Source organism: Sphingomonas sp. GV3, from assembly GCF_031082075.1.
In the GTDB taxonomy this organism is placed as follows: Bacteria; Pseudomonadota; Alphaproteobacteria; order Sphingomonadales; family Sphingomonadaceae; genus Sphingomonas; species Sphingomonas beigongshangi.
In genome coordinates, this window is sequence record NZ_JARWLE010000001.1 from 1,732,945 (window position 1) to 1,843,944 (window position 111,000).

Here is a 111,000-nt window from a genome sequence, read left to right on the forward strand (position 1 = left end):
CCAGGAACTGGATGCGCGAACGGGAATGGACCGCTACGTCCATCTGTGCTTCCGCAAAAAGCACGGCATGGCGCATCAGGCTATCGAAGAGCGTCGGGTGAGCGAACTTGCCTGGTTCTCGATCCTGCCAGAGGTCGTAAAAACTCCCGGCACCATGGTGACGCTGGACAATGCCGTCGCGAGAGACGTCCAAGCCATACCGATTTCACAGGCACTCGCTCACATGGACCTCGACGTGCTCTATACTAGGACGGATTGGGCGGATGCGGCCATCCAGGACCGGCTCCGTCGAGCCGAGCGGTACGAACTGCTTATTCCCACTCGGATCCCGCCGGCCTATATCCAATAGGCTATGGCCCAACGCCCCGTCTTCCTGCCGGCACTGACAGACGGCCCGCTGGTGCGGGAGGTTTCCATCCACTTTCCGTGGCATGCCGGCATGGCCGCCAGCCAGAAAAAGAAGAACGTGGCGGAGCTGCATCACCGCGCCGCAGCGCAAGGGCTCACGCCCCTGCTGGAAATATCCAGCAAATCGGAACGGGAGATCGGACGGAAACTGAGCGCGTTCAGCTTGAAGACGGCGATAGACGGGCGGGAGACCACGCTCGAATGCGCCTTTCAGGGAAGCAAGGTTTTCGAAGGCGGCGGCCCCTATGTCGATTTGTACTGGGTGGACAGCCGCGAGGCCAAGCGCGATCAACGTCTGCGGGATTCCGGCAAATTGCGCGGCTTCCGGTTCGAGGGGGCGGACTTTCCCCTCTCTCCTGCCACGGCCTTCTACGACTGGCTCTACATTCGCGCGCTCTATCCTCATCGGGACTGGCTAAGGCGGCTGAGCCAGTGCGCCGGCTTTACCGACATCGAGTTCAATCCCGAAAAGTCGTTGAATTGTCAGGCCCGCTCCTGCGCGACCTTCCTGTCGCTGCAACGGCGCGGCGAACTCGACGAATGCTCGACGTCCTTCGCGTACTTCGCGGATATCCTGTCACGATCGAGCGTGTAGCCTTACCTCTTCAAGGCCCATTCCAGGCAAACGCTAGCCGAAGGATGCTAGCGCGCTCATCCGCCCCGCAGCATGATCCTCCCGCGTGCTCCTGCGTACGCAGGAGCCCAGGGTCACGGACGCTGCGCTCCTATACTCTGGGTTCCTGCGTGCACAGGAACACAGGCCGTTCACCCGGAGCCGTCGGAGCGCCCGTCGCGTCCGGCCGCAAATTCCGCCACGATCGCGTCGGCCGGGATCATCGCGGACCCGTCACGACACTGCGCCAATCCCCGCTCGATCTTCGCTCGCTTCCACGCGGCATAACCCCCGTCACGCGCGTCGCTCACAACGGCCCATTCCCCGCAAACCCCAGCCGCGTGATCCCCGCGCGCTTCACCGCCGCCAGCGTCTGGTCGAAGCGTTCGTAACGGGTCTCCGGGTCGGTGCGCATCACCAGCAGGCCGTTGGGATCCGCCTTCACCGCCGCCAGCCGCGCGAGCAGCGCGGCGTCGGCCACCGGCGCGCCGTCGAGCGTCACGCCGCCTGCCCGAGTCAGTTCCAGCCGGTGGACGTTGCGCGGCACATAGGCGTCGGGCGCATCCTGCGGCAGGTCGATCGGCACCTTGTGCAGCACCTGCGGCAGGGTCAGGATCATCATCACCAGCAGCACCAGCATGACGTCGATCAGCGGCGTGATGTTGAGCTCCGACAAGGGCTCGCCGACCGGCGCGGCGACATAGGAAGGGGCGAAGGCACGCTGGCGTCGCATATCACGTCTCCCGTCAATGTGATGTTATGGCATCACGTTTACAGGACGGCGTCAAGCGGCTTCGTGCGACCGGTCCGCGTCGGGGCGACGCCGATCCTGCGCTGGAACTCGGCTCTGGGTCCGGCAGTAGAGCATGATGACATTCCGTTGATCCGTCATTGCGCGCGGAGCGAAGCAATCCAGAGCCGGACCAGTAAGGGCTGGATTGCTTCGCTACGCTCGCAATGACGGCGTGGTTCGACCCGATGTCATCCCGCCATAAGTCCGGCGCCGGGGTCGGTCCTCACCCTGCCCCGTTACCCCCGCGCGCCACCTCCGCGTGTCACACCGGGCCCGTCACTCCCGCCGGAACCAGCCCGCGATCCGCGCCAGCACCCCGCCGCGCGCCACGGGCGCGTCGCCATAGTTCAACGGCGGGTCCGCCGCCGTCAGGCCGGGGCCGCATCGCACCGTGTCGATCGCCTCGCGCAGCTTCACCGCCCCGTCGCGCTCGCCCGCCTTGTCGAGCAGCCCCACCGCCATCAGCATCAGCGTCATCGCCGTTTCCACCGTCTTCGTCATAACACCCCCCTTCGGGAAGCCGCCGGCGTGCCCACCGGGGGCACGCCGTCGCTTCGAAGAACCGGGTGGTGGAAACCTAAGCAGAGCTAGGCGCGGACGCCTTTAGCCGGGTGGCCTGGACATGCGCGTCCGCCACCCGGTCGTATCGAGACCGGCTCTTGTCTTGCGAGGATTCTAGGCCCCGCCCGCGTCTCCGCGGGAAGCGGCATCCTAAGCCCGAGGACGCAGAGCGGCAAGCTTCGCACCCGGCGGTAGCCGGCTTTCCGACCGATGCGAAGCGATCCCGCCGCCACCCCTTTGAAAAGCCGACAGGATCAGCCGGCCGCCCCCCTTGCCGCCCGTCGCCGGCTGCCCGGCACACCCCTCCGCCAACGCCATCACGCGCGTGCGCAAGCTCGAGAACCGCATCCGTTACCCGCCCCGGCCATCCGCATGCCCGTACCAACCATCTGGACAAATCGAGCCTATTTGGTTATATTGGTGCAAGGAGAATGACGCGAGGAGTCGACCATGCCCGCCCTGCCCGATCCGTCCGCCCCGTCCGCAAAAGCCGCCGATGCCGGGCCGCCCGCCTATCGCGCGCCGACGCTGCGCACGCGCGCGGACGGCTGGACGGTGGATCGGCAGCGCCGCTTCCTCGCCACGCTCGCCGAAACGGGCAGCGTCGCCGCCGCGGCGGAGGTGGCGGGGATGAGCGCGCGCTCCGCCTATCGGCTGCGCCTCCATCCCCGCGCCGCCGCCTTCGCGCATGCCTGGACGCAGGCGCAGCTCGCCGCCGGGCACCGGCTGCTCGCGGTCGCCTATGATCGTGCGATCAACGGCGCGATCCGTACGAAGTGGAAGGACGGCACGATCGTGTCGGAGACGCGCGTGCCGTCGGATCGCATGACCGAATTCCTGCTGGCGAAGACGATGCCGCACCTGTTCGGGCCGACCTCCGCCAGCAACGCCTTCGGCACCGACCGCGTCGGCGTGGCGCAGCGCGCGCTGCCCGGTGCGCTCGACCAGCTGTGCGACGTCGCGGCGGAGGATTGCCCCGACGCGCCGCACGATGCGGATACGCTGCACGACGACGATCCGACGCTGCGCTGCTGAGCGCACCGCACCCGCGCCGCCCGCGCGGCGGCGGTGCCGTCCGGGATGAAGGCGAAACACCGTGACCTTAGCGACCTTTCGGGCGCCACGGGGGCGCTTTAACCCTGTCCCGCAACGCGATCGCAAGCGCGCGTGCCACAGGACGGCGGGTGCGATGATCCCCGGCCCCCGCCTCTTCCGCAGCCGCTGGGCCGCCCTGCTCTGGGCGGCGGGGCTGTTATGGGCGGTGGCCGACATGGCGGGCGGCCTGACGGGGCCGCATCGCGCGCCCCCCGCCACGCCCGGCGCGTCGCCGACGCCAGAGGCCACGCCCGACGGCTCGCCCGCGCAGGACCCCGACGTGGCGGCGCTGGTCAACACGCTGGGCTGAACCGGGGCGGGCTGAACCGGGCGGCCGGGCGCGCGCCTGTTGCCCGTGTCGTTTCCTGAACGGAACGTTGTCGTGGGTTCATGCAACCGTCACTATCCGGACCGCGTTGGTTGAACATGATTTTCGGATGAAAGGGAGTGTTACGATGCGCAAGTTCATGCTGGCCCTCGGCTGTACCGCGATGGTGATCCCGGCGACGATGGCGGTGCCCGTGTCGCAGGCGGGTGCCCAGCGCTACAAGTATCGCGAGTGGCGCGACGATCGCGGCCGCCTGCGCTGCCGCAAGCCGGACGGCACCACCGGCCTCGTCGTCGGCGGCGTCGCGGGCGCGCTGCTCGGGCGCACGATCGACACGCGCGGCGACCGCACGCTCGGCACGCTGGGCGGCGCGGTGGCGGGCGGCCTGCTCGGCCGCGAGGTCGACCGCAGCAGCCAGCGCAGCCGTCGCGGCTGCCGCTGATCCGGCCGGCGGCCGGGTGACGCTCATCTTCGCGTCATTTTCCGGTTGCCGCCAAATGCGCGTTCACGCGTTGGGCCGGGGCGTCGCGAGCAATCGCGGCGCCCCGTTCTCGATGACTTGAGGAGACAGACGATGGTGACGCGCTCGGGCTCGGCCCGCTACGAAGGACTCGGCAAGGATGGCAAGGGTCACGTCTCGACGCAGTCGGGCGTGCTCAGCGACACGCAATATGGCTTCAACACCCGGTTCGAGGATGGCGCCGGCACCAATCCCGAAGAGCTGATCGCCGCCGCGCACGCCAGCTGCTTCACCATGGCGCTGTCCTTCGCGCTGGCGCAGGCCGGTCACAGCCAGGGCACGCTCGAGACGACCGCCAAGGTGACGCTCGACAAGGACGGCGACGGCTTCACGATCACGCGCTCTGCGCTGACGCTGAAGGGCCATGTCGACGGCATCGACCAGGCGGAGTTCGAGCGTATCGCCAACGAGGCCAAGGCCGGCTGCCCGGTGTCGAAGGTGCTCAACGCCGACATCACGCTCGAAACCACCTTCGGCTGAAGGCCGGCGGCCGTCATCCCGGTCTGCGGATCGGGATGACGGAATGGGCAGGCTCCCTGTCCCGATCATGAACCGGATGTAGTTTTCCGTTCACGCAACTGTCACCCGCGCGGGCCGTTTTCCTGACCTGCATTATGAAGGAGAGCTCAGATGCGTAACGCCTTTCTGATGGCCGCGCTGGCCGCCACCACCCTGGCGGCGATCCCCGCCGCGGCACAGGACACGCCGTGGCAGGCGAACCGCGAGTATCGCAAGGAGGTGCGCGACGCGCAGCGCGACTATCGCCGCGACCTGCGCAACGCCGATTCGCCGCGCGACGTGCGGGAGGCGCGGCGCGATTATCGCGACCAGGTCCGCGACGCCCGCAAGGACCGTCGCGAAGACCTGCGCGACATCCGCCAGGACCGCCGCGACGATTGGCGCGGCTGGCGCAATTATGACTACAACCGCCTGCCGCCGGGCCAGCGCGCTTATTATGCCGACCGTTACTATCGCGACGGCCGCTACTACCAGCCGCGCCGGCTGACCCGGAACGACCGCGTCTACCGCGGCAACGACGGGCGCTACTATTGCCGCCGGTCGGACGGCACGACGGGTCTGATCGTCGGTGGCCTGGCGGGCGGCGTGCTCGGCAACGTCATCGCCGGCGGCGGCTCGCGTCTGCTCGGCACGGTGATCGGCGGCGCCGGCGGCGCGCTGCTCGGCCAGTCGGTGGACCGTGGTCAGGTCGTCTGCCGCTGATCGGCTGATCGGCTGACCTGCGAAGGGCGGGGCCCGGCGAGCGATCGCCGGGCCCCGTCCCGCGTCAGAGGATGCCGCCGCCCAGGCTCAGGCGGATGGCGAAGATGACGATCAGGATCAGGTTGAGGTTACGGCCGCCGTTGCTCGACGACAATGCGCCCACCGCCGCCCCGACGATCCCGATCGGAATGACCAGCCAGTTGAGCCAGCCCAGCAGCGGCACGAAGGCGGTCAGTCCCAGCACCAGGGTGACGAGGCCGATCAGCACGGAGATGATGTTGAGCATGTCCGCAAAGATGGCCCCTGCGCCCCGGCAGACAAGCCCCGACGCCCCGCCCTGCCCCGGCACGTCCCGCCCCGGCACGTCCCGCTCCGGCACGGCGACGCGGTCGCGCCGGGTTAACCACGCTTGTCGCTTGTTCCTTAGCGGCGGCCGCGGCACGGTCCCGCCCGTGTTGCCGACTCGCGCCCTGCCCCTGCTGCTCGCCCCGCTGCTCGCCGCCTGCGGCAAGCCCGCCGCGCCGCCGCAGCAGGATCTCGACAGCCTCGACCGCGAGCTGACCGAGGGGGCGAAGCCCGCCAACCAGCGCGACCCCGCGCTCACCGCGGCGCTGCGCGACCAGATCATGGTCGATCCGGCGATGACGCAGAGCGCCAACACCAATGTCGTCCGCCCGCCCAGCCGCCCCGATGCCGGCTCGGTGCCGCCCGACGACGCCGGCGCCCGCCCCGACGGCGTGACCGCCGCCGACCTCAAGCCGGTCCCAGCGGCGAAGGGCGATTGTCCGGCGTGCCGCAAGGCGGACGGCGCGCTGACGCTCGGCGAGCTCGCCCGCCGCCAGGCACCGGCGACGGCGGCCTGTGCGCAGGCGGTCTCCTATTCGGCCGGCTGGGCGAACCGCCTTCCCGCCGACGTCCCGCTCTACCCCGACGCCCGCGTCCTCGAGGCCGCCGGCAACGACGCCTGCGGGCTGCGCATCGTCAGCTTTGCCAGCAGCGCGCCGACCGGCCGCATCCTCGACTGGTATAATGCCCGGGTCACCCGCGCCGGCTATTCGGCGGAGCATCAGGCCGACGGCGCCCGCCACGTACTCGGCGGCACGCACGGCGATGCCGCCTTCATCCTCTACGCCACCCCCCGCCCCGGCGGCGGCACCGACGTCGACCTCGTGACGCGCTGACGCGCCGTCGCAGCGGCATTTCCCTTCCTCGCCCATTTCCGGTAGGGGGCTGCCATGCCTCTCGTCCTCGTCATGCTCGGCGGCGCGCTCGGTAGCGGCGCGCGGCACCTTGTCGGCCGCGCCACGCTGCACCTGCTCGGCCCCGCTTTTCCCTACGGCACGCTCGCCGTGAACCTGATCGGCGGGGTGCTGATGGGCCTGCTCGTCGGCAGCCTGGCGCGGCTCGGTTCGGGCGGAGAGACGTGGCGCCTGTTCCTCGGCGTCGGCGTGCTCGGCGGCTTCACCACCTTCTCCTCCTTCTCGCTGGACGCGGTGACGATGATGGAGCGCGGCGCCGCCCCGCTCGCACTCGTCTATGTGCTCGTCTCGGTGACGGGATCGATCCTCGCGCTCGCCGGCGGCCTTGCCCTGGCACGGGGCATGGCATGAGCGACGCCGTCCGCCAGTTCACCGTCGGCATCGACGACGACGGCATCCGCCTCGACCGCTGGTTCAAGCGCCACCTGCCCGAGACGAGCTTCACCGTCGTCGCGAAATGGGCGCGCACCGGGCAGCTCCGCGTCGACGGCGCCCGCGCCACGCCCGGCGATCGCATCGCCGCCGGCCAGGTGCTGCGCGTTCCCCCGGCCGAAGCTGCTCCCGTCGCGGCGAGCCCACGCCCGCAGCGCGAGCGTGTCCCCCTGACGGATGACCAGATCGCCTTCGCCCGCGAAATGGTCATCCACAAGGATGCGCAGGCGCTCATCCTCAACAAGCCGCCCGGCCTGGCGACGCAGGGCGGCACCAAGACGACGGAGCACGTCGACGCGCTGCTGGATGCGTTGCAGTTCGAGGCGGAGAGCCGACCAAAGCTCGTCCACCGTCTCGACAAGGACACGAGCGGCGCGCTGCTCGTCGCCCGCACCAGCCGCGCCGCGGCCTTCTTCGCCAAGGCCTTTTCCGGCCGTACCGCACGCAAGGTCTATTGGGCGCTGGTCGTCGGTGTGCCCTCGATCGACGACGGGATGGTCGACCTGCCGATCGCCAAGCAACCCGGCACCGGCGGCGAGAAGATGCACGTCGACGAGGAAAACGGCCAGCCGTCCCGGTCGCGCTACCGGGTGATCGAACGGGCGGGCAATCGCTGCTGCTGGGTGGAGCTCCAGCCCTTCACCGGCCGCACGCACCAGCTGCGCGTCCACATGGCGGCGATCGGCCATCCGATCGTCGGCGACGGGAAATATGGCGGCCCTGCCGCCTTCCTGACCGGCGGGATCAGTCGCAAGATGCACCTGCATGCGCGCCGCATCCGCGTCGACCATCCCGACGGCGGGTCGCTCGACGAGGTCGCCGCGCTGCCGACGCACTTCGCCGAAAGCCTGGCGAGCCTCGGCTTCGAGGAGGCGCAGGGCGATGCCATGCCGCTCGAGGAACCGAAGAAGGGCCCGCCTCCGAAGGCGGTCCTCAAGCAGCGGGCGAAGGCGCATGCCAAGACGATGCGCAAGGAACACCGCGGCGAGCGTCGCCGGCGTGGCAATCGGGACTGATCGGGATGCCGCGTCTCGCCGTGTTCGATTGCGACGGCACGCTCGTCGACAGCCAGGCCAATATCTGCCGGGCGATGGAGGAGGCGTTTGCCATCGCAAATCGTCCCGCCCCGCCCCGCGCGGCGATCCGCCGAATCGTCGGGCTCAGCCTGGTCGAGGCGTTGCAAGCGCTGCTGCCGCAAGACGACGACGCGACGCATCGCCGCATGGCGGCCGATTACAAGCAGGCCTTCTTCGACCTGCGCACCAGCGGCGACATGGCGGAGGAACCCCTGTTCGACGGCATCGCCGCCGTGATCGACCGGCTGGAGACGGACGGCTGGCTGCTCGGCGTTGCGACCGGCAAGTCCGACCGCGGGCTGGCGCACATCCTGGCGCATCACGGCCTGACGCATCGCTTCGTCACGCTGCAGACGGCGGACCGGCATCCTTCGAAACCGGATCCGTCGATGTTGCTCGCCGCGATGGCGGAGGCAGGCGCGGCCGCGCATGAGACCTCGATGATCGGCGACACCAGCTTCGATATGGCGATGGCGAAGGCCGCGGGCGCGCGCGCGGTGGGGGTCGCCTGGGGCTATCACGATCGCGACGACCTCGCCCGCGCCGGCGCGGATGTCGTCGCCGAAGAGGTGCACGCGCTGCCGGGGATGCTCGCATGATGCCGCAGGACCGGCTCGCGTTGCGGCGCTGGATGGCGCTCGTCGGCATCCGCCTGGCCGGGACTGCCGGTGCGGTATTCGGTATGATCCTCGCGGCGCGAACGCACGATATCCCGGTCAAGGTCCTCGGAGTCGCGATCGTCCTGTCCGCGCTGGCGGTGATCGCGATCGTGCCCGCCAGCCTCGCGCACCGCTGGCGGAGCCCGGGCGCATGAAACGTTTCTGGCAGCTGGCGCAGGTCGATGCCGATCGCGTCGTGACGCTGGACGGGCGGCCCGTGCGTACGCCCGGTCGCACGCCGCTCGCGCTGCCGAACGATGCCCTGGCGGACGCGGTTGCGGCGGAATGGAACGCGGTCGGGGACACCCTGGACCCGCGAGCGATGCCGCTCACCGGCCTCGCCAATGCCGCGATCGACCGCGTCGGGCCCGAGCATGGCGCATTCGCCGCCGGTCTTTCCGCCTATGGCGAGAGCGATCTGCTTTGCTATCGCGCCGCGGAGCCCGAACAATTGGCCGACCGCCAGGCCGCGGCATGGGACCCATGGCTGGACTGGGCGCGGAGCCGGTACGACGTGCACTTCGTGGTCACGCAGGGCATCGTCCATCAGGCGCAGCCCGCAGCGACCCTGGCGCGGCTGGGTGAGGCGGTTGCGGCGCTCGACGGCTTCCGCCTCGCCGCTTTGTCACCCATCGTGACGATCACCGGATCGCTCGTGCTCGCGCTCGCGCTGATCGAGCGTGCAGGCGACGCCGATACGATCTGGGCGGCCGCTAATGTCGATGAGGACTGGCAGGCCGAGCATTGGGGACGTGACCCCCTCGCCGAGCAGGCCCGCGCCGGCCGTCGCCACGACTATGACGCCGCGGTGCGCTTCCTCGGCGCGCTGGACTGACCCTTATGCTTCCGCGTGGCCGATCTGGCCGCTATCGACGTCGAGGTCGCGCAGGTCGCGCCCTCGCGTCTCCTGCCCGAACCTAGCAACGAGCGCCAACGCGACGACCGTCGGCACCATGACCAGCGTCGCCGCCTTGCCCATCGACAGCGAGATGCCGGCGATCGTCAGTCCCTGTGCGATCAGACCCCCGGCCTTGGTACAGGCCGCGACCCAGCCCGTCGCGCGGCCACGGACCTTCAGAGGGAAGCTTTCCGCGGTATAGGGCAGGACGATCGCAATGATGCCATTGGTCCCGACGATCAGCAGGGCCACCGGCAGCACCGGGCTGCCCGTTCCCGCCAGTTCGAGTCGCAGGACGAGCACCAGCCCCGCCAGCGTCAGCGCGATCATCGTCGCTAGCGCCCATTTGGTGCTCCAGCGGCTATAGAGCAGCGCCGCGACGAAGACGGTGGGAAAGGCGATCAGCGCGCTTTCGGCCAACAGCCGGCTCGAGACCCCGACCGAATAGCCCTTGGCGACAAGATCGGCGGGCAGCCACAGCAGCAACCCGAAATTGATCAGCCCCCAGGACAGCGCGCAGATACTCAGCGCCGCGAGCTTGCCGTAGAGCCCGAGGCCGGTCAGCGCATGCGATCCGCGCTTTTCCGCCATCACCGCAGGTCCAGCCTGCCGCACCTTCGCGCCGAACCGGCGCATCACCGCCTCCGCTTCCGTGGCGCGTCCCCGCGCCAGCAGGAATTTCGCCGATTCCGGGATGAGTGCGCCGAGCAGCACAAGCGTAAGTCCCGTCGGCAGGTTGGCGAGCCACAGGATGCGCCAGCCAAAGACCGGTTGCAGCACGGCGGACAGGCCGCTCGCGGCGAAATAGCCGCCGACTGCGCCCAACCCGCCGACCAGCACGAGGCTCCAGCCGCGGTGGCGGCTCGGCATCATCTCGGCGAGCAACGCATAGGTGACCGGCAGCATCCCGCCCGCCGCCGCCCCCATCATGAAGCACATCGCGATGTTCCAGGCGAGGCTGGGCATCGCGCCGCAGATCGAGGTGCCGACGAACATGACCGCGGACAGCAGGATCGACGCCTTTCGCCCGTAGACATCGGCAATCCACCCCCACAGCACCGACCCCGTGACGGTGCCGGCGAGCGCGAAGAAGGGGACGAGCGACACCGTCCGCTTCGGGACGCCATATTCGCCGATCATCCCAGGCACTGTGAAGCCGAGCGATGCAGGCTTCATCACGTCGATGATGAGGGCGACGACGAGCACCGCCATGAGCCCCCAATGCGCGGCTGATAGGGGCGCATCCTCCGGCGCGGCGATCACGATATCCGCCGCCGCAGCGCGCTGGGCCGCCACATTGCGCGGCAGCAGGCCGTAGGCAGCCAGCAGGGTCCCCGCGACGATCGACGCCATGCCGGCCAGCATCAGCGGGTCCATCGGCATTCCCGCCAGCCGGTAGTGCATCGTCCGCGCCATCGCGAACATCGGCAGGTGCGCAAGCACGCCGAGCGTCACCGCAACACAGCCCAGGACGAAGGCCCATGTCGCCTGCCGGCCGCTCAACGTGCTGCTCATACCGCCCCTCCCCTACCGATCACGTCGATAGCAACAGCCTGATGCGTGAGGGAAGAGGGCGCGATCAGCGCGTCAGCTTGCGGATGAAGCCGATCAGGCCAGTCTGGCGGGACCGCTTCAGCCGCTCCGCTGCCAGGATCGTGCGCACGCCTTCGAAACAGCGTTCGACATCGTCGTTGACCAGCACATAGTCATAGCCGTCCCAGTGGCTGACCTCGTTCGCCGCGCGCGCCATGCGCGCCTCGATCACCTCGGCCGAGTCGGTGTTGCGATTGGTCAGCCGCGAACGCAGTTCTTCCATCGAGGGCGGGAAGATGAAGACCCGCACCACATCGCCCCCGGCGATTTGGAACAGCTGCTGCGCACCCTGCCAATCGATGTCGAACAGCACGTCCTTGCCCGCCGCCAGCATAGACTCGACCTGCGCGCGGGGCGTGCCGTAGCGATGGTTGAAGACGTGCGCCCATTCCAGGAATTCGTCTTCCGCCACCATCCGGCGGAATTCCTCGAGATCGACGAAATGATAATCCTTGCCCTCGACCTCGCCGGGTCGCATCGGGCGCGTCGTCGCGGAGACCGACATGGCCAGTTCCGGATCGGCGGCGAGCAACTTGCGCGCGATGGTCGATTTGCCCGCACCCGAAGGCGAGGAAAGGACGAACAGGACTCCACGACGCTTGAAGTTGTGCGGATCGGCAGGGGTCGTCGGCATGTGCGCTAGTGACGCGCGAAGGCCGCGGGCGTCAAGCACCCGCGGCCTGCTGCACTGCGGAAAATTTTGAGACGACTGGCTTCAGGCGAGCGTGCCGCGCTTTGCCAGCTTTCGGCGATCATAGGCTTTTTTAGCCACATAGCCCCCACCGATCAGCATGCCGAGCGGACCCATGCGGCGCAGCACGCCAGCGGCGATCACGCCGGTCAATGCACCCTTGGCACCGTCCGAGCCATCACGACGGTCCAGTTCGCGCCCGACGAGCGCCCCGATAATCTTGCCGATCATGCCTGTTCCTTTCCGAAAACCTGGTCCTTCAGCTCCGCCGCACCGCGCAGAACCGCCCATCCCACCGCATAGGTGACGGCGATCGGCAGCACGACCTTGAGCACATTGGCGGTGACTGCGCCGATGATTGCGCCGTCTGCCACGCCGTCGTCACCCGACAGAGAATCGATCGCGCCGCCGATCAGCGCGCCTATCGTCGTTGCGCTCATGATTGCCTCCCGAAGCTTGCGGGGATCCAATCGCCGGAAGCGGGCAGTTGTTCCGGAAGGGACTTATCGTCCGACCATGTCGCTCGGCCGCACGAGGCGGTCGAACGTCGACTCGTCGATTAGGCCGAGCGCCAGCCCTGCCTGTCGCAGCGTCCCGCCCGTCTCATGGGCATGTTTGGCGATCTTCGCGGCATTGTCGTAGCCGATCTCGGGCGCGAGCGCGGTGACGAGCATCAGCGATTGCTCGACCAGCGTTGCGATCCGCGCCTCGTTCGCGCGCATACCCTCGACGGTACGAGTTGCGAAGCTTTCCATTCCGACGCTGAGCAGGTCGATGGACCGCAGCACGTTCGCGCCGATCAGCGGCTTGAACACGTTGAGCTCCATATGCCCCTGCAGACCACCGACGGTGACGGCCACGTTGTTGCCCATCACCTGGGCGGCAACCATCGTCAGCATCTCCGCCTGCGTCGGATTGACCTTGCCGGGCATGATCGAGCTGCCCGGTTCGTTGGCCGGCAGCTCCAGTTCACCCAGCCCCGATCGCGGGCCCGAGCCGAGCAGCCGGATATCGTTGGCGATCTTCGTCAGCGCGACCGCCAGCACGTTGAGCGTGCCGTGCAGATCGACCAGCCCGTCGTTGGACGCCAGCGCCTCGAACTTGTTTGGCGCCGTGACGAACGGGATACCGGTCAGCGTCGCGATCTCGGCCGCGACATCCTCGGCGAAGCCGTCCGGTGCGTTGAGGCCCGTGCCCACCGCCGTCCCGCCTTGTGCTAACGGCAGGATGTTGCGTTTCACCGTTCCTTCGATCCGGTCGCGGGCGTTGGCGAGCTGCTGGACGTAGCCGGACACCTCCTGCCCCAGCGTCAGCGGGGTGGCGTCCTGCAGATGCGTGCGGCCGATCTTGACGATACCGTTCCACGCCGCCGCCTTGGCGGCCAGGGCAGCGTGAAGGATCGCGAGCGCCGGCAGCAGCCTGTCGCGCACCGCCAGCGCCGCTGCGACATGCAGCGCGGTGGGAAAACTGTCGTTGGACGATTGGCCGCGGTTGACGTCGTCATTGGGATGAACGGGCGCCTTGCCGCCGCGTTGGCCCGCCAGCATCTCGTTGGCGCGACCGGCGATCACCTCGTTGACGTTCATGTTCGACTGCGTTCCCGAACCCGTCTGCCAGATGACGAGGGGGAACTGGTCGTCGAGCTTGCCCGCGACGATCTCCTGCGCGGCGGTCTCGATCGCCTCGGCCTTGTCAGCGGGCAGGCCGTGCCGTCGGTTCACCCGCGCCGCCGCCTGTTTCACGATGGCTAGCGCATGGACGATACCGATCGGCATCCGCTCTCGCGCATCGAAGGGAAAATTCTCCAGGCTCCGCTCGGTCTGCGCGCCCCAATAGGCGTCGGCGGGGACCTCGATGGGGCCGATCGAATCGGTCTCGGTGCGGGTATCGGTCATGTGAACGTGAACCTGCGGCGTCGGGGTTGGTTGCGGCTTCGCCATAACGCCGCGCCGTCGTTCATGCCAAGGCAGCCCCCCGACACGCGGTCCGGGACAAAGCTGATACCCCCGCGCGTCAGCCTGATCGTCATCCCGGCGAAGTCCGGGACCCATCAGTCCGCATTGCAGCGGCGTCGCGCCATCGCTCGCCAAGCGCGTGGATAGGTCCAGCCAATGGACGTAATGATGAGGATCGGCGGGGCGCGTCGCCGGCTAGACGCTTCGCAGCGCTCCTCGCGCCCTATTTCTTCCGCTTGAAATCGACGCTGACGACGTTCGATCCGTCCTCGACCGGGGTCACCGTCGGGCCGTCGTTCTCCGCCTCGTCATGCGGCTCGGGGCCGTCATCCGGGTCCTCGGTCGCCTGGAAGCGCAGCTCGAAGTTGACCGCCGGGTCGTGGAAGCCGGTGATCGCCGAATAAGGAATGACCAGCTTCGAAGGTACCTGGTTGAAGCTAAGGCCGACGGAGAATTTGCGCTCGTCCACCGTCAGGTCCCAGAAACGGTTCTGCAGCACGATCGTCATCTCGTCCGGGAACCGCTCGATCAGCCGCCGGGGAATGTCCACGCCCGGCGCCTGGGTCTTGAAGGTGATGTAGAAATGATGGTCGCCGGGCAGCGCGCCCGTCTCGGCCACCGAGCCCAGCACGCGACCGACGACGGCGCGCAGCGCCTCCTGGACGATCTCGTCATAGGGGATCAGGCTATCGGGCAGTCCGTCGGTCATGCGCCCTTGGGTAGCGGCTTCGCATGGCCGGTCAAGATTGTGCGTGACGACACACGCTTCTATGGGCCGAACCGATATGCGCACCGCCACGATCAACCGCTCCACCGCCGAGACGCGGATCGACGTCACCGTCAATCTGGACGGCACCGGCGTCTATGCCATCCATACCGGCATCGGCTTCCTCGATCACATGATCGAGCAGCTATCGCGCCACGGTCTGATCGACATCGACCTCAAGGTCGAGGGCGACTTGCACATCGACGGCCACCACACCGCCGAGGACTCGGCGCTCGCGCTCGGCCAGGCCATCGCCAAGGCGCTGGGCGACAAGCGTGGCATCCGACGCTACGGCGACGCGCTTTCGCCGATGGACGAGACGCTGACCCGCGTCGCGCTCGACATTTCGGGCCGGCCCTGGCTCGTGTGGAAGACGGCGTTCACGATGACCCGGCTCGGCGACCTCGACACCGAACTGATCGAGCACTGGTTCCACAGCTTCGCCCAGACCGCCGGCCTGACGCTGCACGTCGAGACGCTCTATGGGCAGAACAACCACCATATCGTCGAGAGCGCGTTCAAGGGGCTTGCCCGCGCGCTTCGCGCCGCGGTGGAGATCGACCCGCGCAAGGGCGACGCCATCCCGTCGACAAAGGGGATGTTGTGAGCGACCCCTTCGTCAGGCCGGACGCACCGCTCTGCGTGGTATCGCTGCACTACGACGCGCCGCTGGACGCGATCGACGCGCGGATGGCAGCCCATGTCGCCTGGCTGCGCAAGGGCTATGACGCGGGACTAATCCTGGCGTCGGGCCGCAAGGTGCCGCGGACGGGCGGCGTCATCGTCATGCGCGGCGACGCGGAGCGGGTGCAGGACCTGATCGCCACCGATCCGTTCGTCTCCGACGGACTCGCGCGGGCCGAGGTCACCGGCTTCACCGCCAGCATGGCAGCGCCCGCGCTGGCGGAGATGCTCGCATGACGCTCGCGCTGATCGACATACGTTCGGGCAACCTCCATTCGGTCGCCAACGCGCTCGCGGCGGCCGGCGCGACCGACGTGCTGATCACCGCTGATCCGGACGCTCTTGCCAGGGCAGATCGGATCGTGCTGCCGGGCGTGGGCGCGTTCGGCGCCTGTGCCGCGAACTTGCGCGCGATCGACGGGCTCGAGGAAGCGCTGCGCGCGGCGGTGTTCGACCATGGCCGCCCCTTCCTGGGAATCTGTGTCGGCATGCAGCTGATGGCGGAGACGGGCGAGGAGATGGGCATCCACCGGGGCCTCGGCTGGATGAAGGGTCGCGTCCGCCGCCTCGATCCCGGCACCATGGCGGCGAAGGTGCCGCACATGGGCTGGAACGACGTGCGGCCCGCGGGCGGCCATCCGCTGGTACCGGCGGGCGAGGCCTATTTCCTGCACAGCTACGCCTATGAGGGCGATGACGTGGTGGCGACCACCGACCACGCCGGGCCGGTCACCGCCGCGATCGCCCGCGACACGATGCTCGGCCTGCAGTTCCACCCGGAGAAGAGCCAGCGCTACGGCCTCGACCTTCTCGCCAACTTCCTGGAATGGCGTCCATGACCCGCACCGTACCGCTCATCGTCTTCCCGGCCATCGACCTCAAGGCCGGGCAGGTCGTCCGCCTTGCGGAGGGCGATATGGACCGCGCCACCGTCTATGGCGACGATCCCGCGCACCAGGCCGACCTGTTCGCCCGGGCGGGAGCGCAGCATCTCCACGTCGTCGACCTCGACGGGGCCTTCGCCGGCGAGTCGGTGAATGGCGACGCGGTGCGCGGCATCGTGTCCGCCTTCCCGGGCCATGTACAATTGGGCGGCGGCATCCGCACCCGTAACAGCGTCGAGCGCTGGTTCGACCTCGGCGTGTCGCGCGTGGTGATCGGCACCGCGGCTCTGGAGGATCCGGCTTTCGTCCGTGGCGCGGCGCGCGATTTTCCGGGCGGCATCGTCGTCGCGGTCGACGCGAAGGACGGCATGGTCGCGACCAAGGGCTGGGCGGACGTCTCGACGACGAGCGTGGTCGACCTCGCCCGCCGGTTCGAGGATGCAGGCGTCGCCGCGCTGCTGTTCACCGATGTCGGCCGCGACGGGCTGCTGAAGGGCGCCAACATCGAGGCGACGGTGGACCTGGCCCGCGCCGTGTCGATCCCCGTCATCGCCAGCGGCGGCGTGAAGGGCATCGACGACATCCATATGCTCGCCCTCCATGCCCGCGTTGACGGAGAGCGTGGTGGCGTCGAAGGCGTCATTACCGGCCGCGCGCTCTACGACGGGCGTCTCGACCTCGCGGCCGCGCTTGCGGTGGCGGCGGCGGCGGCATGAATCCTGGCGTCGCCGGCCTGCTGACGGGCGGAGTCGTCGGCGCCTATGCGCCGATGCTGCGCGACCAGATCCGCCGCGGCCGGATCGACGTGCCGATCGGGGGTATCAATCCGATCGGCGTTCGCCGCGACCAGCACCCGCTCGCTTACCGTGCCTGCGCCACCGCCATGGTCGCCATCGTCGCGACGCTGCTTGTCGTCTCCATCGTCCTCATCGTACGGGCCCTGCTGCCATGACCGTCCGCGCCCGCGTCATTCCCTGCCTCGACGTCGCCAGCGGCCGCGTCGTCAAGGGCGTCAACTTCGTCGACCTGATCGATGCCGGCGACCCGGTCGAGCAGGCACGCGCCTATGACGCGGCCGGCGCCGACGAATTGTGCTTCCTCGACATCACCGCCAGCGCGGAGGATCGCGGCACCATCCTCGATGTCGTCCGGCGCACCGCCGCGGTCTGCTTCATGCCCCTGACGGTCGGCGGCGGCGTACGTACCGCCGACGACGCCCGCGCGCTGCTGCTCGCCGGCGCGGACAAGGTCGCGGTCAATTCCGCCGCCGTATCGAGGCCGGAAGTCGTCGCCGACATAGCGGAACGGTTCGGCAGCCAGTGCTGCGTCGCCTCGATTGACGCGCGCCGGACCGGCGACGGCTGGGAGGTCTTCACCCATGGCGGCCGCCGCGCGACGGGAATAGACGCGGTCGCGCATGCCGTCCGCCTTGCCGAACTTGGCGCTGGCGAACTGCTCGTCACCTCGATGGACAAGGACGGAACCCGGTCGGGCTACGACCTTGCCCTCGTCCGCGCCATCGCCGACCGCGTCTCGGTACCGGTCGTCGCGAGCGGCGGCGTCGGCGGGCTCGCCGATCTCGTCGCCGGCATCCGCGACGGCCATGCGAGTGCGGTCCTCGCCGCGTCGATCTTCCATTTCGGCGAGGCGAGCATCGCCGATGCGCATGCCGCGCTCGCGTCCGCGGGCATCCCCGTTCGTCGCCCCCTCTTCGCGGATTAGCGGTTCCGCAAGGCTTGGCTGCGATAAGGCCGGCGCATGTACGCGATCGACCTGCATCCCGAGCGCAATTTCGTCGACATCCGCTGGACCGGCCTGTTCACGGCGGATGCCGTCGCCGGTTATGCGAACGAGCTGGAGCGTCGCTTCGTCGCCGGCGGCTTCCGGCCGGGCTACCTGCTCCGCATGGACATGAGCGCCACCACCGTCCAGCCGCGCGAGGCGGTCGATGCGATCCATGCGCGCCTCGGCGATTTCCCCCGCGCACGCCGCATCGCGGTCGTCACGGGCAGCGCGATCACGCGGCTGCAAGTGCAACGGTTCATGACGCAGCCCTATCTGCGCATCTTCGCCGATCCCGACGCGGCGCTTGCGTGGCTCACCGAACCCGACCTGCTGCCCGCATGATCGCGCTGTCATCGGTCGCCGGGGGCCATTCGGGCATCGTCCATCCGCGCACCGCACCCGCGCTGTCCGACGTCGCGCTGTTCGTCGTGGCGGTGGTCGGTGTCTGGCTCGCCCGCAGGGCCTTGCGCCGCCGCTTCACCAAGAACGATTGACGCGCCCCCCGTCGTCGCGCCAAGCGCAGCGGCATGGACCCGCTCGACCGTCTCGACGCCACCATCGCCCAGCGCCGCGGCGCGGACGCCGGCACCTCCTATGTCGCCAGCCTGTTCGCCAAGGGCCGGCCGAAGATCGCGCAGAAGGTGGGTGAGGAGGCGACGGAGACCGTCATCGCCGCGCTCGCGCAGCCCGACAAGCTCGTGGCGGAGGCCGCCGATCTCGTCTTCCACCTGATGGTGCTGCTTGCCGATGCGGGGTACAGCCTCGCCGACGTGCGTGCGGAGATCGCCCGCCGCGAGGGTACCTCCGGCCATGTCGAAAAGGCCGCCCGCCAGCCGTAAGGACGCCCGCGATGCCAATTGATCCCACCCTGCCCTACGACGACCAGAACATCTTCGCGAAGATCCTGCGCGACGAAATCCCCTCGCGGCGCGTCTACGAGGACGATTGGGCGGTCGCCTTCCACGACATCGCGCCCCACGCGCCGACCCACGTGCTGGTCATTCCGCGCGGCGCCTATGTGTCGTGGGACGACTTTGCCGCGCGCGGCAGCGAGGCGGAGATCGCTGGCTTCGTCCGCGCCGTCGGCACCGTCGCGCGCCAGCTCGGCCTCGTGGAGAGCGGCTATCGCCTGCTCGCCAACATCGGTCGCGACGCGGGGCAAGAGGTGCCGCACCTCCACGTCCACCTCTTCGCCGGACGTCCGCTCGGCCCCATGCTGGCGCGCTAATCGCACCGGCGCGGCTATCCTCGCGCAATATCCTGTTGCACCCGTATCATTTGCGACTAGGCTTCGCGGCTTCACCATGCGGGGGGCCGCCAAGGCCCTCAACGCAGATGGGGGGATCGCTTACATGATATTCGGGCGCGTCAAGCCACTCGACGCCATCCTTGCCACCGCCGAGAAGAAGGGCCTGCACCGCTCGCTCGGCGCCTTTCAGCTGACCATGCTGGGCATCGGCGCCGTCATCGGCACCGGCATCTTCGTCCTCACCTCCGAAGCCGCGCAAAAGGCCGGGCCGGGCATGCTGCTCAGCTTCGTCGTCGCCGGCTTCATCTGCGCCGTCGCGGCGCTCTGCTATTCGGAGCTCGCCTCGATGGTGCCCGTGTCGGGCTCCGCCTATACCTACACCTATGCGGTGACGGGCGAGATCCTGGCGTGGATGGTCGGCTGGGCGCTGATCCTCGAATATGCGGTCGGCGCCAGCGCCGTCGCGGTCGGCTGGTCGAACCATGCGGTCGGGCTGCTCAACGGCATCGGCTTCCACGTGCCCGCCGCTATCAGCAACGCCGATGCGCTGATGGCGCACATGTATCTGGCGCTCGGCGCCACGCCCAGCGCCGACCTGACGCAGGCGATGGCGACGGGCGGCTGGGTCAACGTGCCCGCCATCTTCGTCGTCGCGATCGTCACGTGGCTGCTGATCATCGGCACCACCGAAAGCGCGCGCGTCAACGCGATCCTCGTCGCGATCAAGATCGCCGCGCTCACCGCCTTCGTCCTGCTCACCCTGCCGGTCGCCAAGGCGGAAAATTTCCACCCGTTCCTGCCGACCGGCGTGGGCAATCCGTTCAACTCCTCGGGCCTTGGTGTGCTCGGCGCCGCCGCCTCGATTTTCTTCGCCTATGTCGGCTTCGACGCGGTCTCGACCGCTGCCGAAGAGACCAAGAACCCGCAGCGCAACGTGCCGATCGGCCTGATCGGCAGCCTCGCGATCTGCACCATCTTCTACCTGCTCGTCGCCTCGGGCGCGATCGGGGCGATCGGCGCGCAGCCGGTGACCTCGCTCGCCGGCCAGGTGCTCGCACCGGGCACGCCGGAGATCGCCGGCCGCTGCGCTGCCATCGTCGCCGCCGGCACGCTCGAACCCTTGGTCTGCTCGAAAGAGGCTTTGGTTCACGTCCTCGACACGATCAACTGGCCGATGATCGGCCGCCTCGTCGGCCTTGCCGCGGTGCTGGCGCTGCCGTCGGTCGTGCTGATGATGATGTTCGGCCAGACGCGCATCTTCTTCACCATGGCGCGCGACGGCCTGCTTCCCGCGAAGCTCGCCTCGGTCCACCCGCGCTTCCGCACGCCGCATGTCGTCACGCTGCTGACCGGCGTCGCCGCCGGCGTCGCCGCCGCGATCCTGCCGGTCGGCAAGCTGGCCGACTATTCCAACGCCGGCACGCTCTTCGCCTTCTTCATGGTGGCGGTGTCGGTGATGGTGCTCCGCCGCACCGATCCCAACCGCGCGCGGCCGTTCCGCACCCCCGCCGTCTATGTCGTGGCGCCGCTCGCGATCGTCGGCTGCGTCGTCCTCTATCTGTCGCTGCCGCTGACCGCCAAGCTGGTCCTGCCGATCTGGGGCGCGATCGGCCTTGTCATCTATTTCGGCTACAGCCGCAGCCGCTCCTATGTCGGCCGCGGCATCGTCGACACGCTCGACGATCCGTCGATTCAGCCGGAAACGTCGCGCTCGATCCACTGATCGGAGCGGCAGTCATCAAAAGGAAGGGCCGGTGGATCGCTCCACCGGCCCTTCTTTCTTGGCGCCACCGCCCCGCTTCCGCTGGAGAGGGGGCGCTTCATGGTCTGATCCACGTGCGTGGAAGCTCCAGCTTTGCTGGACCGCACACTCGTCCGCGCGCCTTTCAGCCCAGCTTCGCGGCCAGCAGCGCCTGCATGTCAACCATCGGCCGCGCGCCGAAGTGGCTGATAATCTCCGCCGCGCAGATCGCGCCGAGCTTCAGCGATTCCTCGAGCCCCTTGCCCTGCGCCTGGCCGTGCAGGAAGCCCGCCGCGAACAGGTCGCCCGCGCCGGTCGTGTCGACGACATGGTCGATCGGCTCGGCGTTCACCTCGGCGCGTTCACCGCGCTGGATCGCGCACGCACCGTGTTCGCCGCGCGTCACCACCAGCGTCGGCACCTGCGCGGCGATCTTCGCCACCGCCGCTTCGAAGTCCTCGACCTCCGCCAGCGCGGTCAATTCGTTCTCATTGGCGAACAGGATGTCGATCATCCCGTCGACGATCAGCGCACGGAAGTCGCCCCCGTGCCGGCCGATGCAGAACACGTCCGACAGCGTGAAGGCGACGCGCCGGCCGGCACCGCGCGCCGCCTCGATCGCGGCGCGCATCGCCGCGCGCGGCTCCTCCGGATCCCACAGATAGCCTTCGAGATAGAGGATCTCGGCATCCTGGATGATCGACAGGTCCAGCGCGCCCTCGGGCAGGAACTGCGACGCCCCAAGATAGGTGTTCATCGTCCGCTGCCCGTCGGGCGTGACGAAGATCAGGCAGCGCGCCGTGGTCGGCTGGCCGGGGCGGACCGCCGTGTCGAAATGCACGCCCGCCGCGCGGATGTCGTGCGCGAAGACCTGGCCCAGCTGGTCGTCGGCGACCTGGCCGATGAAGGCGGTGCGACCGCCCAGTGCGGCGATGCCGGCGACCGTGTTCGCCGCCGAGCCGCCCGACACCTCGCGGCCGGGCCCCATCTTCGCATAGAGTGCGTCGGCATCCTCGGGAGAGAACATCAGCTGCATCGAACCCTTGGCGACGCCGATCTCCGCGATGAAGGCGTCGTCGGCCTGGGCCAGGATGTCGACGATCGCGTTGCCGATCGCGACCACCTCGAAACGGGGCTGGGTCAAGGTAGGGGAAGCTCCGAAAATAGGGATAAAGCGGCTCCCTACCGTCCTTCGCGCCGCCGCGCGAGCCCTTGCTTGACGCGCGGCCGCCGCCACGTCACCTCGCAGGGACGATGTTCCGCGCTCTCGTGCTCACGCTGCGCCAGCTCGGCGACCCCGCGATCCTGCGCGTGCTCGCGAAGTCGCTCGCGGTCACGCTGGTCGTATTCCTCGCCGGTGGTTTCGGCCTGTTCGAACTGCTGCGTCGGTGGCTGGCCGGCTTCGCGGGCGGCCATGACGACGGCCTTGCCGGCGTCGCCGCCATTGCGATCGGCCTGCTCGCCGGCTGGCTGTTGTTCCGCGTCGTCGCGATCGCGATCATCGGCCTGTTCGCCGACGATATCGTCGCGGCGGTGGAGACGCGTCATTATCCCGCCGCCTTCGCTGCCGCGCGACCCGTCGGCGTCGCCCGCGCCGCGCGGATGGGCCTTGCCTCCGCGCTCCGGGCCTGCCTGGTCAACCTGCTGATGGTGCCGGTCTATCTGGCGTTGCTCTTCACCGCGATCGGGCCGATCGTAGCCTTCACGCTGGTCAATGCCTGGCTGCTCGGCCGAGACCTCGGCGACATGGTGGCGAGCCGGCACCTCGACGATGCGACGATGCGGGGCTGGCGCAGGTCCACCGCCGTACCGCGCTTCGTGTTGGGGCTTGTCGCCACGGGGCTGTTCGTGGTTCCGCTCCTCGGCTTGCTCGCGCCGATCGTCGGTGCGGCGATGGCGACGCATCTGTTCCACGGGGGAAAGACATGAAGGCTCGCTTCACACTCGCGGTGGCGCTCGCATTGTCCGCCTGCGCCGCGCCGGGCGTCGTCGCCCCGCCCGTCGCCAATCGCGCCGTCGTCCCCTATACCAATGTCGGTCTGGAACGGGTCATCGGCCAGAACGCCGCCGGCCTGATCTCCCTATTCGGCCAGCCCGACGCAGACACGCGCGAGGGCCCGGCGCGCAAGCTGCAATTCGCCGGACCGATCTGCGTCCTCGACGCGTACCTCTACCCCAAGGAGGGCAATGGATCGGGCGGCGAGCAGCGCGTCACCTATCTCGACGCGCGCGAGCCCGACGGCAGCACGATCGACCGAGCCAGCTGCGTCGCGGCGCTGACCCGGCGCGACGGCGGGAAATAGGCGCGGCACTTTCCGCCCGCGGCCCTCGTCGCGCTGGCAGCAACGTGGCGCGCGGGCGACGACCCGGCCACCCGCCCGGGCAGTGAGGACGCAACGGCGACAGTCCCACCTTATAGCGGCGGCAGGAAGCGGTCGATCCGCGCCATCACCGCCAGCCGGCGCGCGTCCGCCTCGCGCAGCAGCTCGTGCCCCTGCCCGGCATAGACCGCCACCTCCGCGCACGGCAGGCGCCGCGCCGTGCGCAGGATCGCGCGGCGGCTGACGATCGGATCGCGCGCCGACACCAGCAGCAAGGCCGGCGTCGCGACCCTTTCCAGCGGCGCGGCGTGCAGGCGCGCCAGCGATTGGCACGCCGCCAGCGTCCAGCCCCAGCTCGGCGCACCCGAGGCGATGGCCGGGTTCGTCGCCTTCCACCAGACCTTGTCCGCCTGCCGCTCCGGACAGGCGGTCATCCGGCCGCGCACATGCCCGGCATCGCCCTTCCACAGGCATCGTCGCCCCTGCCCGGCCGCGACCGCGCCGCGCGCCGCCAGCGCGATCGCGCGCGTGCCGAGCGGGCCGGCGCGGATCCCCAGCATCGGCGCCGCCAGCACCGCCGCGTCGAGCCGCACGCCGCGTTCGGCCAGCAGCCGCAGCAGCAGGTGCCCGCCCATCGAATGCGCCACCGCGACGTGCGGGCCGCCGCCGCGTCGCCAGTCGTCGACGAACGCCGTCAGATCCTCCAGCAGCGGCTCGAAGCTGTCGAGGTGGTTGACCAGCGGGTCGGCGAGCAGGCGCCCCGACCCGCCCTGCCCGCGCCAGTCGAATCCGGCGATGCTCCACCCGGCGGCGCGCCAGTGCGCCATCGCCTCAAGATATTTTTCCGCGAAATCGCCGCGTCCGCCCAGGAACAGCAGCCGCCCGCGCGGCGCCTCCGCCGGCCAGTCGAAGGCGCGCAGCGCCCAGCCGTCCGCCGCGATCCATGGCGCGAACGTCATCCCGACCGGATGGCGCCGCCGATCGATCGCTACAGCCGCGCCAGTGCCCATCGCGCCGCCTCCGCCACCACCGCGTCCGGATCGTCCACCAGCGCCGCCAGCGCCGGGCGCAGCGCCGGCGAACCGCTGTTGCCCGCCGCGATCGCCGCGTTGCGCACCATCCGGTTGCGCCCGATCCGCTTGATCGGCGATCCCGCGAACACCTGCCGGAATCCCGCGTCGTCTAGCGCGAGCAAATCGGCCAGATGCGGTACGGTCAGCTCCGCGCGCGGCTGGAACGCCACGTTCGCCGCCGCGCTCGCCGCGAACTTGTTCCACGGGCACACCGCCAGGCAGTCGTCGCAGCCGTAGATGCGGTTGCCGATCGCGGCGCGGAATTCCTCGGGGATCGGCCCGGCATGCTCGATCGTCAGGTACGAGATGCAGCGCCGCGCATCGAGCTGGAACGGCGCCGGAAAGGCGTCCGTCGGGCAGGCTCGCTGGCACGCGTCGCACGAACCGCAGCTCTGCCGCATCGCACCGTCCGGGGCGAGGTCGAGCGTCGTGTAGATCGCCCCCAGGAACAGCCAGCTGCCATGCTCGCGGCTGACCAGATTGGTGTGCTTCCCCTGCCAGCCCAGTCCCGCCGCCTCCGCCAACGGCTTTTCCATCACCGGCGCAGTGTCGACGAACACCTTGAGGTCGCATTGCTCCGCGGCGCCGTCTGGCCCGGTGACGGTGGCGCCTTGCTGCGCCAGCCAGCGGCCGAGCGCCTTCAGCGCCTTCTTGACGACGTCGTGGTAATCCTGACCCTGTGCGTAGACGGAGATGCGGCCGACCTCGCCCTCCGCTTCGAGGCGCAGCGGATCGGCGGCGGGGGCATAGCTCATTCCCAGCGAGATGACGCTGCGCACCGCGGGCCACAGCCCCGCCGGTGCCTCGCGGTGATGCGCGCGCTCCGCCATCCAGATCATGTCGCCGTGCCGCCCCTCGGCCAGCCACTGGCGCAGCCGCTCGGCGGAGCGCGGCGCGGCATCGGCACGCGTGATGCCGCAGGCGACGAACCCCAATTCCGCCGCCTTGGCCTTGATCCGATCTTCCAGCTTGTCCTGCGGCACGCGCGCCCGCTACCACATACCGGCGCCGCGTCGAAGGTGCCATGATTTGGGGGCAGGGTGAACGGCAACGATCTGGCAGTGTCCGCGCAAGGCTTGGTGAAACGCTACGGCGAGCGGCGCGTCGTCGACGGCGTCGACCTCGCGGTGCCGCGCGGCGCGATCTACGGCGTGCTCGGTCCCAATGGCGCGGGCAAGACGACGACGCTGCGCACGTTGCTCGGCATCATCGAGCCCGACGAGGGACGCCGCGCCGTCTTCGGCCATGACGCGCCGCGCGACGTCAGCGACCGCATCGGCTATCTGCCCGAGGAACGCGGCCTCTACCCCGCGATGAAGGCGCGCGAGGCAATCGCCTTCATGGGCGCGCTGCGCGGTCTCGACTGGAAGACGGGTCGTGCCCGCGCCGAACAGATGATGGAGGCCGCCGGCCTCGGCTACGCTACGGAGCAGAAGATCCGCAAGCTGTCGAAGGGCATGGCACAGCTCGTCCAGCTCCTCGGCAGCGTCGTCCACCGCCCCGACCTGCTCGTCCTCGACGAGCCCTTTTCCGGCCTCGACCCCGTCAACCAGGAAAAGCTCGAGGCGCTGATCCTCGCGGAGCGCGATCGCGGCGCGACCATCCTCTTCTCGACGCATATCATGGCGCATGCCGAGCGGATCTGCGACCGGCTGGCGATCATCGCCGGCGGCCGGCGCCGCTTCGAAGGCACGGTCGACGACGCGCGTGCGACGTTGCCGCAACAGGTGCGCTACACGCCCGCGCACGCCGGCACCGACCTTGCCGCGCTGTTGCCAGCCGGTGCGACGACGGACGGGCGCGCCTGGCGGTTCGAGATGCCCGCGGGCGGCATCGAGCCGCTGCTCGTCACGCTGATCGAACGCGGCCACGGCATCGCCGGCCTGTCGATCGAACGCCCCGGCCTGCACGACGCCTTCGTCCGCATCGTCGGCGAAAGCGCGGCAGGCGACGTCACCCATGCCGAACCCGCGGGAACCTTCGCATGACCCTTGCCCGCACCCTCCGCCAGGCGCTCACCATCGCGCGCCGCGACTTCACCGCCACGGTCTTTACGCCGATCTTCCTGCTCTTCCTGTTCGCGCCGCTGATCATGGGGTCGTTCGGCGCCATCGGCGGCATGGGCGCGGCCAGCGTCGCCGACGCGCGCGCGGACAAGGCGCGGATCGTCGCGATCGTTCCGCCGCCCGCGATGCGCACCTTCAAGGAGTCCGATGGGCGGCTGCGCGCGGTCTTCCGCCGCGACGAGGAACAGCCACCCGCGCTGGTGACCGTCGCGCCCGACGGGCGCGGCCTGGATCAGGCGCGCGGCCTCTTCGCCGCCAAGGATTACGAGGCGAGTGCCGTGCTCGCAGGGCCACTCGACGCGCCGCACGTCCTTTACGGTCCACGCGGCAAGCGCGCCGCCGACTATCTCGGCGTGCTCGCCGGCGACGCACTCGCCGCCGCGAAACTGGGGGGCAGCCTCCCCCGCGTCGCCGTCGTCAAGCTGCCGGTCGCGCGGGCGGGCGGCAGCGCCGGCGCGTCCGGCTATCGCCAGTCCGCCTCGTTCGCCGTCTTCGGCGTCTTCCTGCTCAATCTGTTCCTCGCCAGCCAGGTCGTCGGCACGATGGCGGAGGAACGCAACAACAAGGTGATCGAGGTACTCGCCGCCGCCGTCCCGCTCGAAAGCGTCTTTCTCGGCAAGCTGCTCGGCATGTTCGGCGTTGCCATCCTGTTCGTCGGCTTCTGGGCGACGATCGTCGCCAAGCTTGGCAGCGTCCTGCCGCCGGACGTCGCCGGCGCGCTCGCGCTGCAGACCGCGGTCGGACTGCCGACCTTCGGCCTGTTGTTCTTCACCTATTTCACCATGGCCTATCTGCTGCTCGGCTCCGCCTTCCTCGTCGTCGGCGCCCTTGCCTCGTCCCCGCGCGAGATCCAGATGCTGTCGCTACCCATCTCCATCGTGCAGATGGCGATGCTCGGCCTCGCGCTGGCGGGCACCGCGCATCCCGAAGGCGCGATGGGCTGGGCGGCGCGGCTGTTCCCGCTGTCCTCGCCCTTTGCCATGGCGGGTCGGGCCGCGACGGAGGCCGCGCTCTGGCCGCATGTCGCGGCGATCGCCTGGCAATTGCTCTGGGTCTCGCTGTTCATCACCTTCGGCGCGCGCCTGTTTCGCCGGGGCGTGCTCCAGTCGGGCAGCGCCAAGCCGCGCTGGTTCGGTCGCAAGCCCGTCGCGGAGCCCTTGACGTAACCGGCAACAGGGTATCTCTTGCGTCAAAAGACGCAGGAGAGGACCCATGGCCACCCAGTTGCAGGAGGCCGCGCCCGCGGCCGATCCGCTCGACGTCAGCCGCGCCGCGCTCTATCGCGACGACGCCTGGCACGCGCCATTCCGCCGGTTGCGCGAAACGGCGCCGGTCTATCGCTGCGACAACAGCGACTATGGCTCCTATTGGTCGATCTCCACCTACAAGCCGATCGTCGAGGTCGAGTCGCTGCCCGATCTCTACTCCTCCGAGGCCGGCGGCATCACCATCGCCGACATGCCGCCCGACCAGACCGTGCGCATGCCGATGTTCATCGCGCGCGACCGCCCGGTCCACACCGGCCAGCGCCGCACCGTCGCCCCCGCCTTCACGCCGTCGGAGATGGTGCGCATGTCGCCCGACATCCGGCGCCGCACCGCGGAGGTGCTCGACGCCTTGCCCTGGGGCGAGACGTTCGACTGGGTCGACCATGTCGCGATCGAGCTGACGACGCAGATGCTGGCGATCCTGTTCGACTTCCCCTGGGCGGACCGGCGCAAGCTCACCTTCTGGTCCGACTGGGCGGGCGACATCGAGCTCGTCAAGAACGAGGAGACGCGCAAGCAGCGCCTCGCCCATATGTACGAATGCGGCGCCTATTTCACCGGGCTCTGGAACGCCAAGGTCGGCAAGCCGCAGACGCCCGACCTCATCTCGATGATGATCCATTCCGATGCGATGGCGCACATGGACACGCACGAGTTCATCGGCAATCTGATCCTGCTGATCGTCGGCGGCAACGATACGACGCGCAACACCATGTCCGCCGTCGCGCATGGCCTGAGCCTCTATCCCGACGCGCGCGCGATGCTGGAGGCCGACCCGGCGATCATCCCCAATGCGGTACAGGAACTGATCCGCTGGCAGACCCCGCTCGCGCACATGCGCCGCACCGCGACGCGCGACACCGAGCTGATGGGGCAGAGGATCGCGGCGGGCGACAAGCTCGTCCTCTGGTATCTCTCCGCCAATCGCGACGAGAGCGTGTTCGGCGCGGACGCCGACGCGATCCGCGTCGACCGTCCCAATGCGCGCCGCCACCTCGCCTTCGGCCACGGCATCCACCGCTGCGTCGGCGCGCGCCTTGCCGAGTTGCAGGTCGGCGTGCTGCTGGAGGAAATGGCGAAACGCCGCATGCGCGTCGTCGCCGACGGCGAACCGGAGCGCGTCGCCGCCTGTTTCGTCCACGGCTATCGCCGCATGCCGGTGCGGCTGGAGCGCTATTGAGGATCATCTTGCGCCGATGTTCGCGCCATGTCCGCAATGACATTCGCGTTCGCTCTGTCCCACCGCCGGCTTGAGCAACGGGCCCGGCGCAGGACGCACCCCGCCTCAGGCGCGCCCCGCCGCCCGCATCCGGATCGCCATGGGGCATGATGCGCCGGGCGACCTGGCGTGGCGACGTCCGCTAGTCCTCCGAAGGCCGACAGACCGCTTTGGCCCAATTGCGGACGTCCGCTAACGCCCAAAAGCGGACACTCGAACGCGACCCTATTGGATATTGCGGCGTCGGAATGTCGCCCACGTAACCAAAGCCCAGATGCCACAAACGGAAAGGAGGCCGCGCGTTGCGAAGAACCACGGCACTACTTTGGCACAGGGCCTTGGGTCTTCTGGGCTGTCGCAAGGAAAACTGAGCAAATTAACCGACACCCAGAGAAGGCCGAGCAAGACGACGCAGGCGGCGGTGAAGGCCGCATAGGCCAAGATGACGAGGACGCGTTTGCCGAACACCTTGCTATCGTGTCACCCGACAGTGGCGGTGTCATGAGGAAGTTGTGAGCATCCGCCGAACGTCCGCTTTCCCCCAGAAGCGGACGGTCCGCGGCACGGACATTGTGACTTTTCAATCCCTCCGCCGCCGCCCGAGCCCTGCGAACACCGCGACCTTCTAACGCCTCAGCATGCGCCCAGCGACCGCGTCCAGCTTCGCGGCCAGCGCCGGGTCCCACGCCGCGCGCGCGGTGATGATCGCGCTGTCCAGCACCGTGTCGATCGGCGACGCCGGCCGCTCCGGCGGCAGCGCGCGCAGCAGGCCGAGCACCAGCGCCCGCGCCTTCGCCGCATTGGCGGAAACCTGCGCCAGCACCGCCGCCACGTCGACGCCGGCCTCGCCCTCGCGCCAGCTGTCGTAATCGGTGACCATGCCGACCAAAGCATAGGGCAGCTCCGCCTCGCGGGCGAGCTTCGCCTCCGGCATCGCGGTCATGCCGATCACCGCGCAGCCCCATTGCCGGTACAGCCGGCTCTCCGCGCGCGTGGAGAATTGCGGCCCCTCCATCGCCAAATAGCCGCCGCCGCGCGTCACCGCCGCGCCCGCCGCCTCGGCAGCATCAGCGGCCAGCGCCGACAGCCGCGGGCAGACCGGATCGGCCATGGAGACATGCGCGACCAGGCCGGTGCCGAAGAAGCTCGACGGCCGGCCGCGGGTGCGGTCGACGCACTGGTCGACGATGGTGAAGCTGCCGGGCGGCCGATCCTCCGCCAGCGACCCGACGGAGGAGATCGCCAGCACGTCGGTGACGCCCAGCCGCTTCAGCGCGTCGATATTGGCGCGTGCGGGGATCGCCTCCGGGCTGATGCGATGCCCCCGGCCGTGCCGCGGCAGGAACGAGACGCGCGCCGCGCCGACGCGGCCGGTGAAGATCGCGTCGGACGGCGTGCCCCAGGGGCTCGCCACCTCCACCCAGTGGCCGTCCTCGATCCCGGCGACGTCGTACAGGCCCGACCCGCCGACGACGCCGATATGCCAGCCGCTCACGCGATCCTCGCCCGCCCGCGCGCGTAGAACAGATAGAGCAGCAGCCCCGCCGCGTTCCAGCCGAGGAAGGCGACCTGCGTCACCGCCTGCAGGCTGGTGAACAGATAGCAGCAGCCCAGGATCGCGACCGGCGCGACGATCCAGGCGAGCGGCGTGCGGAACGGCCGCCGCGCCTCCGGATCACGCCGCCGGAGGACGAGGACGCAGGCGGCCACCGCGACGAAGGCGCACAGCGTGCCGGCATTGGCGAGGCTGGCGATGACGTCGAGCGGCGCGAGGCCGGCGACGATCGCGACGAACACCGCGGTCATGGCGGTGATCCGCGCCGGCGTGCCGCGCTTCGACACCTTGGCGAGGCCGCTCGGCAGGAAGCCGTCGCGCGCCATGACGAGGAAGATGCGGCTCTGGCCGTAGAGGAAGGCGAGCAGCACCGTCGGCAGGGCGATGGCGGCGGCGGCGGCGACGATCGTCGCGATCCGTCCCTGCCCGATCTCGCGCAGGATGAGCGCCAGCGGCTCGGGGCTGTCGCTGAACCGCGTGAAGCTGAGCGCGCCGACCGCGGTCGCGGCGACGATCATGTAGATGGCCGTGCACGCCAGCATCGATCCGACGATGCCGATCGCCAGGTCGCGCTCCGGCTTCTTCGCCTCCTCCGCCGCGGTCGAAATCGCGTCGAAGCCGTAGAAGGCGAAGAAGATGATCGCCGCGGCGCCCATCACGCCATATTTGACGCCGCCCTCGCCCACCGGCGCGCCATAGCCATAAGGGGCGAAGGGGTGGAGGTTGGCGACGTCGAAATGCGGCAGGGCGACGCCGACGAACAGCGCCAGCGTCACGATCTTGACCAGGACCAGCGCGGTATTGACCCGCGCGCTCTCCCGCGTGCCGAGCATCAGCAGCCCGGCGACGAGGGCGATGATCGCCACCGCCGGCAGGTTGACGATGCCGCCCAGCCCCGGCCCGTTGGCGAGCGCGGCCGGCACGACGATGCCCAGCCCCTTGAGGAAGCCCACCGCATAGCCCGACCAGCCGACCGCCACGGTCGAGACGACGAGCGAATATTCGAGGATCAGGCTCCAGCCGACGACCCAGGCGATCACTTCGCCGAGCACGGCATAGCTATAGGTATAGGCGGATCCGGATGCCGGGATCATCGTCGCCATCTCCGCATAGCAGAGCGCGGCGCAGGCGCAGATCGCGCCCGCGACGACGAAGGACAGGATCACGGCCGGGCCGGCGCGATCGGCACCGACGCCGATCAGCGTCAGGATGCCGGTGCCGACGATCGCACCCACGCCCAGCGCGACGAGATGGGGCCAGCTGAGCGTGCGGGCGAGCTGCTCGCCCGGCGGGGTCGGCTGGATCGTCTTGCGACGGAACAGACCCCCGCTCACCAGACGTGCACCCGCTTTTCGGGCGCCAGATACAGCGCATCGCCCGGCTTGACGCCAAAGGCGGCATACCAGTCGTCGATGTTGCGCACCGTCTCCGCGCGGAAGCGGCCGGGCGCATGGACGTCGCCCTGCACCTGTGCGCGGACCGCCTTGTCGCGCGCCTTCTCCGCCCAGCTCTGCGCGAAGGCGAGGAACAGCCGCTGGTCGCCGGTCAGGCCGTCGATCACCGGTGCCGGCTTGCCGCCCAGCGAGGCGTGATAGGCATCGAGCGCCGCGGTCAGGCCGGCGACGTCGGCGATATTCTCGCCGAGGGTCTGCTTGCCGTTGACGTGCAGGCCGGGCAGCGGCTCGTAGGCGTCATATTGCGCGACCAGCGCCTGGCCCTGCGCCTCGAACCGGGCAAGGTCCTGCGGCGTCCACCAGTTGCGCAGCCGCCCCTCCGCATCGAAGTCCGCGCCGAGATTGTCGAAGCTGTGGCTCACCTCATGGCCGATGATCGCGCCGATCGAACCGTAATTGGCGGCGGTGTCACGCGTCGGGTCGTAGAAGGGCGCCTCGAGGATCGCGGCCGGGAAGTTGAGCGCGTTCTGCAGCGGCAGGTTGAGCGCGTTGACCACCTGCGGCTCGATCCACCATTCGCGCCGGTCGACCGGCCGGCCGATCTTCGCGAGCTGCTGCCTGGTGTGCGCCAGTTCGGCGCGATCGACATTGCCGACCGGATCGTCGGCCCGGACGTCCAGCCCGCTATCATCCGCCCAGGCGTCGGGATAGCCGATGCCGACGACCATCGTCTCGATCTTGCGTCGCGCCTCCGCCTTGGTCGCGGGCTGCATCCACTTGAGGCCGGCGACGCGGGTATCGAACGCCTTCAGGATATTGCCGACCATCGCCTGGATGTCGGCCTTGGAACTAGCCGGGAAATAGCGCTGGGCATAGATGCGCCCGACCGCACCGCCCAGCGCGCCATTGACCGCAGCCAGCGCCCGCTTGTCGCGGGCACGCTGCTCGGGCGTACCGCTCAGCGCCTTGCCGTAAAAGGCGAAGCTCGCCTGATCGAACGCGCGCGGCAGGACGCCGGCGACCCGGTCGATCCGATGGAAACGCAGCCAGTCCTGCCACGCCGCCAGCGGCTCGCTCGCGACCAGCGCGGACAGGCCGGTGATCGCGGTCGGCTGCCAGACGACGAAGTCCTGCTGGCCGCCGAGCTTCGCCGCCTGCCAGAAGCCCGTCCAGTCGATGCCTGGCGCCTTCTTCGCGAAATCGGCCTTCGTCCACGGATTGTCGGCCTTGTGCGCATCCTGGCTGGTGACGAGGTCGACATGCGCCCTGGCGATCTTCGTCTCGAGGTCGATCACGCGTCCTGCACGGGCCGCCGGGTCGCTGAAGCCCGCAAGCTGGAACAGAGTCGTCACATAGGTGCGATAGGCGTCGCGCACCTCGCGCATCGCGGGCGTGTCCGACAGATAATAATCGCGGTCGGGCATGCCGAGACCGCCCTGCAGCACGTAGGGGACCGTCTTGCTCGGCGTGTCGAACGCCTGCGTGACGAACAGGCCGAGGATGTTGCCGGTCTGGAAATCCGTCGCGTTGAGCGGATCGACGTCGGCGCGCACGTTGCCACCGAGAAGGCGCGACAATTGCCCCTTGTCGCGCACCGCATCGATCGCCGCGAATGCCGGTTTAAGCGGCGCGATACCCCGCGCCTCGATGCCGGCCTGATCCGTATAGGCCGTGTAGAAGTCTGCGATACGGCGCTGGTCGCTTCCCGCCGGCCCCTTTGCCGCACGGGCGTCGGCGACGATCGCGGCGTTGCGCTGGTCGGCGAGTTCGATGACGCGCAGGAAGACACCGGTGGAGGAACGGTCCGCGGGAATCACGGCCTTGGCGCGCCATCCGCCATTGGCATAAGCATCGAAGTCGTCGCCGGGCTTGACGCTGCGATCGATCGAACCGGTGTCGACACCGGCCGGGCGGTTTTGTGCCAGGGCGGCCGTGCCGGCAAGCAGCCCGACAGTGGCTGCAAGGACGAAGCGCTTCATCGGATCATCATCTCCATAATCATGCGTTGGAGATGCGATAGCCGGGCGGCCGGCCGTCCGCCAGCGGCGGTGTCCTAGCGCAGCCTGACCCACGTCGGCGCGTGATCGCTTGCCTTGTCGCGACCGCGGTAATCCTTGTCGACCCCGGCATCGATCAGCCGGTCGGCTACAGCCGGGCTGAGCAGCAGGTGGTCGATGCGGAACCCCGCATCGCGCTGCCACGCGCCTGCCTGGTAATCCCAAAAGGTCCAGACGCCGCCCTTGGGCTTGCGGCTGCGAAGTGCATCGGTCCAGCCTTGCGCGAGCAGGCGGCGATAGGCCTGCCGGCTTTCCGGCTGCATCAGCGCATCGTCCGCCATCGCGCGGATCGAGAAGGTATCGTCGTCATTGGGGATGACGTTGTAGTCGCCCATCAAGATCGCCGGCAGTTCTTCGGCGAGCAGCGCCGCCGCGCGCGCGGCCAATCGGTCCATCCACCGCAGCTTGTAATCGAACTTCGGTCCTGGCTGCGGATTGCCGTTCGGAAGGTAGATCGAGGCGACGACAAGATCGCCGATCGTACATTCGAGATAGCGGCTATGCTCGTCCTCCGGCTCGCCGGCGAGGCCGCGCTGGCGCTCTTCCGGCTGGCTGCCGCGTGCGAGGACCGCGACGCCGTTGAAGCCCTTCTGCCCCTGCCAGACCGCGCCGTATCCGGCCGCCTCGATCTCCGCGATTGGAAACGTGTCGTCGGTGGTCTTCAACTCCTGGAGGCAGACGACGTCAGGCTGCTGCTCGTCGAGGTATTCGATCAGGCGCGGCAGGCGCGCCTTGATGCCGTTGACATTGTAGGTGACGAGCTTCACGCGTCAGATCGCGAAGCTGGTACCGCAGCCGCAACCGGAAGCCGCGTTGGGGTTGGTGACGCGGAATGCCGCGCCGCCGAGGCATTCGACGTAATCGACGGACGCGCCACGAACGAGGTCGAGGCTGATGCCGTCGACGACCAGGCGGACATCACCGGTGCTCGCGATCGTGTCATCCGCGTCCGGCGCTTCGGCAAGACCGAATTTGTACTGGAAGCCGGAACAGCCACCGCCCTCCACCGACAGGCGCAGGATGGCCGGCTTGCCTTGCCGCGCGGCGATCGCAGCGACGCGGGCGGCAGCGGCGGGGGTGAGGGCAATATCGGCGGGAAGCGTGGCCATGACCGTGGAGATAGGAGCACGAGCGCGGCGCGGCAACCGGCCTCTGCGCCCCGCGGGTCTTCGCGCGACCGACACGCTCGCATGAAAAGTTGGACACGCCGGCGTACGCGTCATCGTCGGAACGCGCCGATCAATCCCGGGAACAGGTTGCACGCGCAAGCTGGCAATGCCGCGCCACGCTCATGGACAAGGGCGTCGGGATAGCCGGCGCCCTCGATGCCGTCACCGCGCCGGCGACAGCATCAATCCTGCGCCGCGGGGCCGTCCGTGGAAACCGGGATGACATGGACCGCACGGTCCTGCGACGCCAGCAGATAGTCGGCCGTGGTCAGGAAGGGGATCGGATTGACCGCATGTCCGTCGATACGGACCTCATAGTGGAGGTGCGAACCGGTCGACCGACCGGTCGAACCCATCAGAGCGATCAGCTGACCGCGCGTAACATGCGTGCCGTCGGCAACCAGGATCTTCGACAGATGGCCGTAGCGGGTGGCGATGCCCTTGCCGTGGTTGATCTCCACGAGGTTGCCATAACCGCCCTGCAGACCCGCATGGTCGACGATTCCGTCTGCGGTTGCGTAGATGGGCGTACCGATCGGACCCGGAATGTCGACGCCCGCATGCATCCGCGCGGTCCCCTGGAACGGGTCGGAACGGATGCCGAAGTTGCTCGTGAACTGGAGGCGCTGGACCGGCTGCACCGAAGGGATGGCGATGCCGCCCTGCGGCGCCGTGTCGAGCTTCTTCCAGCTCTGGAACAGCGTCCGGAATTGCGCATCCGCCTTCAGGTCCGCCTGAGCCTCGGCCACGTCCGCGGCGGCACCGGTCGCGCCGGCAGCGGCAACCGCGGGCGCACCCGTTGCCGCAGTGGTGGTCGCCGCGTCGGCAATCGTCGGCATGGCTGCGACGATGGCGGTGGCGGTAGCGAGGGCGGTGATACGCGAGCCGAAGGAAGCGGCGATACGGACGAAGCTGTTCATCGGACCCCAAGGACAACCGCCGCGTCCGCCCTGACCGGACCCGGCTTCGGTGATCGTCGTGCTACGCAGCCCCCTGCGCTCAGACAGCCGTTACCTGCCCGCATTCGCGCCCGCTCGACAAGCCGCGGGCGGCGCGCGGCGCGGTCAAATGGGGGCGGGCTGCGGCGAAGCGTTATACGATGTCACGTCGCGGCGTGGTTCGGACATCAAGCCTGCCGCAAACCCCATGTTCGAATCGGGATGTCCGCTACGAAAATGTCGTTGCGGACGCCCGAATCGTCGTCTTCCGCCACATGCCGAACTCGTCCATCCACGCGGCCGCACGGCGGCCAGCCCTTCATACGCGAACCTATGGCGGTGGATGACGGTGGCGGGCTAAGGGCGTATAGCGACTGGATCACCAATCGGATTTGCTGAAAATGCTCGACACGCCCACCCATGAGACCGCCGCCGCGAGCGCGCAGGTTCCCGTCCTCAGCCTCGCCGACCAGGCGCGTGATCCTGCCGCCTTCGCCGCCGCGTTCGGCGGATCGTTCGAACGGTTCGGTTTCGCGATCGTCGCCGACCATGGCGTGCCGCAGGACCTGATCGACCGCGCATGGTCGGAAACCGAGGCGCTGTTCGCGCTGCCTGAAGAGGAAAAGCGCGGCTATTTCGTCGAAGGGGGTGGCGGCGCGCGTGGCTATACGCCGTTCAAGACCGAGATCGCCAAGGACGCCAAGCACGTCGACCTCAAGGAATTCTGGCACGTCGGGCGCGAGCTGCCCGAGGGGCATCGGTTCGAAGGCGAGATGGCGCGCAACATCTGGCCCGCCCGACCCGAAGGGTTCAAGGACACGTTCGTCGAACTGTTCGCGGCGTTCGACCGCGCCGGCGACCGCCTGCTGTCGGCGATCGCGCTGCACCTCGGCCTCGACGCACACTGGTTCGACCCTGCGGTCAAGGACGGCAATTCGGTGCTGCGCCTGCTCCATTATCCGCCGATTCCGGTGGATGCGGAGGGCGTGCGGGCGGGCGCGCACGAGGACATCAACCTCATCACGCTGCTGCTCGGCGCCGAGGAAGCCGGGCTGGAACTGCTCGACCGGGACTCGGGCGAATGGCTGGCCATCAAGCCGCCCGAAGGCGCGATGGTGGTCAACGTCGGCGACATGCTGCAGCGGCTGACCAACCACGTCATGCCGTCGACGACACACCGGGTGGTCAATCCGGCACCCGAGCGTCGAGGCCATTCGCGCTATTCGATGCCCTTCTTTCTGCACCCGGCGCCCGATTTCCTGATCGAGACGCTGCCGCAGACGATCACCGCCGAAAACCCCAATCGCTATCCGACCCCGATCACCGCGCATGATTACCTGCACGAACGCCTGGTCGAGATCGGCCTGATCAAGAAGTGAGCTCCGGACCCGGACGGGCGCGCCTCGCCCGCCCCGGGTCCGATCGACCTATACGCAAGCGGTACGGCCCCGCTTCCGGCATGGGATCACCTTATCGGCCGCCCCCGTCGGAGCGGGCGCGGTTCATGCGAACCCGTGCTCGAGGAAACGGGTCGCCATGGCGCAGTGCAGGGCGACGCCCTTCGCCATCATCGCCTCCTCGATCTGCATGCGCGTGTTGTGCAGAGGAGGATTGGTTGCGGGATCGCTGCCTTCCGGCGCGAAGCCGACGAAGGCAAAGGCGCCGGGCACCTGTTGCAGGACATAGGAGAAATCCTCCGCGCCCATCATCGGTTGCGGCATCGTCATGAAGCCGCCCGCGGACAGGTCCTGTGCGCAAGCCTCGATCAACGCCGCGCCGCGCGGGTCGTTGACCGTGACGGGATAGCCGGGGTCGACCCAAGCCTCCGCAGTTGCGCCGTGCGCCGCGGCGATATTGGTCGCGATCCGTTGCAGCGCGTCGCGCATCGTCGCCCGCGTCGCTTCCGACAGCGTCCGCAACGTGCCGAGCATCCGCACCTCGCCCGGCACGACATTGTGCGCGCTGCCCGCCTGGATCTTGGTGATGGACAGTACCGCGGGATCGGTCGTGGGGACCTGGCGCGCGATGAACGTCTGGAGCGCGAGCACGATCTCGCACGCGACGGGGATCGGATCGAGGCAGTCGTGCGGCATCGCCGCGTGGCCGCCGCGCCCCGTGACGACGACGTGCACGGTGTCCGCGGACGCCATGATCGGCCCTCCCCGCGTCACCACGAGCCCGGCCGGCGCGTTCGGCGACACATGGAGCGCAAAGGCGGCGTCGGGCGCGGCTTTCGCCAGCAGGCCATCGTCGATCATGAAGCGCGCGCCATGATGCCCCTCCTCGCCCGGCTGGAACATGAAGACGACGGTGCCGGGCAGCTGGTCGCGGCGCGCGGACAAGGCGCGCGCGGCGCCGACCAGCATCGCCGTATGCGCGTCATGACCGCAGGCGTGCATTTTCCCTTCGTGGGTGCTGGCAAAAGAAAGACCCGTCTCCTCCGCCATGGGCAGGGCATCCATGTCGCCGCGCAGCATCACGGTACGACCGTTGTCGCCGCGCTGCCCGCGCAGGATCGCGATGAAACCGGTGGTCGACGTGCTGTCGTGGATCTCGAGCGGCAGGCCGGCGAGCGCGGCCTTCGCCTTCTCGGTGGTCAGTGGGCAGTGCAGCCCGACCTCCGGCTCGGCATGGATCGCCCGGCGCAGCGCGACGACGGTGTCGAGCTCGGACTCGCCGGCAGCGGCCCAGTCGACCCGGTCGATGGTGTCGAGGGTCATCGTCTTGGCTCCTGTTGATCGGTTCGCCCGTTTGTGCGCCGATAGCGCGCGGTTGTCACGGCTTTGTCATCGCCCGTGCGTCGCTTGGCGCCGCAAGCACGGGCGCCGTCGCCTCACCGCCGCATCAGATTGCCGAGCACACTGCGCAGCACCGTGCCGACGAGCCCGCCGCCACTGCTCCGCCCGCGGCCGGTGCCGAACACCTGCTTGCCGATCTCGTTCGCCACCTGCCGCCCGATCGAGCTGGACGCGGCGCGGGTAGCGGACGTCATCGCTTTCGACCAAGGCGAATTGGCGGCCTCTCGCTCGGCCTCGCGCCGCGCCTGCGCTTCCGCCTTGTCCTGCGCCGCGGCGGTGCGCGCCGCCTCCTTCGCCACCCTCGCCTCTTCCTTCGCCTGCAGCGCGGCGGCCTTCTCGGCATCGTCCTTCGCGCGCGCCGCGGCAGCGGCGGCGGCGGCCTCCTGCGTCTTGGCGGCAAGGATCTCCTCGGCGGACTCGCGATCCACCACGGTGTCGTACTTCGCGCCGATCGCGTCGGTCTGGATCATCACGCGCCGCTCGTCGGGCGTCACGGGCCCGACGCGGCTGGCAGGCGGTGCGATCAGCGTCCGCGTCACCGGCGACGGCGCGCCATCGGGCTGGAGCAGCGACACGAGCGCCTCGCCGACCTTGAGTTCGGTGATCGCCGTGGCGACGTCGACGCCGGCATTGGCGCGGAACGTCTCCGCCGCGGAGCGGACCGCCGCCTGATCACGCGGCGTGAAGGCGCGCAGCGCATGCTGGACGCGATTGCCGAGTTGCCCGGCGACCTTGTCGGGAACGTCGATCGGGTTCTGCGTGATGAAATAGATGCCGACGCCCTTGGACCGGATCAGCCGCACGACCTGCTCGATCTTGTCGAGCAGGGCGTCGGGCGCATTGTCGAACAGCAGGTGCGCCTCGTCGAAGAAGAAGGCCATCTTCGGCTTGTCCGGATCGCCCACTTCGGGGAGATGCTCGAACAGCTCGCTCATCAGCCACAGCAGGAAGGTGGCGTACAGCTTGGGCGCGGCCATCAGCTTGTCGGCGGCGAGCAGGTTGACGATGCCGCGCCCCTTGTCGTCCGTGGTCAGAAAGTCGTCGAGGTCGAGCGCGGGCTCGCCGAAGAACTTCTCGCCGCCCTGAGTGCGCAGTTGGAGCAGGGCGCGCTGGATCGCCCCGATCGATTGCTTGGACACGTTGCCATAGGTCGTCGTCAGTTCGTCCGCCCGCTCCGCGCAATGCGCGAGCATCGCCTGCAAATCGTCGAGATCGATGAGCAGCAGCCCCTCGGTATCGGCGACGTGGAAGGCGATGGTCAGCACGCCTTCCTGCACCTCGTTGAGGTCCATCAGTCGGGCGAGAAGCAGCGGCCCCATCTCCGAGACGGTGGTACGGATCGGATGGCCCTGTTCGCCGTACAGGTCCCAGAATTGCACGGGTGTGTCGGCATAGGCCCAGCCGGTGTCGCCGATCTCCGCGGCACGCGCGGCAAAGGCAGCATGCGTCTTCGCGGTCGGCGATCCCGCCATCGCGAGGCCCGACAGGTCGCCCTTCACGTCGGCGACGAAGCTGGGGACGCCGACCTTCGAGAAGCCCTCGATGATCCCCTGAAGGGTCACCGTCTTGCCGGTACCGGTGGCACCGGCGATCAGGCCGTGGCGATTGGCGCGCCGGAGATCGAGGCTCTGCGGATCGGCACCGCCCTCGCCCGCGCCGATGAAGATGCCGTCCGCCATGCTGCCGCTCCTGTGACCCTGTATCGACGTGATACCCGTCCGCGGGCGCAAAAGAAAAGGGCCGCCGATCCTCCCGGGAGCGGCGACCCTTCGAGTCGGTCGGACAGGACCGCCGGTTTACTTGCCGATCTTGAGCGTCAGGAACTGCGCCGCGCCGCGGCCGCGCTGCGCGAGAACGAGCACCTGCGTACGGCCGGCCGCCTTGGCCTGCGCGACGAGGCGCGCGACATCGGCAGCGGTACGCACCGGCACGGCGTTGACCGACGAGATGACGTCGCCGCGCCGCAGCTTGCCCGCCGCATCGCTGGAGGCGTCGACGCTGGCGATCACCACGCCCTGCGTCGTCGGATCGACTCCGATCGCGCGAGCGATGCCCGGGGTCAGCGGCTGGACGTTGAGGCCCAGCGGCCCGCCGGCGCCTTGGACGGCGCCGCTGCTGTCATCGTCATCCGACCCATCGCTCTGCGGGTCGTTGGGGCCGAACCCGCCAGTGTCATCGCCGCCGTTCGCCTGAGCAAGCAGCTGGTCATTGGACGGACGCGTTGCGACCTGAATGTTGACCGAGGCCGGCTGACCACCACGGAGCACATCGAAGCGTGCGGTCGTGCCGGGCTGCAGATTGGAGACGAGATAGGTCAGCGTCTGGTCCGGCGTCACCTGCTGGCCGTTGATGCGGACGACGACGTCACCCGAACGCAACCCGCCCTTAGCGGCGGGGCCGTTCGGCTCGACACGGGCGATCAGCTCGCCCTGATTCTTCGGGATGCCGAGCGCGGCCGCCTTGTCGTCGTCGACCGCGCCGCCGATCGTCACGCCGATATAGCCGCGCGTGATCTTGCCGCCCTTCATGAAGGTGTCGATGATGGGCCGTGCGATCGAGGCGGGGATGGCAAAGCCGATGCCGATGTTTCCGCCCGACTGGCTGAAGATCTGCGAGTTGATGCCGATCACATTGCCGTTCATGTCGAACATCGGGCCGCCGGAATTGCCCTGGTTGATCGACGCGTCGGTCTGGATGAAGCGGTCGTAGGCACCGCCCTGACCGGTTACGCGGTTGATCGACGAGATGATGCCCGCCGTCACCGTGCCACCCAGGCCGAAAGGCTCACCGATCGCGAGCACCCAGTCGCCGACGCGCGAGCGGCTGCTGTCGCCCCACTTCACGAAGGGCAGGTCCTTGGCGTCGATCTTGAGCAGCGCCAGGTCCGAATCCTGGTCCTTGCCGATCACGCGCGCGGTATATTCCTGCTTGTTGTTGAGCGTGACGGTGATCGAATTGACCGTCGCGCCCTGCGCGCCCGGCGCGATGACGTGGTTGTTGGTCACGACATAGCCGTCGGGCGAGATCAGGAAGCCGGAGCCGAGCGAGGCGCCCTCGCGCTTCACCGGCGCGCCCTGACCGCCCATGCCGCCGAACAGATCGCCGAAAGGCGTTCCGGCGAACGGATTGGCCTGCTGACGCTGGACGATCGTCTGCTTGGTAGAGATGTTGACCACCGCGGGCTGCAGCTTGGCGACCATGTCGGCAAAGCTCATCGGCGCGCCGGCGCGCGGCGCGCTCGCCTGGATCGCGCCGGGCTCGTTCTGCGCGACCTGCGCGGTGGAGGGCTGGAGGGCCAGGGTGGCGGCCGCGCCGCCGAGGAGGAGTGCACTGGTGATGGCGTAGGCGTTGCGCACTAGACTTGGGTCCTCTTCTGTCATTGGTGCCGCTAAGGTCGGTGCCTTAGTGGACCAAATCGGCTGAACGTCGCTTGAATATGAACGCGGCTGAAAGGTGGAAGGCTCCCGCGGGAACGTCGACCTTCCACCGTATCGTCATTTCCCCTTGCCCTCGAACTCGCGAAGATAGCTGTTGTTCGGCGACAGGATGATCGACGTCGACCCTTCCGGCGCCTGTCCGCCCGCTGCCCCGAAGGTCCGGCGATACGACTGCATGGCGCGATAGAAGTCGTAGAAGCCGGCATCCTTGGTGAAGCTCTGCGCATAGATGCGCGCGGCCTGCGCGTCGGCGTCGGCGCGGATGATCTGCGCCTCCTTGTTGCCCTGCGCCCGGATCGTCGTCGCCTGCTGCTCGCGGGCGGTGCGCATGCGGGCCAGGGCGCGATCGAGCGGGCTGCCGTCGGGCAGGTCGGCGTGCTTGATGCGGACGTCGACGATCTGCACGCCATATTGGCTGGCGAGCCGCTGCAGGCGCGCCTGGATATTGTCCATCACCTGGTCGCGTTCGGGGGACAGCAAGGTCGCGAACGGCTGGTTGCCGAGCTCGTTGCGGATCGAACTGCCGAGCAGCGGACGCAATGCGTCGGTGATCCGCGTTTCGGTCGACGACGTACTGCCGGTCGCGTTCACCGCCTTCAGCGGATCGACGATCCGGAATCGCGCGAAGGCGTCCACCTCCAGCCGCAGTTGGTCAGAGGAGAGCACCTGCTGGTTGTCATAGTCGACGTCGAGGATGCGCTTGTTCAGCCAGACCAGCCGATCGACGAACGGGATGCGCGCGATGAGACCCGCGCCCGTTCGCCCGAAGACCTCGCCGGATCGCCAGGCGTTGACGGTCCGCACCGGCTGCTCGAAGCGCAGGACGACGACCTGCTGCGTTTCCGGCACGATCGTGACGGTGGCCGCGAGCAGGATCACCGCGACGAGCGCGGCGAGCCCGAGCGTGACGGGATTGCGCCAAAGGCCGCTCACTGGCCGCCTCCCTGCGCCGGGGCGCTGGCTGTCGCTGCGTCACCGGTCTGCGGTTCGGGCAGCTTGCGGCCGGGAGCGATCGGCAGATAGGGGATGACGCCCGGGGTCTCGACGATCGTCTTGTCGGTCTTGGCCAAAACGGCTTCCATCGTTTCGTAGTACATCCGCCGCCGCGTCACGTCGGGCGCAAGGCGGTATTGCTCGTAGACCTTGTCGAACTGCGCCGCCTCGCCTTCGGCCTGGGCGACGATCTGCTTGGCGTAGGACTGCGCCTGGTTCCGGGCCCCCTGCGCGTCCTGCTGCGCGGCGGTGACGTCCTTGAACGCGTCGTTGACGCGTGCCGGGGGATCGGCCTGCTTGATGCCCACGCCGGCGACGCGGATGCCCGCGTTATAGTCGTCGAGCACCTTCTGCATGCGCTCCTGCACCTGCGCCTCGATCACGGGGCGGCCCGGCCCGAGCGCCTGGTCAAGCGTCATGTTGGCGACGACTTCGCGCATCGCGCTCTCCGCCGTCGCGCGCACCGTCTCGCGGGGCTTGTCGATCTGGAAGACATAGTCCTCCGGATTGGCGATCGTCCAGCGCACCGAATAGGCGAGGTCGATGATGTTCTGGTCGCCGGTCAGCATCAGGTTCTCGCCACCGCCCTCCGGGAAATCCTCCACCCGGATGTTCTGCACGTCGACCTTGACGACGTTGGAGATTGGCGCCGGCAGCGTCAGCGCGATGCCGGGGCTGAGCGTCTCGACATACCGGCCGAAGCGCGTGACGACGCCGCGCTGCTGCGGCGCGATCGGATGGATCGACGTCCACAAAATCCAGACGAGAAGGATGATGCCCGCGCCGATCAGCCACAGTCCCCGTGCGCTGGTTCCGCCCGGCAGACCGCCGAACCCGCCGCCGCCATTTCCCGACCCGCCGCCGTCGCCGCCACGCGCCTTCTTGAGGAATTCATCGAGCGCGGTCGGGCGCTGATTCGCCCTGCGACCGCCGGGCGGCACCGCCCAGGGGTTGCGCGGACCGTTACCCGAAGGGTCATCCCCCTGCCCCCACGGGCTTTTGGGCGGTTCGACGGCCAGAGCGGGAGGAAGGACGGAGGGGCGTGCCCGGCGGCCCGGCAGGATCTTCATGACGCCTTTATAGGAGGGCATGCGCGGAAAAACAGTGCCAAGCCGGGGAAGCTATCTTATCTGCGACCGCGACATGGACGAAAACGGATTGAAGCAGGCGATCGCCGCCGCGGCGGGCGCACGCGCAACGGTGCGGATCGAAGGCGCGCGCGCGGGCATCGTACTCGATGCGACGGGCCTGCCGCCCGAAGCCCGCGACGCGCTGGAGGCGGAGGTCCGCGCCGCCGCTGCGACCGCATGGAACGGCGAATTGCGCGTGATCGTCACAGCCGAGCGGGTGCGGCGGCGCATCGTCGCGGTGGCGAGCGGCAAAGGCGGCGTCGGGAAGTCGACGATCGCCGCCAATCTGGCGATCGGCCTAGCGCGCGCGGGCCGGCGCGTGGGGCTGGTCGACGCGGACATCTATGGCCCGTCGCAGCCGCGACTGATGTCCGCCGAAGGCATCCGGCCGACCGCCAAGGACAAGGTGCTGGATCCGGTGCCGACGCCTTATGGCGTACCGATGCTGTCCATGGGCCAATTGGTGGAACCGGGGCGCGCGCTGGCGTGGCGCGGACCGATGGCGGCCGGCGCACTCGGCCAGCTGGTCGAGGCGGATTGGGGCGCGACCGACACGCTCGTCCTGGATCTGCCACCGGGTACGGGCGACGTGCAGCTTACCATGGTGCAGAAATACAAGCCGGCAGGGGCGGTGATCGTCTCCACGCCGCAGGACCTGGCGCTGATCGATGCGACGCGTGCCATCGACCTGTTCGACAAGGCCGGCGTGCCGGTGATCGGGCTGGTCGAGAACATGGCCGGCTATGCCTGTCCGCATTGCGGCGAGGTGTCGGACCCATTCGGCCGCGGCGGCGCAGAGGCAACCGCGGCGCAGCTCGGCTTGCCCTTCCTGGGGCGGATCCCGCTCGCGATCGACATTCGCACCGCGAGCGACGCCGGGCGGCCACCGGCTGCGGACGAGGGGGATCGCGTGTTCGCGCCGATCGCCGCCCGGGTCGCGCATTGGCTGGAGGACCGATAGGAACCCAGCGCCGCCGCTCGCGCTATAGCTGCTGGACCTGAGGGAGACCTGTCATGCCGCTGACCGACGATGCCGGGATCAAGACGCTGCTGGAGAATGCGCGGACGATCGCGATGGTTGGCGCGTCGGACCGGCCGGACCGGCCGTCCTATGGCGTGATGGCGATGCTGCAGCGGCACGGCTATCGCGTGATCCCGGTGAACCCGCAGATCACCGGCGAGCACGTCCATGGCGAATTCGTCTTCCGCGAGCTCGGCCAGCTGGGCGATCCGATCGATATCGTCGACATCTTCCGCCGTCCCGAGGCGGCCGGCATCGCGGTGGATGAGGCGATCGCGATCGGCGCCAAGGCCGTGTGGATGCAATTGGGCGTCGTCAATCACGAGGCAGCGGCACGTGCGGAAGCGGCAGGCCTGACGGTGGTCATGGATCGCTGCCCGGCGATCGAGATCCCAAGGCTGAGCGTCGCGCCCATCACGGCTTGATTTGGCCACATTGAAGCGCGACCATAAGCCGTAACCCGTACGGGAGTGCCCGATGCTCGTCGCGTTGTTGCTGATCCAGGCCGAAACCGCCGCTGCTTCGCCACCGATCCGCATCGGACAGCCTTTCGTTGAACAGCCTTGCCGCTACGATCGGAGCAGCACCGACATCACCGTTTGCGGCAAGCGCAGCGCCGACCGGTTCCGCGTGCCGTTCATCGTCCACGAAGCGGGCGACCGCCGCTACGAGGGCGTGCCCGCCGAACGCGAGCGGCTGCTCCACCGCACCAATCCGACGAGCGACCTGACGCCCTTCCTGGTCGGCGGCGGGATGACCGGCGTGAAGATGAGCACGCGCGGCGGCGTCACCGGCGCCACCGACCGGCCGTTGGCGCCCTGAGCGGCAGCATGATACTGATCCTGCTTGCCTTGCAGGCGGCGTCCGTGCCGTCGCCCCAGAGCCAGACTCCGCCCAAGACCCAGACCCAAACGCCGCAGAGCTTCTCCATCCTCGCGCCGAGCCCGTGCGGCACGCGCGACGACAAGGGCGACATCGTCGTCTGCGCCAACGGCGCGTCCTCGCAGGCGCTTCCGCTGCCCGGCGAAAGGGAGCCGCCGAAGGGACGCGGCGCGAACCACGATCTGTCGGCCGCGCGGGCGCTCGAACTGGAGGGGACGCCGTGCGCGGCGTCACAATGGGGATGTACCGTCGGCTTCGGCCCGCCGATCGTGCCGCTGGCGGTCGCCGCGGCGAAGGCGGTCAAGTCCGCCTTCGCGCGCAAGCCGGACAAGCGCGGGCGGGTCGCCATCCCGCTCGACGACCCGCCACCCGCAGGGACGCTGCTGCCCTGAGCCCCCTCGCCAGCCGGCCCGTAAGGCCTTAATCGGGCTGGTATGAGAGAAGCGGAGGGGCTGCGGAGCGACCGCGTCGGACAAGTCGTCATCCTGGGCGGCGGCACCGCGGGCTGGATGACCGCAGCGGCGCTGGCGCGCACGTTCGCCGGCCGCGTCGGGATCACCCTGCTCGAATCGGAGGAGATCGGGACCGTCGGCGTCGGTGAGGCGACGATTCCCACGATCCACTGGTTCAACGAGCTGATCGGGCTGGATGAAGCCGCCTTCCTCGGCGCGACGAAGGCGACGTTCAAGCTGGGCATCGAGTTCGTCGACTGGCGCAGCCCCGGTCACCGCTATTTCCATCCTTTCGGCCAATTCGGCGCGCCGCTGCCCGGCGTCGCCTTCCATCACCGCTGGCTGAAGGCACGGGCCGACGGACACGACCTGCCGCTTTCCGCGCTGTCGCTGGCGACCGCGCTCGCGATGCAGAACCGCTTTGCCAAGCCCGTGGCGGACGCGCGGTCGATCCTGTCGACCCTGGGCTATGCCTTTCACTTCGACGCCGGTCTGTATGCGCGGCATCTGCGCACCCTCGCCGAGAGCGCGGGCGTGACGCGGATCGAGGGCAAGCTCGCCCGCGTCGAGCGCGACGGTGGCGGCGGCCACGTGACGGCGCTGGTCACCGAGCGGGGCGAGCGGCTGGCAGGCGACCTCTTCATCGACTGCTCCGGTTTCCGCGCCTTGCTGATCGAGGGCGTGATGCAGGCAGGCTATGAAGACTGGTCACACTGGCTGCCGTGCGATCGCGCGGTCGCGGTGCCGTGCGCTCGCGTCGGCGAAACGACTCCCTATACGCGCTCGACCGCGCGTGCGGCCGGGTGGCAGTGGCGCATCCCGCTGCAGCACCGCACCGGCAACGGCTATGTCTATGCGAGCCCGCACCTGTCCGACGACGAGGCGGCGGCCACCCTGCTCGCCAATCTGGACGGCGAAGCGCTGGCGGAGCCGCGCTTCCTGCGCTTCGTCGCCGGTCGCCGACGGCGCGCGTGGATCGGCAATGTCGTGGCGATCGGCCTGTCCTCCGGCTTCCTCGAGCCGCTCGAGTCGACCAGCATCCACCTGATCCAGAGTGGCATCGCGAAATTGCTGACGCTGTTTCCCGATCGCGACATGGATCCGGCCCTGGCGCGGCGCTACGATGCGCTGCTGTCGGCGGACATGGACAATATCAAGGATTTCCTGATCCTCCACTACCATGCGACGGCACGCGACGAGCCTCTGTGGCGCGCGGTACGCGCGATGGCCGTTCCGGAGACGCTGACGGAACGGATCGGTCATTATGCGCGCGCCGGGCGGCTGATGGTGGGCAGTGACGAGCTGTTCCGCGACGCCAGCTGGCTGGCGGTGCTGGACGGCCAGGGGATTGCGGCGCGGGACTATAATCCCGTTGCCGACACGGTCGATCCGGTGGGCAATCGCCATCAGGTGCAACAGATCGCCGCCTTGATCGCGCGCGCCGCGCCGACGCTGCCGGGGCATGACGCCGCGCTTGCCGCATTGCTGGAGCCGGCACGGTGACGCCCGAGATCAGCGCGCGGCGTGTCGGCGGCGATCGCCAACCGGTCGTCGTGGTCGACGGCTTCCACCCCGACCCGGCGGGACTCCGGATGGCGGCGCTCGCCGCGTCGTACGAACCGGGACGGCATCACTATCCCGGCATTCGCGCGCGCCTGCCGGGGGACTATTTCGACGCCGTGCGGCCGCCGCTCTCGCTGGTGCTGCGCGAGGTTTTCGGCGCGAGCGGGATCGACCTCATCGACGCCAGCTTCTCGATCGTCACGACACCGCCCGCGGCGCTCGCAATCGCGCAGCGCATCCCCCACGTCGATGCGGTCGACGGCGATCGCATCGCGATGGTCCATTATCTGTCGCCCGACGACGGCGACGGCACCGCCTTCTACCGCCACCGTGCCACGGGATTCGAGACGATCGACGCCGCGCGCGGCCCCGGCTATGCGGCGATGCTGCAGCGCGAGCTCGCCGGCTACACGCCGCCCGCCGCCTATATCGCCGGTGACACGCCGCTGTTCGCGCGGATCGACGGCGTTGCGGGGCGTTTCAACCGGGCGGTCTTTTATCGCAGCGCCATGCTGCACAGCGGCGCGATCGCGCCGGATGCCGCCCTGAGCGACGATCCGGCGCGGGGTCGGCTGACGGTTACCGCCTTCTTGCGCGCGGTGCCGACGTAGCAGGCGAGCCCGGCGGCTGCACCGCGAGATAGACTGTGCTCCACAATTGCGCCGCGTTCGATTCGTCGACGTCCTGCTTGCCCGCGCCGAACGGCACGACACGGTACTTCCCGCCGTCAAAGGCCCAGGACCAGAGTTCCGAACTCTGCGTCGCGCGCGTCGCCTGGATCGCGCGCCACAGCGCGCCCTGCGCCTCGGTCAGCGTACGCCGCGTCGAAGGCGGCAGATCGGTGCGCGCGAGCTGCCGCGCCAGACCGGCGGCGAACAGCGCCTGCTGCCATGACCACACGACCGCGCCGTGATAGGCCGCCGGGGTGAAGCGCGCCTGCACCTCGCGCGGCGCGAGCGCGGGATTGGCGACGAGCAGGCCGACGTCGGTCATCAGCCCCGCCGGGAACGGACGGGCGAGCGCGGCGACATAGGTGTCGAGATCGTCCGGATCGGGATCGCCGAACAGGAGCGCGAAGCCCTCGTCCGAATTGATGATCGGCACGGGCCGCCCCTTCGCATCGAGCGACAGCGCATGATAGACGAGCGGCCGGCTGCCCAGCGCAGTGATCGCGGGATCGGCGGGTACACCCAGCGACTGCGCATAGTCGCGGATCATCGGCGCCGCCTGCGCGGCGGGCAGGCTGACGCGGAACAGGTCCGGCGCCTTGGCGCGCCAGGTCACCGCCATCGCGCCAGCGCGCATCAGCGACGCACGATCGACCGTTTTCACATAGGGGTCCAGCAGCCCGCTCGAGAGCAGCTTCGCCCCCGCGTCCAGCGCGGCCGGGACGAGCACGGCGTTGACGTCATAGGCATATTTGCCGCGACCCAATCCCTCCTCGCTGTCTCGCCATTCACCGGTCAGGCGACCGTCGTGGATGGCAACGAGGTTGGCCGCCGTCGGGACGTCGGCGAAGCGGCGCGCCTGTTCCACGACGAAGCGCAGGTTGCGCACCAGCCCGGCGCCCGCCGTCTCGCTGCTACCAGGCCGGCCGGCACTGGGGATCGATCTGGCGAGGAATCGCCGCGCCGCGGCGCGATCGCCGAGCAGATAGGGCATGGCGACGGGCGCCAGCATGTAATCGTCGTCGACCATGCCATAATCGAGCGTCGCGCCGTCGCCCCCACTACCATCCTTGCGATGCTCGACGACCGCGAATTCGCCGATCCCCTCCTCATGCGCCACGTCGCCCGGCGATCCGAGGCGGGCGAGGACAGAACCAAGTCCCGCCTCGATCGCGGGCCCACGCAACGCGGGCATCAACAACCGCAGCGACATCAGGGTATCGCGGCCGAAATAGGTGTTGAAGCGCCACGATCCGGCGTTGAACTTCTCTCGATAGCTGAGGAAGCGCAGCGCGTTGCGCGCGCCCGGATCACTGGCCGCATTGGCGTTGAGCAGCTCGTCGAGCGGGATGCCGTGCAGGGGGGCTTCCCCACTGGCCGCGACGATCCGCAGCCGGATGCGACCGTTCGCGCCGGCGGCTATGCCATCGGCGGTCGCCTGCCCCTCCAGTACCGTGATTTCGAGGCGATATCCGGCGGCGCCGTCCAGACGATCTCGCTGCCAGACGATCGTGCTGCCACTTACCTGCGGCGCGCCGACCGCGACCTCCGCCGGAAAGCGCCCGATCGCCTGATAGTCGCGCAGGAAGCGGACATTGGTCAGGACCGCCTGTTTGAACGCCAGACGAGGGGCAGCAATCGAGGCCGTGGTCTGGATGCCATAGAGGGGACGTCCCTTGGCATCGCGCAGAGTCTGCGGACGCGGCGCCTGATCGAGCGTCCATGTCGCCGGTGCGGCGAGCGGTTCGAACCACAGTCCGACGCCGCTGTTGCCCGCCGGGAATGCGACCAGGATGCGCGGATCGGTACCGTTGCGCAGGAGCAGATGCGCCGCGACCGCACCGTCGCGAACGAAGGCGTTGAGATTTTGTCCCTCCGTCAGCTGATAGGCGAGCTCGGGCGCCTTGCCGCCACGCTGCGCGCTCCCCTGCCCCGCCATCAGTCCCGCCGCCGCGAACACTCCGGAAATCAATCCGCCCGTCAGCATCAACCGTGCGATCCGCGTCATCCCCATTCTCCCGATATGAAGAGGGCGCGGCAGCCTGTCGGCCCGCCGCGCCATCCCTGTTGTTATCCTGGCCAATACCGACGGCAGTGAAACGTTCCCGCCCACCGCCGCCGCCACGCCGGGTCAGAACCGCATCGTCAGCGAGCCGCCATAGGTCGGGCCGACGATGCCGCGGGCATAGAAATAGCCGTTGGTGATCGCCTGCGTCTGGCCCTGACGCGGATTGCCCTCCGTCAGGCCGATGACGTTGAAGATGTTGTCGGCATTGAGGTTGAGCTGCAGCCTGTCACTGAGGTTGAAGTTCACGCCGACGCCGGTCACGCCATAGCTCGGCAAAGCGACACCATTGCCGTTGTCGGCGTAGATCTTGCCGGTGAACTTGTAGCGCGCATAGACGTCGCCGATTCCGTTCGGCAGCTTGTACGTCGGCGTGATCGTGAACAGCTGCGCCGGGGTCCGCTCCGGCCGGTTGCCCTCGTACTGTCGGCCTGCATCGACCCCGTTCAGCTGCAGGTTGAGCAGCTTCGGGTCCTGGAACACACCCTGGAAATCGACCGCAAAGGCGTCGATCGGCCGCACGACGAAGTCGATCTCGACGCCGTTCGTGCGCAGGTTCGCATTCAGGTTGACCTGCTGCGACGGATTGTTGGGATCGGAGAAATTATAGTTCTGGTTGCGGAAGTTGGTGCGGAACACCGTCGCCGACCCGGAGAAGATCTTGCCATACTGATAGCGGACGCCCGCCTCGTATAGCTCGATGGTCGTGGTCGGATCGACGTTATTGGTCTGGAAGCCGTTCGCATAGCGGGCGTAGACCGAGAAGTTCGGCGTAAACAGGTAGTTGGCGCCGATCGTATAGGCCGCCTTCTGCCGTGTACGCTTGGTCTCGGTGAACGTGCCGTCAAAGCTCGAACCGACGTTGCGGACGACGCCGACCACGCCGGGCTGGACCGGCTGGTTCACTGCCGACGCATTGCCGTCGCGCGCGGTCGCCTGGTCGCTCTCCCAGCGGATACCGCCGTCGATACGCAGGTCGCCGAACGCGATTTCGTCGTTGGCATAGAGCGAGACCGTGCTGTCGAGCCGCTCGCGGATGCCCGCGCCCCAGTCGCCGTAGGAGACGAGACCGTTGTCCGACAGGACACCGACGACCTGATTGCCCGCGTTGAGCGCGACGATATCGTAGATGTCGCTGTTGGTCTTGACGTCGTTGACCACGCTGGCGGTCGCGGACTGATCCTGCGAGCGCTTGACGTTATAGTACATGACGCCGGCGGTCAGCGAGTTCTTGAAGCTGCCATTGTCGACTTCCCAGCGGCCGCCGACGTTGATGCCGAGATCGCGGCCGTCGATATAGTCGTGGTTGAGCGTCGTCCGCTGCAGGAAGCCGTTGCCGTTGAGCGCATTCAGCGCATCGGTCTGGTTGGAGCCGAGCACCACGCCCGTGCGCAGGTTCTGGATGCCGAAGCGCACCGCCGTCGGATAGGCCGCGGCGCCGGCGGTCAGCAGGTCGTTGATGGGGGAGTTCGCCCCCGGAGTGAGATAGTTGACCGCGCTGGTCAGCCCCGCGTTGCCCGTGCCGGAGCCGGGGAACAGACCGTTGAAGTCATAGGAATACTTCAGGTAGCGGGCGTGCGCGAACAGGTCGATCGCATCCGACACCGGCTTTTCGATGTCGAGGCGGACCTGCGCCGTCCTCGCCTTGATACCGTCGCGATACCGGAATTCGCGGAACCCGCTCGGGTGTGCGAAGGTCGAGACGGGCACCGCGATATTCGAGAAGGCATCGCCGCCGACATTGCCGAACTGCGTATCGAGGCTGGGGATGCCGGTCGGCTTGTTATTGGTGAAGCGATAGGGCTGGTCGGCGTAATAGGCGTTCTCGACGTCGCCACCCTTCGCGGACAGGCGGATATAGCCGCCGCCGTCGAGCTTGTACTCGAGCATGCCCTTGAGCCGCCAGCCGGCATAGTCGAAGGGATTGTCGCGCACGCCGGGGCTCGACTGGATGTAGCCGCCGACATTGAAGGCGAGGTTGTCGGCCAACGGCGCAGAATAATAGAAATCGCCGCGCTTCATGCCGTAATTATAGGCGCTGACGCGCGCCTGCCCCTCCGCCTCGGTGAAATTGGGGCGCTTCGAGATGAAATTGATCGTCGCGCCCGCGCCGTTGACGGTCAGCACGCCCGACGAGCCGCCCTTCACCGCCTCCAGCCGATCGATGGTGAGGTCCTGGTCGAAGAAGAAGTCCGCGCCGCCGCCGCCGTAGAGGATCGGCATGCCGTCCTCCTCCAGCTGGACGAATCGCTGGCCGCCGCCCTGCAGGCCGCGCACCGAATAGTTGTTCGACACCTGGCCCGCCGTCGCCTCGACGAAGATGCCGGGGACGAGGTTGAGCATGTCCGCGGTCGAGCGGGGTGCGAGACGGTCGATCGCCTCGCGATTGGCATAGGTGATGTCGGCGGACGCGCTGATCAGCGGACGATCCCGAGACGTGGTGCCGGTGACGACGATGTCGCCGAGGTTCTGGTCCGCCTGGGCGGCCACGTCACTGTCTACCGGGCCTGACGGCTGTGACGTCTGCGCCGCGGTACCGGGTGCGGTCTGCGCGAGCGCGGGCATGGCCGGCAGCGCCGCGGCGCCCAGCAAAAGCGCGGCCCGAAAGCCGATCGGCGAATTGGTCAACACAACCCTCTCCTGAACTAAATACTTCATGCGGCGCTGTTTTTAGCCACTGCGCGGCAAGCGATATGACCGCGTGCGACGGTACCGCAATCGATTTCAACGCGGATGTAACCGTTTTCGCCCGCAGTGTGGCGACGCTGCAACGCTGCAGGAGGTCCGGCCCCGGATCGCTCGACGACCCGCCCTCCGCACGCGCTGCTACCGTCGCAGGCGGCGTAACATCCGTGCCATAGCGGGCCGTCGGGCGAGCTTTTTCCCCTGCCCAACCACGGCATCGAAACCCATCAAGGCACCCACAACCCCCCGATTGACGAGGGTCGGACGCAGAACCAGCAGGTCGACGCAGGCGATGCCGTTGGTGGCGAGCAACCGCTTGTGCTGCCCCTCGCCTTCGGTGAAGTCGAACCAGCGGAAGCGGTCTTCGAAGAGCGCCGCCATCGCCGCGGCGTGGAGGACGGTGCCCGGCGACAATTCGCCGTAAGCCGGGTCGTGCCCGACATGATCGTAGCGAAGCGCGCTACCCTGTGCCGTGCAGCAGAGGTAGGCGACGGGCTTGCCGGCAATCAGCAATAGCCAGGCACGCAGCTCGTCGCGCGCCGCCGCCGCCCGCAGGGTCGCGACCCGCCGGCTGTCGTCCGGCAGGCCCGCGTCGAGCAGACGCTCCTGATAGGTGCGCGCCGAGATCGCTCGGGCAAGCGGGTGGAAGGCGTCGAATTGCTCTGCGGTACGGAAAGCTCGGATTTCCAGTCCTGCCGCGGCCGCCTTCCTAGACTTGCGCCTCAGGGTCGAGCGCGCCTGGCCGGACAGGTTCGAAAGCCAGGCCGCATGGCCGATCGACAGGTCGGTATAGTAGCGCGTGTAGCACTGGCGCTCCGTCACGATCCGCTCCTTGACCTCGATCCGCCCGCGGAGCGTACGAGGCAGCGACGTGACGAGATAACCGTCCCTCGCCCCGTCCGGCAGTGCCGGTAAGCGTAAGGCGAGGACGTCCTCCAGCGATAGGGCGATGCGCTCCAGTCGGCGCGGCACGCTGGCGAGCGTGCGGGCACCGATCTGGAACCGCAGCGGGACGACGGTCACGCCGCGCGCTCGGCGACCCAGTTCGACCAGAGCTGTTCCGCCTGCCGCCAGCGGCGGCGGCGCGCACTCGGCGCGAGCGGCACATCGTCCTGCCCCAGCGCCAGCGTCGGCCGGTCGGCGAAATGCGTCGTAGGCAACACGGCGCGCCGATCGGCCAGCATGCGGAACAGCGCCTCGCACCGGCGGACGTGCACCGCATTGGCGCGGGTGCCGAGGCGATTGGCGAGCTCGAAGCCGTGGCTCACAATTGTCACGGCGGCATGCCCCTCCGCCACCGCATGATCGAGGGCGGCCTCCGCCTCCGCCGACGACAGCGCACAGAGCTGGAAGTGACGCCAGAGCCCCGGGGCCTCGGCGATAACGGTGACGGGCACTTCGGTGACCCGGGCACGCAGCGGCGCGATCTGAGACGCCGCGAGACCGATGCGGCTCTCGTCGCCTTCCGCGCCATTGTGGCTGCTGTCGTAGAGGAATCCGAGCTGCGCCAGCGCCTTCAGCGTATCGTCATTGGCCGCATAGCCACCGGCGCGGAAGGCGATCGGGTGCCGCGCACCGGCGGCGACCAGCAGCTCGGTCGCGCCGCGCAGCAGGTCGATCTGCTCGGCGAGCGAATATTTGTACAATTGGAAACGGCCGTGCGTGGCACCACGATCGCCGGCGCGGCCCCCCGTCCAATTGGGGTGGAGGTGCAGCTGTACCTCCTGCCCGGCTTCCTGGATCGCCTCGACCATCCGGCGGATCGGGGCGAGGCCGAACAGCAACGCCGGCATCGGATCGACGAAGAAACAGGCCTTCAGCCCATGCTCCGCGAGCAGCCGCAGCTGAAAGCCCAAGCCGACTCCGGCGGGCTCGATCGACCGGGCATAGATTTCATCGGCGTCGAGCCCGGCGGCGTGGTGCCGCCACGCGAATTCGGTGTCGATCGTCAGAAAAACGGGCGTCGCCATAGCCACGCCCTATCGACCACGGGTGAACAAATGGCAAAAGATGACAGAAGCTTCAGGGAACGATGCCGTAACGCCGATAGTCGTCGTCGATCCGCGGCGACAGCGTACGCGCGGCCAGCAGATCGGCCTTGCCGTCGTGCCCCTGCTTCGACGCGATTACTCCGCGCATGTACAGGCTCTGCGCCATGTCCGGTTCCGCGTCCAGCGCGGCAGAGAGATCGGCCAGCGCGTCGTCCAGCCGGTTCATCCGAAAATAGACCATCGCCCGGCTGTCCAGCGCGTCATAGGTCGAATCGCTCAGCTCGATGGCGCGCGTGCAATCCTTGAGCGCGGTGTCGAGCGCCACGTCGAGCGTTCCCTTGATCCAGCAGCGGCTGTTGAGCAGCTGCGGATTGCCGGGACTTGCCGCGACCGCCTGATCGATCGTCGCGATCGCGGCATCCTTGTTGCCCGCGCGCGCCAACACGTCGGCCTTCAGCGCCATCATGCGCGCCTTGTCCTCGCCACCGGCGTCGATGCGGGCCTGGACCAGGTCGAGCGCGGCGTCCGTCTGCCCGGTATCCGCCCGCAGCAGCGCCAGCTGGCGGATCACGGCCTCCGAATCGGGCTCGAGCTTGTGGGCAGCCTCGAGATCGGCGAACGCCTTGGCATTGTCGCCGCCGTCACGGAACAGCCGCGCGCGCCAGCGATAGCTGTCGACGGTGGGACTGATCGCCAGCGCGCGCCCGAGATCGGCGATCGCGGCGGGCCGGTCGTAGATCTGTTCGCGGAACCAGGCCCGCTCCGTCAGCGGCCCCGCCTCGTCCGGCTTGTCGGCGATCGCCTGGTCGTAGAGCGCGAGCAGGCCGGCGAACCCGCCGAGCTTGCGCGCGGCCTGGACGCGCTGGTAGCGCGACGGCAGGTCGGCCGGCGCCACGATGCTGAGCAGCCTGCCCTTGGCGGCGGCGAGCGCCGCGCGCTCCGCAGGGATCTGCTCGACCGCCACCTCTCCCCCCGGCGACACCGTCCGATCCTCCACCGTCAGCCAGGCGCCGTCGCGCTTCACCGTCCGCGTCACCGTGGCGCCGATGATCGGGCGCGCGAAGCTCTGGTCGCCGTCCAGCGCATAGCCGTTGCCACCGGCCGGCAGGCGGATGCGGGTGACCGTGCGATAGTGGAACCCGTCGCCGAGACCGGCGGGGATTGCGCGCCACGTGGTGCGCGACCGATCGGGCTCGAAGCTGAAGTCGCTGATCGCATGGTCGATCGCCGATCGGAACCGCTGGTCGCGGCGCTTCCATTCGGGATAGGCGATGCCGGTCGCGCTGATCGTCGCCAGACCCGTCGCGGGGTCATAGGCGAGCTTGCGGTCGACGACGGTCACGCTGCCGATCAGCTTGCCGAGCATCGTGCTCGTCATCGTCGCGATGTCGTCCTTGCTGGCCTGCGCCTGCGCGGCCTGGATCATCTGCGCGATGCGGCCACGGACGCTGACCGTCGCCTTGAACGGCGCGGGCAGGTCGACACCCGCGCTCTCGTCGAGCTCGGTGGCGAGTTCGACGTCGGGCCGGGCATGCGCGCGCATCGGCAGCGGGATCAACGCCGCCCCGGCGGCGCGCACCGGCAGGACGTAGCGGAACGGCGGCGTGTCGGTGACGTCCTCCAGCCGCGCGCCGCCGTCGGTCCCGTCCAGCCACAGGACCTGCCCGCCGACCGTCGCGCGGACGAGCACATGGTCGAAGGCGCCGGGTGTCGGCAGGCGCGTCGGCAGCAGGTCGCCGAGCTGGCTGTTCGCCAGCACCGGCTCCGCCTCTATGCCAAGGCCATGGAGCAGCGCGAGCAGCAGCAGCGTCTTCGCCTTGCAATCGCCATAGCGCGCCGCCCAGGTCTCGGCGGGTGCCTGAGGCCGGTAGTTGCCCTGGTCCATCCCGTTGAACAGATAGCGGATCTGGTCCTGCACCAGCCGGAGCGCCGCGGCGGTCCGCAGCATCGGGTCGGGGCTTGCCGCCCTGATCTTCGCGACCTCGGCGGCGAGCGCGCCGCCGGGCGCGATCAGGCCGTCCGTCGCATAGAGCGGGGCCATGACGCGCGAGACGTCGTCCCAGCCCCCGAAGCTCGACGCCTCCAGCACCGGCAGCTTGCGGAACCGCGCGGGCGCGTCGCTGGGCAGGTCCGCCGGCTTGGGCAGGGGCAGCGGCACGGTCAGCTCGTGATAGCCGCCGGCGACCGTCTCGACCGGCGCCGCGCCATCGGCATAGGTCTTCCACCGCACCGCCGCCTTGTCCGGCCAGAGCAGCCGCGCACGGGCGAAACCGATCTTGAGCGGCGCGGCGGCGAGCGGGGTGAACCCCTGCATCTGGCCGCCGAGCGCGCCGTCCTTGCGCGTGATCGATGCGACGACGTGCAGGATGTCGCCGACCTGGAGCCCTTCCACCGCCATGGTCGCGGTGAGCATGCCGTCGAGCTGGCGCTGCTCCAGCTTCTGTTCGCGGCGGATGACGGAAAAGCCCTTCCCCGCCTTGATCAGGTCGATGCGGTCGCCGCCGCGGATGATTTCCGCGCGATGCACGATCAGGTCGCCCGCGGCGGGTTGCCACGTCAGGCTGACGGTGCCCAGCTGGCCGAGCAATTCGGTCGTCGCGGCACGGGTCGCCGTGTCCGTATAGGCCCAGACGGTGCCGTCCTGCAGCCGCTGCTGGTTGTCGAGCATCAGCAGGACGGGCGAATCGGCGGTGATCTTGGCCGGGTCGATCGCGGGCGCCGGTTTCACCCAGTCCGGCGCGGGTTGATAGAGGATCTTGTCCGCCGCCTGCGCCGACATGCTCGCCGACGCCAGCAGCGCCGCCACCACCCACTTGGTCATCATTCCCCCCGTCATTGCCGGCGAGTGTACCCGCGGCGAGACGGCGCGCAATGGGGCTTGTCCGTGCCGATCCCGTGCAGGCCCGGCGCAGGGCCCGACCCGGGTGCGTGGAGGCGGCGGCGCCCCCGCCCCGATCCGGCTTTGCCGGATCGGACGCCCGAGAGCCGCCGCGCCAGCGGCGCCGGCGCCGGCGGCGATGCGGGGTTAAGCGACGACCCCGCAGCCGGCCGCGGCCTTGCCCACCTCCAGCGCGATGCGCGGATCCTTGATCTCGCCGGCGACGCGCAGCAGGTCGCCGAGCGTCAGCTGCGCCGGATTGGGATCGTCACGGCGATAGGCCGCGGCGGCGTTGCCGAGCTGCTGCAGCTGGCCGAGCGACAGGTTGCTCTGCAACCGGTCGCCGACGCAGGTCGATCGCTGCGCGTCCAGGCCGTAACGCTCGAGCCCCATCGCGATCCGCGTCGACGGCGCGGCACAGCCGGTGGCGAGCATACCCAGAGCGACGACGGCGACGAGACGGACCACGGCATTTCCCCTGCATGAGCGGCAGCGGATTTGCGGCCGATATGGCCCAGAAACCCGGCTTCGCCGGAAGTGTTCCTGTCTGGTACTTCCTGCAGCGGGCGTGAGTATTTTTGCCGAAGCGGTGGGGTGATTCCTGCGCGGTCTGGCGGCAGTCCGGCAAGGGCCCACCGCGCCCGCGAAAGGTCGCTAAAGTCGCACCCGTTCGCCTCGCTCATTGGCGGTGCCGCCGCCTCGACCGATCTGCCTACGATGGGAAAGAGCCGCAGGCGGAACGTCGCCTCGATGGTGCTAACACCTTTCCAGCGGGTAGGACATCGGAGATATATCCGGTTCGGATGTTATACTGCCGTTCGGGCAGCGGGTTCTCGACGCCTGCCGTGATTGGGCGCCAATCGCTCGGAGCAAAGGTCATGTCTCACGCTGCATCTTCGCGGCAGCGATCCTGCAAAGCGTCGTCTCCGCCGCCATCGCGTCGCAGGCATCGCCATTGCGGGACTCCTACGCGATCGCGGAATGTTCGGTTATGGGGGAAAGCGGACATCAGCCGCGTGCGGTCAGGCGCACCTCGTCGGCGTGAAAGTCACTGTCGTCGAAATCGACGATCAAAGCACGCGTGACCGGCTGGTCCGCTGCCACGAAGCCGTCAGGATAGAGCATTCGCAGAGAAGCGCCTGCCCCCGCGAGCGCATCACCACGGATCAGCAGCGCCGGTTCGTTGTCGATGTCCCAGCCAACGATCAGCACCATGTCGCCGTCTCCGGCAATTTCCGCGAGGATGCATTGCAGGGAGCCGACTGCACGCGTTCGGGTGTCGCTCCCCCGGAGCTGCTCAACGATCCCGTCGTGCCGCACATCCGAAAGCACCGACGCAGCAACACCAGCGAGCGCCCATGCTGCTACAAGCTTCGGTGCCCGCGCCTTCCGAATGCGGCGTCGTTGAAGGGCTGCAAGTCTCGACTGATCTGGCCCCATCACGACAGGTATATCGCTCTGCCGAATGTCTGCAACTGGGCGAAAGCGGACGTCCCACTTTGGAGGAAAGCGGGTGTTCCATTGCTTGTAGAACGCGGCCGGCCAACTGTGGCATGTCACGAGCGTAATGCCTGACGATCTCCGTCTCGAACCGCTGGAAGGCATATACGACGACCTCTGCCGACGCTGGGCTATGGGCGTCATCAGTCGCGATTTGACGTTAGAACTGATGTTTTTAGCTTGGTGGCACTGGGCCGAGCCGGAATTCCTCACCGGTCTGCCATATGCCCCTGAGGCGATGCCTCTTTGGAGAATGCTTTTCGAGGAGTTCGGTGGAGAATGCTCTAATGATCCGGAGTTTCTCTTCGTCGCTGGTGTCATGCTTGAGATTACCCCATGGGCTCTTCATGGAGACGCTGATGCGAACGAGAAGCTTGGAAGGCGAATGCGGGCTCGATCTGCGGAGGCGCGTCCGCAGGGCTTCGCATCCGGCTACTTCGATGAAAGCCGTGAATATGGAGAGTATTTCGCTCACCACAGCCGTCTAGCGGATCCGCGCTGATGGGCGTTGACGGCCTATCCGCTGTGAGGGGCGTTCTAAAGATCAAGACGGAGGACCTATCGTTAGTGCCATCGCTTTTGCCACCGCAATTGGACAGTGTTCCACTGTTCATCAGTAAGGCTGAAACCGTAATAGCGATTTGCCGCTTCTCGGACGTCGGTGATTCCGTTCGCTTTGGCGCTCTCAATCGCCTCATCGATCAACTCAGTCGATCGGTCTTCTGGCGCCGGACGAAAACGCCGACGCAATCGAGTTAGCAAGTTAGCCGGGAGATGCACGCTTCTCCGTTTCACCAAGCCATTTGAGAATGCCACGATCAACGTGCAACGGTATTCAATCAGGCGAGCTAGCAGAATAAAGGCACGCCTCCGACGTCCGCATTTGGCCGCAAGCGGAACATCCACTTTTAGGCGCTAGCCGCTGCTATCGCTTTCGTCAGCTCCGCCAGTCCCGAAAAAACAGCTGAACGAATTTGAACGGGATGAAGATCGCGACCGCGACGAACACCGCAATCCCTAATTCAATTACAAACCAACGGTCCTCGCTGCCCATCCGGCGAACATAGCAGGCCGTGGAATGTCCGTTCTTGAGGGGGAAGAGGACATCCAAGGCGGGCTTGGCGACCTCCTAAGGAGAGCGCCTCCCCCAAGTAGCTGCGATATTCTAGCGGTGATGGGATCGCCGTTTCGCTTGCGCTGCTTCCCACGCGTCGCTTCGGGCGCATTCGACTTGAGCTTTCGCCCGATACTTTTCGTTTCGACACCGAGCGGCAACAGCCTCTCTGCTGAACGGGACCGATGTTCCACCCTCGGCAACACTTCCCGGCTGCTCCAATCGCTGGCCGACTGACGGCTGTGTTATGAGCCCGGCACCAAGAAGCGCAAAGGCGAGATAAGACCGTCGCATAATGGATTGCTCCGAAAGTCACCCTATGGTCAGTCAGCGTCTCACGTTTTGTCGGCGCCTGCAATGGGCGCAACTTGCCGATGTCGCCCGCATCTTCTCCGACAGGCCTACGATCGGCAGGACGCGGACGGAGGCAAGCCCGTTCAATTCAGTCAGACGTTTCCGTTCGGCGGCTCGCCGGCCGTGGCGAGGGGCGTGGAGCCGGTCGAATCCGTCAGCGTCGACGACTGACGAAAGTTGCAGGACCTATGCACCGCTTAACGCGAGGGGCCGCGCGCGCATAGGTTGGCCGGACGGGAGACCCATTGCTGCGCCCACCGGAAGCAGGACGCGCCGCATCGAGGCGCGGTCGCCGGCGGGACCGGCGCCCTCTCCGGCCGGCACCGTTTCCCCGCACGGGGATCGGGCGGTTACCGCGCGTGGTAGAAGTCGTAGACCTGCTGCGCCACCGCGCTCGACACGCCCGGCGCCTTGCGCAGATCCTCCAGGCTGGCGTTGCGCACCGCCCGCGCCGTGCCGAAATGCATCAGCAGTGCCTTCTTGCGGGCGGGGCCGATGCCCGGCACCTCGTCCAGCGGACTCGCGCCGATCGCCTTGGCGCGCTTCTCGCGATGCGCGCCGATGACGAAGCGGTGGACCTCGTCGCGCAGGCGCTGAAGGTAGAAGAGCACGGGGGCGTTCACCGGCAGCTGGAACTCGCGCCCGTCGAGCAGGTGGAAGACCTCGCGCCCCTCGCGGCCGTGATGCGGCCCCTTGGCGATGCCGACGAGGCACACGTCCTCGATACCGAGATCCTCCAGCACCGCCTTGGCGGCATTGAGCTGGCCGCGACCACCGTCGATCAGCACGAGGTCTGGCCAGGTGCCGTCGTCGCGATCGGGTGCCTCCTCCAGCTGGCGGGCGAAGCGGCGGCGGAACACCTCGCGCATCATGCCGAAATCGTCGTTGGTCGCCGCCTCGTTCCCCTTGATGTTGAACTTGCGATACTGGCCCTTAAGGAACCCCTCCGGCCCCGCGACGACCATCGCGCCGAGCGCGTTGGTGCCCTGGATGTGGCTGTTGTCGTAGATCTCGATCCGGTCGGGCGGGCCGTCGAGGCCGAACAGGTCCGCCACCTCGCGCAGCAGCCGCGCCTGCGTCGTGCTTTCCGCCAGCCGACGTTCGAGCGCCTCGATCGCGTTGCGCTTCGCCTGGTCCATCAACCGGCGGCGGTCGCCGCGCTGCGGCACGGAGATCGCGACCTTGTAGCCGGCGCGTTCGCCGAGCGCCTCCATCAGCAACGCCCCCTCGGACAGGTCGCGGTCGAGCAGGATGGTGCGCGGCGGCGGCACCTCCTCGTAGAATTGCGTCAGGAAGCTCGCCAGCACCTCGTCCTCCGGCACCTCTGCCGTGTGGGCGGGGAAGAAGCTGCGGTGGCCCCAGTTCTGGCCGCCGCGGATGAAGAAGGCCTGGATGCCGATCACGCCGTCCTTGCACGCCAGCGCGAAGACGTCGGCATCGCCGACCCCCTCCGCGTTGATCGCCTGCGTGCCCTGGACGAAGGTCAGCGCCTTGAGCCGGTCGCGCAGCAGCGCGGCGAGCTCGAAGTCCATGTTCTCCGCCGCGGCCTGCATCTGCGCGCCGAGCTTGGCCTGCACCTTCGTCGACTTGCCGGCGAGGAAGTCGCGGCAATCGTCGACCAGTTCCTTGTAGCCCTCGGTATCGATGCGGCCGACGCAGGGCGCGGAGCAGCGCTTGATCTGGTAGAGCAGGCACGGCCGGTCGCGCGTCTTGAAGAAACTGTCGGTGCACGAGCGCAGCAGGAACAGCTTCTGCAGGGCGTTGAGCGTGTTGTTGACGCTGCCGGCGCTGGCGAAGGGGCCGTAGTAATTGCCCGGCGCGCGGCGGGCGCCGCGATGCTTCTGCACGCGCGGAAAGTCGTGGTCGGTCCGCAGCAGGATGAAGGGGAAGCTTTTGTCGTCGCGCAGCAGCACATTGTAGGCGGGGCGGAAGCTCTTGATCAGCTGCGCCTCGAGCAGCAGCGCCTCCGCCTCGTTGTTGGTGGTGACGATCGTCATCGCCCGCGTCTGCGACACCATGCGCTGGAGGCGCTTGGGCAGCTGCTTGATCTGCGTGTAATTGGCGACGCGCTGCTTCAGCGACCGCGCCTTGCCGACGTAGAGGACGTCGCCCTTCGCGTCCTGCATGCGATAGACGCCGGAGCGGTTGGGCAGCGTCTTCAGCACGTTGCGGATCGCCGCCACGCCCGCGTCGAGATCGGGCGTGTCGGATCCGCGGACGGTGAAGGTGGCGCGTTCCTCGTTGAAGCGATCGGGGGGGCCGTAGCCTGACATGCGGCTGCATGTAGGAGTCGCACGCGGGCGCGGCTAGAGTCTGATCCACATGCGTGGAATCGGTACCGGCCCTCACCGCCCGCTGGTCGGCCCCGGGCGCTTCTTCGCGGGCGGCGGCGGCGTACCGCCGCCGAGCGCGGCAAGATCGAAGGCGAGCTTCTGCATCAGGTCCGCCGTCATCTGGCCACCGCTGAGCGGGGCGAGCCGGCGCAGCGACAGCATGCGGAACCTGGGCAAATTCTCGTCGTCGCTGAGGCCGGGCATGTCCTTGTCCAGCACCGCCTTGGCAGCGGGATCGGCGATGAGATCGGCGATCGGCGTATCGAGCGAGAAATGCGTGGCGATGCCCTTGGCCGGCGCCTCCGGCGGCGCGGCGGCGGGCGCCACGGCATCGGGCGGCGGCGCCGACGGCGCGGGTGCGACGCCGTCCTCCTTCGGCGCGGCCGGGGCCGCGACCGAATCGTCCGCCGGCAGGTCGAGGGAGAATTTGCCCGCGCGTTCCGCCGCGGTGGTTTGCGGCACGGCTGCGAGCATCAACGCGGACAGGACGATCGACATAGCGGGGCATCTCACCGGACCGTCGTGGTCCGCCCCCAGCCTATCACGGCCGCACGGGCGCACGGGCGCGGAAACGCTCAGCCTTGCGCGAAGATCTTGGTGCCGACCACGCCGATCACGGTCAGCGCCATGAAACAGGCCTGCACGAGGCTGACCTTGTCGCCGAAGAAGATGACGCCGCCGATGATAACGCCCACCGCGCCCAGCCCGGTCCATACCGCATAAGCGGTGCCGGCGGGCAGGCCCCGCATCGCGAGCGCGAGCAAGCCCATGTTGACGAAGGACAGGATGATCGGGACGCTGGACGCCTGCCACGTGCCGAGCGTCGCCGCCCATTTCAGGCTGAGCGCCCAGCAGATCTCGGTGACGACGGCGACGGCGAGAATGGCCCAGGACATGGAGGCGACTCCTTGCTGCGGGCTCGGTTCATCTAGGGACGCCGCCGGAAACCCGGGAAGAGACGGCGTCGGATGTCAGCATCAACCGCAGCGCCGCGTGTTCCTGCGAACGCAGGAATCCAGGACCACAGGCGCTCGGCGTGCGGCTCTGGGCTCCTGCGTCCGCAGGAGCACGCTTGCCACCAGCGGACAAGGGCGTGGCGCCCCGGAAACCCGATCAGTGCGGGCGGCCGAGCCCCACGATGGCGCGATCGACCATCGTCTTGTCGGCACCGCCGTCGTGATGCTCGGCGATCAGCGTCGCGGCGGCGCGCGCGGCCGTGTCGGCGGCGAGTGCGCGGACCTCGGCGATCGCCTGGCGCTCGGCGGCGGCGATCTTGTCCTCGGCGCGCTTGGTGCGGCGGGCCATCAGCTCCTCCGCGTCCTGCTTCGCCTTGGCGATGATCTGGTTCGCCTCCTGCTGCGCGTGATGGCGCATCGTCGCGGCGTCGGCCTCGGCGGCCTTGGCCTTCGCCTCATATTCCGCGCGCAGCGCCTCGGCCTCGGCGCGCAGCGTCTTCGCCTCTTCGAGCTGGGCGCGGATCGCCGCGATCTTGCCGTCGAGCGCGGCGCCGATCTTGCCCGGCACCTTGGCGATGATCATCCCGATGATCACGACGAGCGCGGCGATGCCGACCCAGCCGGTGGTGTTGAAGCCGAGCGCCGTCGGTTCCTCGACGTGATGCGCCGTCGGTTCGGCGACGCCGTTGGTCACCGCGCTCGCGTCGCGCACGTCGCGCGGCTGCAGCCCCTCGGTTTGCGTCGCATCGGCGAGGTTCGCCGCGATCGACGCGTCGGTGCTGGCGTTGGAAGCGGGATTAGCCATGGGCGCTGCTCCGGCGGACCGCATCGGCGGCGGCTTCGATGCTGACCTGGATCCCGGCGACCTTGCCCACCAGTTCCTGCGCGACTTCGGCCGCGACGGACTGGAGGTTGAGCATCGCCTGCGCCTTGGCATTGCCGACGGCGAGGTCGTGATGCGCGAGCCGTTCCGCCAGTTCGGCGTCGACCGCGTGGATCTGGCTTTCCGCGGCCTTGGCGGCGCGCGCCTTGGCAGCGGTGGTCTCCGCCTGCGCCGCGGCACGGGCAGAGTCCATTTCGGCACGCCATGCCGCCTCGACCGCGTCGGCGGACAGGCGCGCCTGTTCCGCCGCGGCGAGGTCGCCCGCGACCTGCGCCTCGCGCGCGTCCACGGTCGCGATCACCTTTGGCACCATCACCTTGCCGATCCCGAAATACAGGATGCCGAAGGTGACGAGCAGCCAGAAGATCTGCGAGGCGTAGGTGGCGGAGAGCTGGGCTATCTGTGGCATGGCGTCCTCTCGTGGCGGGCGGCGGCCGCGAACGGCGCGCCGCCTGCCGACGACATTACTTGGCGACGAACACCAGGATGATCATCGTCACGAAGGCGAGCAGGCCGAGCAGCTCGGCGCCCGCGAAACCGATGAACAGGCGGCCCTGCTGGCTGTCCGCCGCACCCGGATTGCGCAGCGCGCCCTCGAGGAACTTGGCGAACACGTTGCCCACGCCGAGCGAGGCGAGGCCCATGCCGATGGCGGCCAGACCGGCACCCAGCATGCGAGCGGCTTCTGCGTCCATTTCAATCACTCCAGTTCGAAAAGCTAAACGGTTGGTACGAGAACTCTTAGTGCAGTCTTAGTGCAGGTTGACCGCGTCGTTGAGATAGACGCTGGTCAAGAGCGCGAAGACATAGGCCTGGATCGCCGCCACCAGCAGCTCCAGCAGCGTGATGCCGAGCATCAGCGCGAAGCTGGGCAGCGAGATCAGCAGGCTGTAGCCGGGGCCGAAATTGATGCCGTTGATGACGAAGGCGGCGAGCACCTTCAGCAGGATGTGCCCCGCGGTCATCGCGACGAACAGGCGCAGGCCGAGGCTGAACGGGCGCACCAGGAAGCTCATCAGCTCGACGACGAAGATCAGCGGGATCATCAATACCGGCGTGCCGTGCGGCACGAACAGGCTGAAGAAGTGGAAGCCGTGCTTGCCGAAGCCGACAATCAGCACGATCGAGAAGCTGATGATCGCCAGCACGCCGGTGACGGTCAGGTGGCTGGTGATGGTGAACGGATGCCATCCCGGCACGACGCCGACCGGGGTCAGGCCCCAGATGTTGGCGAACAGGATGAACATGAACAGCGAGAAGACATAGGGGACGAAGCGCTTGCCCTCCGGCCCGATGTTCGACAGCAGCATGCCCTGGACGAAGCCGGTGAAGCCCTCCACCGCCGCCTGCCAGCGGCCGGGCACCAGCTGGCGCTTCATGCCGCCGAGCATGAACAGCCACAGGCTGACGAGCGTGATCACCATCCACAGGGCGGAATTGGTGAAGGACAGGTCGTGCCCCGCGACGACCCAGCGCTGACCGAACAAAGGTTCGATCAGGAACTGGTGCATCGGATCGATCTTGCTGCCCGCTTCTGCCGCCACGTGCCTTCGCTCGCCTTCCAATACGACAAACGCCCGGTTTAGTCCGGGCGCGTGCCTGTGATCCGTATGATCTGCCTGAACGCGACCGCTATTCCGAGGAACAGCATCACGATCAGCGCCCAAGGGGTCGTGCCGAACCAGCGGTCGATACACCAGCCGATCAGCGCCGAGCCGACGAGACTTCCGATCAGCGCCGCCAGCACCCGGTTGCCGAGCGAATAGCTCGCATCCGCATCCGGTACCGCCTGCCCCGTCCGCACCGCTTCCCGATGCCGCGCTTCCCGGAGCCGCTCGTCGAGCGCGGAAAGCCGCGGATCTTCCGCCGTGCTGCCGAAGTCCTGTCCCGGACCCTCATCCGCCATGCGTCATCCTCAACCCAATCGTATCGGCCGGGGGAGGAAAGCGCACGATCGGCGAGCGATCCCGCCAAGGCAGGGTTGCGTCTAGATAAGGGGCCTTGGGGTGTCAACCGCCTGCGATTGTTACGCGGGGATGAACGGCCGGGCAGGCGTTTTCCGTACCCCGCCCCCTCTTCGTCATTCCCGCGCAGGCGGGAATCCCGAGACGCCGGCGGTGTGGCTCACGCGGAACCTGCGCGTCTCGATCCCCGCCTGCGCGGGGATGACACCCTCGGGGAGGTGAGAGACCGACAGGGATGCCGGCCCGGAAGCGGCGACATGCCCCCCCTTCGTCGTCCCGGCGCACGCCGGGACCCATGGTTGCGATCGGCGCTAATGGCGCGCGACGTCGGTCATACACCGTGTCCGTGGGTCCCGGCGTGCGCCGGGATGACGAGGAGGGAATGGGCGGCTTTTCCCACGTTTGTCATTCCCGCACATGCGGGGATCCAGAGACGCTGGCGGTGTGGCTCACGCGGAACCTGCGCGTCTGGATACCCGCCTGCGCGGGGATGACGGTGGAAAGGGGGGCGGCGTTACTTGCAGCGTCCGTCGAGCTCCGGCGTGCCGGTATTCTCCTTCCACTGGCCGGACGGCGTCTTGTACATCTCGCCGACCGGGACGCGCGCGACGAGGTTGCAGCCGGTGGTGAAGGCGAACTGTTCGACCGTCGATCCATTGGCCTGTGCGCTTTGCGTATAGGCCGCCTTGCGCTTGATGTTGATGTCGCGGACCATCGCCTGCAGCGCGGGGCTGCCGCCGCCGACGACGCCGAGATAGCCGTCGGGCTGTTCGCCGACCTGCTTCGCCGCCCGCGCCGCCTGGTAGGCGGGATCGCGCTGCGCCGACGCCTGTACCGAAAGGCCGGCGAGAGCCGCCGCGCCGGCAACCATCAAGACCTTATGCATCAGAAAATACCCCCGGGGTTCTGCTGGATCAGCGACTTGGCTTCGCCGTCGAGGCGATAGACCACCTGTTGCGTGACCGCGATGTTGAGGTTGATCTCGATCGGCTTGTCGGGCGCGGTGACGTTGACGCATCCGCCCGTCATCCCCGTCGCTGCCACCAGGCCGATCATCGCCAAACCCCTCATCGCGGGCAAGGTCGTGATCCTTGGCCCGTTCGTCAATCCTGCTCGTCTCATGGCACGGTCTCGCTTGCGGGAGGCTGAATGCCGCCCTGTTGGGTCTGTTTGTCCTGCTGGTCGATCAGCTGCGACAGGTTGCGACGCACCAGCCGGCTGGGATCGTAGAAGGACTGCGCCGAATCGAGCAGCCCACGGAAGGGCGCCTTGATCCGGATGTTGAACACGAAAGGCAGCCTGGCCAGCCGGCGGATCAAGACGTTCGACTTGGCGCCCTTCCCCTGGCTGACGCCGGCGAAGCGCACTTCCGTCACCATCTCGCCCGCGAGCGGCCCGTTCATCGTGATCGTCAGGCTGCGATAGCGCAGCGATTTGAGCGCCTGGAAGGCGAGATTGCCCCAGAAGCCGAGGTCCTTCTGAGTCAGTGTGCCGACATAGGCGATGCCGCCGCCGCCCTCGCGCACCTTGAGGAAGCCGTTCTCGATCCGGCCGCCGCTCGCATCGAAGACGATCGGCAATTCGCCGTCGAACACGCCCGTGGCGTCGATGTTCTGGAAGTCGAGCTGCTGCAGGAACTGGTCCGCCGCCGCGCCGCGGATGCGGAAGGTCATGCGCCGCACCTGGTCGGTCGAGAAATCGAGCAATGTCGGCAGCAGGGTGAGCGCGCCGCCGGCGAAGGGCCATTCGCCGCCCTCGATCCGCACGCGGTTGCCGGACAGCGTCTGGTAGCGGATCGTGCCGTCGTTCGCGGCGACGCCGGGATTGACGCTCTTGATCGTCGCGACCTGTCCGGGCGCGCTTTCGAGGTTGAGCAGATCAGTGAAGGCGATCGACGTCGACAGGCCCGTGACCGGACCGAAGGCCGCGGCGAGGTTCATGTCCTTCGTGCCGAACCGCCCGGTCGAGGTCACGCCGGCCGGGCTCCAGCCGATATGCCCCTGCCCCGTCACCGTCCCCGCGACCTCGGCGACGACGCCATAGGTCAGCCGGGTGAGCAGGTCCGGCTGGAAGGTCTTGGTGAAGGCAATGCCCGGCACGGCCAGGTTCGCGTCGCCCGCGCCCTTCGCAAGGTCGTGGACGATCGTGACGTCGGCGACCTTGGTGCCGGTCGTGGGTTCGGCCAGCACGCCCGTCGCACGGATGACGTTGCCGGAGAGGCGCAGCGTCACGTCGCGCCCGGCCATGGTGTTGAAACGCGGGGCCTCGGCCGTGTCCCGCACGGTCAGGCCGCCGCTGAGCGCCAGCGCGCCGGCGCGGAACGTCCAGTCCCCCGCCGCATCGCCCAGCAGCAGCGGCACCGCGCCGATCTGTCCGCCCCCGCCCAAGAAGCGGCCCGCGATGCCGCCGTCGGCGATCCGACCGGTCAGCGTGGCGACGTCGAGCCTCGTCACGCGATCCGGCTGCCCCAGCCGGGCCGCCAGGCCGGTGACCGTGACGCCGCGCTCTGCGAGGCGAAGGTTCGCTCCCGATGCGCTGAGATCGAGCGGCGTCGCCCCCAGCCGCCCGGTCAGATGCGTCGCCACGAGCCGCGCGCCGCCGTCGATGCGCCCGCCGCGTACCTGCACGAGCGCCGCACCCGGTGCGCACAGCCGGCTTCGAAACGGGTCGAGGACCAGTCCCGAGACGGCAAGCCGGCCGATGGCGAGGGGCGTGCAGCCCGAGTTCAGGGCGATCCCGCCCTGCCGATCGAACCGCAGGTCGAGCGGCATCGTCACCCCGTCCACACGGCCCGCCGCGCCGATCGGCCCGGACAGTCGCGCGATCGTGACGACATGCGCCGCGCCGCCCGGCAGGACCACGAAGGACACGGGCGCCAGCGCGAGCCGGGCATCGCCCGCGGCATAAGGCGACACCGCCACCCGACCGCGCATCCTGCCGTCCGGCCCGCGGGCGATGACCGCCGACGCCGTCGGCAGGCCGCCGCCCGACAGCGCGAGGCGCGCATCGGCGGTCACCGTGCCGTCGGACAGGCGATAGGCGACGCCCTGCCCGGTCGCGCCGAGCCGTGCGCCGCTGGCCGCGGCAAGGTTCAGCATCGAGACGGTCGCCCGGTCGGCGTCGAGATGCAGCCTGGCACGGGCGTCGAAATTTCTCGCCGCCGCGCCAAGCGCCGTGCCGGCGCGCAGGATGAGCGGCGCCAGCGGCGTACCGGCACCCAGCGAGCGGGGATCGAACCGCGCGAGCGCGCCGCTTCGTGCGCCCTCGATGGCGAGGTCGCCGTCGAAACGCGCTTCCGAGCCGATCGCATAGCGGCCGACGATGGCCATGCGCCGCGCCGTATCGACGCCCCGCGCAACCCCTGTCGCGTTCACATCGGCGCTGCCGGTCGTGGCGGCGGCAGTGCCAGCGAAATCGACGGTACCGGTCAGCCGCGCCGCCTTCACCTGCGACGCCATGGCCGGGCCGCCGGCGAGCCGTATCCGTCCGCGCCAGCGGTCCAGCGCGGCACCGAGCGTCGCGTCGAGGCCAACAGCGGCATGCGATATCCTTCCGGTCGGACATGCGAGCCGATCGGCGCGTAGCGGGCCGGTCAGGTGCGGCGCGCCCCGCGCCACCTCCACGCCGACGACCGCCGCCAGCCCGTCCGCGGTACAGCCGGCGACCGCGATCCGAGGCGCCGTGGCCGCGATCGTCCCGACGAATCCGTCGTCGAGCCTTCCATCGCCGCTGAGCTTCAGGCCGACCACCCCGAACGGGGTCTCCAGCCGCATCCGCGCGTCCGCGATGCGGGCACGCAGGGCGGGCAAGGCGAAGGGCTTGCCGCTGGGCGGCCCCATCAGCTTGTCGAGTTCGCCGAGCGTCAGCCTGCCGCCGACGATCCGTCCGCGCAGCCGCACGTGCCCGGCGCGGACGCCGACGAGGCGCGGTCCGGCGAAGCCATAGCCGATGCGCGTCTCCAGCCAGTCGGCGACGAGATCGGGCGAATGCGGATCGCCGATCACCACGTCGGTGAGGCGCTGCGATCCGAAGCCGAGGTCGCCGACATGGTAGCGCGCGACCACGCCCTTTCGCGCCAGTTCGCGATCGATGACCCGGCCGGCTATGGGCTTGCGGACGATCCAGACGGCGACGAGCACCGCGAGGATCACGACGGCGATGCCGAGCATGACCCGTCCGACGCGCCCGATGCGCGGGATGTCGCGGACCGGGCGCGGCGCCGAGGAGTCCGCTTCGGCGCCTGGGTCGCTCATGCCCTTCCCTTAGGCCGTGCGGCGGTCATGACGCAATCGACACATCCGTGCCCCGACACGGGGACCGCGCCGGGACCTGCGGCCTCAGGCAAGACCGGCGCGCGCCTCCGCGAGCAACCGCCGCCCGCGCAGATACATCTCCATGCGCTGCGCCGCGAACAGCCCCAAGGCGAGCGCCATCATCATGTCGGTGACGGCGATCGGATCGAGGCCCAGCACGCCGCCACGCATCGTGGCCGCGGAGCGCGCGGCGGTGCGAATGACGACCAACGCGATGAGGAACAGCATCGCGGCCGGCGACCCCGTCTGGTTGAGCCTGTGCGTCGCCGGATCGACCGTCAGACGCATCATGCGCCCGCGCTGCCAGCCGAGCGCCGCCCCCAGCGCCAGCGCGAACAGGCAGAACAGCCACGCCAGCCCATGCGGCGGGGTCGCGGCGAAGGTCGTCGCCGCCGCCACGGCAAAGACCGCCGGCACGATCCACAGCTGCTCGATCTTGAGCGGGCGAACCTGCCGCATCCGCCGCCAGCGCAGCGCCATGACGACCGCGATGACGACGGCGGTGATCGCATAGGTGACCCAGGTCGGCGCAGGATGTGCTTGCATGTCGATCTCCCCCCGTTTTCGGCCGCCCCGACCGGTCCGTTGGCACGGTCCACCGCGAGGGCGCAGCCGCCGCCGCCGGAATTGGCCGCGATGCACGATCAGGCCCATCATGTGGCAGCGCGACCGGGTCGGCAAGGCCAGGCGCGGCCCGCCCCGCATGCGGTCGGAACATGCGCCTTGCCGGCCGATCCGGAGCCGTTTTCGCCGTGGGAAAGAGGCCTGCCGTCATCCTCCGCCTGCGCCGGGCGCTCGCCCGGACGGCGTACCGGTTATCTCTCGTCCTCGCGCGGGGGATGCTCGGCACGGGGCGCGGCGACGGACTCGCGGCCGATGCGCACGATCAACTCGCCGATCTCGCGTGCCTGATCGAACGCGCGCTCTCCCTGGCCCCGCAGGAACTGGCCCTGGATGCGCATGACCTCCGCGAGATCGCGCGCCTGCGCGGCCTCGCGCATCGCGGCGAACGCCTCGCGCGTGTTGCGCTCCGCCGACTCGAGCATCTTGAGGCCGATCGCCTGGCTTCCTTCGGCGGCGTGACGGCCGCTCGCGCGCATCGCTTCCCCCGCACGGCGGGCGGGATCGACGACATGCTCCCCGAACGAGTCGCGGGCCCGGTCGCCGGCCTCGCGCCAGCGGTCGGCCCAGCGGTCGGTGATGTCGCGCATCGCGTCGGCGGCCCTGCCGGCCTGGTCCGCGCCCGTCGGCGTCTCCTCGTCAGCCATCGATTGTCTCCGCTTCGGTGCCGATTGTCGCTCTTGGAGCGATCTGCCCCCAACGCGCGGCGGCGGCGGCCGTTGCACCCGCCCGCCAGCGCGATACAAGCTGTCGGCATGCAGCAGCCAGACGACGCCATGCAACGCCAGATCCGCGGCGAACTGCTGTTGCGGGCGATCGCGCTGGGCGACGAGCTGGTGCGGCTTGCCGACGACCTCGGTCAATCGGTCGCCGCCACGCACATCTTCCAGGGACTCGAGATGATGCGCGACGAGGTGGAGCGGCTGACGGGCAAACGCGACGGGCCGATCACACCTCGCTGATGCAGCGCAGGACGAGCGTCCGGCCGTCGGGTGTCAGCGTCATGTCGGGATCGGGGTCGGAATCCTTGCGCATGATCAGGCCGCGCTCGGCGAGCACCGCGAACCACCGCTGCGCGACCGACGCGCGGATGCCAGCCGACGCCGCGGCTTCGGTCAGGCGCAGCGACTGCCGCTCCTCGCCGGCGACGAACGCCGCCAGCAGCAGGTCCCAGGACGGCTCGCCGAAAATCTCCACCAGCGGGCCGGCGGCGCGGTCGCGCGCGCGCCGTTGCGCCAGCAGCGTGCGCGCGCGATCGACGTCGCTCGGCTCGGCGGGCCCGGACGGGACCGTCGCGGCCATCTCTCCGCGCGTCCGCGCCGCGGCCCTGCGCACGCGCTCGATCGCCGCGACGAGCCGCTCATAGTCATCGCGATCCTGTTCCGGCCACCGCAACAGGCGGATTTCGGCGGTCATAGTGCGATGCTCCCCCTCGTCATGGCCGTCATAGCTGCGACCAGTCCGGGTCGCTCCCGAAACGGAGCACGCGCTTGCGGTGGCGCACGGCGCCGACGGCGAGCAGGACGAGCATCGGATAGGCGATCTTTCCGCTCGCCCCGGCATACATCCACGGAACGAGCGCCGGCTGGATCGCCTTCACGCCGTGCACCGCAATCCCGATCAGGTGCAGCGCGCTGACATAGAGCGGCCAATAGCGGTCCGCGCGCAACGCGATGGCGACCAGGCCGCCCAGCATCAGTACGTCGATGGCGAGCAGCATCGGCTCCAGCCCGCCATAGGGTCGCTGGGCATTGTAGAAGGGCGCGACGAAGGTCGCCGCCGCGCCGGCGATGAAGATGATCGCCGTCCATCGTTCCGGCGCTCCGCCGGCGAGGAATGCGATCAGGCACACCAGACCCAGGGCGCAATTGAAGACGAGAACGTGCATCACGCGCCGCACCTAGTCCGTACCGGATCATGCTGTGTGCGGGTCATGGCTTGGCCGGTCAAAGGAGCAGTCTGACGGCCAAGCCATGATTCCTCAGGCAGCGATGCGCAGATGCGCGGCATCGATGCCTGTCGGGGCGAAATCGGGCTTGGGCTTTTCGTCGCCGAAGCTCGTCTCATACCCGATCTGACGGCCGACCTTCTCGACGATGCGATGGCCGGCGACGGTGTGACCACGGGCGGTGCCGAGCGCCATGACGGCCTGCCCGAACAGTTCGAACGCCTGCTGTCCGGCGATCGCGGGCAGGTTGGCCGCGGCGCGAGCGCGGGGCAGCGCCGCGAGAAGCTCGCCCCCCGTTGCGAACGCCTCGTCGAGCTGGGTCTCGAGCTTCCAGAGCAGCTGCGCGACGGCGTCGGCCGCGACTTGCGGATTCGTATAGGACATGGCCACCTTTCCACCCTGTCGGGTTCCCGTCGGTTCAGGAAAGAGAGCGGGTGAGTGCCGCGATCAGGCCGGTTAGGGCCTGGAGGCCGGTCATCAACATGCCGAAACCGACGGCGATGCCGAGTGCGATGGCCTGGATCCAGATCAACCTGTCTCCGATCGACAGCGGGTTGCGCGCCTGCCCTTTCCGCCGGAAGGGCAACCCGAGTCCCGGGGAGACGGCTGTCGCCTGCCGCTCCCCGGTCACCCCCGGTTGCCTGGCGATCGTGTCGTCCGGCAGGGCCTCGATTGGCGGCTGGGACGGCAGATCCGCCAGCCGCACAGAATATCCCCCGATTTTGTCGGGGCCCGGATCATGCGGGCTGTCCCCCGCAGAGGCAGGGGCTCGGTCGCCGACCGCGCGATCCGCCTCTGCCGGTGCCGCGTCGATCGACGCCTGCGAATCCTCGTACGCGCCGAACATCAGCGCCGCGTCGCGACGGTTGCGCGCGCCGAGGATACGGACGGCCTCCGTCAGATAGCCGTCGACCGTCGATTTCTCGATGCCCAGATCGAGCGCGATCTCCTTCGATCCGCGCAGCGCGCGGACCCCGCGCAGGCAATCGCGCTGGCGAGGCGACAATCGGTCGAACCGCGCGGGGTCGAGACCGTCACCGACCGGCGGCATCGTGCCTCCCGCCCCGCCGTGCCGTGCCTCGGCCATCAATGGGTCGCCGGCTTATCGGCACTCGTTCCACCATCCTCGCATCGGGCGAAATCCTGTCCTATCATGGTTACCAGGCTTCGTAACAAGTCGATTTGCATCAACTTAGCCGAAGATTCGCCGCGCTGGAACACACGTCGAATTTCGACTCAATTAACGCAGGCTCGCTTCGTACCACCACGGCACGGTGCAAATCGCCGCCTAGCCAGCACGCCGGGGATCGACGATGGTGGACCCCGATATCGTATCTGCGGGATCTTCGCATGCATCTGCCCCGCGCCCTCGCGGCAAAGCTCATCCTCGGCGGTTCCGGCATCGCCGTCCTGGCGGCGGCAAGCGTGTCGCGTCTGCCGCCGCGGCCAGTGGCGGTCGCGGCGCCGACGCCGCGTGCCGCAATCATGCGCCCCGCGCGCGCGGCGGCGCCCGCTGCATCGCCCAAGCGCGGGCCCGCTGCCGAATCGACCGCGACGGCGATGACGATCAAGCGCGTCTTGCCGATCGGCGCGATCAAGTTCGGCGATTATGCCTGGGACACCAAGGGCGTGCCGGACGGACCGCTGATCATCACGGTGGATCTCGCCGCGCAGACGCTGTCCGTGTTCCGCGACGGCTATGAGATCGGCGCGGCCGCCATCCTCTACGGCGCGGACGACAAGCCGACGCCGCTGGGCACGTTCCCGATCACGCAGAAGGACGCGCATCACGTCTCCAACCTCTACGACGCGCCGATGCCCTATATGCTGCGGCTGACCAACGACGGCGTCTCGATCCACGGGACGGAGGTCGCCTGGGGCTATGCGACGCATGGCTGCATCGGCGTGCCGACCAAGTTTGCGCGTCTGCTGTTCAACGAAGCCAGGCTGGGCGACCGCGTAATCATCACGCGCGGCAAGAGCCTGCTTCCCGCCGCCTGACGCCGGCGCGCCGCGCGATCTGACGCTCGCGCGCAAAGCCGTCTTTCCCCATCGGTAACCCCTTGCTAAGGCCCGCGCGACGACAGGCTCAGCCAAGCGCTCCTCGCGCGCCCGCGCGGCGTCCTCCAACGCCGTTTCCCCCAGGTGCGAGTCGAGCCAGACAGAAGGGACACGACATGACCGCCATCGGCCAGGACAGCCTCAAGACCCGCGCGACGCTCGACGTCGGCGGCAAGAGCTACGACTATTTCAGCCTCGCCAAGGCGGCGGAGAAGTTCGGCGACATCAGCCGGCTGCCCTTCTCGATGAAGGTGCTGCTCGAGAACATGCTGCGCTTCGAGGACGGCAAGACCGTGACGGAGGCGGACGTCAAGGCGATCGTCGACTGGCAACAGGAGCGCCGCTCCGACCGCGAGATCCAGTATCGCCCCGCGCGGGTGCTGATGCAGGACTTCACCGGCGTGCCCTGCGTCGTCGATCTCGCCGCGATGCGCGACGCCATCACCAAGCTCGGCGGCAACGCCGCCAAGATCAATCCGCAGGTCCCCGTCCACCTCGTCATCGACCATTCGGTCATGGTCGACGAGTTCGGCACGCCCAAGGCGTTCGAGGACAATGTCGAGCTTGAATACCAGCGCAACGGCGAACGCTACGAGTTCCTGAAGTGGGGTTCGAAGGCGCTCGACAACTTCCAGGTGGTGCCGCCGGGGACCGGCATCTGCCACCAGGTCAACCTGGAGTATGTCAGCCAGGCGATCTGGTCGTCGACCGAGACGGGCGATCTCGCCAACGGCACCGCGGCGATCGCCTATCCCGACACGCTCGTCGGCACCGACAGCCACACGACGATGGTCAACGGCCTGGGCGTGCTCGGCTGGGGCGTCGGCGGCATCGAGGCGGAAGCCGCCATGCTCGGCCAGCCGGTGTCGATGCTGATCCCCGAGGTCGTCGGCTTCAGGCTGACCGGCGCGCTGAAGGAGGGCATCACCGCCACCGACCTGGTGCTGACCGTCACGCAGATGCTGCGCGCCAAGGGCGTCGTCGGCCGCTTCGTCGAATTCTATGGCCCGGGCCTCAGCTCGATGACGCTGGCCGACCGCGCGACGATCGCCAACATGGCGCCGGAATATGGCGCGACCTGCGGCTTCTTCCCGATCGACGACAAGACGATCGAATACATGCGCCTGACCGCGCGCCCGGAGGAAACGATCGCGCTGACCGAGGCCTATGCCAAGGCGAACGGCTTCTGGCGCCACGACGATGCCGCCGACCCCGTGTTCACCGACACGCTGGAGCTCGACATGGGCACCGTGACCGCGTCGCTCGCCGGCCCGAAGCGCCCGCAGGACCGCGTCAGCCTGGGGAAGGTTGACGAGGTGTTCAACGGCGACCTCGCCAAGCTGTATCACAAGGATCGCGCGACCCGCGTCGACGTCGCCGACCGCGGCCATGACATAGGCGACGGGGACGTCGTCATCGCCGCGATCACCAGCTGCACCAACACGTCGAACCCGTCGGTGCTCGTCGCCGCCGGCCTCGTCGCGCGCAAGGCGAACGCACTCGGCCTGAAGCCCAAGCCATGGGTGAAGACCTCGCTCGCGCCCGGTTCGCAGGTCGTCACCGACTATCTCAACAAGGCCGGTCTGACCCAGGACCTGGACGCGATCGGCTTCAACCTCGTCGGCTATGGCTGCACGACCTGCATCGGCAATTCGGGCCCGCTGCCCGGCCCGATCAGCGCCGCGATCAACGAGAACGACCTCGTCGCGGCGAGCGTCCTGTCGGGCAACCGCAACTTCGAGGGCCGCGTCAGCCCCGACGTCCGCGCCAACTTCCTCGCCAGCCCGCCGCTCGTCGTCGCCTATGCGCTGAAGGGCACGGTGACGCAGGACATGGTCGAGACCCCGCTGGGCCAGGGCAAGGACGGGCAGGACGTCTATCTCAAGGACGTGTGGCCGACCAACCAGGAGATTGCGGAGGTGATGGCGGCGAACATCGACGACGAGATGTTCCGCAGCCGCTACGCCAACGTCTATGCCGGCGACGAGAAGTGGCGCGAGATCGACGTCACCGGCTCGGCAACCTACGCCTGGCCGGCGGCGTCAACCTATGTCGCCAACCCGCCCTATTTCGAAGGCATGGAGATGACCCCGAAGCCGGTCACCGACATCATCGAGGCAAAGCCGCTGGCGATCCTGGGCGATTCGATCACCACCGACCACATCAGCCCGGCGGGATCGATCAAGGCGGACAGCCCGGCCGGCAAGTGGCTGACCGAGCGTCAGGTCGCGCGCAAGGACTTCAACAGCTACGGCGCGCGCCGCGGCAACGATCATGTCATGGTGCGCGGCACCTTCGCCAACATCCGCATCAAGAACGAGATGGTGCCTGGCGTCGAGGGCGGCATGACCCAGTATAATGGCGAAGTCATGCCGATCTACGACGCGGCGATGCGCCACAAGGCGGACGGCACGCCGCTCGTCGTCGTCGCGGGCAAGGAATATGGCACCGGTTCGTCGCGCGACTGGGCGGCGAAGGGCACCAACCTGCTCGGCGTGCGCGCGGTCATCACCGAGAGCTTCGAACGCATCCACCGTTCGAACCTGGTCGGCATGGGCGTGCTGCCGCTGCAGTTCGCGGAGGGCGTGACGCGCCAGACGCTGAAGCTCGACGGCACCGAGACGTTCACGATCACGGGCGTCGCCAACCTGCGCCCGCGTCAGACGGTCGAGGTGACGCTGAAGCGCGCCGACGGTTCGACCGAGACGTTCGAGACGCGCTGCCGCATCGATACCGTCAACGAGCTGGAATATTTCCTCAACGGCGGCATCCTGCAATACGTGCTGCGCAAGCTCGCCGCCTGATCGTCGCGACGCACGGCAAAACGAAAAAGGGGAGGTGCCGAAGGGCGCCTCCCCTTTTTCGTGCTCGCCGTTCGCACTCGCGGCGCGCGGCCACCCCGCCGCACGCCGGTCGCCCCCGCGCTCGCTCCGCGCGGGAGCCGGGAGGTCAGTTCGGCTTTATTGTTTCCGCCTGCAGCGATTCGGCACCGCCGGAGCAATCGCCATCGTCGCGGGGCTTGAGCGCCGGCGGCTTGGCGCGCCCCATCGTCCAGTTCGCCTGCAGGCGCACACGCGGATTGGGGGCGCACCAGATTTCTCCGGTGTCGTTGATCGCGGTCACCCAGATCAGATTGTGTTCCTGGCCATAGTCGATCACCGCAAAGGCATAACCGGCGCCCTTGTCGAGGACATGCACCGGCAGCGGCGGATCAAGTTGCTGAAAAGACATGATCTCTGTAGCACCTTTCAGCCCGGTCAACCCTGCGCACCGCATCGCGGTTCCAACGTGCATCATCATGATGGATCGGAATGTGCCCGGGGGTCTGGGCAAGTTTGCCGCGCTCCCCATATCATGGGTCATGACGAAGTACCCAACCCGCCGTTCGCTGCTCTCCCTCGCCGCCACCGGCGCTGCCGGTGCGATCCTGTGGGGGTGCAGGGCCGCCCCCGCCGACGCCGCGACCTATCCCGTGCAGATGAGCGACGCGGCGTGGCGCAAGAAGCTCGGTGACCAGGCATGGGCCGTGCTGCGCCACGAAAGCACCGAACGCCCCTTCTCCAGCCCGCTCAACGATGAGCATCGCGCCGGTACTTTCCTGTGCAAGGGGTGCGCGCAACCGCTGTTCTCTTCGAAGACGAAATTCGACAGCGGCACCGGCTGGCCGAGCTTCTGGGCCCCGCTTCCCCGTGCGGTAGGAACGAAGAGCGACCGCTCGCTGCTCGAAGCGCGCACCGAGGTGCATTGCAGCCGCTGCGGCGGTCATCTCGGCCATGTCTTCGACGACGGCCCGAAGCCGACCGGCAAGCGCTATTGCATGAATGGCGTCGCGATGACCTTTCGGCCCGCCTGACGCGCGGGGGCCGGCGCGCAGTCGGGCCGGTGCGGCGCCTCCAGCGATCGGAAGGCCGGCCCGGCACCTGCCGACGGCACAAAAATCAGCCGATCGGACGCAAAAGGGGCCCGTTTCCGGGCCCCTTTTCACATGCGACGGTGCGGGTTTTGATCAGCGATCGGCGACCGGCTTGACGGGCACGACCGCGGAGGTGGCGATCATCGCGAGATTGGCGGCGGCGACATCGTCGCGGCTCGCGGGGACCGCATCGGCATCGGCCGGCGCATGGCCCGAATAGATGAAGCCGTTGGTCGGATAGCTGGACGTGCCCAGGCCACCCGTCGGGCCGTACCACACCTTCACCTCGCTCCAGTCGCCGGCGGCGGAGACGTCGATCGCGCGGACGTTGCGCTCGATCTGGCCGGGGCGCGACCAATTGGCGTGGGTCAGCAGGACCTCGCGGTCGCTGATCACCTGGGACACCATCGCGACATGGCCGACGCGCATGCGATGGGTCGACTGGAAGGAGAGGACGGAGCCGACTTCCGGCTTGTGGCCACGCTGGTAGCGGCCGGCGGCCTGGCCCCACCAGGTGTTCGCGTTGCCGTGCAGTTCGATGCCCGAGATCTCGCGCGCATAGGGTGCGCACTGCCAGAACTGCGCCGCCGCCGGAGAGGCCATCATTAGGCCGCAAGAGAATATCAGCGCAAGGCGCGCTGCCCACGTCTTCACCACTTGATGACCCCCCGGCCAAAACCCGTTCGTCGAGGATGGCGCTACGCACATTCGATCCGGCGGCATAGGGGCGCACCCGGTGGTTTCCGGCGAACGGTGGTGAAGCGCGGATGAACGGCTCACCGTGCGACGAAGCGAGGGTGAAGCGCTGTCCTAATCAGGCGGCGCCGCGGGAAAACCGGTCGCCAAGGCGCACCGTGGGCATGCCCGCGCCCATGAAGCGGGCCGGCCGATTCGGCGAATGCATGCCCCGATTGCGGCCGGCGGTACTTTCTTTCCTAGACGCGAGAACTGGCAAAACCGTGTTTTTCGAACTTCGGGTTTGCCAGTGGCGTTGGTGCGTCCTACGCTTTTCGCGACCTAGCAAGGATCCGTCCATGGCTCTCGACCCCGAAACCTTCGATGCGCTGATCGACACCATCCGCCGCTTCGTCGCCGAACGGCTCCGGCCGCGCGAGGCGGACGTGGAGGCGGCGGACGCGATCCCCGACGACCTCGTCGACGAGATGAAGGCGATGGGCCTGTTCGGCCTGTCGATCGCGGAGGAGCACGGCGGCCTCGGCCTGACGATGCTGGAGGAGGCGAAGGTCGCGATCGAGATGGGGCGCACGACGCCTGCCTTCCGGTCGACCTTCGGCACCAATGTCGGCATCGGCAGTCAGGGCCTCGTCATGGCCGGTTCGCCCGAGCAGAAGGCGCAGTGGCTGCCGCGCATCGCGAGCGGCGAGATCGTCACCAGCTTCGCGCTGACCGAGCCCGATGTCGGCAGCGATTCCGGATCGGTGAAGACCCGCGCGATACGCGACGGCGACGTCTATCGGCTGTCGGGCACCAAGCGCTACATCACCAATGCCGACAAGGCGCAGCTGTTCACCGTCATGGCCCGCACCGGCGACGCCCCGGGCGCGCGCGGCGTCTCCGCCTTCCTCGTCCCGCGCGACCTGCCCGGCGTGTCGATCGGCGAGCCCGAGAAGAAGATGGGGCAAAAGGGTGCCAAGGTCGCCGACGTCCATTTCGAGGATGTCCCGGTCCCCGTCGCCAACCGCCTCGGCGCGGAGGGCGAGGGGTTCAAGATCGCGATGCGCGTGCTCGACCGCGGCCGGCTGCACATCAGCGCGGTGTGCGTCGGCGTCGCCGAGCGGCTGATCGCGGACAGCGTCGCCTATGCCAGCGAGCGCCGCCAGTTCGGCCAGCCGATCGCGCATCACCAGCTGATCCAGGGCATGATCGCCGACATGAAGACCGAGGCGCTCGTCGCCCGCGCGATGGTGCTCGAGACGGCGCAGGCGAAGGATGATGGCAAGGACGTCGTGCTCGAGTCCGCCGCGGCCAAATATTTCGCCAGCGAGATGGTCGGCCGCGTCGCGGACAAGGCGGTGCAGATCTTCGGCGGCGCGGGCTATATCGCCGACTATGGCATCGAACGCCTCTATCGCGACGTCCGGCTGTTCCGCATCTACGAGGGCACGAGCCAGATCCAGCAGGTGATCATCGCGCGCGAGACGCTGAAGCGCGGCGGGTGAGCACAAGCCCTTTTCCCACACAAAGCGTCCTTCCCCCGCAGGCGGGAATCCGGGCGCGCGGGCGTCCCCGCTCTCTCGAGGGACCTGTGTTTCCGGATCCCCGCCTGCGCGGGGATGACGGGATTTGAAGGGCGCCGTGGGATACACCTGCCGCCCGCCATCGCATCACGATCTTTCTAGGAGCCCTGAATGGACACCACCAACCTGTTCCGACTCGACGGCCGCATCGCGCTGGTCACGGGCGGCAGCCGCGGCATCGGCCGGATGATCGCCGCCGGCTTCATCGCGCAGGGCGCCACGGTCTATATCTCCAGCCGCAAGGCCGCCGCCTGCGAGGAAACCGCCGCAGCGCTGGGCCCCGACTGCATCCCCCTGCCGCAAGACGTCGCGACGGTCGCCGGCTGTCGCGCGCTGGCCGAAGCCTTGGCGGCGCGCGAGCAGCGGCTCGACATCCTCGTCAACAACGCCGGCGCGGCCTGGGGCGTGCCGTTCGAGGAATTCCCCGAGAGCGGCTGGGACAAGGTGATGGACCTCAACGTCAAGTCGCCCTTCTTCCTGACGCAGGCGCTGCACGGCCTGCTCAAGGCGGGTGGCTCGGCGCAGCGCCCGGCGAAGGTGATCAACATCACCTCGATCGACGGCCAGCGGCTCAATCCCTGGGAAACCTACAGCTATCATGCCTCGAAATCGGCGCTGATCTATCTGACCAAGCGGATGGCGGCGCGGTTGGTCCGCGATCATGTCAACGTCACCTCGATCGCCCCGGGCGCCTTCGCAAGCGAGATGAACCGCGCGGCGCGCGATCACGGCGACGACGTCGCAAAGGGCATACCCGCGGGCCGCATCGGCACCGACGAGGACATGGCGGGCGCAGCGATCTTCCTCGCCAGCCGCGCGGGCGATTATGTGGTCGGCGAAACGATCACCGTCGACGGCGGCCTCGTCCATGCAGCACTCGGGACGAGCATCGACGGATAGACCGCGCGCCCAGGGTGGCTCGAGGCCGATGCCCGTGCGCGGACGCACTGCGGCCCCTCACCCGCGCCCGCTTCCCCACGATGAAGGTCGGGAAGCGGGTCCTGACGAGCCGGATCCGGAGGGCGTCGACGCTATCGGGCGATGCCGCCCGCGGCGAGCACCGCCAGCGTCACCAGCTCGCTGGCGGTCGAGGTCATCGGCGCGATCTGCACCGGCTTTTCCATGCCGATCAGCATCGGGCCGATCACGCTGTCGCCGCCCAGTTCGCGCAGCAGCTTCGCGGCGATGTGTGCGGACTGCAGACCCGGCATGATCAGCACGTTCGCCGGGCCGGACAGGCGCGCGAAGGGATAATTGGCGAGCTGCTTCGGATTGAGCGCGACGTCGGGCGGCATCTCGCCCTCATATTCGAAGCCGACGCCGCGACGGTCGAGTTCCGACACGGCGTCACGGATGTTGTCGACCCAGGCACCCTTGGGATTGCCGAAGGTCGAATAGCTCAGCATCGCGACACGCGGCTCGTGCCCCATGCGGCGCGCGACCTGCGCGGTCTGCTCCGCGAAATCGGCGAGCTGCTCGCCCGTCGGCCGCTCGTTGACCGTCGTGTCGGCGATGAACACCGTATGGCTCTGCCCGACGAGGATGTGGATGCCAAACGGCGTCCGGCCCGCCTCCGGATCGATGACCCTTTTCACCTGGCGCATCGATTCGGGCCAGGTGCGCGTGATGCCGGTGATCATCGCATCGGCCTCGCCCAACTGGAGCAGCGCGGCGCCGAAGACGTTGCGATCCTGGTTGATCATCCGCTCGACGTCGCGGCGCAGATAGCCGCGCCGCTGCAGGCGCCCGTAGACGAAGTCCACCATCTTCGGGACGAGCGGCGAGACGCGGCTGTTGTGCAGCTCGTAATCGTCGGGGTCTACGCCCAGGTCGCGTAGCCGGTCGCGCACGTCGTCGCGCCCGACCAGTACCGGCGTGCCGTAGCCGCCCTCCTTGAACGCGATCGCGGCGCGGAGCACCACCTCCTCCTCACCCTCCGCGAACAGCACACGCTTCGGGCGCGCGCGGGCGCCCTCATAGGCGAGCGTCAGCACCGACGTCGTCGGGTTGAGCCGTGCGCGCAGGCTCTGGCGATAGGCCTGCATGTCGAGGATCGGCTTGGTGGCGAGCCCGGAATCCATCGCCGCCCTGGCGACGGCGGCGGGCACCTCCTCCATCAGGCGCGGATCGAACGGCGCCGGGATAATATAGTCGGGGCCGAAGCTGTGGCTGACGCCATAGGCGGCGGCCACCTCTTCGGGAACGCGCTCGCGCGCGAGGTCGGCGATCGCCTTGGCGGCCGCGATCTTCATGTCGTCGTTGATCCCGGTCGCCCGCACGTCGAGCGCGCCCCGGAAGATGAACGGGAAGCCGAGCACGTTGTTGACCTGGTTCGGATAATCCGACCGGCCGGTCGCGATGATCGCGTCGGGCCGCGCGGTCTTCGCCTCTTCCGGCAGGATTTCCGGCACCGGATTGGCCATGGCGAAGATGATCGGCGCGTCCGCCATCTCCAGCACCATGTCGCCCTTCAGCGCGCCCGCGGCGGACAGGCCCAGGAACACGTCGGCACCGACCAGCGCCTCCTTCAGCGTGCGACGATCGGTGGCGGCGGCGTGCGCCGACTGCCACTGGTTCACGTCGTCGCGCCCCTGATAGATCACGCCTTTCTTGTCGCACATGATGACATGGTCGTGGCGCACGCCCATCGCCTTCATCAGCTCGGTGCAGGCGATCGCCGCGGCGCCTGCGCCGTTCACCACGACGCGGATCTCCGCCAGCTTGCGCCCGGTCAGCAGACAGGCATTGATCAGGCCCGCCGCACAGATGATCGCGGTGCCGTGCTGGTCGTCATGAAAGACGGGGATGTTCATGCGCTCGCGCAGCGCCTGCTCGATGATGAAGCATTCGGGCGCCTTGATATCCTCGAGGTTGATGCCGCCGAAGCTCGGCTCCATCAGCTCCACCGCGTCGATGAAGCGGTTCACGTCCTCCGTCTTCAGCTCGATGTCGATCGAATCGACGTCGGCGAAGCGCTTGAACAGCACCGCCTTGCCCTCCATCACCGGCTTGGAGGCGAGCGCGCCGAGATTGCCCATGCCCAGGATCGCCGTGCCGTTCGAGATCACCGCGACCAGATTGCCCTTGGCGGTATAGTCGTAGGCGGTGGCGGGATCGTCGGCGATCGCCTGGACCGGCACCGCCACGCCGGGCGAATAGGCGAGCGCGAGGTCGCGCTGCGTCGCCATCGGCTTGGACGCGACGATCTCGATCTTGCCCGGCCGCCCTTCGGAATGGAAGAGCAGGGCCTCGCGTTCGGAGAACTGGACGGACGCTTTTTCGGACATGGGACCTCGCTGGCGGCTGGACGCTACGGCTCTTGGCCATTTCGGGCGGGGCTTTCAACCCGGCGTGGCTAGGGTTATGTCCTGCACCATGAAGCACGAGGCCCACTTCCCGCTCGACGCGGAACGCGATCTCGCCGTCGATGCGGTTACCGCGGCAAAGGCCGGCTATGCGTCTGGCTATGGCGTCGACCACGAGGTGATCGGCCAGTGGCTGCTTACCTGGGGCACGCCGGCCTTCAAGGATTTTCCCGACTGGCTTGACGAGCAGAATGGCTAGGGTCGTCTGGCGACCGCAGGCCGTCGACGACATCCGGGGCATCATCCGCTACATCGCCCAGCATAATCCCGCCGCTGCGCGGGACATCGCCGCCCGACTGTTCACGCTGGGCCACAGCTTGAAAGATTTTCCACGACGAGGCCGCCTGGCCGGCGATTGGCGAGAGTTGACCACCGTACCGCCATATATTCTTCGCTACACGGTCGAGGGGGACACGGTCTTCATCCTCTCCGTCCGCCACGGCGCCCGCAATCCGGACTGACAGCGTTTCGATGACCCAAGCCCCCACCCCGATGATGGCGCAATATCTCAGCCTCAAGGCGGAGGCGGAGGATTGCCTGCTCTTCTACCGCATGGGCGATTTCTTCGAGCTGTTCTTCGACGATGCCCGCATCGCGGCGGGCGTGCTCGACATCGCGCTGACCGCGCGGGGCGAGCATGGCGGCGAGAAGGTGCCGATGTGCGGCGTCCCCGTCCACGCCGCCACCGCCTATCTGCAGCGGCTGATCAAGGCGGGCCACCGCGTCGCGATCGCCGAACAGACCGAAAGCCCGGAGGCGGCGCGCAAGGCGCGCGGCAGCAAGGCGCTGGTCCATCGCGCGATCGTCCGCTTCGTGACCGCCGGCACGCTGACCGAGGAAGCGCTGCTCGACGCCCGATCCGACAATTGGTGCGTCGCGATCGGCGAGGCGGGCGGCGCGGTCGCCCTGGCGGCGGCGGACGTGTCGACCGGACGGTTCGAGGTGATCGACGTCAGCGCGGACGCGCTAGGCGCCGAGCTGGCGCGGCTCGGCGCGGCCGAAGTCGTGGCGTCCGAGGCGAGCGACCATGCCGATGCCGCGACGACGCTGCGACCGCGGCAGACCTTTGACAGCGGCGCGGGCGAGGCGCGGCTGAAGGCGCTGTTCGGCGTCGCGACGCTCGACGGCTTCGGCCAGTTCGGTCGCGCGGCGCTGGCCGCCGCCGGCGGGCTGGTCGCCTATCTCGACCATAATGCGAAGGGCGCCCTGCCCTTCCTGCGGCCGCCGCGCCTGTCGCGCGCCGCGGAGACGATGGCGATCGACGCCGCGACGCGCGAAAGCCTGGAACTGACCTGCACGACCGCCGGCCAGCGCAAGGGATCGCTGCTCGACGCGATCGACCGGACGATGACGGGGGCGGGCGCGCGGCTGCTCTCCGCCGACATCGGCGCGCCGCTGATGGATCGCGCGGCGATCGAGGCACGGCTGGACCTGGTCCAGTTCTTCCATGATCAGCCGGGCCTGCGCGACCAGGTACGCGGCAGCCTGCGCGCGATGCCCGATATCGGCCGCGCGCTCGGCCGCCTCGCGGCGGGGCGCGGCTCGCCACGGGATCTCGGCCAGTTGCGCGACGGGCTCGACGGCGCCTGGCATCTCGGCGAGCGCCTGGGGCAGGTCGACGCCCCGTTGACGCTGCTCGGCCTGCTGGCGCCGCGATTGCGCGGCCATGGCGCGCTGATCGATCTGCTCAAGCGCGCGCTCGTGCCCTCGCCCCCGATCGATGCGGCAGACGGCGGCTATATCGCGGCGGGCTATGACGTCGCGCTCGACGACCTGCGCGACGCGGGTGCGGGCGGCCGCCGCGCGATCGCCGCGCTGGAGGCGGAGATGAAGGCGGCGACCGGCATCGCCACTCTCAAGGTCCGGCATAACAACGTGCTCGGCTATCACGTCGAGGTACCCGCCAAAGCGGCGGATGCGCTGATGCAGCCGGACAGCGGCTTCACGCACCGCCAGACGCTCGCCGGCGTCGTCCGCTTCAACACGCCGGCGTTGCACGAGGTCGCGGCCAAGGTGTCTCAGGCGGGCGCGCACGCCCTGGCGGCGGAGGCCGCGCATCTGGAGGAACTGACCGCCGCCGCGCTCGCGACGCGCGAGGCGATCGCCGCCACCGCCGACGCCCTCGCCCGGATCGACGTCGCCGCGGGCCTGGCCGAACGCGCGGCCGAGGGCGGGTGGAGCCGGCCGCTGCTGGTCGAGGACACGCGCTTCGAGGTGACCGGCGGCCGCCATCCCGTGGTGGAGGCGGCGGTGGCGCGATCGGGCGACCGCTTCATCGCCAACGACTGCAACCTCAACGAGGCCTCGCGGCTCTGGCTGGTTACCGGCCCCAACATGGGCGGCAAGTCGACCTTCCTGCGCCAGAACGCGCTGATCGCGGTCCTTGCGCAGGCGGGGTGTTATGTTCCGGCGACCCGCGCGACGCTCGGCCTTGTCGACCGGCTGTTCAGCCGGGTCGGCGCCTCGGACAATCTGGCGCGCGGTCGGTCGACCTTCATGGTCGAGATGGTGGAGACCGCCGCGATCCTGGCGCAGGCGACGCCGCGCAGCTTCGTCATCCTCGACGAGGTCGGGCGCGGCACCTCCACTTATGACGGGCTCGCCATCGCCTGGGCGGTGGTGGAGGCGATCCACGAGGACAATCGCTGCCGCTGCCTGTTCGCAACGCATTACCACGAGCTGACCCGGCTGGCGGAACGGTGCGACGCGCTCAGCCTGCATCACGTCCGGGCGCGCGAATGGAAGGGCGAGCTGGTGCTGCTGCACGAAGTGTCGGACGGGCCGGCGGATCGCAGCTACGGCCTTGCGGTCGCGCGGCTCGCCGGCATGCCGCCCGCGACGATCGCCCGCGCCAAGGCGGTGCTCGCCAAGCTGGAGGCGGGGCGCGCCAAGACGGGCGGGCTTGCCGCCGGCCTCGACGACCTGCCGCTGTTCGCCGCGGCGGCGCAGGTCGAGGAGGAGACGTGCGATGCGATACGCGCCGAGGTCGAGGGGCTGGACGTCGACGCGCTGACGCCGCGCGAGGCGCTGGATACCCTATATCGGCTCAAGGCCTTGGCACGGGAAGGATAGCCGCGCGCGGCCGGATGCGGCTATGCTCGCGCGATGCCCGGCCGCTTCGACCACCTGCCCAATCGCCGCGCGATCGTCGATCGCCGCCTCCTTGCCGAAACGGTCGCGTCGATGGACGCGACGGGGACGCCGCTGCGCATCGAGGTCGCCCGGCTGCTCAAGAGCGCGCTCGCGGCGGGGCGGGAAGAGATCGAGCGGCGGCTGCTCGCCCATCCGTCGCGCGGGCTGGAGGCGTCGAACGCCCAGGCCTATCTGGTCGATCAGCTACTGCGCGTGCTCTTCGACGTCGCGACGCAGCGGCTGCACCCGTTGCACAATCCCACCGCCGGCGAGCGGCTGACGCTGATCGCGGTGGGTGGCTACGGGCGCGCGGAGATGGCACCCTATTCGGATGTCGACATCGGCTTCCTGACGCCGGGCAAGCAGACGCCCTGGGCGGAGCAGGTGATCGAATCGATGCTCTATGCGCTGTGGGACGTCGGGCTGAAGGTCGGCCATTCCAGCCGCAGCATCGACGAGATGGTGCGGCAGGCGAAGGCGGACGGGACGATCCGCACCGCGCTGCTGGAAGGCCGCTACGTGACCGGCGACACCAGCCTTTACGACGAGGCGTCGCGCCGTTTCCATGCCGAGGTGCAGCACGGCACCGAACGCGCCTTCATCGCCGACAAGCTGGCGGAGCGCGACGCGCGGCATCGCAAGATGGGCGACACCCGCTATGTCGTCGAACCCAACGTCAAGGAGGGCAAGGGCGGCCTGCGCGACCTGCACGCGCTGTTCTGGATCGGCAAATACGTCTTCGACGTCCAGCAGGGGCGGGACCTGATCGAAGCGGGGCTGCTGACGCAGGACGAATATCGCCTGTTCCATCGCGCCGACAATTTCCTGCAGGCGGTCCGCTGCCACCTGCACAGCATCACGCGCCGGCCCGAGGACCGGCTGACCTTCGACGTGCAGCGCGAGATCGCCGCGCGGATGCGCTTTTCCGATCGCCCGGGCAAATCGGCGGTCGAACGATTCATGCAATATTACTTCCTGCAGGCGCGCACCGTCGGCACGCTGACCGGGTTGTTCCTCGCCCATCTGGACGAGAGGTTCGCAGCGCGAGGGCGGCGCTACGGGCTGCCGACGATCCGCCGCCGGCCGCGCAAGCTGCACGGTTTCGTGCTCGACCGCGGTCGACTCGCGATCCCGCGCGACGATTTCTTCCGCGAGGATCCGGTTCGGCTGGTGGAAATCTTCCAGCTCGCCGACCTGCATGGGCTGGAGATCCATCCGCTCGCCTGGCGCGCCGCGACGCGCGACGCCAAGCTGATCGACGAGCATCGCGCCGACCTGCGCGCGAACGCGCTGTTCCTCGACGTGCTGACCAGCCCGCGCGATCCCGAGCTCGTGCTGCGCTGGATGAACGAGGTCGGCGTGTTCGGCCGCTTCGTGCCCGACTTCGGCCGCGTCGTGGGGCAGATGCAGTTCGACATGTATCATCATTATACCGTCGACGAGCACACCATCCGCGCGATCGGCCTGCTCGGTCAGATCGACCGCGGCGCGCTGAAGGCGGATCATCCGATGGCGTCGGCGATCATCCGCCAGATCGTTTCGCGCCGCGTACTCTATGTCGCCGTGCTGCTCCACGACATCGCAAAGGGGCGCGGCGGCGACCATTCCATTCTGGGCGCGGAGGTCGCCGAGCGGCTGTGCCCGCGCTTCGGCCTGACCCCGGCCGAGACGGAGACGGTGTCCTGGCTGGTCCGGTATCACCTGCTGATGTCCGCAACCGCGTTCAAGCGCGACCTGGCGGATTTCAAGACGATCCTCGATTTCTGCGCGACCGTGCAGAGCGCGGAGCGGCTGCGGCTGCTGCTGTGCCTGACGATCGTCGACATCCGCGCCGTCGGCCCCGGCACCTGGAACGGCTGGAAGCGCCAGCTATTGGGCGACCTGTACGAGCAGGCCGAGGAAGTGCTGCGGCTGGGCCACAAGCAGCGCGGCCGCGGCGAGCGGATCAGCGCGAAGCAGCAGGCGCTCGGCGTGGCGCTGGGCTGGGACGATGCGACCTATGCCGCGTTTGTCCGCCGCTTTCCAGAAGCCTATTGGATCGCCGAGCCGGAGGACGTGCTGCTCCGGAACGCGCGCTTCATCGCCGAGGCGGGGGACGCGCGGCTGGCGATCGACGCGGCGGTCTATCCCGAACGCGGCGCGACGATGGTCACGATCTATGCCGCCGACCATCCCGGCCTGTTCTATCGCATCGCGGGGGCCATCCATGTCGCGGGCGGCAACATCATCGACGCACGCATCCATACGACGCGCGACGGCATGGCGATCGACAACTTCCTGGTGCAGGATCCTCTGGGCCGGCCGTTCGACGATCCTGCCCAGCTCGCGCGGCTGAAGACCGCGATCGACGATGCCCTCGCCAACCGGGGCAAGCTGGTCGATCGGCTCGTCGCGAAACCGGCGGCGCGGACGCGGGCGGACGCATTCGACATCGCGCCGAACGTGCTGATCGACAACCATGCGTCCAACCGCTTCACGGTCGTCGAGGTCAATGCGCGCGACCGGCCGGCCTTGCTCAACCAGCTGGCGCACGCGCTGGTCCAGTCGAAGGTGACGCTGCATTCGGCGCATGTCGCGACCTATGGCGAGCGCGCCGTCGACACCTTCTACATCACCGACCTGACCGGCGACCGCATCCTCGCCCAGCCTCGCCTGAAGGCGCTGGAGAAGCGATTGCTCGCGGCCGCGGCGGGCGAGGATGCCGCCTTGGCGGCCTGAGGCCGCGCCCTGACGTCACACGACCGCGTGACACAGGACGCGGATCGCATCGCCACGAAAAAGCGGCGGCGCATCGCTGCGCCGCCGCCCCCTCCCCCATCGATGGGAACCTGGTGTTCGATCCAGCGAGGCTGGATCGGGGCGGTGCCGGCACTCACCCCCAACCCGGCCGCCCACCAGGATGTGCTATGTGCGCGGCCGCATGGGTCGCGGGCCGGCGCCGCGTCCCCGCACGTGGATCAGACTTCAGAAGCGAATACGGGCCGTCACGCCATAGGTGCGCGGTTCCGCGAGGAACGAGGTGAAGATCTGGTTCGACGGCGAGGTGCCGAGCTTGATCGTCGAGGCGAGGCTGCCCGAGCCCTGGAACGGCGCGTTGAAGGCGACCTGCTCGTACCGCGTGTTGGTCAGGTTCTGGCCCCAGAACTCCAGCGCCCAATGCTGGTCCGGCCCACGGATGCCGATGCGCGCGTTGAGCAGGAAGAAGCCGTCCTGGCGCTTTTCGTAGAAGAGGTCAGAGCCGGTGTTGTAGTCGCTGGTCATGCGGCCATCGACATAGAAGAGGCCGGTCAGTCCCGATGCGCCGAGTTCCGGCGTGAAGGTCATCGACGACGTCACCGTGTGGCGCGGCGCATTCGACAGCTGGCTGCCGGGGAGCAGGAACAGCTGCGCGTCGAGCGCCTCGCCCGAGTCGCTGCCGACCAGGTTGTGGCGGAAATGCGTGTCGGCGAGCGTGTAGCCGAGCGCGAACGACAGGTCCTTCGCCGGGAACAGCCCCGCCTCGAGCTCGATACCCTGGCTGAGCACGCCATAGCCAGTCTTGCCGGTGCAGGCGCCGGTCGTCGAGCTGCCGTCCTGGTCCGCGCCGTTGAGGCTGTTCTGGCAGGAGGTGATGTTCTGGACGATGTAGTTGGTGCCGTTGAAGGTGTTCAGCTGGAAGTTCTTGAACTCCTGGCGGAACGCGGCCGCGTTGAAGGTGAACTGGCGGCTGGTGTACTTCAGGCCGACTTCATAGGCGTTGACCGTTTCCGGGTCGAAGCGCAGGCGGCTGGCGCTGGCGTTCGTCGGCGGCGCGAAGACGTTCGACGTCAGGTCCGACCGGTCGAGATCGTAGCCGCCCGCCTTGTAGCCGCGCGAGTAGGAGGCATAGACCAACAGGTCGCTGGTCGGCTTGTAGGAGATGACGCCGGTGCCGGTGAACTCGCCCTCGCTGAGCTTGTCCTGCGGCGTCAGCGCGTTGATCGCCGAGCTCGAGTTGCCCGTGCAGGTCAGCGTGATGATGCCGCCGATCAGCGGCTGCAGCGCGGCGAGCGCCGGATTGGCGAGCAGCGGGCTGAGCGCCGCCTGCTGCGCCGGGCAGATCGTGTTGTTGTTGTTGAACGTCGCGCGGAAATCCTTGCGCTCGTGCGTGTAGCGCAGGCCGGCGGTGATCGACAGCTTGTCGGTCACCTTGAAGATGTTGTGCGTGAAGAAGGCGTAGTTCTCGCTGTCCTGGTAATAGCGCGAGTTGGTGTCGCCGACGTTGTTGACGGTGCTCAGGCGATCGATGCCCGGCAGCACCAGCGCCGCGGCCGCGCCGAGGCCCGCGCCCACGGCCTGGCGCCCGCTCGCGCCGCCGAGCGCCGCGAGCGGCGTCGTGCCGAGACAGCCCGGCTTGGTCGGATCGCGCAGCGCCGCGAGCGGATTGATCGTCGCGATGATGCGGCAGGCGGCGAAGGCGCCATATTGCGTGCCGAACTTCAGATTGTCGGCAACGACCAGGTTTTCCTTCGAATAATAGCCGCCGATCAGCCAGTTGAGTTTATTATCGAACGCCTCGCCGTTGAGCCGCAGTTCCTGGGTGAAGGTATGGAACTGGCGGAAGGCATTGCCGTCGTCGGGGCGATAGCCAATGTCGAGGTTACCATAGTCGATATCGGCGGCACCGCCCGACTTGTACTCGCGATAGGCGGTGATCGACGTGAGCCCCGCGCCGCCCAGGTTCCAGTCGAGCTGCGCCGACCCGCCATAATCCTTGGTGACATTGCTATAGGCGCGGCCGGGCGTGTTCGCGATCTGGCGATTGTACGGATCACCGAGGCTCGGGAAGACCGCGCCGAGCTGCTGCATCACCTGGACGATGCGGTTGCCGTTGGGATTGATCGTGAAATCGCCGGGGACGCCGGGCGTCGGGTCCAGCTTCTCGCGCGTGTCGATGTAGACGGCGCCGCAGCACTTCTCGTTGCGCCACGTATAGTCGCCGATCAGGCGCAGCGAGATGTCGGACGTCGGCTCGAACAGCAATTGCCCGCGCACGAAGAAGCGGTTGCGGTTGTTGTAGTCGGTGTTGTTGACGACGTCGCGATAGAAGCCGTCGCGCTTGTTGTAGACGCCGTCCAGCCGGAAGGCGAGCATGTCCTTGATGATCGGTCCGGTAAGCGCCCCGGCAAGGCGGACGGCGTTGTAATTGCCGTACGTTCCCTCGGCGTAGCCGCCGAACGTGTACGAGGGCGCCTTGGTGATGATGTTGATCGTGCCGGCGGAGGCGTTGCGGCCCGACAGCGTGCCCTGCGGCCCGCGCAGCACTTCGATGCGGTCGACCTCGCCGATGTCGTTGAGGCCCGAGCCGGTGCGGCTGCGATAGACGCCGTCGATGAACACGGCGACCGAACTTTCGAGACCCGGGTTGTCGCCGACCGTGCCTATGCCGCGGATACGCGCGGAGGCATTGGCCTCCGAACCTGTCGAGGAGACGAGCAGCGACGGCGTGAGCTGCGTCAGCTGGCGGATGTCGGTGGCACCGGAATTCTCCAGCGCCTGCGAGCTGACGGCGGATACGGCGATCGGCACGTTCGACAGGCGCTCGGCGCGGCGGGTTGCGGTGATGACGATGTCGCCCAGGTTGCTCGTTCCCTGGCCGGCCGGCGGCAGCTGCCCTGCGTCCACCGAACCATTGGCGGTGGCGGAGGTGCTGGTCTGCGCCTGCCCCTGCGTCGTCGGCGCATCGGTCGGCGGAGCATTGGTCTCCTGCGCCGACACGACGGTGGGGGCGGCCAGCGCGATGGTTGCGGCCGAAAGCAGATACGCGGTCAGGCGCATGGGCATCCTCTCCTGTTTTTCCGTCATGCTTTGCATATCCGGGTCGAAGACAGGCTAGGGTCGCTGCGGGGCCGGCGTCTACCCTTTTCACGATCCGGTCATCAACCAAACCCGGTTTTCAAAGTCGGTGTCGCCAAAGCGCAACACTGTAGGTCGGCATTGCGGACCCGTTGTTCGAAAGTTTCGCGGAAGAAGGGCAGCAGGCATGCCGGATCGTCGCCGGGACGATCCCTGGCGCGTGCCGCGTGCATGACGCGGGAAGCACAACAAAGACGCGCCCCGACAGACACTAAGAGCTGGATCGCGTTGCGAGGAAGCGCTGCCGGCCGTTTCCCACCCGGCTGCGCGCGGAGCGGATCCTGGAAGGGCGGCGGGGTGGGAGGTAAGGGCCGCCACCGCGCCCTGACCCAGCCTAGCTGGATCGCACACGAAAGCCGGATCGACCGCAGCGGATGCGACGCCGCCGATCGACCGGGACGGCCGGCGTCCAGCCACGCCGTCGGTACGGCATGTGTACAAGCAGCACCCGAGCAGGGCAGACATATACGGGTGCAGATACCGCCCCAGCGCCAACGGCGAGCGATATCCGGGATGATGCCAAGGGGTAGGACGATATGCCGCCGACCCGACGGCGCCGCACGCGGCCATGAGCCCCTTCGAGCTCCAGTCGAAAGCCCCTGGAGCGGTGACAGTCCGGACCGGCAATGACGTCCCCCTCGCCCGAGGGGGACGCCGCGCTTACTTGGGCGCGAGCACCATGAGCATCTGGCGGCCTTCCATGCGCGGATAGGCCTCCACCTTGGCGACCTCGGCGACCTGCTCGGCGACGCGCTGCAGCACGTTCATGCCGAGCTGGCCGTGGCTGAGCTCGCGACCGCGGAAACGCATGGTGACCTTCACCTTGTCGCCTTCCTCGATGAACTCGACGACCTTCTTCATCTTGGTGTCATAGTCGTGATCGTCGATGTTCGGACGCATCTTGATCTCCTTGATCTCCTGCGTCTTCTGCGACTTGCGGGCGAGGTTCGCCTTCTTCTGCGCCTCGTACTTGTACTTCCCGACGTCGAGAAACTTGGCGACGGGCGGATCGGCGTTGGGCGACACTTCGACGAGATCGAGGCCGACTTCCTGCGCCTGCGCGATCGCCTCGCGCGTGTACATCACGCCAAGATTCTCGCCCTCATGGTCGATCACGCGAACCTTGGGGCTCTGAATCCACTCGTTGAACCGAGGGCCGTTCATCGGTGGCGCCTGCATCGGCCGGCGCATCATGGGAGGACGTATGGGTGTAGCTCCTGTAGTGGTTTGCCACGCATATAGGCTATAATCGCGCCGATTTGAAGGCTAGTCGAGGTCGGCGAGCCGAATCGTCACGCCCGCGAGCAATGCGGCGACCGGTTGATCCGCCTCATGCTCGTCGACGTCGGTATAGCGGCCGTCCACGGGTGCGCGATGCGTACGGATCGTCTGCCGCACGGCATCGACGACCCAATAGTCCGGCACGCCATGCTCGGCATAGAGCGGCGCCTTCACCCGCAGGTCGTAGCCGAGCGAGCTGTCCGCGACCTCGATCACGAGCAGCAGATCGGGTCCGCGCACCTGACGCGGCAACTCGCCCTTCTCCCAGACGGCGAGGTCGGGCTCGAGCAGCCGCACGGGCGACAAGGTGACGGACGGTTCCACGAACAGCCTCAACTCGTCCGGCAATGCGCGTACGAGACGGCGCGTCAGCCGGGACGTCATCACCGCGTGCCAGTCCGCCTTCGCCGCCGCCATCGGCACGATCTCGCCGTCGATCAGCTCGAACTTCTCGTTCTCCGCGAAGACGCCGGCCGCAGTCAGATCATAGACCTGATCGACCGTCAGATGCGCGGGGATCGCGCCGGCCTTGATGTCCTGGAGAATCGTCATCGCGTCTCCCTACCGCAGATCGGGCGGGGTCGCCTCCTCGCGCAACATAGCGATCGCCTCGTCCAGCGTCACGATCTGCTGCGCCTGGCTGCCCAGGCGGCGGATGGCGACCTTGCCCTCCTCCGCCTCGCGCTTTCCGACGACGAGCAGCACCGGCACCTTGGCGACCGAATGCTCGCGTACCTTGTAGTTGATCTTCTCGTTGCGCAGGTCGGTCTCGACCCGGATGCCCGCGGCGCGCAGCGTCGCCGCCGCGTCGCGCGCATAATCGTCCACGTCGGAGACGATCGTCGCCACGACCGCCTGCACGGGGCTCAGCCACAAGGGGAAGCGGCCGGCGTGATGCTCGATCAGGATGCCGATGAAGCGCTCGAACGTGCCGAGGATCGCGCGGTGGAGCATCACCGGCCGGTGGCGGTTGCCGTCCTCGCCGACATAGCTCGCGTCGAGCCGCTCGGGCAGCACGCGGTCGGACTGGATCGTGCCGACCTGCCAGGTGCGGCCGATCGCGTCGGTCAGGTGGAATTCGAGCTTCGGCGCGTAAAAGGCCCCCTCGCCCGGCAGTTCCTCGAACTTCGCCTTGATCGCGTCGGACAGGCCGGAGGCGAGCACCGCCTCGCGCAGCTCGGCCTCCGCCTTGTCCCACATCGCATCATCGCCGAACCTTTTCTCCGGGCGCAGCGCGAGCTTGACCGCATAATCCTCGAAGCCGAGGTCGCGGTAGACGCTGTCGAGCAGCTCGCAGAACTTGCGCACCTCCTCGACCAATTGGTCCTCGCGCACGAAAATATGCGCGTCGTCCTGCGTGAACTGGCGGACGCGCATGATGCCGTGCAGCGCGCCGTGCGGCTCGTTGCGGTGGCAGCAGCCGAATTCCGCCATGCGGATCGGCAGGTCGCGATAGCTCTTGATCCCCTGCTTGAAGATCAGCACGTGCGCCGGACAGTTCATCGGCTTGAGCGCCATCAGATCGCCCTCGCCCGACAGGACGGCGCCCTCCTCCTCGGTATTGGGCACCTCGTCGGGAACGACGAACATGTTCTCGCGATACTTGCCCCAGTGGCCGGACTGTTCCCACTGGCGGGCGTCCATCAGCTGCGGCGTCTTCACCTCGGCATAATCGGCGGCGTCGAGGCGGCGGCGCATATAGGCCTCCATCTGCCGCCACAGCACGAAGCCCTTGGGGTGCCAGAACACCGACCCCTGCGCTTCGGACTGGAGGTGGAACAGGTCCATCTCCGCGCCGATCTTGCGATGGTCGCGCTTCGCCGCCTCTTCCAGCATGAACAGATGCGCGTCGAGCTGCTTCTTGTTCAGCCAGCCGGTGCCGTAGATGCGGCTGAGCATCGCGTTGTTTTGGTCGCCGCGCCAATAGGCGCCCGAGACGCGCGTCAGCTTGAACGCCTGCGGATCGAGGCGACCGGTCGAGGGCATGTGCGGCCCCCGGCACATGTCGAGCCATTCGCCCTGGCGATAGATGGTCAACTCCTCGCCGTCGGGCAGTTCGGCGGCCCATTCGGCCTTGAACGTCTCGCCCTGGCGGCGCCACGTCTCGATCAGCTGCTCGCGGCTCCACACCTCGCGCGTGAACGGCTCGTTCCGCGCGATGATGCGGCGCATCTCCGCCTCGATCGCGGGCAGGTCGTCCTCGGTGAAGGGGCGATCTTTCGGCGCGAAATCGTAGTAGAAGCCGTCGTCCGTCGCCGGGCCGAAGGTGATCTGCGTGCCCGGAAACAAGTGCTGCACCGCTTCGGCCATGACATGCGCGAGATCGTGGCGGACGAGCTCGAGCGCATCGGCCTCGTCCTTCGCGGTGACCAGCGCCAGATGCGTGTCGCCGTCGAAGGGACGGTTGAGGTCGCGCACCTGCCCGTCGATGCGCGCGGCGATCGCCGCCTTGGCGAGGCCGGGCCCGATCGCAGCCGCGACGTCCGCGGGGGTAGTCCCCGGCGCTACCTCGCGGATGGAACCGTCGGGCAACGTGATGCGGAACATTTCGGCCGTGTGGGCAGACATGATGGACTTTCGGCTTTGGTTGAGGAGCCGCGAATAAAGCGGTGCGGGGTATATAGGCAAGCGTCGCGGGAACGCGCCGTCCACGCCCCTCGTCATTCCCGCGACGGCGGGAATCCAGACACGCTAACCTTCATGATGGCATCGCGGCGTCGCCCTGTCTGGATCCCCGCCTGCGCGGGGATGACCCTTTACCCGTTACACCACGCCGAACGGCACGATGCGGTTGCTCTGCGTATGGCCGATATCCGCCCGGCCGAGATAGGGCACGCCGAGGTCCCCGCACCAGCGCCGCACCATCGCCTCGACCGGCTCGTTCCATTCGGGCTCGTTGGGGGTGACCGCGGTCACCGCACCGAGCCTGACCCCGGCGAGCCCCTTCAACTGAGTCGCATGCCCCATGTGGAAGAGCAGCCGGTCGATATTGTACATCGGCTCCGACACCTCCTCGATCAGCAGGACGTGATCGGTCAGGTCGGGCAGCCAAGGCGTGCCGATCAGCGCGCCCAGGATCGACAGGTTGAACGCCGCCGCCGGGCGACCGTCGAGCCCCGGTTCCAGCCCCGCCCGGTCGCCGCGCGCCAGCCAGCCAAGCGACCGCGCGATCGTCGCGTCTCCATGCTGGCGTCGGATATCGCTCGCCATCGGCCCGTGGCACGGGCGGCCGATCCGCCGCGCATAGAGCGCGCCAAGCAGGAACCCCATATCGGAATAGCCGAGATAGGCCTTGTGCCGCGCCGCCGGCCCGAGCCGCGGCATCACCAGCGGCAGGATGCGGTTCGAGCCATAGCCGCCGCGCAGGAACCAGATGGCGTCGAAGCCGGGATCGTTGGCAAATTCGAGGAAGGCGTCGGCGCGCCGCGCGTCGGAGCCGGCGAAATGGCCGTCGCGCTCCCAGCATTGCGGGTGCACGACGAGATCGGCCTCCGGATAGGCGAGCGCCGCGAAGGCGAGGAACGGCGCCTCCGCCTCCTGGTTGCCGATGCTGGCCGGGGCCACCACGCCGATCCGCATGTCGTCTTCGCACCCCCATCCGTCGGGGGCGCCTTGCCCCCGACCTGCCGCCCGGATAGCGCGGGCGGATGGCGAACGGCAACAACGGGCCGCTGGACGGGCGGCGCTTCTTCCTGGTGGGCATCGGCGGATCGGGAATGATGCCGCTGGCGATGATCCTGGCGGGCCGCGGCGCGACGGTCGAAGGCTCCGACCGCGGGCTCGACCAGGGCCGCGTGCCGGCCAAGTTCGCGGCGCTGGCGGCGCTGGGCATCCGCCTGCATCCGCAGGACGGCAGCGGCGTGATCTCCGCCGACCAGCTCGTCGTCGCCTCCGCCGCGGTCGAGGACAGCGTCGCCGACATCGTCGCGGCGACCCGGCTGGGCTGTACCCGGATGACGCGGGCGCAGCTGCTCAGCGACCTGTTCAACGCCAGCGGCCTGCGCATCGGCGTCGCCGGGACGAGCGGCAAGTCGACGGTGACGGGCATGATCGGCTGGATCCTGCACGCGACGGGGCGCGATCCGACGGTGATGAACGGCGCGGTAATGACCAATTTCGCGCGGCCCGATGCGCCCTTCGCCAGCGCGCTGGTCGGTGGCGGCGACGCCTTCGTCAGCGAGGTGGACGAGAGCGACGGGTCGATCGCCTTCTATCGCCCGAACATCGCGGTGCTGAACAACGTCAGCCTCGACCACAAGGGCCTGGACGAGCTGCGCCAGCTGTTCGGCGATTTCGCCGGGCGGGCGACGACGACCGTGATCAATGTCGGCGACGAGGAAGCCGCCGCGCTCGCAGCCCGGTTGCCGCGCGACACTCTGTTGACCTTCGCCGTCGACGGCCCGGCCGACATGACCGCCGAGGCGCTGGCCCCGGAACCCTTCGCCATCGCCTTCGACCTCGTCATGGGCGGGGCGCGGCGCCGCGTGCGGCTGGCGGTACCGGGGCGGCACAATGTCGCCAACGCACTCGCCGCGATCGGCGCCGCCATGGCCGCGGGCGTCGACCGTGACGAGGCCGTGCGCGCGATCGAGGGATTCACCGGGCTGAAGCGCCGGTTCGAGAGGGTCGGCACGATCGGCGAAGGCGCCGCCGGCATCACCGTCATCGACGATTTCGGGCACAATCCCGACAAGATCGGCGCGACGCTCGACACGCTGCACGCCTTTCCCGGCCGGCTGCTGCTGCTGTTCCAGCCGCACGGCTATGGTCCGCTCAAGGTGATGCGGCGGGAGCTGGTCGACAGCCTCGCCACGCGGCTCGCCCCGGAGGACGTGCTGGTGTTGCCCGATCCCGTCTATTTCGGCGGCACCGTCGCGCGCGAGGTGACCAGCGCGGACATCGTCGCCGACCTCGTCACGCGCGGCTGCGACGCCCGCCATGTCCCCGACCGCGCCGACGCGGCGGCGATGCTGGTCGCGGCGGCGCGCGCCGGCGACCGCATCGTGGTGATGGGCGCGCGCGACGACACGCTCGGCCTGCTGGCGCGGGAGATGATGGAAAGCCTCCGCGCCAAAACGTAAAGGTCGCTTGACGTAAAGCTCACTTTCCATGTAAAGCCTCCTTCACATCGAGTCGAAGGAGGTTACCGTGACCTGCACGCCCGCCCAGCGCCGCTACAACCGGCGCATCATCGTCCTTTCCATCATCTACGCCGCCATCCTGTTGCCGGTGTGCTGGGTGTTCGTGCGGCACCTTGCGTCCGGCCCGCTCGCCTATGCCCTGGGCGTCGCGCCCGCGCTTCCGGTGTCCGGCTTCTTCGCGGTCATCGGCCTGTATTTCGTCGAGGAAACCGACGAATATCTGCGGATGCTGATGGCGCGGCAGGTGATCGTCGCGAGCGGCCTGGCGATGACGGTGGCGACCTTCTGGGGCTTCCTGGAGAATTTCGGACTGGTCCCGCATCTCGTCGCTTATGCCTGGCCGATCGTCTGGTTCGCCGGGCTGGGTCTCGGCGCCCTCGTCAACAAGCTGATCGACCGGAGCGCGGCATGAACAACCGCCTGCGCGTGCTGCGCGCCGAGCGCGGATGGTCGCAGCAGGATCTCGCCGAGCGACTGGAGGTCAGCCGGCAGAGCGTCAATGCGATCGAGACCGGTCGCTACGACCCGTCCCTCCCCCTCGCCTTCCGCATCGCCGAGCTGTTCGGCCTCGCCATCGAAGACGTGTTCGTCAGCCCTTCCCAGGAGTCCGCATCATGATCCGCCACCTGCCCCTGCGTCTCGCCGCTTCGCTGCTGACGCTTGCCGTCGTGCTCCAGCCCGCCGCCCGTGCGACCGCGGCCCCCGCCGCGAAGGCCCCGCCCGCCGCGGCGGCAGGCGCGACGGTGCGGCTGCCGCACGTGTCGATCCGCTCGGTCGGCACGGGCAGCCCGGTGGTGCTGATCCCCGGCCTGTCCTCGCCCGCCGCGGTATGGGACGCGACGGTGGCGCAGCTCTCGCCGCGCCACCGCGTCATCGTCGTCCAGGTCAATGGTTTCGGAGGCGACGCGCCGGGCGCCAATCTGTCGCCCGGTATTCTCGACGGCGTGGTCGCGGACCTGCACGGCTATCTGGCGCGCGAGACGCTGACTAAGGTCGCGCTGGTCGGCCATTCGATGGGCGGCCTGCTCGCGCTGAAGACCGCACTCGCGCATCCCGGCGATGTCGGGCGTATCATGATCGTCGATTCGCTGCCCTTCTACGGCCGGTTGTTCGGGCCGCAGATGACGGTCGCCGCGATCGAGCCCCGCGCGCGCGCGATGCGGGACATGATGGTCGCCCGCTACGGCAAGCCGGCGGACCCCGCCGCCGATAGCGCGCTGGCGGCGCAGATGGCAGCCACCCCCGCCGCGCGGGACGCGGTCGCCGCCTGGGTCGCCAAGGCCGACATGCGGGTCAGCGGGCAGGCGATGTACGAGGATCTGACCACGGACGTCAGTGCCGACCTGCCGCGGATCACCGCGCCGGTGACCTTGGTGGTGCCCTATAACGCGACCGTGCCGCAGGCGACGGTGGATACGCTGTACCGCGACGCCTATAAGGGAACGGCGAAGCTGAACGTCGTCGAAGTCGCCGATGCGGCCCATTTCGTCATGCTCGATCGCCCGCAAGTCTTCGCCCGCGCGCTCGAAGACTTCCTGCGCTGAAATGAACCATTTTTAACGAAGCGCGGACTTGACCCCCGCCCCCCGGCCGCGTCACCTTCGCGGCCGGGGGGACTTTCATGACAGACGAGACCAGGGTCGAACCGCGCGCGTTCCGCTTCCGCGGCACGTGGCAGGATTATGCGCCGATCGCCTTCACCAATCTGCTGCTGACGATCGTCACGCTCGGCATCTACAGTTTCTGGGGCCGCGCGCGCACCCGGCGCTACCTGTGGAGCCGCACGATCTTCATCGACGACCGGCTGGAATGGACGGGCACCGGGCTCGAGCTGTTCGTCGGCTATATCCTCGCCTTCCTGTTCTTCGTGCTGCCGTTCGGCATCATCAACCTGGTGCTGCAGGGCGTGCTGATGCGCGGCCATCAGGGGGCAGCGGCGCTGCTGGTCAGCGTGCTGTATCTGATCGCGCTGTTCCTGATCGGCGTGGCGCGGTTCCGGGCGCTGCGCTACCGCCTCAGCCGCACCTTGTGGCACGGCATCCGGGGCGGCAGCGACCAGCAGGGCGTCGCTTATGGCTGGTCGTGGTTCTGGCGCAGCCTGGTGGCGACGCTGACCGCCTATCTGATGATGCCCTGGTCGATGGCGCGGCTGTGGAACGAGCGCTGGAACACGATGAGCTTCGGCTCGCTCCACTTCCGCAGCGACGCGCGCTGGCAGCCGGTGTTCGGCCGGTTCATGCTGTTCTACCTTGCACCAGTCGTGCTGTTCTTCGCGATCCTGGCGATGATCGCGATCGGTATCGGCGCCGGCATGATGGCGGGCATCAAGCCCGGCGCGCCGCCGCCCGCCGGCGCGATCGTCACCTTCGCGCTGCTCGGCATCGCCTTCTACCTCGTCTTCTTCGGCGTGCTCGGCGTGATCGCCGCGGCCTTCTTCTCCGCCTTCTTCCGCGAGGCGGTGGGCGCGACCAGCCTGGGCGACCTCGAATTCGGGTTCGAGGCGCGGACGATGGACTGGGTAAAACTGTTCGTCGGCAATTACGCGCTCGTCATCTTCACCTTCGGCGTCGGCTATATCTTCGTGCCCTATCGCAACTGGGCCTTCTTCATCCGCCACCTCGCCGCTTATGGCAGCGTGGCGATCGACACGCTGACCCAGTCGCAGACGCGCGCGCCGGGCCAGGGCGAGGGGCTGCTGGACGCATTCGATGTCGGCGCCTTCTGAGAGCGGCGCAGCGACGGGAGCGGCGCACGACGATGGCGCAACCGTCTGGCATTACGACGGCGTCAGCGCGCTCCGCCGGCGCGCCCGGCTGCTGGTCGAAGGCGACGCCCTCGTACTGGTCGAGGACGGCGTCGCCGGCGCCCGCGTGCCGATCGCCGATCTGGTCCCCGGCCATGCCGATGCCGGCGCGGCGAGCTTCGGGCTGAAGGGACGACCCGGCTGGCGGATCGATTTCGCCGGACCGGTGCCGCCCGCCCTGCGTGCGCGGCTGCCCGGCGCCGCGCGCTATGGCGGCTGGGTCGACCGGATGGGCCTGTGGCGCGCGGCGGCGGTGTTCGCGGCGGTCGCGGCGGTGGTCGTCGTCATCGTGCTGCGGACGCCGGCGATGGTCGCGCGCCTGGTGCCCGCCAGCGTCGAGCGGCAGCTGGGCGAGACGATGGTCGGCGACTTCGGCCGGCGCGGCTGCACCGACGCGGCGGGCCGCGCTGCGTTGGCGACGCTGGCGCGTCGCATCGACCCGGACGATCCGCGGCTGGAGGTGGACGTCGTCAAGCTGCCGATGGTCAATGCGGTGACGCTGCCCGGCAGGCGGATCGTCGTCTTCGACGGGCTGATCCAGGCGGCGCGCTCGCCCGACGAGGTCGCGGGCGTCGTCGCGCACGAGATCGGCCATGTCCGCCACCGCGACGTGATGGAGGGCCTGTTGCGCCAGTTCGGCCTGTCGGTGCTGCTCGGCGGGATGGAAGGGCATGTCGGCGGCTACACCAACACGATCCTCGCCACCGCCTATTCGCGCGACGCGGAGGCCAAGGCGGACGGCTATGCGATCCAGCTGCTGCGCGATGCCAAAGTGTCGCCGCTGCCGACCGCGGCGTTCTTCGACCGGCTGGGTCGCGGCGGGCCGGGCAAGGCGGAACGGATGCTCGCCTATCTCGCCACGCATCCCGTATCGGCGGATCGGGCGCGGCGGTTCCGGCAGAGCGCGCTGGCGGGCGGCTACGCGCCGGCGCTGGCCCCGTCCGCATGGCACGCGCTGCGCGGCATCTGTCGCGGCGACACGGACCGGATCGACTGGCGCTTCTGAACGGTGCGGCCTGGTGCGGCCGCCCCGCTCAGCGGAAATTGTCGGCGTAGGCCTGAAGCTTGAGCTTGCGCTGCGGCGCGGGGATCAGCTCGTAGTCGAAGCCCTGCGCCTCGCAGTAAGCGATCGCGGCCTCCTGCGTCGGGAAGCTCAGGCGGATCTGCTCACGCGTGTCGCCGCTGCCCGCCCAGCCGGTGAGCGGATCGGGCTTCTTCGATTCGGCCGGCTCGAATTCGAGTTGCCAGTGATCGGTCCGGTACTTGCCGGACTGCATCGCGTTCTTGGGGCGCTGAAAGATGCGGGCGGTAGGCATGACAGGCTCCTTAACGCGCGAAGGCCCCGCGGGGAAGCGGCGTTGACGGCCGACGGTCGGACGGTGCGCGAGCGGAGCGGCGACGCCCGTTCGGGGACGCGACCGGCGCGGCGCCATGCGAACCGCGCGGCGCAGGCGGGAGACGCGTGCGAGAGGGCCGCCGACGATGCGCTCCGTCGCCCCGGACCGCGTCAGCGGCGCACCGTCCAGCGAAAGTACGAACGGCTCGGGACAGGGGGGATGACGGAACAGAGCGGGCGTATCGAAGGAAGGCGCAGACTGTGTGGGGCCTCGTTTATTGGACGCCCTTACGCTTTTGCCCGACAGTGGACGTGTTGCCTCCGTCTATGAGGAGACATTCCGCTCAAGCCCAAACTTTGACGCCTAGGGATGCAATTTGTGTCCCCGAAATCGGTCATTGGTTCAGTCCGACCATTCCCGTTTCCCCATCTTCGAAGGCCAATTTCGGGAAAGAGCAATTGGGAACACATTTCGGAAAAGGCGATGACTCTTACACCTCTCGGCATGTTCAGAAGACCCGCTTTCCCGCTACGGGTTCCCTTTCAGGAAAGATGGCGTGACCGCATTCCCCCGTCACAATGGTAACCCTGACCTGAGAGCAACATTTCAACGCGGGGTGTCGGCGCCTACAAACCTGTGGAAAGTGACGTTGTCGAGAGGGTGTCAAGGCTGACCAGTTGTGAGCGATCTGCGGACTCGCAGCGGGTTTGTGTAACTACCGCTTATATTCCGGGTTGAAGATCTTGGCCGCGAGATAGGCCTGCAGGTTTTGGGTAGGGATATCGGCAAAGTGGACATCCGTTTCCTCGATTGCCGACACCCTGTCGAGACGGAACGCGCGAAAATCATTGCGAAGTTCGCACCATCCAGCGAACAACCAACCGTCCGTGAAGGCCCAAACGGCGAGCGGCCGGACTCGGCGTTCCGAAGGCTGGCCCTCCGCATCGCCATATCGCAACCGCAACACCCTAGCTTCTCGAACGGCGCGGCGCACGACTTTCAGCAGAGGAGGCGCGCGTCCGTCGCGCCTGCTCGCGAACAAAGGCGCATTCTCCAGCTTCCGTTTGTCCGGTGCGGGCAACGACGCTTGGAGCTTTCCCCGGACCTCGCGGGCGGCCTCGGACAAGGACGCGTCACCGGCAACTTCGACGAACGACAATCCCATCGCAAGCGCATCGAGCTGCTCGTAGGTGAATGTCAGCGCTGGCAGGTCGAAGCCCGGTCGCAGCAGATAGCCGACTCCCGCCTCCCCCTCGATCGGGAGTCCGGATGCCTGCAGATGAGCAACGTCGCGATAGACCGTGCGCACGCTGATCTCGAAATGGGCCGCCAAGTCCTCAGCGCGACTGACGCCACGGTTGCGTAGCTCGTTGACCAACCTGAACAACCGTTCGGCGCGACGCATCGTGTCCTCCTGACACCAGGCTGTCAGGAGCGCGGTGGTGGCGTCAAGACGAAAGGAGCATCAGGATGATCCGAACGATCTTTGAAAACTTGCCACTGCCACCGGCCGCCCGGCTGCTTGGTTGGCGGCTCTTAACCGTCGATCCGCAGGCCGGCACGATCGAGGTCGAGTTCGATGCCAAGCCCGACTTCACAAATCCCTCAGGCTTTGTCCAAGGCGGTTTCATCGCCGCAATGCTAGACGACACACTCGGACCGGCTGCCTTCGCCATGACGAGCGGCCGGCGGCTGACGACGACCATTGATCTGCATGTTCATTACGTGCGGCCCGTCGCTCCGGGCCGCGTCACGACGAAGGGCAGGGTCGTTAACCTCGGCGCATCGGTTGCCTTCCTGGAGGGCGAGTTGTTCGACGCGACCGGCAAGCTCTCGGCAGCCGCATCGGCGAGCGCCCTCCTGACCGACTACCGGTCGGGGCGAGATTGATCCGCGATGCTCCGCAAGGCGGTGAACTTGGGTTCACCAGCGAGGAAGGCCATCAGCGTTGTCAGGTCACCGGCTTGGACCCGCCACGCCATGTAGGCCTGCTGAGCTTCCAGTGACTCCCACACCTCATAGAACAACACCGTGTTCGGTCGAGCGTCATCGATTAGTATGTCGAACACGATGTTGCCAGTATACGACCTGCTAATCTTCAAGTTTTCCACGGTGTAGTTGAGGAACTCGTCCAGCTTTTCCGGTTTGATCGTCAGCTCGGCGAGCATCACCAAATTATTGACAAACGCGTGCTTCATTTCGGCCTCCCTGCTGTCCGCGCGTCGGGATTACCATCGCCCTCCTGACACCGTTATGTCAGTAGGCTGCCGCATCTCGTTCGTGCTCGATCGCCCGGCTCCGCATCGGATCGGTGATGATCGGCCGCCACGCACTAACGCATTGCTACCCCGTTTTGCCCCTGAGACAGATTTCGGGAATGCGTGCGCTTTCCCGATATTCAATCGATTTTGGGAAGTGGGTGCCGCGAGATGTCGACTCTCGCCCTCGGCGTCCCCGTAATCAGACATTCCGCTACCGCTGGATCGGCGAAGGAACATCACCGGCCGCGCTCACCCGCCTCGGCGCGCATCGGCCTTCTTGGTGCGCAGCGTCGCGGCGGCGGCGGCGGGGTCGTCGGGCCAGGGATGTTTGGGATAGCGCCCGCGCATCTCCTTCGCCACCGCCGCCCAGCTGCCGCGCCAGAAGCCGGGGAGGTCGCGCGTCGTCTGGATCGGCCGGCCGGCCGGGCTGGTCAGGCTGAGCACCAGCGGCACGCGCTCGCTGCCGACGGTCGGATGCTCCGCGAGGCCGAACAGCGCCTGGACGCGCAATTCCACCTTCGGCCCACCCTCCGCCGCATAGTCGATCGCATGGGTGCTGCCCGCCGGGCTGGTGAAATCCGCCGGCGCGAGCCGGTCGAGCCGCTGCATTTCGGTCCAGCCGATCAGCGTCCGCAACGCATCGGTCAGCGCGCCGGCGGGAATCGCATCCAGGCGGCGCCGGCCGGCGAGCAGCGGCGGCAGCCATTCGCCGAGCCGCTCCGCCATCATCGCCTCCAGCGGCACGCCGGCATAAGCGGCGCGACGGCGCAGCGCCGCGGCCCCCTCGCTCCACGGCAACAGGTCGAGACCGCGCGCGCGCACGGCCTCCAGCAGCGCCGCCGCGATCGCCGCCGGATCGGCTTGGGCATCCGGGCCGCTCGACAGGCGCAGCCCGCCGAGCCGCCGCTCGCGTAGCGCAACGACGCCGCCGGTGGCGGGGTCGAAGGCGACGGTGCGCTGCGTCTCGATCCGGTCGGCGAACAGCCGCTCGATCGTCGCCAGCGCGATCGGCGCGGCGGCGAGGATGCGCGCGCCCGATGCCGCGCCCTGCGTCTCCGCCACCGCAAGCCATTCGGCGCGGGCGAGATTGCTCGCCGGATCGAGCCGGAAGCCACGGCCGCCCGCCGATGCCCAATGCTCGCCGCTCGCATCGCGGCGGCGCGCAACGCGGTCGGGAAAGGCGAGCGCGATCGCGACCTCGACGCCTTCCTCCGCGCCGGGCGTGCCGCCGGCGAGCTTCGCCCAACGCTCGGCGAGCTGGCGCGCCGCCTTGGCTTTCGGACCGCGATCGCTGCGCCAGCGCTTCAACCGGGTGTCGAGGTCCGGGTCGGTGCCGCCAAGCCCGCGCTCGGACAGGAGCACCGCGACCTCGGCGGCGATCCGCCCCTGCCCCATCGCGCCCGCGCGCAGCAGCATGTGCGCCAGGCGCGGCGCCATCGGCATGGCGGCGATGCGGCGGCCATGGGCGGTGGGGCGGCCGTCGGCGTCGATCGCGTCGATCTGCGCCAGCCGGCCGCGCGCTTCCTGCACTGCCGCCTCGGGCGGCGGGTCGAGCCAGGCGAGCGCGCGGGGATCGGCGACGCCCCAGATCGCGGCGGCGAGGACGAGGCCGGACAGGTCCGCCTCCAGGATCTCGGGCGGGTCGAAGCGCGGCAGGCCGGCGGTCGCCGCCTCCTCCCACAGGCGATAGGCGACGCCCGGGCCCTGTCGCGCGGCGCGGCCGGCGCGCTGCGTCACCGCCGCCTGGCTGGCGCGCTCGGTGACCAGGCGGGTCATGCCGGCGGCGCGATCATAGCGCGGCCGCCGCGCCAACCCGGAATCGACGACGATGCGGATGCCGTCGAGCGTCAGGCTGGTCTCCGCGATGCCGGTCGCGAGCACGAGCTTTCGGCGGCCGTCGGGCTCCGGCCGGATCGCGGCGCGTTGTGCGGCGGGATCGAGGCTGCCGTGCAGCTGATGGAGCGCGATCGTCGCGGGAAGGTCCGCGAGGCGTTCCTCGATGCGCTCGATCTCGCCGACGCCGGGCAGGAAGGCGAGTACGCCACCCTCTTCCTCCGCGAGCGCGCGGCGGATCGCGGCGGCGACCGAATCCTCGATCCGCGCGGTCGCGTCCCGGCCGAGATGGCGCAGCGTCAGCGGATAGCTGCGCCCCTCGCTTTCGATGACCGGCGCGGGCTGGCCCTGGGCTCCCATCAAAGCGGCGAAGCGGCTGCCGTCGAGGGTCGCGGACATGGCGACGATGCGCAGGTCGTGCCGCAGCGCCCCCTGCGCATCGAGCGCGAGCGCCAGGCCGAAGTCGCCGTCGAGACTGCGTTCGTGCACCTCGTCGAACAGCACGGCGGAGACGCCGGCGAGCTCGGGATCGGCCTGGATGCGCGCGACGAAGATCCCCTCCGTCACCACCGTCACGCGCGTCGCGGCGGAGCGGCGCGAATCCATGCGGGTCGCATAGCCGAAGGTCCCGCCCACCGCCTCGCCCGCCAGCGCCGCCATCCGTTCCGCCGCCGCCCGCGCGGCAAGCCGCCGCGGCGACAGCAGCAGCACCTCGCCCGTGCACCAGTCTTCATGGATCAGCGCGGGCGCGACAGCGGTCGTCTTGCCCGCGCCGGGCGGCGCGACGAGCACCGCGTTGCTGCCCCGCCGCAGTACGGCGAGCAGGTCTGGCAGGACGGCATGGATGGGCAGGTCGGACACGGCGCGGCGGCTGTGCCACCGATATCGGGGGACTTCAACGCGACCGATCGCTTCGCTACG

General features: G+C 68.5%; 113 protein-coding genes (1 of these 113 only partly in view). 54 read left to right on the top strand and 59 right to left on the bottom strand.

The window, feature by feature from the left end:
- Positions 1–349: the 3' portion of a DarT ssDNA thymidine ADP-ribosyltransferase family protein gene (locus tag RF701_RS08110; protein ID WP_210359357.1), read on the top strand. The gene continues 170 nt to the left of window position 1, outside the view; the window shows 349 of its 519 coding nt (coding positions 171–519); its start codon lies beyond the left edge, outside the window; the stop codon is at positions 347–349.
- 3 nt (positions 350–352) lie between these two features.
- The gene (locus RF701_RS08115) at positions 353–1,003 is read left to right on the top strand and encodes a DUF6977 family protein (RefSeq protein WP_210359358.1); all 651 of its coding nucleotides are present in this window, start codon (positions 353–355) and stop codon (positions 1,001–1,003) included.
- 325 nt (positions 1,004–1,328) lie between these two features.
- On the opposite strand, the gene RF701_RS08120 is transcribed toward RF701_RS08115, so the two are convergent.
- Together RF701_RS08120 and RF701_RS08125 are read right to left on the bottom strand one after the other, a co-directional pair.
- A complete protein-coding gene (locus tag RF701_RS08120; protein ID WP_308814645.1) occupies positions 1,329–1,754 on the bottom strand; it encodes a biopolymer transporter ExbD in 426 nt (141 codons plus the stop codon).
- Between the two features lie 336 nt (positions 1,755–2,090).
- Positions 2,091–2,315 carry a hypothetical protein gene (locus tag RF701_RS08125; RefSeq protein ID WP_308814646.1) on the bottom strand — a complete coding sequence of 75 codons (225 nt, stop codon included), beginning with the start codon at positions 2,313–2,315 and terminating at the stop codon, positions 2,091–2,093.
- A 510-nt stretch (positions 2,316–2,825) separates the two neighbouring features.
- Between RF701_RS08125 and RF701_RS08130 the strand changes: the two genes are divergently transcribed.
- From RF701_RS08130 to RF701_RS08150, 5 genes are all read left to right on the top strand, one after another.
- A complete protein-coding gene (locus tag RF701_RS08130; protein ID WP_308814648.1) occupies positions 2,826–3,410 on the top strand; it encodes a hypothetical protein in 585 nt (194 codons plus the stop codon).
- Positions 3,411–3,564: 154 nt separating this feature from the next.
- A complete protein-coding gene (locus tag RF701_RS08135) occupies positions 3,565–3,780 on the top strand; it encodes a hypothetical protein (RefSeq protein ID WP_308814649.1) in 216 nt (71 codons plus the stop codon).
- Positions 3,781–3,925: 145 nt separating this feature from the next.
- Positions 3,926–4,240, top strand: coding sequence for a glycine zipper 2TM domain-containing protein (locus RF701_RS08140; RefSeq protein ID WP_203310235.1), 315 nt, complete (start codon positions 3,926–3,928; stop codon positions 4,238–4,240).
- A gap of 132 nt (positions 4,241–4,372) precedes the next feature.
- Positions 4,373–4,798 (top strand): OsmC family protein, encoded by a 426-nt coding sequence (locus RF701_RS08145; protein ID WP_203310234.1) that lies wholly within the window; start codon positions 4,373–4,375, stop codon positions 4,796–4,798.
- A gap of 150 nt (positions 4,799–4,948) precedes the next feature.
- Positions 4,949–5,539 carry a glycine zipper 2TM domain-containing protein gene (locus RF701_RS08150; protein ID WP_203310233.1) on the top strand — a complete coding sequence of 197 codons (591 nt, stop codon included), beginning with the start codon at positions 4,949–4,951 and terminating at the stop codon, positions 5,537–5,539.
- A gap of 64 nt (positions 5,540–5,603) precedes the next feature.
- Here RF701_RS08150 and RF701_RS08155 read toward each other — a convergent pair whose 3' ends face one another.
- Positions 5,604–5,903 carry a hypothetical protein gene (locus RF701_RS08155; RefSeq protein ID WP_374758606.1) on the bottom strand — a complete coding sequence of 100 codons (300 nt, stop codon included), beginning with the start codon at positions 5,901–5,903 and terminating at the stop codon, positions 5,604–5,606.
- A gap of 88 nt (positions 5,904–5,991) precedes the next feature.
- On the opposite strand from RF701_RS08155, the gene RF701_RS08160 reads away from it, so the two are divergent.
- From RF701_RS08160 to RF701_RS08185, 6 genes are read left to right on the top strand one after another with little or no spacing between them, the layout of a single operon-like run.
- Positions 5,992–6,720: a hypothetical protein gene (locus tag RF701_RS08160; protein WP_308814650.1), complete on the top strand. Its 729-nt coding sequence runs from the start codon at positions 5,992–5,994 to the stop codon at positions 6,718–6,720.
- Between the two features lie 54 nt (positions 6,721–6,774).
- Entirely contained in the window at positions 6,775–7,149 is a 375-nt protein-coding gene (gene crcB / locus RF701_RS08165; protein ID WP_308814651.1) for a fluoride efflux transporter CrcB, read from the top strand.
- A complete protein-coding gene (locus tag RF701_RS08170; protein WP_308814652.1) occupies positions 7,146–8,246 on the top strand; it encodes an RluA family pseudouridine synthase in 1,101 nt (366 codons plus the stop codon). Before crcB ends, RF701_RS08170 begins: the two co-directional genes overlap by 4 nt.
- 5 nt (positions 8,247–8,251) lie before the next feature.
- Positions 8,252–8,905, top strand: a complete 654-nt coding sequence (locus RF701_RS08175; protein ID WP_210359369.1) for an HAD-IA family hydrolase — start codon at positions 8,252–8,254, stop codon at positions 8,903–8,905.
- On the top strand, positions 8,902–9,120 hold the full coding sequence (locus tag RF701_RS08180) for a hypothetical protein (protein ID WP_308814654.1): 219 nt from the start codon (positions 8,902–8,904) through the stop codon (positions 9,118–9,120). Before RF701_RS08175 ends, RF701_RS08180 begins: the two co-directional genes overlap by 4 nt.
- Complete coding sequence (locus RF701_RS08185; protein ID WP_210359370.1) at positions 9,117–9,800, top strand: ATP12 family chaperone protein; 684 nt, start codon at positions 9,117–9,119, stop codon at positions 9,798–9,800. The genes RF701_RS08180 and RF701_RS08185 overlap by 4 nt, the downstream gene beginning before the upstream one ends.
- A 3-nt stretch (positions 9,801–9,803) precedes the next feature.
- On the opposite strand, the gene RF701_RS08190 is transcribed toward RF701_RS08185, so the two are convergent.
- From RF701_RS08190 to RF701_RS08215, 6 genes are all read right to left on the bottom strand, one after another.
- Entirely contained in the window at positions 9,804–11,378 is a 1,575-nt protein-coding gene (locus RF701_RS08190) for an MFS transporter (protein WP_210359371.1), read from the bottom strand.
- Positions 11,379–11,442: 64 nt separating this feature from the next.
- Complete coding sequence (gene gmk, locus RF701_RS08195) at positions 11,443–12,090, bottom strand: guanylate kinase (protein ID WP_203310226.1); 648 nt, start codon at positions 12,088–12,090, stop codon at positions 11,443–11,445.
- A gap of 81 nt (positions 12,091–12,171) precedes the next feature.
- Complete coding sequence (locus RF701_RS08200; RefSeq protein WP_203310225.1) at positions 12,172–12,378, bottom strand: hypothetical protein; 207 nt, start codon at positions 12,376–12,378, stop codon at positions 12,172–12,174.
- Positions 12,375–12,587: a hypothetical protein gene (locus RF701_RS08205; protein ID WP_210359372.1), complete on the bottom strand. Its 213-nt coding sequence runs from the start codon at positions 12,585–12,587 to the stop codon at positions 12,375–12,377. Before RF701_RS08205 ends, RF701_RS08200 begins: the two co-directional genes overlap by 4 nt.
- Positions 12,588–12,650: 63 nt before the next feature.
- Positions 12,651–14,042 (bottom strand): class II fumarate hydratase, encoded by a 1,392-nt coding sequence (fumC, locus tag RF701_RS08210; RefSeq protein WP_308814655.1) that lies wholly within the window; start codon positions 14,040–14,042, stop codon positions 12,651–12,653.
- Between the two features lie 283 nt (positions 14,043–14,325).
- The gene (locus RF701_RS08215; protein ID WP_203310222.1) at positions 14,326–14,811 is read right to left on the bottom strand and encodes an SspB family protein; all 486 of its coding nucleotides are present in this window, start codon (positions 14,809–14,811) and stop codon (positions 14,326–14,328) included.
- Positions 14,812–14,887: 76 nt separating this feature from the next.
- Between RF701_RS08215 and hisB the strand changes: the two genes are divergently transcribed.
- The 11 genes from hisB (at position 14,888) to RF701_RS08270 (ending at position 21,193) form a co-directional block, all read left to right on the top strand.
- Positions 14,888–15,475, top strand: a complete 588-nt coding sequence (hisB, locus tag RF701_RS08220; RefSeq protein WP_203310221.1) for an imidazoleglycerol-phosphate dehydratase HisB — start codon at positions 14,888–14,890, stop codon at positions 15,473–15,475.
- Positions 15,472–15,789 (top strand): YciI family protein, encoded by a 318-nt coding sequence (locus RF701_RS08225; RefSeq protein WP_203310220.1) that lies wholly within the window; start codon positions 15,472–15,474, stop codon positions 15,787–15,789. The genes hisB and RF701_RS08225 overlap by 4 nt, the downstream gene beginning before the upstream one ends.
- The gene (gene hisH / locus RF701_RS08230) at positions 15,786–16,391 is read left to right on the top strand and encodes an imidazole glycerol phosphate synthase subunit HisH (protein ID WP_210359375.1); all 606 of its coding nucleotides are present in this window, start codon (positions 15,786–15,788) and stop codon (positions 16,389–16,391) included. Before RF701_RS08225 ends, hisH begins: the two co-directional genes overlap by 4 nt.
- Positions 16,388–17,152, top strand: coding sequence for a 1-(5-phosphoribosyl)-5-[(5-phosphoribosylamino)methylideneamino]imidazole-4-carboxamide isomerase (hisA, locus tag RF701_RS08235; protein ID WP_308814656.1), 765 nt, complete (start codon positions 16,388–16,390; stop codon positions 17,150–17,152). The genes hisH and hisA overlap by 4 nt, the downstream gene beginning before the upstream one ends.
- Positions 17,149–17,388, top strand: a complete 240-nt coding sequence (locus tag RF701_RS08240) for a hypothetical protein (protein ID WP_308814657.1) — start codon at positions 17,149–17,151, stop codon at positions 17,386–17,388. The genes hisA and RF701_RS08240 overlap by 4 nt, the downstream gene beginning before the upstream one ends.
- Positions 17,385–18,158 carry an imidazole glycerol phosphate synthase subunit HisF gene (gene hisF, locus RF701_RS08245; protein ID WP_308814658.1) on the top strand — a complete coding sequence of 258 codons (774 nt, stop codon included), beginning with the start codon at positions 17,385–17,387 and terminating at the stop codon, positions 18,156–18,158. Before RF701_RS08240 ends, hisF begins: the two co-directional genes overlap by 4 nt.
- A gap of 36 nt (positions 18,159–18,194) precedes the next feature.
- Positions 18,195–18,563, top strand: a complete 369-nt coding sequence (locus tag RF701_RS08250; RefSeq protein ID WP_210359379.1) for an STAS/SEC14 domain-containing protein — start codon at positions 18,195–18,197, stop codon at positions 18,561–18,563.
- Positions 18,560–18,715, top strand: a complete 156-nt coding sequence (locus RF701_RS08255; RefSeq protein WP_210359380.1) for a hypothetical protein — start codon at positions 18,560–18,562, stop codon at positions 18,713–18,715. The genes RF701_RS08250 and RF701_RS08255 overlap by 4 nt, the downstream gene beginning before the upstream one ends.
- Positions 18,716–18,748: 33 nt before the next feature.
- Complete coding sequence (locus RF701_RS08260; RefSeq protein WP_308814659.1) at positions 18,749–19,060, top strand: phosphoribosyl-ATP diphosphatase; 312 nt, start codon at positions 18,749–18,751, stop codon at positions 19,058–19,060.
- Between the two features lie 11 nt (positions 19,061–19,071).
- Positions 19,072–19,449 (top strand): histidine triad nucleotide-binding protein, encoded by a 378-nt coding sequence (locus RF701_RS08265; RefSeq protein WP_308814660.1) that lies wholly within the window; start codon positions 19,072–19,074, stop codon positions 19,447–19,449.
- Between the two features lie 124 nt (positions 19,450–19,573).
- The gene (locus RF701_RS08270; RefSeq protein WP_308814661.1) at positions 19,574–21,193 is read left to right on the top strand and encodes an amino acid permease; all 1,620 of its coding nucleotides are present in this window, start codon (positions 19,574–19,576) and stop codon (positions 21,191–21,193) included.
- 163 nt (positions 21,194–21,356) lie between these two features.
- Here the strand turns inward: RF701_RS08270 and RF701_RS08275 are convergent, their stop codons facing one another.
- Entirely contained in the window at positions 21,357–22,355 is a 999-nt protein-coding gene (locus RF701_RS08275; protein ID WP_308814662.1) for an adenosine kinase, read from the bottom strand.
- Between the two features lie 110 nt (positions 22,356–22,465).
- Here RF701_RS08275 and RF701_RS08280 point away from each other — a divergent pair, with 110 nt between their 5' ends.
- Entirely contained in the window at positions 22,466–23,140 is a 675-nt protein-coding gene (locus RF701_RS08280; RefSeq protein WP_308814663.1) for an EI24 domain-containing protein, read from the top strand.
- A complete protein-coding gene (locus RF701_RS08285) occupies positions 23,137–23,514 on the top strand; it encodes a hypothetical protein (RefSeq protein WP_210359386.1) in 378 nt (125 codons plus the stop codon). Before RF701_RS08280 ends, RF701_RS08285 begins: the two co-directional genes overlap by 4 nt.
- A gap of 110 nt (positions 23,515–23,624) precedes the next feature.
- Here RF701_RS08285 and RF701_RS08290 read toward each other — a convergent pair whose 3' ends face one another.
- Positions 23,625–24,542 carry an alpha/beta hydrolase gene (locus RF701_RS08290; protein WP_308814664.1) on the bottom strand — a complete coding sequence of 306 codons (918 nt, stop codon included), beginning with the start codon at positions 24,540–24,542 and terminating at the stop codon, positions 23,625–23,627.
- Positions 24,521–25,588, bottom strand: coding sequence for a tRNA epoxyqueuosine(34) reductase QueG (gene queG, locus RF701_RS08295; RefSeq protein WP_308814665.1), 1,068 nt, complete (start codon positions 25,586–25,588; stop codon positions 24,521–24,523). The genes RF701_RS08290 and queG overlap by 22 nt, the downstream gene beginning before the upstream one ends.
- A 57-nt stretch (positions 25,589–25,645) precedes the next feature.
- Between queG and RF701_RS08300 the strand changes: the two genes are divergently transcribed.
- Genes RF701_RS08300 through RF701_RS08310 form a run of 3 tightly spaced genes read left to right on the top strand, consistent with a single transcriptional unit; the run spans position 25,646 to position 29,119 of the window.
- Positions 25,646–26,593: an ATP-binding cassette domain-containing protein gene (locus tag RF701_RS08300; protein ID WP_308814666.1), complete on the top strand. Its 948-nt coding sequence runs from the start codon at positions 25,646–25,648 to the stop codon at positions 26,591–26,593.
- Positions 26,590–27,837, top strand: a complete 1,248-nt coding sequence (locus RF701_RS08305; RefSeq protein WP_210359389.1) for an ABC transporter permease — start codon at positions 26,590–26,592, stop codon at positions 27,835–27,837. Before RF701_RS08300 ends, RF701_RS08305 begins: the two co-directional genes overlap by 4 nt.
- A 46-nt stretch (positions 27,838–27,883) precedes the next feature.
- On the top strand, positions 27,884–29,119 hold the full coding sequence (locus RF701_RS08310) for a cytochrome P450 (protein WP_308814667.1): 1,236 nt from the start codon (positions 27,884–27,886) through the stop codon (positions 29,117–29,119).
- Positions 29,120–29,783: 664 nt separating this feature from the next.
- On the opposite strand, the gene mtnP is transcribed toward RF701_RS08310, so the two are convergent.
- The 6 genes from mtnP to RF701_RS08340 form a co-directional block, all read right to left on the bottom strand.
- Positions 29,784–30,653, bottom strand: coding sequence for an S-methyl-5'-thioadenosine phosphorylase (gene mtnP / locus RF701_RS08315; RefSeq protein ID WP_308814668.1), 870 nt, complete (start codon positions 30,651–30,653; stop codon positions 29,784–29,786).
- On the bottom strand, positions 30,650–32,047 hold the full coding sequence (locus RF701_RS08320) for an amino acid permease (RefSeq protein ID WP_308814669.1): 1,398 nt from the start codon (positions 32,045–32,047) through the stop codon (positions 30,650–30,652). Before RF701_RS08320 ends, mtnP begins: the two co-directional genes overlap by 4 nt.
- Positions 32,044–34,086 (bottom strand): M13 family metallopeptidase, encoded by a 2,043-nt coding sequence (locus tag RF701_RS08325; protein WP_308814670.1) that lies wholly within the window; start codon positions 34,084–34,086, stop codon positions 32,044–32,046. The genes RF701_RS08320 and RF701_RS08325 overlap by 4 nt, the downstream gene beginning before the upstream one ends.
- A 74-nt stretch (positions 34,087–34,160) precedes the next feature.
- Positions 34,161–34,931 carry an exodeoxyribonuclease III gene (xth, locus tag RF701_RS08330; RefSeq protein ID WP_308814672.1) on the bottom strand — a complete coding sequence of 257 codons (771 nt, stop codon included), beginning with the start codon at positions 34,929–34,931 and terminating at the stop codon, positions 34,161–34,163.
- Between the two features lie 3 nt (positions 34,932–34,934).
- Positions 34,935–35,273, bottom strand: coding sequence for an iron-sulfur cluster assembly accessory protein (locus tag RF701_RS08335; protein ID WP_308814673.1), 339 nt, complete (start codon positions 35,271–35,273; stop codon positions 34,935–34,937).
- A gap of 242 nt (positions 35,274–35,515) precedes the next feature.
- Positions 35,516–36,253 carry a M23 family metallopeptidase gene (locus RF701_RS08340; protein ID WP_308814674.1) on the bottom strand — a complete coding sequence of 246 codons (738 nt, stop codon included), beginning with the start codon at positions 36,251–36,253 and terminating at the stop codon, positions 35,516–35,518.
- Between the two features lie 419 nt (positions 36,254–36,672).
- Between RF701_RS08340 and RF701_RS08345 the strand changes: the two genes are divergently transcribed.
- Positions 36,673–37,650 carry an isopenicillin N synthase family oxygenase gene (locus RF701_RS08345; RefSeq protein WP_210359397.1) on the top strand — a complete coding sequence of 326 codons (978 nt, stop codon included), beginning with the start codon at positions 36,673–36,675 and terminating at the stop codon, positions 37,648–37,650.
- A gap of 123 nt (positions 37,651–37,773) precedes the next feature.
- Here RF701_RS08345 and RF701_RS08350 read toward each other — a convergent pair whose 3' ends face one another.
- The 5 genes from RF701_RS08350 to hflK all read right to left on the bottom strand — a co-directional run bounded on the left by RF701_RS08350 (position 37,774) and on the right by hflK (position 44,569).
- Positions 37,774–38,991, bottom strand: coding sequence for a M20 family metallopeptidase (locus RF701_RS08350; RefSeq protein ID WP_308814675.1), 1,218 nt, complete (start codon positions 38,989–38,991; stop codon positions 37,774–37,776).
- A gap of 113 nt (positions 38,992–39,104) precedes the next feature.
- Positions 39,105–40,748: a helicase HerA-like domain-containing protein gene (locus RF701_RS08355; RefSeq protein WP_308814676.1), complete on the bottom strand. Its 1,644-nt coding sequence runs from the start codon at positions 40,746–40,748 to the stop codon at positions 39,105–39,107.
- 117 nt (positions 40,749–40,865) lie between these two features.
- Positions 40,866–42,425: a Do family serine endopeptidase gene (locus tag RF701_RS08360; RefSeq protein WP_203310430.1), complete on the bottom strand. Its 1,560-nt coding sequence runs from the start codon at positions 42,423–42,425 to the stop codon at positions 40,866–40,868.
- Positions 42,426–42,563: 138 nt separating this feature from the next.
- Complete coding sequence (gene hflC, locus RF701_RS08365; RefSeq protein WP_203310194.1) at positions 42,564–43,439, bottom strand: protease modulator HflC; 876 nt, start codon at positions 43,437–43,439, stop codon at positions 42,564–42,566.
- Positions 43,436–44,569, bottom strand: coding sequence for an FtsH protease activity modulator HflK (gene hflK / locus RF701_RS08370; RefSeq protein ID WP_203310193.1), 1,134 nt, complete (start codon positions 44,567–44,569; stop codon positions 43,436–43,438). The genes hflC and hflK overlap by 4 nt, the downstream gene beginning before the upstream one ends.
- A gap of 73 nt (positions 44,570–44,642) precedes the next feature.
- On the opposite strand from hflK, the gene RF701_RS08375 reads away from it, so the two are divergent.
- The 6 genes from RF701_RS08375 to RF701_RS08400 are packed head-to-tail and all read left to right on the top strand — an operon-like array spanning position 44,643 to position 49,158.
- Positions 44,643–45,590, top strand: coding sequence for an Mrp/NBP35 family ATP-binding protein (locus RF701_RS08375; protein WP_308814677.1), 948 nt, complete (start codon positions 44,643–44,645; stop codon positions 45,588–45,590).
- 53 nt (positions 45,591–45,643) lie between these two features.
- The gene (locus RF701_RS08380; RefSeq protein ID WP_210359400.1) at positions 45,644–46,075 is read left to right on the top strand and encodes a CoA-binding protein; all 432 of its coding nucleotides are present in this window, start codon (positions 45,644–45,646) and stop codon (positions 46,073–46,075) included.
- A gap of 52 nt (positions 46,076–46,127) precedes the next feature.
- Positions 46,128–46,472 (top strand): hypothetical protein, encoded by a 345-nt coding sequence (locus RF701_RS08385; RefSeq protein ID WP_246848426.1) that lies wholly within the window; start codon positions 46,128–46,130, stop codon positions 46,470–46,472.
- Positions 46,473–46,480: 8 nt separating this feature from the next.
- Positions 46,481–46,924, top strand: coding sequence for a hypothetical protein (locus tag RF701_RS08390; protein ID WP_308814678.1), 444 nt, complete (start codon positions 46,481–46,483; stop codon positions 46,922–46,924).
- Between the two features lie 42 nt (positions 46,925–46,966).
- Entirely contained in the window at positions 46,967–48,487 is a 1,521-nt protein-coding gene (locus tag RF701_RS08395; RefSeq protein WP_308814679.1) for a tryptophan 7-halogenase, read from the top strand.
- Positions 48,484–49,158, top strand: coding sequence for a DUF6445 family protein (locus RF701_RS08400; protein WP_308814680.1), 675 nt, complete (start codon positions 48,484–48,486; stop codon positions 49,156–49,158). The genes RF701_RS08395 and RF701_RS08400 overlap by 4 nt, the downstream gene beginning before the upstream one ends.
- Here RF701_RS08400 and RF701_RS08405 read toward each other — a convergent pair.
- The 7 genes from RF701_RS08405 to RF701_RS08435 form a co-directional block, all read right to left on the bottom strand.
- Positions 49,127–51,223, bottom strand: coding sequence for a hypothetical protein (locus RF701_RS08405; RefSeq protein ID WP_308814681.1), 2,097 nt, complete (start codon positions 51,221–51,223; stop codon positions 49,127–49,129). The genes RF701_RS08400 and RF701_RS08405 overlap by 32 nt on opposite strands.
- Positions 51,224–51,346: 123 nt before the next feature.
- Positions 51,347–53,938 carry a TonB-dependent receptor domain-containing protein gene (locus RF701_RS08410; protein WP_308814682.1) on the bottom strand — a complete coding sequence of 864 codons (2,592 nt, stop codon included), beginning with the start codon at positions 53,936–53,938 and terminating at the stop codon, positions 51,347–51,349.
- Between the two features lie 168 nt (positions 53,939–54,106).
- Positions 54,107–54,988: a GNAT family N-acetyltransferase gene (locus tag RF701_RS08415; protein WP_308814683.1), complete on the bottom strand. Its 882-nt coding sequence runs from the start codon at positions 54,986–54,988 to the stop codon at positions 54,107–54,109.
- Entirely contained in the window at positions 54,985–55,935 is a 951-nt protein-coding gene (locus RF701_RS08420) for a polysaccharide deacetylase (RefSeq protein WP_287979965.1), read from the bottom strand. The genes RF701_RS08415 and RF701_RS08420 overlap by 4 nt, the downstream gene beginning before the upstream one ends.
- A gap of 52 nt (positions 55,936–55,987) precedes the next feature.
- Positions 55,988–58,777 carry a DUF3857 domain-containing protein gene (locus RF701_RS08425; RefSeq protein ID WP_308814684.1) on the bottom strand — a complete coding sequence of 930 codons (2,790 nt, stop codon included), beginning with the start codon at positions 58,775–58,777 and terminating at the stop codon, positions 55,988–55,990.
- Between the two features lie 204 nt (positions 58,778–58,981).
- The gene (locus RF701_RS08430) at positions 58,982–59,302 is read right to left on the bottom strand and encodes a hypothetical protein (protein ID WP_308814685.1); all 321 of its coding nucleotides are present in this window, start codon (positions 59,300–59,302) and stop codon (positions 58,982–58,984) included.
- A 540-nt stretch (positions 59,303–59,842) separates the two neighbouring features.
- Positions 59,843–60,049 (bottom strand): hypothetical protein, encoded by a 207-nt coding sequence (locus tag RF701_RS08435; RefSeq protein WP_308814686.1) that lies wholly within the window; start codon positions 60,047–60,049, stop codon positions 59,843–59,845.
- A gap of 352 nt (positions 60,050–60,401) precedes the next feature.
- On the opposite strand from RF701_RS08435, the gene RF701_RS08440 reads away from it, so the two are divergent.
- The gene (locus RF701_RS08440) at positions 60,402–60,836 is read left to right on the top strand and encodes a hypothetical protein (protein ID WP_308814687.1); all 435 of its coding nucleotides are present in this window, start codon (positions 60,402–60,404) and stop codon (positions 60,834–60,836) included.
- A 1,316-nt stretch (positions 60,837–62,152) separates the two neighbouring features.
- On the opposite strand, the gene uvrC is transcribed toward RF701_RS08440, so the two are convergent.
- The 13 genes from uvrC to RF701_RS08505 form a co-directional block, all read right to left on the bottom strand.
- The gene (gene uvrC / locus RF701_RS08445; protein WP_308814688.1) at positions 62,153–64,075 is read right to left on the bottom strand and encodes an excinuclease ABC subunit UvrC; all 1,923 of its coding nucleotides are present in this window, start codon (positions 64,073–64,075) and stop codon (positions 62,153–62,155) included.
- 72 nt (positions 64,076–64,147) lie between these two features.
- A complete protein-coding gene (locus tag RF701_RS08450; RefSeq protein ID WP_210359277.1) occupies positions 64,148–64,633 on the bottom strand; it encodes a hypothetical protein in 486 nt (161 codons plus the stop codon).
- A 77-nt stretch (positions 64,634–64,710) separates the two neighbouring features.
- Positions 64,711–65,031 (bottom strand): multidrug efflux SMR transporter, encoded by a 321-nt coding sequence (locus tag RF701_RS08455; RefSeq protein WP_203310180.1) that lies wholly within the window; start codon positions 65,029–65,031, stop codon positions 64,711–64,713.
- 217 nt (positions 65,032–65,248) lie between these two features.
- Positions 65,249–65,896 (bottom strand): hypothetical protein, encoded by a 648-nt coding sequence (locus tag RF701_RS08460; RefSeq protein ID WP_210359276.1) that lies wholly within the window; start codon positions 65,894–65,896, stop codon positions 65,249–65,251.
- A complete protein-coding gene (locus RF701_RS08465; protein ID WP_308814689.1) occupies positions 65,889–66,383 on the bottom strand; it encodes an ATPase in 495 nt (164 codons plus the stop codon). The genes RF701_RS08460 and RF701_RS08465 overlap by 8 nt, the downstream gene beginning before the upstream one ends.
- 55 nt (positions 66,384–66,438) lie before the next feature.
- On the bottom strand, positions 66,439–66,669 hold the full coding sequence (locus RF701_RS08470; RefSeq protein WP_115378701.1) for a F0F1 ATP synthase subunit C: 231 nt from the start codon (positions 66,667–66,669) through the stop codon (positions 66,439–66,441).
- 57 nt (positions 66,670–66,726) lie between these two features.
- Positions 66,727–67,518, bottom strand: a complete 792-nt coding sequence (locus RF701_RS08475; protein WP_203310177.1) for a F0F1 ATP synthase subunit A — start codon at positions 67,516–67,518, stop codon at positions 66,727–66,729.
- A gap of 38 nt (positions 67,519–67,556) precedes the next feature.
- Entirely contained in the window at positions 67,557–67,880 is a 324-nt protein-coding gene (locus tag RF701_RS08480) for an AtpZ/AtpI family protein (RefSeq protein WP_210359273.1), read from the bottom strand.
- Between the two features lie 572 nt (positions 67,881–68,452).
- Positions 68,453–68,824 carry a YdbL family protein gene (locus RF701_RS08485; RefSeq protein ID WP_203310175.1) on the bottom strand — a complete coding sequence of 124 codons (372 nt, stop codon included), beginning with the start codon at positions 68,822–68,824 and terminating at the stop codon, positions 68,453–68,455.
- A complete protein-coding gene (locus RF701_RS08490; protein ID WP_203310425.1) occupies positions 68,824–68,994 on the bottom strand; it encodes a YnbE family lipoprotein in 171 nt (56 codons plus the stop codon). Before RF701_RS08490 ends, RF701_RS08485 begins: the two co-directional genes overlap by 1 nt.
- A 62-nt stretch (positions 68,995–69,056) precedes the next feature.
- Positions 69,057–72,191, bottom strand: coding sequence for a YdbH domain-containing protein (locus RF701_RS08495; protein ID WP_308814690.1), 3,135 nt, complete (start codon positions 72,189–72,191; stop codon positions 69,057–69,059).
- 84 nt (positions 72,192–72,275) lie between these two features.
- Positions 72,276–72,797 (bottom strand): CcdC protein domain-containing protein, encoded by a 522-nt coding sequence (locus tag RF701_RS08500; protein ID WP_210359271.1) that lies wholly within the window; start codon positions 72,795–72,797, stop codon positions 72,276–72,278.
- Positions 72,798–73,066: 269 nt separating this feature from the next.
- Positions 73,067–73,519, bottom strand: coding sequence for a phasin family protein (locus RF701_RS08505; RefSeq protein WP_288937202.1), 453 nt, complete (start codon positions 73,517–73,519; stop codon positions 73,067–73,069).
- Positions 73,520–73,627: 108 nt separating this feature from the next.
- Between RF701_RS08505 and RF701_RS08510 the strand changes: the two genes are divergently transcribed.
- The gene (locus RF701_RS08510) at positions 73,628–73,834 is read left to right on the top strand and encodes a hypothetical protein (protein WP_203310172.1); all 207 of its coding nucleotides are present in this window, start codon (positions 73,628–73,630) and stop codon (positions 73,832–73,834) included.
- Here RF701_RS08510 and RF701_RS08515 read toward each other — a convergent pair.
- The 4 genes from RF701_RS08515 to RF701_RS08530 form a co-directional block, all read right to left on the bottom strand.
- Complete coding sequence (locus RF701_RS08515) at positions 73,821–74,288, bottom strand: hypothetical protein (protein ID WP_308814691.1); 468 nt, start codon at positions 74,286–74,288, stop codon at positions 73,821–73,823. The genes RF701_RS08510 and RF701_RS08515 overlap by 14 nt on opposite strands.
- A 28-nt stretch (positions 74,289–74,316) precedes the next feature.
- On the bottom strand, positions 74,317–74,760 hold the full coding sequence (locus RF701_RS08520; RefSeq protein WP_308815639.1) for a hypothetical protein: 444 nt from the start codon (positions 74,758–74,760) through the stop codon (positions 74,317–74,319).
- A 93-nt stretch (positions 74,761–74,853) separates the two neighbouring features.
- Positions 74,854–75,204: a hypothetical protein gene (locus tag RF701_RS08525; RefSeq protein WP_210359269.1), complete on the bottom strand. Its 351-nt coding sequence runs from the start codon at positions 75,202–75,204 to the stop codon at positions 74,854–74,856.
- A gap of 34 nt (positions 75,205–75,238) precedes the next feature.
- A complete protein-coding gene (locus RF701_RS08530) occupies positions 75,239–75,871 on the bottom strand; it encodes a helix-turn-helix transcriptional regulator (protein WP_308814692.1) in 633 nt (210 codons plus the stop codon).
- 299 nt (positions 75,872–76,170) lie between these two features.
- Between RF701_RS08530 and RF701_RS08535 the strand changes: the two genes are divergently transcribed.
- A complete protein-coding gene (locus RF701_RS08535; protein ID WP_238940977.1) occupies positions 76,171–76,821 on the top strand; it encodes a L,D-transpeptidase family protein in 651 nt (216 codons plus the stop codon).
- Between the two features lie 176 nt (positions 76,822–76,997).
- Positions 76,998–79,685: an aconitate hydratase AcnA gene (gene acnA / locus RF701_RS08540; RefSeq protein ID WP_210359267.1), complete on the top strand. Its 2,688-nt coding sequence runs from the start codon at positions 76,998–77,000 to the stop codon at positions 79,683–79,685.
- Positions 79,686–79,830: 145 nt separating this feature from the next.
- Here the strand turns inward: acnA and RF701_RS08545 are convergent, their stop codons facing one another.
- Positions 79,831–80,112 (bottom strand): hypothetical protein, encoded by a 282-nt coding sequence (locus RF701_RS08545; protein ID WP_308815640.1) that lies wholly within the window; start codon positions 80,110–80,112, stop codon positions 79,831–79,833.
- A 130-nt stretch (positions 80,113–80,242) separates the two neighbouring features.
- Between RF701_RS08545 and msrB the strand changes: the two genes are divergently transcribed.
- Positions 80,243–80,734, top strand: coding sequence for a peptide-methionine (R)-S-oxide reductase MsrB (gene msrB / locus RF701_RS08550; protein WP_308814693.1), 492 nt, complete (start codon positions 80,243–80,245; stop codon positions 80,732–80,734).
- Between the two features lie 153 nt (positions 80,735–80,887).
- Here msrB and RF701_RS08555 read toward each other — a convergent pair whose 3' ends face one another.
- Positions 80,888–81,400 (bottom strand): CHAP domain-containing protein, encoded by a 513-nt coding sequence (locus tag RF701_RS08555; RefSeq protein WP_308814694.1) that lies wholly within the window; start codon positions 81,398–81,400, stop codon positions 80,888–80,890.
- Between the two features lie 428 nt (positions 81,401–81,828).
- Here RF701_RS08555 and RF701_RS08560 point away from each other — a divergent pair, with 428 nt between their 5' ends.
- A complete protein-coding gene (locus RF701_RS08560; protein ID WP_308814695.1) occupies positions 81,829–82,974 on the top strand; it encodes an acyl-CoA dehydrogenase family protein in 1,146 nt (381 codons plus the stop codon).
- A 189-nt stretch (positions 82,975–83,163) separates the two neighbouring features.
- Positions 83,164–83,952 (top strand): SDR family oxidoreductase, encoded by a 789-nt coding sequence (locus tag RF701_RS08565; protein ID WP_308814696.1) that lies wholly within the window; start codon positions 83,164–83,166, stop codon positions 83,950–83,952.
- Between the two features lie 131 nt (positions 83,953–84,083).
- Here the strand turns inward: RF701_RS08565 and RF701_RS08570 are convergent, their stop codons facing one another.
- Positions 84,084–86,339 carry an NADP-dependent malic enzyme gene (locus RF701_RS08570; protein ID WP_288937185.1) on the bottom strand — a complete coding sequence of 752 codons (2,256 nt, stop codon included), beginning with the start codon at positions 86,337–86,339 and terminating at the stop codon, positions 84,084–84,086.
- Between the two features lie 88 nt (positions 86,340–86,427).
- Between RF701_RS08570 and RF701_RS08575 the strand changes: the two genes are divergently transcribed.
- From RF701_RS08575 to RF701_RS08590, 4 genes are read left to right on the top strand one after another with little or no spacing between them, the layout of a single operon-like run.
- Entirely contained in the window at positions 86,428–86,616 is a 189-nt protein-coding gene (locus RF701_RS08575; RefSeq protein ID WP_203310161.1) for a hypothetical protein, read from the top strand.
- The gene (locus RF701_RS08580) at positions 86,609–86,878 is read left to right on the top strand and encodes a type II toxin-antitoxin system RelE/ParE family toxin (RefSeq protein WP_210359261.1); all 270 of its coding nucleotides are present in this window, start codon (positions 86,609–86,611) and stop codon (positions 86,876–86,878) included. The genes RF701_RS08575 and RF701_RS08580 overlap by 8 nt, the downstream gene beginning before the upstream one ends.
- 31 nt (positions 86,879–86,909) lie before the next feature.
- Positions 86,910–89,489 carry a DNA mismatch repair protein MutS gene (mutS, locus tag RF701_RS08585; RefSeq protein WP_308815641.1) on the top strand — a complete coding sequence of 860 codons (2,580 nt, stop codon included), beginning with the start codon at positions 86,910–86,912 and terminating at the stop codon, positions 89,487–89,489.
- Between the two features lie 33 nt (positions 89,490–89,522).
- Positions 89,523–92,267 (top strand): [protein-PII] uridylyltransferase, encoded by a 2,745-nt coding sequence (locus tag RF701_RS08590; protein WP_210359260.1) that lies wholly within the window; start codon positions 89,523–89,525, stop codon positions 92,265–92,267.
- A 246-nt stretch (positions 92,268–92,513) separates the two neighbouring features.
- Here RF701_RS08590 and RF701_RS08595 read toward each other — a convergent pair whose 3' ends face one another.
- The 5 genes from RF701_RS08595 to RF701_RS08615 form a co-directional block, all read right to left on the bottom strand.
- Positions 92,514–95,345, bottom strand: coding sequence for a TonB-dependent receptor domain-containing protein (locus RF701_RS08595; protein ID WP_308814697.1), 2,832 nt, complete (start codon positions 95,343–95,345; stop codon positions 92,514–92,516).
- A 738-nt stretch (positions 95,346–96,083) separates the two neighbouring features.
- Positions 96,084–96,617: a translation initiation factor IF-3 gene (gene infC / locus RF701_RS08600; protein ID WP_203310157.1), complete on the bottom strand. Its 534-nt coding sequence runs from the start codon at positions 96,615–96,617 to the stop codon at positions 96,084–96,086.
- Positions 96,618–96,689: 72 nt separating this feature from the next.
- Positions 96,690–97,256 (bottom strand): Uma2 family endonuclease, encoded by a 567-nt coding sequence (locus tag RF701_RS08605; RefSeq protein WP_308814698.1) that lies wholly within the window; start codon positions 97,254–97,256, stop codon positions 96,690–96,692.
- A 9-nt stretch (positions 97,257–97,265) separates the two neighbouring features.
- Positions 97,266–99,251 (bottom strand): threonine--tRNA ligase, encoded by a 1,986-nt coding sequence (gene thrS / locus RF701_RS08610; protein ID WP_308815642.1) that lies wholly within the window; start codon positions 99,249–99,251, stop codon positions 97,266–97,268.
- Positions 99,252–99,467: 216 nt separating this feature from the next.
- The gene (locus tag RF701_RS08615) at positions 99,468–100,283 is read right to left on the bottom strand and encodes an LD-carboxypeptidase (protein ID WP_210359257.1); all 816 of its coding nucleotides are present in this window, start codon (positions 100,281–100,283) and stop codon (positions 99,468–99,470) included.
- 68 nt (positions 100,284–100,351) lie between these two features.
- Here RF701_RS08615 and RF701_RS08620 point away from each other — a divergent pair, with 68 nt between their 5' ends.
- The 6 genes from RF701_RS08620 to RF701_RS08645 all read left to right on the top strand — a co-directional run bounded on the left by RF701_RS08620 (position 100,352) and on the right by RF701_RS08645 (position 105,654).
- A complete protein-coding gene (locus RF701_RS08620) occupies positions 100,352–101,785 on the top strand; it encodes a glutamate ligase domain-containing protein (protein WP_308814699.1) in 1,434 nt (477 codons plus the stop codon).
- 67 nt (positions 101,786–101,852) lie between these two features.
- On the top strand, positions 101,853–102,257 hold the full coding sequence (locus RF701_RS08625; RefSeq protein ID WP_308814700.1) for a hypothetical protein: 405 nt from the start codon (positions 101,853–101,855) through the stop codon (positions 102,255–102,257).
- Entirely contained in the window at positions 102,254–102,463 is a 210-nt protein-coding gene (locus RF701_RS08630) for a helix-turn-helix transcriptional regulator (protein WP_308814701.1), read from the top strand. The genes RF701_RS08625 and RF701_RS08630 overlap by 4 nt, the downstream gene beginning before the upstream one ends.
- Entirely contained in the window at positions 102,460–103,389 is a 930-nt protein-coding gene (locus RF701_RS08635; RefSeq protein ID WP_308814702.1) for an alpha/beta hydrolase, read from the top strand. The genes RF701_RS08630 and RF701_RS08635 overlap by 4 nt, the downstream gene beginning before the upstream one ends.
- Before the next feature lie 77 nt (positions 103,390–103,466).
- A complete protein-coding gene (locus tag RF701_RS08640; RefSeq protein ID WP_308814703.1) occupies positions 103,467–104,570 on the top strand; it encodes a YjgN family protein in 1,104 nt (367 codons plus the stop codon).
- A complete protein-coding gene (locus tag RF701_RS08645; protein WP_308814704.1) occupies positions 104,554–105,654 on the top strand; it encodes a M48 family metallopeptidase in 1,101 nt (366 codons plus the stop codon). Before RF701_RS08640 ends, RF701_RS08645 begins: the two co-directional genes overlap by 17 nt.
- Positions 105,655–105,682: 28 nt before the next feature.
- Here the strand turns inward: RF701_RS08645 and RF701_RS08650 are convergent, their stop codons facing one another.
- Together RF701_RS08650 and RF701_RS08655 are read right to left on the bottom strand one after the other, a co-directional pair.
- Positions 105,683–105,964: an ETC complex I subunit gene (locus tag RF701_RS08650; protein ID WP_203310148.1), complete on the bottom strand. Its 282-nt coding sequence runs from the start codon at positions 105,962–105,964 to the stop codon at positions 105,683–105,685.
- A 736-nt stretch (positions 105,965–106,700) separates the two neighbouring features.
- Entirely contained in the window at positions 106,701–107,390 is a 690-nt protein-coding gene (locus RF701_RS08655) for a YafY family protein (protein ID WP_308814705.1), read from the bottom strand.
- A gap of 65 nt (positions 107,391–107,455) precedes the next feature.
- Here RF701_RS08655 and RF701_RS08660 point away from each other — a divergent pair, with 65 nt between their 5' ends.
- Positions 107,456–107,875, top strand: a complete 420-nt coding sequence (locus tag RF701_RS08660; RefSeq protein ID WP_308814706.1) for a PaaI family thioesterase — start codon at positions 107,456–107,458, stop codon at positions 107,873–107,875.
- On the opposite strand, the gene RF701_RS08665 is transcribed toward RF701_RS08660, so the two are convergent.
- Both RF701_RS08665 and hrpB read right to left on the bottom strand, forming a co-directional pair.
- The gene (locus RF701_RS08665; protein WP_308814707.1) at positions 107,854–108,183 is read right to left on the bottom strand and encodes an antibiotic biosynthesis monooxygenase; all 330 of its coding nucleotides are present in this window, start codon (positions 108,181–108,183) and stop codon (positions 107,854–107,856) included. The two genes, RF701_RS08660 and RF701_RS08665, sit on opposite strands and share 22 nt — an antisense overlap.
- A gap of 312 nt (positions 108,184–108,495) precedes the next feature.
- Positions 108,496–110,940, bottom strand: coding sequence for an ATP-dependent helicase HrpB (gene hrpB, locus RF701_RS08670; protein WP_308814708.1), 2,445 nt, complete (start codon positions 110,938–110,940; stop codon positions 108,496–108,498).
- Positions 110,941–111,000 lie beyond the last annotated feature (60 nt).

Coding starts and splice junctions, on each gene's coding strand:
- RF701_RS08630 (WP_308814701.1), top strand. CDS start 102,254: ATGAACAACCGCCTGCGCGTGCTGCGCGCCGAGCGCGGATGGTCGCAG.
- RF701_RS08335 (WP_308814673.1), bottom strand. CDS start 35,273: ATGGCCACGCTTCCCGCCGATATTGCCCTCACCCCCGCCGCTGCCGCC.
- RF701_RS08570 (WP_288937185.1), bottom strand. CDS start 86,339: ATGTCCGAAAAAGCGTCCGTCCAGTTCTCCGAACGCGAGGCCCTGCTC.
- RF701_RS08420 (WP_287979965.1), bottom strand. CDS start 55,935: ATGGCGACGCCCGTTTTTCTGACGATCGACACCGAATTCGCGTGGCGG.
- RF701_RS08440 (WP_308814687.1), top strand. CDS start 60,402: ATGCCTGACGATCTCCGTCTCGAACCGCTGGAAGGCATATACGACGAC.
- RF701_RS08285 (WP_210359386.1), top strand. CDS start 23,137: ATGAAGGCTCGCTTCACACTCGCGGTGGCGCTCGCATTGTCCGCCTGC.
- RF701_RS08515 (WP_308814691.1), bottom strand. CDS start 74,288: ATGACCGCCGAAATCCGCCTGTTGCGGTGGCCGGAACAGGATCGCGAT.
- hflK (WP_203310193.1), bottom strand. CDS start 44,569: ATGAAGATCCTGCCGGGCCGCCGGGCACGCCCCTCCGTCCTTCCTCCC.
- RF701_RS08435 (WP_308814686.1), bottom strand. CDS start 60,049: ATGGTGCTGATCGTTGGCTGGGACATCGACAACGAACCGGCGCTGCTG.
- RF701_RS08485 (WP_203310175.1), bottom strand. CDS start 68,824: ATGCATAAGGTCTTGATGGTTGCCGGCGCGGCGGCTCTCGCCGGCCTT.
- mutS (WP_308815641.1), top strand. CDS start 86,910: ATGATGGCGCAATATCTCAGCCTCAAGGCGGAGGCGGAGGATTGCCTG.
- RF701_RS08655 (WP_308814705.1), bottom strand. CDS start 107,390: ATGCGTCGCGCCGAACGGTTGTTCAGGTTGGTCAACGAGCTACGCAAC.
- RF701_RS08145 (WP_203310234.1), top strand. CDS start 4,373: ATGGTGACGCGCTCGGGCTCGGCCCGCTACGAAGGACTCGGCAAGGAT.
- uvrC (WP_308814688.1), bottom strand. CDS start 64,075: ATGTCAGGCTACGGCCCCCCCGATCGCTTCAACGAGGAACGCGCCACC.
- RF701_RS08395 (WP_308814679.1), top strand. CDS start 46,967: ATGAGAGAAGCGGAGGGGCTGCGGAGCGACCGCGTCGGACAAGTCGTC.
- RF701_RS08455 (WP_203310180.1), bottom strand. CDS start 65,031: ATGTCCTGGGCCATTCTCGCCGTCGCCGTCGTCACCGAGATCTGCTGG.
- RF701_RS08575 (WP_203310161.1), top strand. CDS start 86,428: ATGAAGCACGAGGCCCACTTCCCGCTCGACGCGGAACGCGATCTCGCC.
- RF701_RS08385 (WP_246848426.1), top strand. CDS start 46,128: ATGCTCGTCGCGTTGTTGCTGATCCAGGCCGAAACCGCCGCTGCTTCG.
- RF701_RS08350 (WP_308814675.1), bottom strand. CDS start 38,991: ATGACCCTCGACACCATCGACCGGGTCGACTGGGCCGCTGCCGGCGAG.
- RF701_RS08250 (WP_210359379.1), top strand. CDS start 18,195: ATGTACGCGATCGACCTGCATCCCGAGCGCAATTTCGTCGACATCCGC.
- hisB (WP_203310221.1), top strand. CDS start 14,888: ATGCGCACCGCCACGATCAACCGCTCCACCGCCGAGACGCGGATCGAC.
- RF701_RS08265 (WP_308814660.1), top strand. CDS start 19,072: ATGCCAATTGATCCCACCCTGCCCTACGACGACCAGAACATCTTCGCG.
- RF701_RS08620 (WP_308814699.1), top strand. CDS start 100,352: ATGGCGAACGGCAACAACGGGCCGCTGGACGGGCGGCGCTTCTTCCTG.
- RF701_RS08325 (WP_308814670.1), bottom strand. CDS start 34,086: ATGAAGCGCTTCGTCCTTGCAGCCACTGTCGGGCTGCTTGCCGGCACG.
- RF701_RS08270 (WP_308814661.1), top strand. CDS start 19,574: ATGATATTCGGGCGCGTCAAGCCACTCGACGCCATCCTTGCCACCGCC.
- infC (WP_203310157.1), bottom strand. CDS start 96,617: ATGATGCGCCGGCCGATGCAGGCGCCACCGATGAACGGCCCTCGGTTC.
- RF701_RS08615 (WP_210359257.1), bottom strand. CDS start 100,283: ATGCGGATCGGCGTGGTGGCCCCGGCCAGCATCGGCAACCAGGAGGCG.
- RF701_RS08605 (WP_308814698.1), bottom strand. CDS start 97,256: ATGACGATTCTCCAGGACATCAAGGCCGGCGCGATCCCCGCGCATCTG.
- RF701_RS08560 (WP_308814695.1), top strand. CDS start 81,829: ATGGCTCTCGACCCCGAAACCTTCGATGCGCTGATCGACACCATCCGC.
- RF701_RS08310 (WP_308814667.1), top strand. CDS start 27,884: ATGGCCACCCAGTTGCAGGAGGCCGCGCCCGCGGCCGATCCGCTCGAC.
- RF701_RS08215 (WP_203310222.1), bottom strand. CDS start 14,811: ATGACCGACGGACTGCCCGATAGCCTGATCCCCTATGACGAGATCGTC.
- RF701_RS08495 (WP_308814690.1), bottom strand. CDS start 72,191: ATGAGCGACCCAGGCGCCGAAGCGGACTCCTCGGCGCCGCGCCCGGTC.
- RF701_RS08380 (WP_210359400.1), top strand. CDS start 45,644: ATGCCGCTGACCGACGATGCCGGGATCAAGACGCTGCTGGAGAATGCG.
- RF701_RS08640 (WP_308814703.1), top strand. CDS start 103,467: ATGACAGACGAGACCAGGGTCGAACCGCGCGCGTTCCGCTTCCGCGGC.
- RF701_RS08635 (WP_308814702.1), top strand. CDS start 102,460: ATGATCCGCCACCTGCCCCTGCGTCTCGCCGCTTCGCTGCTGACGCTT.
- RF701_RS08500 (WP_210359271.1), bottom strand. CDS start 72,797: ATGCAAGCACATCCTGCGCCGACCTGGGTCACCTATGCGATCACCGCC.
- RF701_RS08345 (WP_210359397.1), top strand. CDS start 36,673: ATGCTCGACACGCCCACCCATGAGACCGCCGCCGCGAGCGCGCAGGTT.
- RF701_RS08120 (WP_308814645.1), bottom strand. CDS start 1,754: ATGCGACGCCAGCGTGCCTTCGCCCCTTCCTATGTCGCCGCGCCGGTC.
- RF701_RS08170 (WP_308814652.1), top strand. CDS start 7,146: ATGAGCGACGCCGTCCGCCAGTTCACCGTCGGCATCGACGACGACGGC.
- RF701_RS08410 (WP_308814682.1), bottom strand. CDS start 53,938: ATGAAGTATTTAGTTCAGGAGAGGGTTGTGTTGACCAATTCGCCGATC.
- RF701_RS08505 (WP_288937202.1), bottom strand. CDS start 73,519: ATGGCTGACGAGGAGACGCCGACGGGCGCGGACCAGGCCGGCAGGGCC.
- RF701_RS08260 (WP_308814659.1), top strand. CDS start 18,749: ATGGACCCGCTCGACCGTCTCGACGCCACCATCGCCCAGCGCCGCGGC.
- RF701_RS08340 (WP_308814674.1), bottom strand. CDS start 36,253: ATGAACAGCTTCGTCCGTATCGCCGCTTCCTTCGGCTCGCGTATCACC.
- hisA (WP_308814656.1), top strand. CDS start 16,388: ATGACCCGCACCGTACCGCTCATCGTCTTCCCGGCCATCGACCTCAAG.
- RF701_RS08465 (WP_308814689.1), bottom strand. CDS start 66,383: ATGCCACAGATAGCCCAGCTCTCCGCCACCTACGCCTCGCAGATCTTC.
- RF701_RS08375 (WP_308814677.1), top strand. CDS start 44,643: ATGGACGAAAACGGATTGAAGCAGGCGATCGCCGCCGCGGCGGGCGCA.
- RF701_RS08280 (WP_308814663.1), top strand. CDS start 22,466: ATGTTCCGCGCTCTCGTGCTCACGCTGCGCCAGCTCGGCGACCCCGCG.
- hisF (WP_308814658.1), top strand. CDS start 17,385: ATGACCGTCCGCGCCCGCGTCATTCCCTGCCTCGACGTCGCCAGCGGC.
- RF701_RS08480 (WP_210359273.1), bottom strand. CDS start 67,880: ATGGCGGATGAGGGTCCGGGACAGGACTTCGGCAGCACGGCGGAAGAT.
- RF701_RS08470 (WP_115378701.1), bottom strand. CDS start 66,669: ATGGACGCAGAAGCCGCTCGCATGCTGGGTGCCGGTCTGGCCGCCATC.
- RF701_RS08175 (WP_210359369.1), top strand. CDS start 8,252: ATGCCGCGTCTCGCCGTGTTCGATTGCGACGGCACGCTCGTCGACAGC.
- RF701_RS08115 (WP_210359358.1), top strand. CDS start 353: ATGGCCCAACGCCCCGTCTTCCTGCCGGCACTGACAGACGGCCCGCTG.
- fumC (WP_308814655.1), bottom strand. CDS start 14,042: ATGACCGATACCCGCACCGAGACCGATTCGATCGGCCCCATCGAGGTC.
- RF701_RS08555 (WP_308814694.1), bottom strand. CDS start 81,400: ATGATGGCCTCTCCGGCGGCGGCGCAGTTCTGGCAGTGCGCACCCTAT.
- RF701_RS08185 (WP_210359370.1), top strand. CDS start 9,117: ATGAAACGTTTCTGGCAGCTGGCGCAGGTCGATGCCGATCGCGTCGTG.
- RF701_RS08290 (WP_308814664.1), bottom strand. CDS start 24,542: ATGGGCACTGGCGCGGCTGTAGCGATCGATCGGCGGCGCCATCCGGTC.
- RF701_RS08660 (WP_308814706.1), top strand. CDS start 107,456: ATGATCCGAACGATCTTTGAAAACTTGCCACTGCCACCGGCCGCCCGG.
- RF701_RS08545 (WP_308815640.1), bottom strand. CDS start 80,112: ATGTCTTTTCAGCAACTTGATCCGCCGCTGCCGGTGCATGTCCTCGAC.
- RF701_RS08425 (WP_308814684.1), bottom strand. CDS start 58,777: ATGACCAAGTGGGTGGTGGCGGCGCTGCTGGCGTCGGCGAGCATGTCG.
- RF701_RS08580 (WP_210359261.1), top strand. CDS start 86,609: ATGGCTAGGGTCGTCTGGCGACCGCAGGCCGTCGACGACATCCGGGGC.
- RF701_RS08535 (WP_238940977.1), top strand. CDS start 76,171: ATGCATCTGCCCCGCGCCCTCGCGGCAAAGCTCATCCTCGGCGGTTCC.
- RF701_RS08130 (WP_308814648.1), top strand. CDS start 2,826: ATGCCCGCCCTGCCCGATCCGTCCGCCCCGTCCGCAAAAGCCGCCGAT.
- acnA (WP_210359267.1), top strand. CDS start 76,998: ATGACCGCCATCGGCCAGGACAGCCTCAAGACCCGCGCGACGCTCGAC.
- RF701_RS08565 (WP_308814696.1), top strand. CDS start 83,164: ATGGACACCACCAACCTGTTCCGACTCGACGGCCGCATCGCGCTGGTC.
- RF701_RS08405 (WP_308814681.1), bottom strand. CDS start 51,223: ATGACGCGGATCGCACGGTTGATGCTGACGGGCGGATTGATTTCCGGA.
- RF701_RS08135 (WP_308814649.1), top strand. CDS start 3,565: ATGATCCCCGGCCCCCGCCTCTTCCGCAGCCGCTGGGCCGCCCTGCTC.
- RF701_RS08305 (WP_210359389.1), top strand. CDS start 26,590: ATGACCCTTGCCCGCACCCTCCGCCAGGCGCTCACCATCGCGCGCCGC.
- RF701_RS08200 (WP_203310225.1), bottom strand. CDS start 12,378: ATGATCGGCAAGATTATCGGGGCGCTCGTCGGGCGCGAACTGGACCGT.
- msrB (WP_308814693.1), top strand. CDS start 80,243: ATGACGAAGTACCCAACCCGCCGTTCGCTGCTCTCCCTCGCCGCCACC.
- crcB (WP_308814651.1), top strand. CDS start 6,775: ATGCCTCTCGTCCTCGTCATGCTCGGCGGCGCGCTCGGTAGCGGCGCG.
- RF701_RS08650 (WP_203310148.1), bottom strand. CDS start 105,964: ATGCCTACCGCCCGCATCTTTCAGCGCCCCAAGAACGCGATGCAGTCC.
- RF701_RS08590 (WP_210359260.1), top strand. CDS start 89,523: ATGCCCGGCCGCTTCGACCACCTGCCCAATCGCCGCGCGATCGTCGAT.
- gmk (WP_203310226.1), bottom strand. CDS start 12,090: ATGCCGACGACCCCTGCCGATCCGCACAACTTCAAGCGTCGTGGAGTC.
- RF701_RS08460 (WP_210359276.1), bottom strand. CDS start 65,896: ATGGCTAATCCCGCTTCCAACGCCAGCACCGACGCGTCGATCGCGGCG.
- RF701_RS08665 (WP_308814707.1), bottom strand. CDS start 108,183: ATGAAGCACGCGTTTGTCAATAATTTGGTGATGCTCGCCGAGCTGACG.
- RF701_RS08510 (WP_203310172.1), top strand. CDS start 73,628: ATGCAGCAGCCAGACGACGCCATGCAACGCCAGATCCGCGGCGAACTG.
- hisH (WP_210359375.1), top strand. CDS start 15,786: ATGACGCTCGCGCTGATCGACATACGTTCGGGCAACCTCCATTCGGTC.
- RF701_RS08645 (WP_308814704.1), top strand. CDS start 104,554: ATGTCGGCGCCTTCTGAGAGCGGCGCAGCGACGGGAGCGGCGCACGAC.
- RF701_RS08355 (WP_308814676.1), bottom strand. CDS start 40,748: ATGGCGGACGGCATCTTCATCGGCGCGGGCGAGGGCGGTGCCGATCCG.
- RF701_RS08205 (WP_210359372.1), bottom strand. CDS start 12,587: ATGAGCGCAACGACGATAGGCGCGCTGATCGGCGGCGCGATCGATTCT.
- RF701_RS08240 (WP_308814657.1), top strand. CDS start 17,149: ATGAATCCTGGCGTCGCCGGCCTGCTGACGGGCGGAGTCGTCGGCGCC.
- RF701_RS08255 (WP_210359380.1), top strand. CDS start 18,560: ATGATCGCGCTGTCATCGGTCGCCGGGGGCCATTCGGGCATCGTCCAT.
- RF701_RS08125 (WP_308814646.1), bottom strand. CDS start 2,315: ATGACGAAGACGGTGGAAACGGCGATGACGCTGATGCTGATGGCGGTG.
- RF701_RS08595 (WP_308814697.1), bottom strand. CDS start 95,345: ATGCGCCTGACCGCGTATCTGCTTTCGGCCGCAACCATCGCGCTGGCC.
- RF701_RS08390 (WP_308814678.1), top strand. CDS start 46,481: ATGATACTGATCCTGCTTGCCTTGCAGGCGGCGTCCGTGCCGTCGCCC.
- RF701_RS08520 (WP_308815639.1), bottom strand. CDS start 74,760: ATGCACGTTCTCGTCTTCAATTGCGCCCTGGGTCTGGTGTGCCTGATC.
- RF701_RS08450 (WP_210359277.1), bottom strand. CDS start 64,633: ATGTCGATCGTCCTGTCCGCGTTGATGCTCGCAGCCGTGCCGCAAACC.
- RF701_RS08150 (WP_203310233.1), top strand. CDS start 4,949: ATGCGTAACGCCTTTCTGATGGCCGCGCTGGCCGCCACCACCCTGGCG.
- RF701_RS08140 (WP_203310235.1), top strand. CDS start 3,926: ATGCGCAAGTTCATGCTGGCCCTCGGCTGTACCGCGATGGTGATCCCG.
- RF701_RS08190 (WP_210359371.1), bottom strand. CDS start 11,378: ATGAGCAGCACGTTGAGCGGCCGGCAGGCGACATGGGCCTTCGTCCTG.
- RF701_RS08530 (WP_308814692.1), bottom strand. CDS start 75,871: ATGCCGCCGGTCGGTGACGGTCTCGACCCCGCGCGGTTCGACCGATTG.
- thrS (WP_308815642.1), bottom strand. CDS start 99,251: ATGTTCCGCATCACGTTGCCCGACGGTTCCATCCGCGAGGTAGCGCCG.
- RF701_RS08525 (WP_210359269.1), bottom strand. CDS start 75,204: ATGTCCTATACGAATCCGCAAGTCGCGGCCGACGCCGTCGCGCAGCTG.
- RF701_RS08180 (WP_308814654.1), top strand. CDS start 8,902: ATGATGCCGCAGGACCGGCTCGCGTTGCGGCGCTGGATGGCGCTCGTC.
- RF701_RS08490 (WP_203310425.1), bottom strand. CDS start 68,994: ATGATCGGCCTGGTGGCAGCGACGGGGATGACGGGCGGATGCGTCAAC.